Origin of the sequence: Parvularcula sp. IMCC14364 (genome assembly GCF_030758415.1) — a bacterium.
Taxonomy (GTDB): Bacteria; Pseudomonadota; Alphaproteobacteria; order Caulobacterales; family Parvularculaceae; genus Aquisalinus.
Genome location: NZ_CP132334.1, coordinates 115,344 through 228,650, shown reverse-complemented (window position 1 = coordinate 228,650; position 113,307 = coordinate 115,344). Strand labels below are relative to the sequence as shown.

Sequence of the window (113,307 nt, the reverse complement as noted above, 5' to 3'; positions counted from 1 at the left end):
ATTCTTGAGGCGATGAACGTCGATGCTGCAATAGACGGAGAATTACTGGTTTTTGATCCTGAAGCAGATGGTTTTCAGGTTCGCCCGTTCAATGACCTGCAACAACGCCTTAACCGCAAGACTGTGACCAAAAAACTGCTGGCAAGCCACCCGGCATTCATCCGCGCCTATGATCTTTTATGGCTGGACGGAGAAGACCTGCGCCCACAGGCTTTCGCGGCGCGGCGAACCAGACTGGAAGCGTTGCTGGCTGATATATCCACCCGTCCAACCCCTGAAAACGGGATACGTCTGGATTTGTCTGAGCAGGTAGATGTGACGGATTGGGAACAGTTGGCAAAACTGCGGGCTGAACCCCCGCTTGCTGCCATTGAAGGCCTTATGCTGAAGAAACGCTCTGCGCCTTATGTGCCTGGTCGACCCAAGGGCGAATGGTGGAAATGGAAACGGGAGCCGTTTCTTGTCGATACTGTATTGATGTATGCCCAGCGTGGGCATGGCAAGCGCTCCAGCTTCTATTCCGATTACACGTTTGGTGTCTGGCGGCAGGGAGAAGACGGTGATGAACTGGTGCCTGTTGGCAAAGCCTATTCCGGGTTCACAGATGACGAATTAAAACGCATTGACAAATTCGTCCGTGACAACACAGTTGATCGGTTTGGTCCGGTGCGTGCTGTTAAAATGGGACCAGATGACGGACTGGTTCTGGAAGTCGCGTTCGAAGGCCTCAACCGGTCAACGCGCCATAAATCAGGTGTGGCCATGCGATTTCCCCGCATCAGTCGCCTACGCTGGGACAAGCCAGCCCATGAAGCTGACAGAATAGAGATGCTGGAAGGGTTGCTCTAAGCCAGATACAGTGAGCAACTTTACCATCTAAGAATTACCTTTCCTGTATCCGGATGATTTCGTCAAAAATCCCTGACTTTTCCCATCAGCCCTGAGACTCGCACTGCCGAAAAGAGCGTCCAAATCTTCGCTACAATAACTGTCATAGTACGGCTCATGGAATGCGCGGGGGAAATTCTCAAGCAGCACATCTACCCCCTCAAAGTCTCCATACTGGATGGTATCAAGATGCAGGTAGAGACCCCCAGGCTTTAAGACGCGCGCTATTTCAGCGGCAACTAGACGGCGAATTTTCGGTGGCAGTTCATGGAAGAGATAAACGGTTGTCAGAATATCGACACTGTTATCCGCCAACGGAATACTCTCGGCTTGCCCCTCCATATATGTAATGCCTGACCAATCCCGGCAGGTTTTTCTTGCCTGAGCCAGATAGTCTGGGGAAAGATCAATAGCAACCGCAGGCATTTCTGTGAAATTATCCTTCACATGAGACAGTAACCGGCCAGTTCCACAGGCAAGGTCGAGAAAGACCGTTTCGCTGTCCGGTTGCCCAGCCGCTCGCAAGCGCACCAGTTCATCGCGGATAGATGGCAAAGCCTGACGACGCATGGCATCTGCAGCACCGGTGAACAGGGTTTCCACCTGCATGTCATAAACCTGCGCTGACTCCTCAGACAGCCAGCCATCACTCTGGAAGTGAAAATTCTGCAGATAATAACGCGGGTATTTTTTGCGCGTTTCCTCATCCATCACTTCTGAATGGCCACGCCGATGCGCGCGGGCAGATACTTCCCGCGCTTCACGCATATACTGGCGACTGCCAGAAAAAAGTTCTGGCAATTGCGGCATACGTCGCAGATCGTGCGGCACCTTGTAAATGCCCGCCTCAATCCGGCACCACTCATCCCGAAACAGTTTACGGAAGGCACTGACCAGCGCGGCTTGATCATAATTACCAAAGCGGCTGGGGGCCGGTGCATTGCCAGGACTGGTGACGGGACCGATGACATGTCTCCCCGCCATATAATGTGCTGTGTAATAACCAATCCGCGCAAGCTGGGAGGCACCATAGAGCGCGCGGCGCGCACCAAATGTAAACGGGTTTGCTGACAGTGGGTTAGCCATGTCTATTCTCTCGTGAAAATGCCGACAACTTCAATATGGGGTGAAAACATGAACTGGTCCACCGGCTGGACTTCTGACAGCCTGTATCCGCCAGCCATAAGGGTTGCAGCATCGCGCGCGAAAGTCTTTGGATTACAGGAGACAGAAACCACGACCGGTACATTGCTTTCAGCCAGTTGTTGTGCCTGCGCCTCCGCGCCTGCACGGGGCGGGTCAAGCACTACAGCATCAAACCTGTTGAGCTCTGCGGGCATGAGAGGCTGGCGAAAGAGATCGCGCGCGCGCGTTGTAACCGCCTGACCACTTAAACGCCGGGCCTGATTGATGGCATTGATAGCCGCTTCATCTGATTCCACCGCATGAACTGTTGCGCCCTGGACCGCCGCGAACGTGAAAGTGCCGCAACCGGCAAAAAGGTCAGCAACTTTTCTGGCACCGCCAATCCCTACACCAACCAACTTTTGCAAGGTCGCCTCGCCAGCCTTGGTCGCCTGCAGAAAGGCACGTGGTGGCAAGGGCACACGCGTGCCTGCAAATATGACCACTGGTTGTTCGCCCTGCCAGAATGGTGCGCCATTTATTGTCAGGCGCGTGATGCTGGTTGCTTCCAACAATAACGGGATTTGTTCGCGCTCATGCAAGGATAAATCCTCTTCCTGCAAGTCACCCGTCAACTCGACATCAAGGCCATTGGAGGCTTCTGTGACATGTGCTGAAAGCCTTAAGCCCGGCCTTTCGCGAAAGACAGGTTCCAAGATTGTGATAATTTCCTCGCGCCCGGCCATAAGAGCCGGACTAAGGATATGGCATTCCTGCAAATCAATGAGCCTGTGAGAGCGCCCCTGGAGAAAACCACAGAGAATGTCACCTCCAGTTTCCTGCACGGAAAAACTGGCACGCCGCCGGCTGCGCAATGGAGACAGGAGGGGCGCCAACACATCAATCTTCTCAAGCCCCACATGCGCCAAGGCGCGCATGACGGTTTCCTTCTTCCAGTCTGTATAGGTATCTGTGGATAGGTGCTGGAGAGAACAGCCACCGCACTGGTCTCCCGCCGGGCCAAAATGAGCGCATACCGGGCTAATGCGCGCAGGGGCGGGCGTGAGGACCTCAAGCAAGTCAGCTTTTGAACCGCACACAGAAAGCCGTACCGTTTCACCGGGCAACACATAGGGAACATGCACCGCCCTGCCATTGGCTGATGCAACGCCATCACCAGCTGACCCAAGCGCCTCAATTTCAGCAGTTACTTCAACCGTTGCTGGCTGGGGCTGTTTTTTGTGTCTTCTCTTATGTCTGGTTGGTCGCGCCAATCAAAAACTCCGTATTACCATCGCCTCCCTTGATGGGGCTTTCCGTCAGGCCGAACACGCGCCAGCTTTGCCCCTCAAGCCACTGCGCCAGCTTTTGGGCCGTGCCAACTGTATTTTCCGGTGTTTGCCGGACAATACCACCCTTGCCAATTTCAGCCCGTCCAACCTCAAACTGCGGCTTGACCAGTGCCAGTAGTTGCGCCAGCGGTGCACACAAAGCCATCGCTGGCGGCAGAGCTTTCCTGAGACTGATGAAACTGACATCACACACAAGTATCTCTATCGGCTCCGGTACATGAGCCAGCGACAGATCCTTCACGTGAGTCCGCTCAAGGTTTATCACGCGAGAGCTTTGCGCAATCTCCGGGTGTAATTGTCCGTGCCCCACATCGACTGCGTAAACCTTTTCAGCACCTGCTCGCAGCAGCACATCTGTAAACCCACCGGTTGATGCACCAAGATCAAGGCAGACCTTGCCTGCAGGTGAAATATCAAAGCCTTTAAGCGCTGCTTCCAGTTTCAGGCCACCGCGTGAGACGTATTCAAAGGCCTGTCCCTCAAAGACAACCTGATCGCCCGGACCGACAGTATGCGACGCTTTCCTGGCCGTAGCGCCATTCAGCAATACACGACCAGCCTTGATTGCGGCCTGCGCCCGCGCACGGCTGTCACAATAGCCATGATCAACAAGATAAAGATCAAGACGCATTGCACCGGATCTGCATTAACGACTTCATTGAACGGACCAGTACTTTACCCTGAATCCATACTGACAAAAAAGCCTAGAAATCGTTACGGTAAATATCCTCTGCCATTTGACGTCGACGCCGTGCACGGAAAATAATATATAAACCGATCAGAATGACGATCGCGAAAATGGCAATCATCGTCCAGTCTTTTGCCCCCTCAACCGTCTCCTGTTGAGGCATTGGTGCGGGAACCTCTGTGCCTGTGGTTGTCACGTCGGTCTCATCCGGTTCTACGGGTGTTTCAAGAGGTGGCTCGTCTGGCTGGGTGTCTTCTGGCATTTCTTCAACAGGTGGCTCATCAACCTGGTTGCTATCAGGGTCTTGCGTCCCGGCCTCCTGGTCTTCGGCTGCATCTTCCACCCGGCCAGTAATATCGTTGTAAATCTCGGTCCCCTGCTCGATAATTTCATCAAGAGCCCCAGTCTCATTGGCAACACCTGCGGCACCGCCCGCCCCGGCGATGGCCCCACCGGCGCCCATATTATCATTGGCCCCAACTTCACGTCGCACTTCCCGGTCACGTTGTGCATCACGATAAATATCGACATTGCCGCGCGTGTCGTCCGCAACAGCCTCATTCAACGCATCAACCGTTGCATCGTCCGCTACGCCAGTCTGCTCCAGACCAAAGTCATGCTGAAACAGAATCAGCGCCTGCGACGTCTTGCGCCCAAAAACACCGTCGGGCGTTCCTGCTGGATATCCAAGCTGGACCAGCTTTTCCTGAATATCCTTCACTTCAGACCCGACCGCGCCCGGTGCCAGACCTGGCGGCGGATCAGCCGGCAGGCTCTCACCTTCGACGACAGAGTCTTTCAGAATTTCATCCGGACTTTCAAACAGGCTCAAGACCCGCTGTGTCCAGGCGACCCGGTCTTCCTCTCCATGTGCATGGCGACTTGAATTAGGGTTGCCGAGATTGACACCGCGCGAGACAGCTCTGGCGTTGTTCTGGTCTGCATATTGACCAAGATTAACGTGCGCGAAATAGGCAGCGGCGACCTGCACCGAAATTTTCAGATCCTTGCTGATGATATCCGGGTTGCTGACCAGATCAATTCCGGCAATTTCGCCGTAGCGACGATAATTGTCCTTGCCGGTCAGCTGAAAGAAGCCACGGCCACGATATTTCCAGCCATCGCCGGGCGATGTATTGCCAAGGCTCTCACGCGCATAAACATGGTTCGCGATGGCTTCCGGGTTTCGGGCAAGGCGCTGCGCCTCTTCTTCCGTGACGCGGCTCGGGAATGTCGCGCGTAGTCCCCGGGCGCTGTAATTCAGGTTTTCCTCGGCATAGCGCAGAAAACCTGTTTCGATCAGGCCCTGACCGAGAAAATGGGCGATCCGCAATGGCGTATTGATTTCATACCGTTTCAGCGTGTCGTAAGAACGCAATATGGCAGCGATGTAACGCGCTTGCGTGGAAAACGGGTTCCACATCGGCGCGCCGGGCAGCATCTTGATCAATGCACTCAGATCAACCTGGTTGATATCATCAATCTTGTAAAATTTGGCCATCTTCACAAATTCCCCACTGGTTAATGTCACCTTAACAGAAGGTTGCAGGGGGGTTAATAGATTTACCGACCTCACACGCATTCTTGTCTTTGCGTGTTGCTTTTGGGCCTGTTAAGAGGGCCTCATTCACTGTTCAGGGAGATTTTCATGCGCCGTTTCGCCATATCTGCAGTTTTTTTGGGCCTGATCGCCCAACCTTCTCTGGCGCAAGACTATATCAAGCCTCGCATTGAGAACGAGGCTGCTGACCTGATTGAGAAAAGTCTCGATAGCACAATCGGTTATGAAGTTGTCGAAAGCCTGACGACAGAGATTGGTCCGCGGCTGGCTGGCTCGGAAGCAGAAGAGCGTGCCCGGGAATGGGGCGGCGCCAAATTCAAGGAGCTGGGGTTCAAGAATGTTCGCATTGAACCATTCGAAATCCCCTATTGGGAGCGCAGCTTTGAAGATGCAGAAATTGTCGCCCCTTATCCACAGAAGCTGAGAATAACGGCGCTTGGCGGTAGTGTAGCAACGCCAGATGAAGGTGTTGAAGCTGAGATCGTTCGGTTTGAAACATTGCAGGCCCTGCGCGATGCCCCCATGACCGGTTTGGAAGGCAAAATTGTCTTTGTTGACGAATACATGACCCGCACACAGGACGGCTCTGGCTATGGTGTTGCGGTGCAGAAACGCTCTGGGGCGGCCAATGAGGCGGGGAAACGCGGCGCTGCGGCGGCCCTTATCCGGTCTGTGGGCACCAGCCAGCGCAGGTTCCCGCATACCGGACAGATGCGGTACGACACTGATGTACCCAAGGTGCCAATCGCCGCACTTTCGGCCCCTGATGCTGACCAGTTGCAACGCGCCCTTGAGCGCACCGACCAGGTAACCGTCTGGCTGGCGATTGATGTGCAATCCCCCGGTATGCGCCCTTCGGGCAATGTTGTGGCAGAAATCCCCGGCAAAAGTGACGAGATTGTTGTCATTGGCGGACATCTGGACAGTTGGGACCTTGGCACAGGCGCCGTTGATGATGGCGCGGGCGTTGGCATTACTGTTGGAGCGGGCAAGATGATTATCGACCATATCCGTGAGACAGGCCGTCGGCCGGAACGCACAATCCGGGTTGTCATGTTCGGTGCCGAAGAAGTGGGCCTTTATGGTGCCCGCGCCTATGCTGCACAATATGCTGATGACCTTGACCGGCACATTGTGGGGGCGGAGTCAGATTTTGGCGCTGGCCAGATCTGGCGGTTTGAAACACGTTTCGGCGAAGACAAGCTGGACCGCGCGGCTGAAATGCTGAAAGTTCTCTCCCCGCTGGGCATCAGCCCGGGCGGGAACATGGCCTCTGGCGGACCAGACATGGGCCCGATCCGCCAACGCGGCGTGCCGGTTGTCACCCTGAAGCAAAATGGCTGGGATTATTTCGACCTTCATCACACACCCGACGATACACTCGACAAGATCGACCCTGACGATATTGCACAAAATGTTGCTGCCTATGCGGCATTCGTCTGGATGGCTGCCAATATGGAAGGCAACTTTCGCGCTGAAGAAACGGAAGACGCGCGCGCCACCGAGTAACGCGAGCAGGATAAAAGGCGGGCCTGACACCAAACTGTCACGTCACCCGCCTATGACTGGTCCCGTAAACTGCCGAGGGATAATGAAATGATGCGTTTTTCTAAAGTAATCGCGGCTGGCTCAGTATTCGCGATTGCGGCCTGTACTTCCACGCCAGCGCCAACAACGCCCGCATCTGAAGAAGGTATCAAAGGCCCCGCAACAGCCCGCGTCACCCCCATGCCTTCAGCCATGCTGGACACAACCCAGACCATCACCCGCATCGCCTTCGGCTCCTGCCTGAAGCAGGAAGACGACCAGTCCATCTGGAATTCTGTCGCCCGCTCCGAGCCTGATGTTTTCCTGTTTATCGGGGATAATGTGTATGGAGACAATTATTCCGGTGAGCCAGGCCTGCCAGAATTGCACGAAGCCTATGCGAAACTTGCCGAAAGCAAGCCCTTTGCAGCTTTTCGCCAGGAGACGCCGTTGCTGGTGACGTGGGACGATCATGATTTTGGCTTGAACGATAATGGTGCCAGTTTTCAGTATCGGGAAGATGCAGAAGCTCTTTTCGAGGATGTCTGGGCGGTGCCTGAAAACAGCCCTGTCAGGGCACGCCCCGGCATTTACGACTCCCGAATGATTGGCAGCGAAGACGGCAAGCGGGTTCAGATCCTGATGCTGGATACGCGCTTCTTTCGCTCAGACCTGAAAGAGACCAATGAGCGCAATGCGCCGGGCAAAGAGCGTTATCTACCGGATACTGATGTTACCAAGACAATGCTTGGGAACGAACAATGGCTATGGCTGACGCAGGAGCTGCGCAAACCGGCAGACCTGCGCATCATTGCCTCTTCCATTCAGGTAATTGCTGACGGACATGGCTGGGAGGCCTGGCGCACATTACCCAAAGAGCGCGAAAAACTTTATGCGACGATTACGGCTACCGGAGCAGAAAATGTGATCTTTGTTTCTGGCGACCGCCATGCAGGGGGCATATACCGGCGCAACCTCGTCACAACATATCCACTCTACGAAGTAACGTCTTCTTCGCTAAATGCCCCGTTAAGCGCCTGGCTGGATGTGACCAGTCCCGACTTCAGACAGGAAGCCGGACCGCATCGCATTGGCGAAATGTTCTATGATGAAAATTTCGGGATCGTGGATATAGACTGGGAGCAGGAAGTTGTTTCCTTGCGCCTGACCAGTAAAACCGGTGAGACGGTAAGAGAGCAGATTATTCCGCTAACGGAGCTAAGGCCCGCCTATTGAGGCGGCAACGCTTCTTCCAGCTCTGCATCTGCCATGGCAGCAGAGAGGTCCTGTCTCTCTGCCAGCTCTTTCAACTGCTGGAGCCCGCGTTCATAAGTTGGTGCCAGCATTTCATCCATGAACAGGCCGTAATATGTGTGTACTGGCTTTAGCAGGAAAGGCTTGCCGCGCCGCATCTCACCATTATATTGCCAGTAGATCCGTGTGCTGTCTGTTTTTTCATTCTCAATAAGGACAAAAGCGCCGTAGCCGTCGCCCCAACCACCAAGATCAAGCCGGGTTTCGATCATTCTCGGCGGCTCATAGAAAACCACTGTCTGCGCACCCTCACCTATCGCAGGGTGATCTGACGCCCAGACCATGCGTTGCCCGCGATCCATGCCGGTGACATCGTAAATCGCATCAGGGTCGAACGCATTCCACGGTGACCACGCGTTCCAGTTATTGAAATCGGCAACAAGCTCGAAGACCTGCTCGCGGGGCGCTTCAATCAGGATATTGCGCGTGAGTGACACCTCATCATCGAGAAAGAACCCGGCGATATAAATAATCACCATGAAGGCCGCGAAACCCGTCATGATCTTTTGCAGCAGTTTCATTCTTCTTTCCTCTTCCCCTCAAGATGCAGTATCCCGCGAAAAGGTTTGATAGGCAATTGCCTCATTTGAGGTATTTCAACAACTCATGACGCAATAAAAAAGGTGGCCATGGACCACCTTTTTTTCAATAGAACGGCTGCTGAAAATGCCTGCCTCAGCTTCAGTCGGCTTTTTTCTTCTTGAAATCCTGCTTTTCAGTGATCCGTGCGGCCCGGCCTGTTCGACCACGCAGATAGTAAAGTTTCGCACGACGCACGCGGCCACGGCGGACCACATCGACTTTATCTACCAGCGGTGAGAAAATCGGGAAAACACGCTCGACACCTTCACCGAAGGAGATTTTGCGCACGGTAAATGTCTCGTTCAATCCCCGGCCGGAGCGCGCAATACAGACGCCTTCAAAGGCCTGCACACGCTCACGTTCGCCTTCACGCACTTTCACGCTGACGCGCAACGTGTCACCGGCGTTGAATTCCGGGACTTCCTTGCCAAGTTCTGCCATGTGCTCCTGTTCGAGCTCTTCAATGATATTCACTGGTCTTCTTCCTTTGTGTTTTCTGCCGGATTGGACCCCGCTTCGTCTTTCAGCAGATCGGGTCGTCGCGCGCGTGTTATTTCCAATGCCTGTTGCCGACGCCAGTCGGCTATTTTTCCGTGGTCTCCTGACAGAAGTATTTCGGGGATTTTTTTTCCCTCGAACTCCCTCGGTCTGGTGTACTGGGGATATTCCAGCAAACCGCCTTCGAAACTTTCTTCCTCTGGCGATTGAGCCGCGCCTAATACACCGGGAATGAGCCGCACGCAAGCCTCCGTGAGCGCCATCGCCGCAACTTCTCCGCCAGCGAGCACGAAATCTCCCAGGCTCACTTCTTCAATATTTCTCTGTTGCAGCACACGCTCATCAATGCCTTCAAAACGCCCCGCGAGCAGAACCAAGCCTGGTCCTGTTGCCAGATCCCGCACCCGGGACTGGGTTAACGGTTTGCCCCGCGGCGAGAGATAGATGAGAGGCCGCGATACCATGTCAACGCTGTCGATAGCCGTTGCCAGGACATCTGCCCGCATCACCATCCCTGCGCCACCACCCGCGGGTGTATCATCCACATCCTTGTGTTTGCCCGATCCAAACTGGCGGATATCTACCGTCTCGAGCGACCACAAGCCTTCGGCGCGGGCGCGTCCAATGACAGAAATGTCGAGGATGCCCGGAAACGCATCGGGGAAAATCGTCAGAATTGTCGCTTGCCAGGTCATGTTTTACTCTCTGGCGGGGCATCTTCCGGCTCATCCATATCAAGCAAAGGAGCGACGACCACGACAACGCCTGACGCAAAATCTATCGTCGGCACATCTTGCCTGGTGAACGGGATCAATCCCGTGCCTTTAATGTCAGGTATTTGCGATATTTCCAGAATATCGCCGGCGCCGTGGTTCAGCACAGCCTTTACTTTGCCGTATGGTTTGCCCTCAACCGTCTGCACCGATAATCCAACAAGATCCTCGTAATAAAACTCATCTTCATCCGGTGGCGGCAACATATCGCGTGAGACAAAAAGTTTTGTGCCCTTCAGGTCTTCCGCTTCTTCGCGCGTCTTGATTTCAGGCGCACGCGCAACGAACAGGGTTGGCTTGGCCGGGCGCACCAGCGCAAGTGTGAAATGACGGTCGCCCTTTTCAGATTCAAGCGGTCCGTATACGGCAATATCTTCCGGCCTCGCCGTAAACGACTTGACCTTGAATTCACCACGCACACCGTGAGCACCGGCAATGGCACCAAGGCAGATACGTTTGCTCATGGCCCCTCCGCCTCTGCAGGGCACCTCTTCCCCAAAAGGAGGGAGAGGCGCTTCTGCACTGAGAAAATACGCGCTGAAAGCTGACTATTCAGCTTTCTCTTCGGCTGCTGCATCTTCTGCAGGTTCAGCGGCGGCAGCTTCTGCTTCTGCTTCTGCTTTGGCAGCTGCCTCAGCTTCGCGCTTTGCTTCTTCTGCCGCTTCTTTTTCAGCAATCCGCTCCTGGGCTTTCTTGCCTGGCTTCGCCTTGTTGGGGTTGTTGCCAGCCTGCCATTCCACTAGGCCACCATTGGCGAGGAAGCGTGCAACACGATCTGTCGGCTTGGCACCTTTTGAAAGCCAATGCTTCACGCGCTCTTCCTTGATTGTGAAACGCTGCTCGTCGTCTTTTGCCAGAAGAGGGTTATAGGCCCCCACTTTCTCAATAAAGCGACCATCACGCGGCGCGCGCACATCTGCCACCACAACGTGATAGTACGGACGTTTCTTTGAGCCCCCACGGGCCAGTCTGATTTTCAATGCCATGATTGTTTTTCCTTCTTCATGATTTTTGTCTGTAAACTGTCAATTATTTCTTCTTCGGAGCACCAAGACCGGGCAAGCCCAGCTTTGACGGATCGAGATCTGGTGGCAGTTGCCCACTGCCAAGACCCGGCAGACCTCCGCCGCCAAGGCCGGGGGGCATACCTCCCCCCATGCCGCCGGGAGGCATCCCGCCACCCATCGCGCCCATCATGGAAGCAAGACCTTTCTTGCCACCCTTTTTGCCCATCTTTTTCATCATGGTTGCCATACCCTGATAGGCTTTGAGCAATTTGTTGACCTCCTGAACACTGACGCCAGCCCCTGAGGCAACGCGGCGCTTGCGCGATGCATTCATCAATTTGGGATTCTTGCGCTCCTTTTTCGTCATGGAGCTGATGATTGCCTCTTGATGCAGTATTTCCTTGTTGTCAAAACCACCGGCAGCATCGACGGCCTTCTTCATTTTGCCCATACCGGGCATCAGGCCCATGATGGCCCCAAGGCCACCCATATTGCGCATCTGCTTGAACTGATCGGCCAGATCATCCAGATCAAAGCTGCCTTTGGCGAGCTTCTTCTGCATTTTTCTGGCTTTTTCCTCGTCAACTTCATCAGAGGCTTTCTCAACAAGGGCAACGATATCACCCATGCCCAAGATGCGGCCAGCCATACGTTCAGGATCAAACGTATCCAGCGCATCCAGTTTTTCACCAATACCGATAAGTTTGATAGGTGCGCCGGTCACTGCCCGCATGGACAGCGCAGCACCGCCGCGGCCATCACCGTCAATCCGTGTCATGACAACACCGGAGACCGGCACACGGGCTTTGAATTTCTCCGCCGTTTGCACCGCATCCTGACCTGTGAGCGAGTCAACCACAAGAAGCGTTTCCGCCGGGCTGGCAATAGTGTGGATTTCAGCCACTTCCGCCATCAGTTGTTCATCAATGGACAGACGACCCGCCGTGTCGAGCATGACCACATCATAGCCGCCAAGGCGCCCTGCTTCCATCGCCCGTCTGGCTATATCTACCGGAGACTGCCCGGCGATGATTGGGAGGGTTTTGACCTCTGCCTGTTCACCCAGAATTTTCAACTGCTCCTGCGCGGCCGGACGACGGGTATCGAGGGACGCCATCAGGACTTTCTTGCGTTCTTTCTTTTGCAGACGCAGCGCAATTTTGGCGGTCGATGTTGTTTTACCAGAGCCCTGCAAGCCCACCATCAGTATGGCGGCTGGCGGCGTAACAGCCAGATTGAGCGTGTTTTCCACATCCTTGCCGCCGAGCATGTCAATCAGGGCGTCGTGCACAATCTTGACGACCTGCTGTCCGGGGGTGACGGAGCGCAGGACTTCCGCGCCAATGGCGCGTTCCTTGACCTTGCCGATGAACTCCCGGGCAACAGGCAAAGCAACATCAGCCTCAAGCAGGGCAATGCGCACTTCGCGCAGAGCCTCTGAAACATCAGCCTCCGTCAGGGCACCCTTGCCGCGCAGCTTTTCAAAGACGCCGCCAAGTCGTTCGCTCAAATTATCAAACATCGCTTCTCCTTTTTGCCATCTGCCTCGGGCTTTATGCCAAAACCACAGCACAATAACCGCCATGAGTGTGCTACACCGATGGCGGGTGATCCCCGGCCCCGTCCTTCATATAGTAAACAAGAAGGGGGCGTGCCGGCAGACGGGAAAAACTTTACGCGTTTTTCGTTATAAAGGCGGGAAATAGAAGCCTGAAGCCTGAAAAGTCAAGTGAAATCAGGCTGAAGCTGCGCGCTTTACTCGTTTGAACAATTATCAGATGCATCACAATAGACGATCTGGGTGCCACGGCGCGGCCAGCGTGTGTCGTGATTGCTCAAGGTGAACGAGTCCACGTGGAATTTTGTCAGGGATGATGTGTAGCCAAACTCGATCTTGGCGACGATCAAAGATGCGCCCTCAGTTATCAGGGCATCGTGCCCGGTGAGGTCAAGCTCGCTTTCGGATAAAGCTGAAAATTCCGACCCACGGGCGAATGGTTCCGCCAGATCCTGGTCAAGGCTCCAGTCGATGATTGGCTTGTCATCTTCATCAATCGTCACACTGGCCACCCACATTTGTGGCTCCTGAATGCCATATGGCCCGAGGACATGGTCAACAGCCGTATAAATACCATCAATTTCATCCTCGGTCAGGAACTCTTCCTGGGATACCAGATCGACCAGCATGGTTGTCGCATGTTCCGCCTTACGGTTGGCAGCCATCGCGTCAGAAAATTCGACAATGCCGAAAAACAGCATGGCGACCATGGGCAGGATCATGGCGAACTCTACCGCAGCAATACCGTCCTGTTGCCCGGCAAACCGGTTGAAAATCTTATGAAGCTCAGCGTTCATTTTCTTCACTCCCGGATGTGCCGAAAGGCTCGTTTCTGAATACATGTGTCGTGATGAGTGCCCGCTGGCCATCTTCCGTCTTGGCAAGATTCAAACCCAGCGCCGGATTCACCATATTCATGAGATAACATACCCGTACACGAACTATATCCCGCTGCTCCCCACGCTCGAATGCATGGTTATTGTAATTATAGCCGGTACTGTTAACGCACGAAGCGTCCGAAAGATCATTGTTGAGATCATCCCAGGAGTTGAATCTGGTGACATCTATCGACAGGCGCGACTGGCAACCGCCAAATACGCTGACCACATCACAGATCCTCTCATAGAAGCAGTCTTTCTCGGACGTACAACTCGGGTTGTCTTCATCTGCCGCCTGCAGCGCCTGCCCTGTCATCACAACACGCGACGCGCGGCTAACAGCTTCTTCCACAACCGATACAGAATAAAAATACATACCTGCTTCGAAAATCGAAAACAGCAGCCCAAAAAATATTGGCGCAAGCATGGCAAACTCAAGCGTCGCCGTGCCGTTTTCCTTATTCAGAAAACGTCGGCTGATCCTGCTCGTTCTGTTGCCTGATTTCCCGTTACTGATCACCTTGTCCCCAAACAGACGCGTCCTCGCCTATTTCCTTTACCTATCACCACCAAACTTCCCCATGGCGACTCTAGTTATACGCACAATTCCATTCTTCTTCCGTACTGTCCCCTGGCTCGGTGACATATTCTATTCTGTCAGTGTATCTTGGTCGCCTTGCTGACCAGTGAACGAAAACCGCATTTATGCCGGAAAAGAAGTAAAACGGATTTCGGTAACTGAAATGAACTCTCGCCTGCACGATCATGCCGCCGTCATTCACCACCGGCAGATAGCCACCAGCCCTGGTCTCACCCGCCGTCCACGGCGTGCCGCTATGGCACCCACGGGTCCAGACGAGCGTCCATTCATGGTCATCTTCATCATATTCCCATGCAGCGAGAAGCAGACGAATTCTTTCTGATCCCTCATCCAGTCCGTATTGCCCCATTGTCAGGCGTGCTGCATCATACAGGTTCTGGCGCTCATTATCATTCATGACCATGGCACGCGCCATCAGATCGGCAACGGCATCAACAGCCTGTTGCGCACGTTTCTTGGCACGGAAATTATCGATCATACCAGCAGACCCAAGGCACATCAGCACAAATAGTGGCGCAACCAGTGCAAATTCCATTGCGATGGCGGCATCTGTGTCCTTACTGAACTTTTTTAATTTGCGACTTAATCCAAACATGCTTGATTATCCTCAGCTTCCTGCACCACCACCGCCAGCAATGCCGGTATATGGTTCGTTGCGGAAAATTGCAGAGGCTGTAATGGCATATCTGCCATCTGCAGTTTCAGGTAGCTGGAGCGCAAAATTCGCACCGCTGAATGTAAGTTTTTTCAGGCTGGGTACCAGAACATCTGTTGTGATGCAGAAACGAAAAAAAACAATCTGCCCACTGCCAGTCAAGGCATAGGCGGGTAGATCATCATCATCCAGTGTATCTTCTGTATTGCGGCACACGGCTGCGTTGATGGTATTGCCGCCATAACCAGAGAAGGTTTGCTGCTGAATAGTGACGTTACTGGTGTCACACTCCATGATATGGTCGACTTCATCACAGAATAACTCGATCAGGTCATTGCGGGATAACCCGTCAGTTTGGGCGTTGCCTGTATAAATCTGACGCACAACCTCATCCATGGCCAGTTCGACCACGGCGATTTTGACATACATATATCCGGATTCAAAAGCTGAAAATATCAGACCAAAGAATAGTGGGCCAATAATAGCAAATTCAACAGACATGGAGCCATCCTGCCGTCGTAAAAATCGACGCCAGGATGTGACCGGTCTGGATTGATGTTTTCGATTGAACACGGGATTCTTGCCTTACATCGTCAGACGAATGCCATTGATACTGGCGGCAATGGAAGAAAACGCCGCTTCAATATCTGTACTCTCGACAAAGTAATACTGGGACTCGTTCTGTGGGCATCCACGCAGATATATGTCCTGATTACTGCCTGCACTGATTTCAAAGCCGATAGTGAAAACAAGAATGTTATTCTCAACAGCTTCTGCACAAACGTCCTCGAAATAGTCGACAGCAACACTCTTTGTGTGACGATACGTCTCGTCTTCGAACAGAAACTCCTGACACTCCTTATGGTCATTATGAGCAAGGTTATTGTCACGTGCCCGGATACAGCCGGATTGTGTCGGACGAAACTGTGGGGTGATGCCGCCATCGGTCATCATCACCAGTGCCTTGATTGTATCGCTGTTATAATCTGTCGGGCGCACATCCTCGAAGTCGCCCTTCAGAACACCGCGCATTTTAGGCGAAAGCGCCTTCAGGCCCCAGGCAGCACCAATGTCCATGCCTGTGCCATCAGACAGCGTAAAGGCTTCGACCAGATCTTTCAGTTCATCCGGGTTGTTGGAGAGGAAAATTGCCTCGTTATTACCTGACGGGCACCATGGATTGAAATTCACATATTTCCAGAAATGCGGTGTGATATCTCGCCACTCGCCATCATGCAGCTCGAAGGTATTGTCACTGTAATCTTCCGGCAACAGCTCGAAACAGCCATTATATTTGTGGCCGTCCGAATGGTCCGTATCGTCATTGTCATCCTCGTTATCCAGATTGGCAAAATGCTTGTAGTCATCGCCCACATTCACGTGGCCGCCAAATGGTATAATGCTGATGGACGTGATGTCTGCGACTTCCTCCTTAAGCACCGTCTCGATGAATGTATCCATCGCTGTGCGAAGATTGACCAGACGTGAACCGTTCATCGAGGATGAAATATCAACGACCAGCGCAACTTCTACAGCTGTATATGTCTGCTCACCTGAGGACGTCACAGATACCGTAACTGAGTCCTTGCCCATCATGCCGAGGAAGAATGTATCGATGGTGATGTCCGCATTGATGTCTACGAACTTGCCATTCAAGCGACGCTCTTCTGTGACGGTTACGTTCACATTCCGGTAGTCCATGAACCTGTGGTCCAGGTTGCTTTGCAAATAGCGCTGAATTTCCGTCTCTACATTCGTATCATTATCAAGATGTGCTGCGGCCAGGAGGCCGGCATCCACCGCACCGCGCAATTCGGCTTTCGCAGCCGCAAATCGCATGAGATCAACTGCCCCGCCCAGCGTCAGCGTCAGGGGGCCAGCAACAAGGGCCGTCATCATGGCGACGTTGCCACCTGTTTCTTTCAGGAACCGCCGGAGGCCTTTTTTCATATATTTATTTGGCATGGCACTACTCTACTTTCTCGGGGCACACGTCCCAAGTTACCTTGCCTGAATTAACAACCTGTTTGGATAAATGGTTAATGCACTGATTACCAAAAGAGAACCTGTCGGCAGACATGTTTAATAATCATGGTAAATATCTGTTAGCTATTCAGCCAAGGCCCATAATTATCAACGATCTTTATGGCTTCAGCATTAAGGCTGATCAGGAATCTTGCTTAAGATTCTGTATATTGAAAAATATCTTTAAGCTGATTTATCGAATATATTCTTATGGCCCGTATTTCATCTCAGGCGTCAAAGCGGCCCAGTTCAGTATTTTTATTGAGGTCCTGCGCTTCAATTATCCGACCATTCATCACGCCATAAACGCCTTTTTTGAGGGTCTGAGATGCCACAATGGCCCCGCCCATATTGAAAGGCCCATCAGAGAAACCGAGGGAAAACGGCCGCATCGCACCAGTCAGTACAATCGTTTTGGCTATTTCAGACGCTGCGATAAACCGTGCCGTCTCGCCCATGGTGCTGGTGCCGTGCGTGATGACAATGGATTTTTCTTTTGCCGTCTTGATGGCAGAAACAATCTGCTCCCGATGGTCTTCCGTCATGTCCAGACTGTCAATCTGCATCAACTGCTGGACGGCGGGGAAATGGCACCGGCTGTAATGGAGAATTTCCGGTATCTGCGTGGCGCCGTCTCTCGAAAAAGCCAGTGACTCTGAAAAAGGGTCATGGATCTTATCGAGCGTGCCCCCCGTAATCAGGATGCGAACGTCCCGCGCCATGGCTCAGACCTTGCCGCGGAAAATATCTTCATCAAGAGCACCTTCCCATTTACCAACAGCAGTAGCCACCGCGGCATCACCCGTCACATTGGTCAGGGTTCGCATCATATCAAGCAGACGGTCAAACGGGAAGATGAAGGCGATGATGAGGACGGCCTGCTCTTCTGTCACGCCAAAAACTGACAGGACCGTGAAAGCCAGAAACAGGGAGGCTGACGGAATACCTGCTGCGCCGATGGACACGACCACCGCCGTCACAGCTATGCCGACATATTGCATCAATGTCAGCTCAATGCCGAGCGCCTGCGCCGCAAACAGGGCCACAAGACCAAGGTAAATGGACGTGCCATCCATATTGATCGTTGCGCCGAGCGGCAGCACTGAGCCAGCGACAGATTTATCCACACCAAGATTGCGATTCACGTTGGAGATCGTGACAGGCAACGTCGCCGACGATGAGGCGGTTGAGTAGGCTGTAGCCATCGCGTCCAGAATACCGCGCAGGAACCGTATGAAGGGCAGCCCCAGAACAATGCGTATAATCCCGCCATAAACAAGCAGGATATGAACGGCTGCTGCGAGATACAGCGCTATGGCCAGCTTGCCGAGATTGACCAGCACACCAAGCCCTTGTGTGCCGAGCACCCAGGCCATGAGAGCATAAACACCGTAAGGTGCCAGCGCCATCACGAAGCCAGTCATTTTGATGATGCTGTCAGCGGCACTTTCCATGACTTCGCCAACACGCTGTCCCCGCTCCCCGGCAGACAGGATGCCAACACCAAACAGAATTGAGAAAAAGATGATCGGCAAAACGTCTGCCGTCGCCATCGCCTGAACCGGGTTGGCCGGGATGACGGCCAGCAACCGATCAGCAATACTGAGCCCTGCTGCTGCGTCCAGTCGGCTATTGATGGTCGCTGCAGCATCCTGCGAAGCGCTTACATAATCCACGCCGATGCCCGGCTGGAAGATCGTGCCAAAAACCAGACCAATAACAACCGCAAAGAGGGTCGTACACATATACAGAAAAATCGTGCGCACACCGAGGGAGCCAAGTCTTTTTGGATCTCCCATGGCAATCATGCCGGCTGTAATCGTCGTGAAGATTAACGGCACGATCAACATGCGGATCAGCTTTACAAACGCATCGCCGAAAAACTTGATTGCCTGAATGGCGCCGGTCTGTTCGGAAAAGATGTACCCAACAGCACCGCCAATGAAGAGGCCGACAAAGACCCTGATCCAGAGCGGGAAGCGGTCGCCGCGCCCCAGTATAAATAACAACAGGAATACGGCAGCCGTTATGCCCCAAAAACCATATGCGCCTAATTCAGCCATGCCAGCCACCCTCTGATTGCCCGTTATACGTTATGCCATGCAGCATACCGGGGCCGCCTCCGGGGGCAACAATTTATATGGTCTTATATATGGTCCGGATTTACCCGGCGCTATTGAGGGCGCACGACGAAGCCGCGAAGATTGTCCACTACTTCCTGCGCTGTGTAGGCATTGGCCTGACGCGGCTTTGGCCCCTTATACATCAGGATATAGGCGATCGCCGTGTAGCGGTTACTCTCGCGGATATCCACGTCGTAAAACCCACCCCAGGAATATCCATAACCATAATAGGGAAATGGCCGACCACGACCATAAAAAGCCGGCCCTGGAAATGTGCTGCCGGAATAACGTGTGGTTTTCTCGGTATCGTCCTCAACCACGACGAAATAGTCGTAGCCCTTTTGAAGGGTCAGTTCAGCAGACCGGAAAAGCAAATAGTTTTCAACGGTTTCGCGTGACGTCGTCGAATTGCCCCTGAAAGTAACGCGGTAGCGGTTGCTTTCAATGCTTTGCTCCGAGTAGCCATAGCCACTGTTTTCACCACGCGGGGCGTAAGGTGTTTCTGTAACGCAGGCAGCAAGCAGAGACACGCACAGGCCTGCCAGTACAGCTTTCGTAAATCGTTTCATCGACTTTTCCTTTCAACCTAAACCGGAAGATCAACTCCCGGGTTCTTCAGGTGTTCCCAACCTCACGCCCGTTGCAGGCATTTCCGCGGGCAGGCTAATGCTGCTGGACCGGATATGCAAATCACGTTGCGGAAAGGGAATTTCGATTTCCTGTTCATGCAGCCAGTCCCAGATAGCCATCATCACATCCGAACGCACATTTGTGATCCCGTTGCGGGGGTCGTTTATCCAGAAACGAAGGTCAAAGTTGACGGAACTGTCGCCGAACTCAACAAGATTACAGCGCGGGCGGGGCTTCTCCAGTACGCGGTCAACCGTCACAGCCAGATCCTCGACCGCCTTCTGAACCTGTCGCACATCGCGATGACCATAAGTAATGCCGAAGGGCGCATGGATGCGGACCACCTTGTCCTGATGGGACCAGTTGATGACCCCCTCATTCATGAAGGTGTCATTGGGCACCAGATGCTCGGTACCGTCACGTGTGCGCACAGCCACATATCGGGTGTTCATGGCCGTAATCCAGCCAAAGGTGTCCTCCACTTCAATCACATCACCGGGCTTGATGGATTTATCCGCCAATAGCGTTATCCCGGCGGCAAAATTGGAAATCAGGCGCTGAAGGCCCAGACCGATACCCAAGCCAACGGCACCGCCAAAAATCGCAAGGCTGGCAAGATTGAAGCCGACAAACTGAAGCGCCAGCAACAGCGCCACAATAGGCAGTACCAGATCGAGAATTTTCGAGAACATCGCTTTGAGCGACGGGTTCAGTTCGTCAACCTTCTCAATCCGGCTGGTAATGAAATTACTCAGCACATTGGCGAGCCAGAAAAACAGGCCAAATATGATTGCTGCCCGGAATACATCCAGAAGCGTGATCTTGGCGGCGGGAATACCCTGCTCGGCATCTCCCGGTGACAGCGTGACCGACATCTGCTCCAGCTGGAACAGCACGTTATCCAGCACGCCAAAGGCATCGAGTGCCATGATTGGCCAGATTGTATAGAAGGCAACTTTCGACCAGAACGGGGACTGAATGATCAACGTGACCAATCGCACAAGTATCCAGGCTGACAGAAGGCTGCGCCCGGCCTCCATCACGCCGGTGCTTTGTCCCATCGCGCCCAGAGCCGCAATAAAAATGGAAATGGTGATGAACAGGGCAATGGGTGTCGCAATGGTCGCAAGCGCTCGCGCTGCGCGTTTCAATATGCCGTAAGGCACCCGTTGTGTCACCTGATTGATAATGAATTGCTTGAGGCGCGGCCCGAACATAATCGCCGGGATCATTGCCCCCATGAGCAGCCCCAGTTGCAGGAGCATATTCCAGGTGAGTAGCGAGTCACGTCCCCAGACCAGCGCCTGCGAGAGAATTCTGGTTATGCTCTCGGCCTGCTCTGCCCCAAGCAGTGGCTCCAGCGTTTCATATACTGGCTGGAGGTTGCCTTCCATGGCGATTACTTCAGGTGATAATTCCTGCACTGGCTGGCCTGCCGCCGTTTGCGTTGACGCCTCAGTTGAGACTTCTGCCTGGCCTGCGCTTTCACTTCCGTCACTTGACTGCATCTGAAACTGTCCTCCGGTTCAGCCGTCATAATGTGTGCCGACAGGGAAGGCAATTTCATGTGTCTTTGGGGCAGTTGTTCTTACCGTTCAGGGATGAGCATTGTCCCGCAATGTCACGGCGCCTTCCAGGACATCCGATGCCACGTCTATTCTGGCAGCACGGTTCCCCTCTATGAGAATATCAGAAACAGGCGAGCGCACCGTAATAACCGGCGTATGTTCCACAGGAGGAGCTGCACGTACAATGTTACCGCGAATAATTGCATTATCGGCTTTACGGATAAAAATGCCCTGCCCCATGGCCTGATGGATATGATTATTCTCGATAAGGATATTCCTGTGAGGCAAGCCCGGCTTTTGACCGGCCAGGAAGATGCCTTGCGAGACGCCACCTTCCCCCCGAAGAATTCGGTTGCCCGTGATGCGAATATTTTCATTACTTCGCACTGCCGTATCATTCCAGAACTGGATGCAGTCCGGATGATCCTGCGGGCGGACAGGGTGAAAATCCGTACACATATTCTGATCAATGACGATATTGACAGTGCCTGACACATTGATGCCGTCGCGGCGTAAATCTCTGAATATATTGCCTTGAATGGTGATGTTATCAGCATCCCTGATGACCAGGCCGGTAAAGTTATTATGAAAAACAGTATCTGCAATCAGGACATCACTCGACAGGCGTGCGGTCATGCCGCTGCCATCATTGGCCCAGTTTCGGTCATCACTCCAGCTGACGTGACTTGATTCTACGCGAACACCGTGACTGCGCATCATTGTTACAGCAAAATCACCGATGTGATCTGTGGTCGTCCCGGCTTCTATTGTGACATTGCGAAAATGCAGGTTACGCACGTCTCGTAAAATAATTCTGGAGAAAACCGACCCCGATGAGCCGTCAACGATTACAGGCTCATCAAAGTGCAGACCATTCAGCTTCAAAGAGCCATGCTGACCTTGCGGTAACTTTACCACGCTACCGGCGTTTGCTTTTTCAATCAGTTGCACAACAGAGCCTGGGTGCCGCACTTCCGCATCTGCACCGACAATACCTGGCGCAGATGCCTGTGATGTTTTTGCCGGTGCCCCAGTCATCAGGCCGGTAAAGATCAACCCGACCATCACGACCAGCACAAAACCCACGGCGCTTATGGAGATGAATGTATCACGCATGCGGTATATATTTTCTGGCAGCACCCGGCACCCCTGCCTGCAGCACCGCCCGCGCCTGCTCCTTCTGGCCACGCAGGAACCGTCTGCCCGACTGAATCAAGGTCAATATCAGGATCACAGGTAAATTGAACCGATACCATTTCAGGGCAAAGAGCATTCTGGATCGTATCATGTGATAATCCGCAAGCGCGCTGCGTTTTTGAGCAGCGAGATTACTGCCTGCTGTCGCTCCATGGTGATGATAGACAACAGCATTTTTTGCCCAGCCCGGCCTGTATCTGTCAGCGCCGGCCCGGCACCAGTCGGCTTCTTCATAGTAGAGAAAGTAACGCTCATCCATGAAGCCCACATGCTCCAGCCAGTCCCGCCGAAATGCAATGGCAGCGCCAACCGGATAAGACAATGATTGCTCGACTTCACCCTCTGAAGGCAGTGCTTCTTTTGAAAGTCCTGCACCGAGATTTTTGCCCAGTAAAGACCAACCATGCAACTTTGCGCCACTACAAGCCTGTGAGACTGACTTACCCTGCGTATTCATCAGTGTAGCCCCAACTAAGCCATAGCTGGTATCACCGGATAATTTTACGGCAAATGCCTGCAAGGCATTTTCATCAATCACAGTATCAGGATTTAACAGCAGAAAAAAATCTACCTCTGTCTCATACAGGTAGCGCAACCCGATGTTGCAGCCAGACGCAAACCCGTCATTTCGCTGCGCCTTGATAATCGCAATTTCCGACGTCTTTGAACAACCTGAAGTGAAACAGACCCTTGGACCAGCCTGATTGGCAGTTGCAACCGACCCATCGACACTTTTCTGCACAGCCGCATGAAGGTTTTCGAAAGTATGAGTCGTGGACGCATTGTCTACCACAATTATGCGCGTTTTACCGGCAAGCTGCTTGGCGGATTGCACACTGGCGATTGCCTCAACCACATAGTCCAGGCTGTTATAGTTTACAATAACGATGCCTGGTTTTGCCAAACTGCCTGTTATCATTCTCCATCCTCCTTGCCTGTCAGTAATTTAACTGTTTCAGGCGAAAGTTCTTGCAGCAGATCTTCAATAAACTGATTATGTACATCAAAACTTGCCTGCGATGGCAGGCCACTCGTTGATATTCTTACCAATAAACTATCCGCAGACCGACCAAGACCTGCGCGCATATTTGCCAGTTGCTGACCTGCCTGATCTGTAACAACCCGGTCTCCCACCCTCAGCCAGTATGTGATTGCCTCCTGCCGCACGCCGTTGTCAGCCAAAAGGCGACCGACAGGCCATGCGGTCACATTTTTTGTCCAGGTGCGCTCAGGCTCGACAGCATAGCCTTGCGCCCGATAACAAACCTCAGGCTGATGCAGTCTTACTGCATCGCCTCTTGCTGCACCATATGCCAGTACAAGAGATACTGTCTGTCCATTTCCATGCTGATAAACTCTGTACAAGGTGGCAACACCAGGTTCAGCAACTTCTTCCAATGGCTTTACAAAGGCTGCCAGGTCAACCTGCTCCCAAGGTCCAAATCTTTCCGGAATCATGCCAGATAAGTCAGGCACAATCACAGCCGGTTGTGGTTCAGCCTTGAACACAAACACCGAGAGACTGGCAAAAACGCTTGCGCCCAGCAGAACCGTCAACCGGAAAAGCAGCCCTGTCCCTGAAAGGGCCATCATGCCATCACCTGTTTCGGAACGCTTGCTCGCGGGTTAAAGGACCGGAAAAGCAAGGCATCGATACAGAACAATGCACCCAGAGCAATCGCAAATGTGAAAAAACCGGCAAAGTCGTGCAGATAGCTTTGCCCGGCATCGTAGCCATTGGTCCATGTAATCAAGATTAGGATTACGACACGCATAAAATTTGCAAGGATCGCAATAGGTATGGTACTTACAAAGAGCAATAAGGCGTGTCGTGCAGACTCAGGCTTGCTGATATAAAGATAAATTGCCCCAAGAGATGTAAGGGCAAAGAGCGCGTTGAGACCTGCACAGGCATCGGCCACAAGAAGTGTGTAAGGGCCGATCGCCAGCGTCACTCCAGCCTGTGCGACCGGCAACCCCGCCCAGGACAACAAAACGGCAGCCTGCTCTGAAATCCACATCTTCAGTGGAGACGTTAAGCCATTTAATAACCATCCAGGCCACACAACAAGATAAACCAGCAATGCCAGAGGCAACCAGATTTGTCTCAGCAGGCATTGTCCCCCCATAAAGAGGACGACACCCAGAGCTATCGGGAGTTGCGACGCTGTCGCTAAAAGCTCTACATCCTCTAACCGGCCAAGCGTATAGCTTGTAAGGCCGATCAGGAATAGTACTTACCCTGCATAAATTTCTTCTTCAGGAACAGACTGATGGATTTCTCCCGGGATATTTTTCGGCAGGTTATACAGCCGCACCGCAATTGCCCCAATGCAGAAACAAAGAAGCAGGGGCGCATGGCTGTTCTCCGGGCGCGTCCATGCAGTCGCCGCCAATTCCATGTAAAGTGGCGTGTAAAGAATGCACCATGCACCAACCACGCCGCTGAGGGCCACCTGGCTACGTGTCATTTTATGTAAGCTGTACCGTAGACGAAGCATTTCCATAGCTCACTTCGTCATTACAGTGCCAACAAGATGTGCCCGGCTCTCTGCGACCAGGGATGTTGCATCTCTGATATCCGGCATTCTTGTTTTATCCCGGCGGGCAACAAGGAGCACCGATTTTGCCAGGGCCCAGACAAGCTGTGCATCTGCGGTATCCAGCCCATCACCTGTATTGAGGATGACAGAATCAAACCTCTCAGTCTGCTGCAGGATAATTCTGGCGAATGCTTCACTGCACAACACTTCCTGCGGGTTAAATGCTGGTCGGCCAGCTGGCAGATAGGTAAAGTTGCGCACTAGTGCTGGCGCGAATGCCTCAGCAATATCACTGTCACCGTTTACCACTTCCGTGAGACCAACATGCTGCCTGAGACCGAGCAACTGGTTGAGATGTGAAAGTCGCAGATTAGTATCAACCAACAGTACCTTGCGACCCAGCTGGGCGATAGAGACTGCCAGATTTACGGCAACAAAAGAGCTCGTGGTCTGCGCGCCAGCCCCTGAGACGCATAGCATACGCAGAGCCGTACCATCACTTCGCGTCAGCAAACGTGTGCGAAGGCGACGAAATTGTTCTGCTTCTTCTGTATGCGGTCTATGTAATGTTACCAGCGCCGGCGGTACTCTTATACGATCCCCATCACCATGAAAGAGCCCCTGCTGAATACTGAGGGCAGCGGTAATATCTCTTTTGCTGACGAGTCCCAGCGCCAATGCTGACATGCCAAATTTTTTGCCTGTACGCGCTGAATGGCGCAACACCGCTGGAATATCCTGCGCCTTAAGGCAGCCCATTCTGACCAGCGTGTCACCCAGCGCCTGTGAACGCAACGGAATGCGCTGCGCATCACCTGACTCTTCTGGCGCCACTTTGCTGTCTGACACATCTTCATGCTGCATATCTGATGCAAGTGCCCTGGTATTTTCGCTTGTGGCAGAGGTCATGCGTAATACCGCCCCTTGACTGTATTTGGCACACAGATTTCTGCCAGCATGACTGATTTCGATGCAAACAGCAGACCCTGACGGGAGCGTAGCCTGGCTTCCAGTAACTCAATGAGAACAGCAGCCATCATACCCATGCCAAGCCCAAGAATGCTGCCACCAATCAGGATAAGGCGCTTGATCGATAGCAATGGCTCACCCGCGGGCACGGCGCGCGACAGCATCAATACATCAATAGCGTCAAATCTGGACTGCAACCCCTCCTGCAAGGTGCGGGTTGCCAGCAAGTCATAGGCCTGCCTGTTTGTTTCAAGATTTTTTTCCAGTGTATCGAAGCGCTGTTTTGTCGTCTGCAAACTGACGACACGCTTTTTTTGACTTTCAACTTCCGTCGCAAGGCTCTCGACTTTTCGCCGCGTAAACTCGGCACGATCCCGAACAGAATTATAGATAATGTCCTGCTGGTTCTGAAGTTCGGCAAATGTTTCCTTATAATCAGGATTACGTTCGCCATAGCGCTGATAGAGCCGCTCAAGCTGGGTATTGAGCGCCGCAAGACGCGCCTGTGCCGTACGGCCAGGCAAATTATAATCCGGGAGCGGAATGGTACCAAGCTGGTCAGATTCCAGGCGGCGCACCTGCTCATAGAGAGAGCGTGCTTCAGCGTAATCCGCCCGTGCTTCTGCCAACCTGCCAGTTAGTGTTGACAGCTCCACCTCAGCGGACTCCAGCTGCTCCGTCCCGATTGTGACAATGCCGCTATCTTGCTGAAACTTTGTCAGGTCATCACGGGCTGTCTGAACCTGTTGTTCCAGCGCCAATGTTTCCTGCGAGAAGTTTGCTTCATTATGCGCAGCACGGCGCTGACGCTGCTGGAGTACAGTCTACATATAAGCGTCCGCAAATGCATTGGCATAGCGCGACGCGCGTGACGGGTTCTCGGATGTATAACTGATGATCAGTGTACTATGATCTACATTTGCCTTGACGGACAATCGCTTGGCGAGACGGTCAGCAAACCATAATCGGGCATCGCTGCCCGGCACGATTTCTCCACCTGTTGCGGCACGCCAGTCCTGTTCATATTGCGCACGAGAAACATAGTTTTCAGCCTCAAGCACCTCGATCACCTGTAGCGCCACAGTCCGGCTTGAGATGATGGCAGCTTGCTGGCCAAGAAATTCAGACACTCGCAAGCGCGGCTCGACCATCCCTGTCAGGAGGTTTTCCTGTATAGAGTCAGCCTGCACAGTTGCGCTGGATGTATAAGTCTGTGGCACCAGCCGTGAAACGAGCCACGCCGCGACGCAGGCCACCAGCACCGCCCAAAAAATAATGACGGCGCGTGCACGCAAAACCCTTATGAGTGCCAGCAGACTCACTACTTGCTCTCTCCCGTGACATGCTCTTCTGACTTAACCGAAGAATGGTACACCGCAATCGGCGTATCCTTGCGCAGCTGTTCCAGCCTGCTCTTTATTCTTTTTTGTGAATCTGACTGCTTCAATAATGCGCGCGCCAATGGCAGGCTTTCAGCAGTAGAAAGACCATTTGGAATAATTTTTGTGATTTTCATCACAGAAGTGCGCACATCACCCTGAATGACGATATTATCGTGTACATCATACGCATCCAGTTGAATGCGAACAGGTTCAGGAAAACTGGCTGCCTGTCTTACGGATTCAGATAACATATATGTAATTCCCGCTTGTTCAAGATTCTCCCTGAATACCGCGAAATTCGCCTTCTCATCGAATAGAGGAGTCATCATGTCGGCGTTGAATTCAGCCGTCGGCAGTTCCAGAACCTGAAAAGTATAATTTTTGGCTCTGGCAAAAAGTGTCGGGTTCTGCAGGATGTAATCCCGCACCTCAGCCTGTGATGGCTCCGGCGGTTGGGAAATGATGTTCAGATATACATCTACCAGTGCTTGCTCTTTTGCCGCTTCAATGCGCCACAGGGCTTCTGGGCGACGGTCAATCCTGTTTGCTTCGGCATCCCTGACAAGCAAAATACGATCTCTTAAACTCTCGAACGCCCGACGCTCCGCCCCCGGCTCGACGGGGCTCAAACCGAGACGTTGCATCTCGGTACGCAGTTCATTAATCGTCACTTCGCGACCGGCGATGTTGGCCACAACCTGCGTTTCACCGGAGATGACCTTAGTGTCCCGTGCCAGCGCCCCGGACAGTGACACGGTGGCAGGCAGGCAGGCAGATTGAAATCACCATAATGGCAACTGCAAGCCTGTTTTTGGTTGTTCTTTTATTCATTACACAACTCACCTTTCACCGACGACCCATCGAACCTGATGCCCGGCAAGGGATCATCTGGTTTCATCTGCAACTCTTTCGTCAACCCAAGCTTCAGCATGGTGACGCATCGCCAAATTCTTATACGGAACAACACTCCTGTAGCCCCAAGCCTTGACTGCAGCGTTCCAGCCGCAGGATTACAGATTAGCAGGGCTGCATGGGGCAGCGCTGAAACTGCAATCAGCATCGCCAGCAGATACCAACGCATAAGCCCGGCAATACCGCCCCCCCAGGCCTGTTGGCACCCTGTCCGTTGCTCAAGGATAAGCCGTGACCATTTTATTTTCAGATCACGCCACGCCTGTCGCGCCGGATGGCTAACAACGCATTTACGATAAAATGATAAACGAAACCCTAGCGACCGGGCACGATGGCACCAGTCCACATCTTCCGATAAACCATTTGTAAACAAACCTGTTTCCCGGACTGCATCCCCATGGGCAAAGAGATTTGCTGTGACAGAGAAGTGTTTCTTCTCGATATAAAGCTTCTGGCGAAAACCGAAAACTTTCTCGAACACTTCAACACTGGTTGGCGCAGAAGGTTTTTCGACCGTAACGTCAACAGCCCCCCCGACAAGGTCTGCGCCTGTGATCTCCAGCCCCTCAACACCGGCGCTTATCCAGTCACGAGCTGGCTGACAATCACTGTCTGTGAAGGCAACAATGTCCCCTTCGGCAATGGCAAGCGCAGCGTTGCGGGCGCAAGCGGCCCCTTTTTGGGGCGCATTGATGAAATGTACATCTGGAAATGAATTTCGAATATCTTCGATACCGCCAGGCGTTGCATTATCTGAAATGATAATCTGTACAGGACCTGGATAATCCTGCGACTCCAACGCATGAAGACACTTCAGCAAAAGCGCTGGCTGGTTATAGTGCGGCACGATGATGCTGACTTTTTTCATGCAGCGGCCTCCAGCACCTGAAGACAAGTCCTCAGATAAATTTCCTTTTGCTTCTCCCATGCGTAATATTCTGTCAGACGGTTATAGCCAGCCTGCCCCAGACGCAAACGCAGCGGCTCATCATCAAGCAGGGTTTTCAGTTTGCCCGCCAACGACACCGGATCATTCCCCTGCGCAACAAGCGCAGCATCTCCTGCAATCTTGCGACATTCCGCAAGATCAAACATGGCAATCGGCAAGCCGTATGCCATGTATTCCATGACCTTGTTCATCGCCAATCTGTCATTGAAATCATTCTTCGGATCAGAACCGACACCGATATCTGCTGTGCTCAATGCTTCGAAAAAAGCATGACCTGATAAAAAACCGGGAAAAGAGATATGCGCCGCGATGTCTGTTTCGTGCGCATATTGAATGAGTTTTTCGCGCTCAGGCCCGTCTCCTGCAATCAGCACATGGAAATCACTATACTTCATATCGAATTTCAAAATCCGGATTGCTTCCAACAAAAGATCAACTCCATCCTGAGAGCCAATCATACCAATCCATAAAATCAGCTTGTCCTTGCCTTTTTTGAGAGCAGAGTTGGTTTGAACGCGCGGCATACGGTTCATATCGGGTGCTGAGTAAACAACATTTACGTCCTGATCAGATTTTCCACCCCTGTTTTTTGCCAGTTTGGCGAAAGTTGTATTCGTCGATATTATCTTACTGGCTACACGGAATGTCTGTTTCTCCGACCATCGCGCAAACTGCATCAAGGCACCGTTATCCTTTCCGGTTTTTTCAGCCAGAAGTTCCGGGGTCAGATCATGATGATCAAAGATGATCTTCGCGCCTCCCGCCCATTTTGCCATCAATGCCGGGACGAACAGGAAGTCGGGTGGATTGCAGATTTGAACAATATCGATTTTGCCAAGACCAATACGCAGCAACGCCAGAGTTTCCATCATCAGCGCTGCCGAGTATTCTGCGATGTAGCCCATTATCCCATTTGCTTCACAAGGCAGACTGTGGCGATGTATCTCAACACCCTCAAGCACTTCCCGGCTTTGTGGGTGGGCAGCCGATTTTGGACATATCACTGAAACCCGCCAGCCGTTATCAACCAAAGCTGTAGCCTGCTGCCATACGCGCCTGTCTGCTGGCACTGGCATATTCTCTACAATGATGACAATATGCGGCTTGCCAGATCTTGTAGCAACCGAAGTGATGCGCGCAGAGGGTATAACTGCATTACCCTCAGGTTTCACACGAAGTGATTTCATGATATTGACCAGACTAACTCCTGTTAAGGACGTTAGGGCAACATGGTTTCTTTAACGTGAATAGATAGAGTAAAAATCTGACCACTCCGTTGACAGATTATTTACCTTTGACTTCAGGTTTGCGTATCATCTTCCTGAAATGGCTCGCTTGCCAGATGCATCAGGAGGAAACCAACCGCAGCCAGTATAATTGACCCTGCTGCCGCTGCCCCTGCATTGCCGGCCCAGTTGCCGAGCGCGCATGCGGCAACGCATACCAGATATGGCATGATCGGCGGGTCTTCATGTTGTAACCGATACAGGAAAAGCCCCGCAACGACGACGAAAAGCCCGGTAGCACAAAGATCAAAGAAGGTTGTCATAAGCAAACTCTACCTGCGCACTATGTCACAAGAGGGTTAATGTGCTGTTGCCAACCATGCAGAAAGTATAATCTGGTAACTACAAGAGCCTGTAGTTTGAAGACGAAACCTGAAACTGCGGCCAGTCACCATACCGCACAACACGCCCGCGTGCCTCCACGGCCTCTGCGACCAGAGGCAGGATTTCATCAGAAACAGGGTTGCCCGCTTCATCCGTCAGCAGCATGACAACTTCCTGTCCCTCTTTTGTCTTGGCCCAGAAAGATGGTGGGATGCCCCCTCTGATACACAGCGATGCGCATGCTTTGTGCGTTTTACCGCGCCCCGGCCGCATGACACCAAAAAAGCACTTGGTGTCCATGATCATACCTTGCAGGGTAATTTCGTCCGATACGGTTTCAGGCGTCAGGTCGGGTAGGATGAAGTCAGATGGTGCTGGTTTGAGCCAGTCACCGATATCAAATGGTACTTCAAGCATATGGCGGCCACGCCGTTCGATAAGTACACCTGTGGCTGTATGCACACCGCCTGCCTGCATCGCAATATCGAGTGAGGATGTGCATTTACCCATCGCGACAAGCAGCGTTGTCATCACCCTGCCTTGCGCGTCAACACCGCGAATCATGGGATAGGGCGCTCGAACCAGCTCCCCCGTAACTTCATGCGTCGAGTCTGTCTGCCAGCTACCGGCGCCTGGGTCCTGTAACTGACTGGCGACAGCCCACCCCTTACCAGCAGACAAGGCGGCTATGGCAGGCACCGCACCAAGCAGGAAACGGCGATCTCTCGAGGGAAGTTTGCCCCAGCCAATGAAAAAATCTTCTTCCTGACCGGGATCATGGATCAACAGGGAATCTTGCCGCTTCATGCCGGTACCTCATTCGTATTGGCGACCTGATCTGCTGCCAGATCAAACCTGACAGGCTCAACATAAGTGCCCGGCGCGTTGGCCTCAGGGTTGAGAAAGACCATGCCGTTCATCAGTTTCAGATTGTAGGTTGCAATCTTCTCCGTAAATGGTGGCGGCGAAATGCCATCTTCCATGCGATATTGCCATCCATGCCAGGGGCAAGTGACACAGCCATCAACAATGCGCCCCTCACCCAGCGGACCATTTTGATGTCGGCATACATTGGTGACAGCGGAAAGTTTGTCGTGATCGCGAAAAACAGCAACCCGCTCGCCAGATGCCACTGGTACAATAACCGCCCGTTTGTCAGGAATATCCTGCGGGGCTGCCACGGCTATCCAGCCCTCATTCTCAAACTTGCTACGCAGCCTGTCATTGCCGCTTTCCCGGAGCCCCGTCAGGATATGCAATCCGGCAACCGTAATGAAGGAAACCAACACAAGCGCCGGGTACAGAAGGGATTTTTCCGTAAGAAGTGCCCCTGCTGCGATATGAATAATGAGCAATCCATAGGCCACATAAACCAACATATGCAGGGCTTTCCAGACAGGGGCAGAAAGGTTGTTCAACCAGAAATCATGGCTTGTGACAGCCATCAGCAGCATGATGACAAAAGCGACCAATCCGAAAACTTCAAAGGGAAAGCCGGGAAAAGTTCCGCCTGGCTGATTGCTGACGAATAAAGAAAGCAGCGGATTGATCGGGCCAAACCCGTGATACCAGACGAGCGCCAGCAGAAAATGCACGGCCGCGATCAGGAATGTAAACACGCCGAAATGGCGTCGGTTATACAGCATCGGCTTGAAACGATCTGAAAGACGCGCCAGAGGGCCAATCATCAAAATGAAGCTCAGTAACAGGAAGGCACAGGTGCCGAAGGCCCGGATCAACAGAACCACCGGGTCTGGTGTATGGCCGGTTTCAGTTGGCTGCAAACCTGTCAGGACAAAGACAGATATGTATAAAAACGCGAAAACAGCGATCGCCAGATCATATTGCAGCTTGTTGCTGTTCCATTGCACAGCCTGATATTGATGTCCCATCAGTTTGCTCCTTGCTGGAGTTCATTCAGTACTGTCGCAGAATTTTCCGGGTCAGGCTGTTTCAGGTACAAGGAGAGGACGAACATGGAAAGAGTGACCGGTATGATCACCAGCCACATCAGAACATGCACTCTTCTGTGCGCACGCCTCATGATTTTTCCTCCGCATGCATATCCTGATTGATCTGACGGCCGGAAAATCAGCGTCCCAACACAACAGGCCAAAGCATAACCAAACCCGGAAAAACAATAAGACGGAATCCGAGCCCCGAGCCTTTGGCCGCATGGTCTGCGCGACTTATACCAAACATCAAAAAGAGAATGCCGATGGCTATACCGAATGCTGTGTAGCCAGCAGCAACAAGCAAAAATGTTTCAATCATCCAGGAGCCCCTTAATCCCTTTTGCAAAAGACTATAGGCTGCATGGTGGTGATTACAAAATCACAAAATCCTGCTCTGTAGCAGGTCAATCGCCGGTCATTTACACTCAGTGAACACGGTGCCGACGGTTGAGCAATCTTTGCCACGATTTACCTGGCCGGATTTGTTGTCCGCCGGTTTTTTGGTGGCATCATCGTCACTCTTGTTCGAAGATGCTGGCGTGTCTTGCGGGATAACCGGCCGCTTTAGCTGGTAGCGAAAACTGTCCATACGGGTCGCAGCAGAAGCAAGGGTATCTTCGAGAGTATCAAAATTACGCCTTGCCTGCGTCAACTCCTGGCTCACGGTTGTACATTTTCCAGAGCCGAAACCGTTGATCTGATGACAGTCTTCGACTGACCGGCAACTGTTCAGCACACGGCGGTAGCGGGAATCAATGTCGTACTCAAGCTGACGCATCAGATTTTCCCAACTGCGTGCATCACGGGCTGCTGACCCGGCAGCAACATCCATACGCTCAGAGAAAAACTCCCGCGTCATGACATTCCATATCCGGTTATATTCTTTTTTATAATAGCTCTGCTTGCGGTCCAGCTCATCAATATTGCAGCCGAAATATGTATTAGATTGTGGCTCGACTGGCCCCTGATCTTTGTTCCGCGCGATATGACCACAAGCGGTCAAAACCGTCAGGGCAACAAGCCCGATTCCTATTATTCTCATTCCTGCTCTCCCTCACCATCTGGTGTGCTTTCATCTGCTGGGACAGATGCACTCTCGATTGATGTCTCCGGCACTGGGCCACATGATGCCGTCAGTGGCTTGAATCGCTCGTTATAAAAAGCGACCTTTTCAAGCTCTTCCTGCTTGATCCTATCCCAGCGCACCTGCGGACGCTCACGCCCGTAAGTCTCCAGAAGTTTTTTCGCAATCGGATGTCCTTTGGCGCGTGCTTCAATAAGATAGGCATCAGCACGATCAACACTCTCCACGACATCGCAGAGCCTGTAGCTGCTTAACACAGTGCCACTGCCATAAATAATGGCAAGATTGTAAAGCGCGTCGGCATCACCGCTCTCAGCCGCATCCTTGAGCCAGAGCAGGCCAGTATCCGTATTCTGAACAACACCAAGACCTGTCACATACATAACACCAAGAACATTCTTGGCATTTCTGTCACGGGCGTTATCGGCGGCGCTGCAAACCAGATAGACAGTCTCCAGCGGAGACAGATCACCTGTTTCCTGAAAGCCAAGTTCACGTTGAAATTCAGAAACAGCTCGGCGGGTCTGCGGACCATACCGGCCATCAATCGTGCCCTGATAATGCCCCAGTGCGCTTAGCGCCCCCTGGCGTATCTCAAGACTGATGACATCGCCATCGGCGCCCGCACCGCGTGCAATCCGCGCCAGACTTTCAGGTGAATATTCACAGGTTAAATTCAATGCAGCCAGACGGCGTGAAGCCAGAACGGCTGATTCTGCACCGCATTGGCGGCCATCCTCAATCGTTCTTGAGAAGAACGCTCTCGCCAGACCTGTATTACCTCTGGCCATTTCAGCTTCGCCACGATTAAACCAGTATCGGGACTTATCAGCACATGTCAGGAAAGCGTCACGGTCTATGCAGTTTTCCGGAGCGTTGCTGCCAACACAATTTGGCGCAATGGCGGTCTCTGCACGCGCATTGACGCCGCCGGGATTGTCGCGGAACGCTTTCGACGCATCAGCTGAGGATCGCCTCAAGCCTAGTGTGTCATCGCCCCGGCCGAACGTGTCACTGGCTTGCTCTTCCGCTGGGGGGGCAAAAAACTCGCGCGCATAGGCACCAGAGCAAAATTTCTCTTCACTGACATTATATCGGTCAAGACGCTCTGCCAGTTCTGTTTCCGCCTGTGCGCGTTGTGTATCGCGCTGGCTGGCTGACAGCCCGTCTTTCGGGGACATATATGTCAGCCAGTCATAGGCTTCGCCAAAGCCGCACAGAGCCGCCAGTTGAAAATACAGGTAAGCGCGTTTATTGTCGCGCGCGGGCAAATATTTGCTGTAATTTTCATAGCGGCTGTCAACCACTTCAATCGGACCTGGTTTGTCGAAAGACGGATCCAGTGAGATCTGTCCAAGACGGAGGAATCCGCGCCCACCGTTGATCTCGTGCACTCGGATCAATTTGGTTTTGACGTTGTCTGCCGCGTCTTTGTCCAGGCCCAACCGGTTGAGATGAGTGTCTGCCTCTTCATATCCGTTCAGGGCTGACAGAATATAGAACAGCGCTGCATCTTCCTTGCGCTCCGTATGATACTGCTCGGTCAGGCCGATCATCATATTATCTGACTGGGAGGCAGACAGAAGCAGCGCCTGCGCACGTTTGCCATTATAATGACCCCGACCCACTTCCCCGAGCCAGTCAACGAGTGAATCACGCTGCAGTTCAACTCTGTCATAAGAGTTTGCCTTGGCCTGGGAGCAGGCCTGCGCACATTCCTCAAGCGTAATTTTTTTGGGCGTTACCGAGGTCAGGAAGCGCGACCCCAGCATCAATGTCAGGAACAAAACCCCGATGATAATAACTGCGCTTACAAGAATACCTGTTGTGCCAAACCAGAACGATTCTTCCTGCACCGGGCGATCATCGAATGCTGACTGGAAGTCTGCCCTCAACGGCTCAGCAGGGATCGACGCATTTTCAGCGGCATCATCCACAGACGGCGCCTCTGCGTCCCAGCTCTTACGGGGCCATCGCCGCAAATAAATATCATCTGAATTGTTTGACATAACCCCCTACCCACTGCCGAATGTCCCCCGGACACATGCAGATCTGAGGTTAACGCAGATATAGCCAGTGGTAAACAGTTTAGCGAGTAATGAAAATAGACGCGTGATATCAGATACTTATTCAGCTGGTGCAGGCTGCAATGGCGGGGCGTGCTCATAGCCCGATGTATCATCAAGATTGGCTGCGAAACGCGGCTGCTTCTTGCCCGTGAAGATATAGATGAAAAAGCGCCTGATATCAGCCCCGATACCGTAAAGCGCCGGGACAAAGAAAAGCGTCACCAGCAACGCGAACAATACCCCATATGCCAGCCCGATACCAACCGGGATCAGGAACGCTGCCTGAATGGATTTCTCCATCATCAGCGGCAGCAACCCGACAAAAGTCGTCAGCGATGTGAGCAGAATTGGGCGGAAACGGCGTGTGCCAGCCTCAAGCAAAGCCCGACCACCGCCCATACCCTGCGCCCGCAGGCGATGGACGTAATCCACCAAAACCAGATTGTCGTTTACCGCCACGCCGGCAGCGGCAATGAAACCAAGGAACGAGAACAATGACATGCTCTCCCCCATGATCAAGTGCCCCACCACTGCGCCAGTGAAACAGAAGGGGATGGCAGCAAAGAGAATCAGTATGGGTTCAAAATATGACTTGAACGCCACCGCCACGAGAAAGTACCCGATGCCAACGGCCAGCAGGAACAGCAGGGTCAGCTCAGAGAAAAACTCCGCCTCTTCCTGTGCCCGGCCGATATTACCCCGGCTGATATTGGGATGGCGTTGATCAAATGCGTCGAAATAGTCTTCCTGCAGATCACTGCGAATTTCGCCAATCCTGTCTGAGACGACCTCTGCACTGACAACCACAGCCCGCTGCCGCTCCCGACGCAGAATTCGGTTGACCCCTTGCGCGTATTCCAGATCCGCCACAGCGTAGAGGGGCAGCTCACGGCCATCACTTGTTCGTATACGCATGTTGTTCAGATAATCTAATGACTCCCTGTCAGCGCGCGGATAGCGTACAAACACACGCACATCTTCGCCATCACGGGGCAGACGCTGAACTTCTTCACCATAAAAGCCCTGGCGCACCTGCTGGGCAACAGTGCTCGTTGTTATGCCAAGGGCTTCTGCGCCCGGTTTCAGCGTAAAGCGCACTTCCTCTGACGCACTCTGCGTATCGTTAATGACGTTGTAAACGCCCTCATAGGTTCGTAGCTTGTCCATCAGGTCGTTGGTAGCAACGGTCAGGTCCTCAAGATTTGTTGAGTTGAGGACATATTGAATAGGAGGATCGTTTCTGCCGCCACGGTCCTCAACAGAAATTGTCTCAGCATCGGGCACAGGGCCAATCAGTTCACGTAACCTGTCAGCGGTTTCACCCGCAGTAAGTGTACGCTCTTCCGGGGGAACAAGACGCACGAGAGCAAAAACATCATTATTACGGGCACGCGCAAACCAGTTTTCAATTAGTTGCCCTTCCCGCTCGTTTATTTCTTCCTCAAGCTGTTGTTGAGCAGCCTCAATTTGCGCCTTGACAGATAGGGTCCGTGAAAAAGGCGTGCCCTCAGGCAGCACGACATTAACCCGCACCATGTCGGGCTCCGGCTCCGGCATAAAGGAAAAGCGGACAATGTTGTTCGACATCAGGCCCACAGCCAGCATCATCGCGACCACAAACAGAGAAACCGTCAAGTAACGCCGCTGCAACGCCATCGACATAACAGGCCGATAATACCGGTTTGCGACATGTACGACGCTGTCAGCAATTTTCTTCTGAAATTTCAAAATTCCCTTCTCGGGATTAGCCGGCTTTAGATGGGAAAGGTGCGCAGGCAGAATGAACAGGCACTCTACCAGCGAAAATGTCAGTGCCATGATGACCACGATTGAGATTGCACGGGTAAATTCAGCCGTGCCACCAGAAACAAGCATCCAGGGTGCAAAGAATATCATCGTGGTAAGAACAGCAAAGATTACGGGCTTAAGCACCATGGCTGTCCCATTGACGGCAGCCTCGAGCCCCTCCTCCCCTTCTTCCGTGCGTGCGTGTATGGCCTCCCCGACAATAATCGCGTCATCCACAATCACGCCAATGACGAGCAGGAAGGCGAATGTCGAAATCATGTTAAACGACACGCCCAAATATGGCAGGAATGCCAGCCCCCCAGCAAACGCAATGGCGATGCCAACGGAGACCCATAACGCGATTGCAGGTCTCAGGAAAAGCATCAGAGTGACAAGCACAAGAAACAGACCACTGAAGAAACTGCTACCGATTGTCGTAATTCGACTGGTGTACATCTCGGATTCGTCTTGCCACAAAATCATTGAGATACCGGGCGGCAAGTTTTCCTGTGCTTCCTCAACATAGTTGCGGACACCTTCGGCCATTTTAACAATATCCATGTCGGGGCCACTCAGGACCTCTATCATGACCGTCGGCTCACCATTCAAGGTGGCGAGAACATCCACTTCTTCGAAGCCATCCTTGACTTCAGCAATATCACCGACACGAATAACGGCACCACTCGGCAACTGCCTGACAATTATATCCTCAAACTCAGCCCTGGAATCAGCCAGCTGGCGGGTGCGCAACTGAATGTCCCCAAGAGCGGTTCGCACATTCCCAGAGGACTGATTGACTGAAGAGCCACGCACCGCATTTGCAACCTCGCTGAAGGTCAAACCATACTGGCTCAGTGTCTCCTCAGAGACTTCTATGGAGACTTCTTCATTCCGGATACCAAATACGTCCACAGCGGGCACGTAAGGGAGTAGAGAGATTTCGCGACGTACTTTTTCTGAAAATCGCTTCAGCTCCCGCTCACCGACATCACCGGTTATCGCGACACGCATCACTTCATCACCTGAGTCAAACAGACTCAGCTGTGGTTCCTCTACTGCCGCCGGGAATGTATTGATCGAATCAACTTCACGCTTGATGTCTTGCAGGAAGGCAGACTCATCGAGATCCATATCACCAATAACGAAAACGGCACCAAAGCCTTCCGCGGCAAACGAATAAAGCTGATCTATCCCGTCAACGCGGCTGATGGCTTCTTCCAGCCGTACAATCACCTGCTCTTCCACATCCTGTGGAGAGGCGCCAAGCCAACTGACGGAAACCCGGGCACCAGGGAACTCGACGTAAGGTTCTATTTCTCGATTTATCGTCAACAGGCTGACAAAGCCTGTAATCAGGATAATCACCATCAAAAGATTCGCGGCGACCTTGTTGCTGGCCCACCAGGAGACGATGCTTCTCATGTCCGCCTCCTCAGTTTGCGACTGTCTGAGCGACAGCGTTGTTATCCGCAAGAGCCTCTTCGGCCTCTTCCGTCACATCCGGGGTCTCCGGCGCGTCGGGATCGACGATATCCACTTTCATGCCATCGGCAGCACCGCGCACGGGCGAGGTGACAACACGCTCTCCAGCGGCCAGTCCACCAGTCAGAACAACGCGATCACGGTCCGTAGACGCCACATTGACAGGACGAATTTCCAGCTCATCTTCGGCAGTGACCACATAGACCTGATTTTCTCCACGCAACGCTGTACGCGGGACGACCACTGCGTCTTCCAGGGCCCGCCCTTCTATATAAGCCGACACAAACAGACCTGACGCCATGGGCGTGCCTTCATCTGCACCGGTCCCATATGGGTCCTCGACCTCAGCATAGGCAAAAAGAACACGGGTTTGAGGATCATAGCCGCTGTCAGTGCGCACTATACGCCCTGACCATTGGTGCGGTCGACCGGAGACAAGCGAGCTGAATGTGACAGCTGGTCCCTTCACATCATCTGTCTCAAGAAAGCCGATTTCCAGACCAAGCTGCCCCAGTTCTGAATCGGTCAACGGCAGGGCAACCTGCATGACCTGTACGGCAAAAACCTCTCCCAGCTCTGCGCCCGGTGCCACATATTGGCCAATGTCGACATTCTTGCGGCGCACCCGGCCATTGAATGGTGCACGGATGGCGGTACGCGCCAACTGCAATTCTGCTTCGCCCAATGCGGCCTCAGCCGAGTCGATCATGGCACGTGCCTCTGCAAGCTGCGGCTCCCGGCGCGCGAGCGATGAATTGGCCGCATCAAGACCAAGTTCGTCCGCTTCCTTGCGCGCCACAGCAGCTTCTGCTTCTTCGCTACGCAATCTCGTGCGCGCCTGCGCCACATTGGCCCGGGCCTGCACAACGCGCAGACGGTATTCTTCAGACTCTATCTGCAGCAGCGTATCGCCCTTCCGGAAAGCACCACCTTCAATAAAGCTCGGGGACACAAAGGTGATTTTGCCAGCAACCTGCGGCACCAGCTTGATTTCCGTGCGCGGGGTCACCTCCCCTTGTGTCGTGACTGTCAGACGGGCGTCCTGCTGCACGGCTTCAGCGACCAGCACTGGCGGCGCTTTGACAACTTCCTCTTTTTCTTCCGGCTTGGGCTTGAGCGCACTCATGCCGAACAGGAGCACAATACCCCCGACAATGACCAGGAGCGGCAGTCCGCCCACCAGAAGGCGGCGAATAAATAATCCGATATCACGGGGTTTGCGCGCAGGTGTAGTTTGGCTGTCCATTCTCATGGCTCCACTATTATACCAATCGACAGCCGCCACACCCTAGAAACGCTGCCATCTAAAAACTCGCTGTTCCGCCTAAATACAAATGGTTTTGAATGCGTTAACCATACTCGGCAGGACAGAATATCTGAACGACCTCAAAAAGCCACCCAGATAGTCAGCACTTGATCTCACTAAACGTGAAAGGCAAGCCCTGTTCTGTAGATTGTCCATGATCGTGGACAGAATGCCACAATATAGCGATTAAATTTTGGCAATCCTCTTCATCAGAGGACTATCAGGCAACGAGTTGACCGTCAGTTTCGGCCTCTGGCTGTTCTTCAGTATTGCCTGCCTGTTCTTCGGAAACACCGTGATGCATCCTGTTCCAGGCATCCAATGCCGCAATCTTATAGGCCTCTGCGAGGGTCGGATAATTGAAGATACTGTTGACGAAATAATCCACTGTACCGCCAAGGGTCATGGCAGCCTGACCGATATGGATCAGTTCCGTTGCCCCCTCACCGATAATATGCACACCCAGCAGGCGGCGATCTTCCAGGGAGAACAGCATCTTCATCATGCCACGGTTGATACCGAGAATGTGGCCGCGCGAGGTTTCCCTGAACCGTGCCACGCCGCATTCATAAGCGATGCCCTTTTCACGGATCTGTTCTTCGGTCATGCCGATCATGGAAATTTCCGGCACAGCATAAATGCCATAGGGAAAATGTTCCGGCACATCTTCAATCGTGACATCAAAAGCGTGACAACAGGCGATGCGGCCCTGCTCCATGGATGTAGAGGCAAGACTCGGGAAGCCGATCACATCACCCGCAGCATAGATGCCAGGCACATCCGTTTCAAAGCTGTGCCGATCGACAGAGAGGCGCCCGCGATGGTCTGTCTCCAGACCACAGGCATCAAGATTGAGCTCTTTTGTCGCCCCAAGACGACCTGCAGCAAAAAGGACCATATCTGAATCCATGACACGTCCGTTATCAAGCGTCGTTCGGCAGCCATTACCGCGACGTTCAATTTTCTCTGCCTTGCTGCCCAACCGCAACTGAATGCCACGATCACGCAGATCATACAGGAAGTCTGCAATCAGTTCACGATCCACAAAATCAAGAACAGTGTCACGTGGCTCGATCAGACTGACACGAATATCCAGTGTACTGAAAATTGTGGCGTATTCAACACCGATAACACCCGCCCCAACAACTACAATAGATTTGGGCAGGGTTTCCAGGTCCAGCACTTCATCACTGTCTATAATATGCGTGCCGTCAAACGGGATATTCTCGGGCCGGAATGGTTTTGTGCCAACACAGATGAGAATATTATCAAAGGAATAAAGTGTTTTTTCGCCAGAAGCGCCGATAACTTCTACCTTGTGCCGGGACAGGAAACGCGCCGTTCCCTGCACACGTTCCACGCGGTTGCGACAGAACTGGTGCTCAAGCACTTCAACTTCGTGATCCAGTGTCGCCAGCAGGCGTTTCTTCAGGTCATCAGCGGAAATATTCGCCTTTACCTTATAATTCTGGCCGTAAAAGCCACGCTCCCGCCAGCCGGAGAGGTTCAAGACGGTTTCGCGCAAGGTCTTGCTCGGGATCGTACCTGTATGCACCGAAACACCGCCAACACGTCGGCCTTTTTCAATAATCAGTACAGATTTGCCCAGTTTGGCCGCCTGTATCGCGGCGCGTCGACCAGCTGGTCCGCTGCCAATAACGATCAGATTATAACGCTCTGCCATGTTCATCCTCCAATTTGGAGCATGGTTAATAACAAACAAAAGTTGCGATATGATTGATCCGTAGTTAACCTTTTGTCAGAGCATTGACAGGTCTGTTTCCAGGCCCAGCTTCACCCGGCCGGTCTGCTCATACATTGCAGGGCCCACCATAATATGTTGGGTCATTGTATGGGCGTCCCGGAAACGTCGCTGCAATTCATTATCCAGAAAGACCGAACTTCCGCCACCAAGGTCATAAGCTGTGCGGCAAATATCCGCACACACGCGCGTTGCATGCGTGCTGGCAAGACGCAGGTCAGCTCTCAATGAAGCTGTCAGCACAGGTGCTTTCTGTGCTGCCTGCCAGGCCTCTTCAATACTGCCTGACAGATACGCCTGCGCCGAACGCCAGGACGCTTCTGCCTTTGCTATTTCCGTTTGTACAACGGGACGCTCCGCCATACTCTTGCGGCCACCGGGTGTCTTTTTACCATTGGCAAGTGTAATGATTGCATCAAGACTTGCCCTTGCGTTGCCAAGAGCCACAGAAGCAATACCCAGAGCGAGAAGGCCGAAAACCGGAAACACATAGAGTGGACTTTCGACCACAGGCTGGTCGGTCAGCAGGGAGACAGATCTCTCAACCGGCACAACAGCATCAGACGCAACCATGTCGCCAGACCCTGTGCCCTTCAGGCCCGTGACATGCCATGTGTCAACAAGTTCAATATCCTCACGCGGAAAGATCATCATCCTGCTCTCCGGCAAGCCATTTGGAAGCATTTTTGGTTTGGCGTTTTCAACGATCAGCGAGCCACCAGACAACCAGGCACAATTCGCGGAACCGGATGCCCATTGCCAGCGCCCGCTAACCCGATATGTGTCTCCCTCACGGACCGCCTTGCCCATCGGGGCAAAAATACCCGCAAGAATGACATTCGGATCAGAAAAAACCTCGCGTGCCGTCACCTTCGGCAGATAAGCAGCCACAAGCGCTGCTGTGTCTGCGATCATGGTGCACCAGCCAGCGCTTGCGTCACCCATACTGACCAGTTGAAGCGCCTCACTGAATTGCGCTGGCGTTGCTTCCAGTCCCCCAAGATATTCTGGTGTCAGCAGGCGGAACAAACCGGCTTCTGCCATGCCGGTTGCGGTGTCGGTAGGCAACTGCCGCAATTCTTCGAACTGGGCCGCTTTCTCTCTGAACGCTGGAACCTGTTTCCGTGTCCACTCAATGGTCTGCGCATAAGTCATTATCGCCATCTCCTGAAAACACCTTAAGGGAGATAGGCACGGCAGGCCAGTCAGGTTTTTTGATGACGTGTACGCAGAACAGACAGCACATCTGACAACAACATATCGTTGGCCTGCAGCAGCACTGTCAGGTGATATAGTAGATCAGCGGCCTCTTCCTTCAACTCATCCCTGTCACCGGCGGCACCGGCCAAAGCCGTCTCAACCCCCTCTTCCCCTACTTTCTGCGCGATACGTTTTTTACCGGCTGCAAATAGTTTTGCCGTGTAGCTACTGTCCGGTGCTGCTGATCGACGATCGCTTACGACCTGCTCCAATTCTGCCAGAAAACCGATACCGGGCGCTTCTCCGTCAGCAAAGCAGCTGCGTGTTCCCAGATGGCAGACAGGCCCATTTCGACGGGCCAGAACCAGAAGCGTGTCTTTGTCGCAATCCATTTTGACAGACACAACTGTCAGCGTATTGCCGGAGGTTTCGCCCTTCTGCCACAGCGCCTGACGTGACCGACTAAAGAAAGTCACCAGGCCACTGGCGTGTGTCTTCTCCAGAGATTCCCTGTTCATGTAACCGAGCATAAGAACCTGCAGCGTATCAGCATCCTGAATGATGGCGGGAATCAAGCCATTGCTTTTCTGCCAGTCAAGACCCTGAACATCTATATCCGCATCGCGAGGCCGCATGAAGCAAGCTCCTTCTTCAGTTCCTGTATGTGTATGACATTCTTGTGGAAGACACTGGCTGCAAGTGCGCCGCTGACATCAGCCACTTCAAAGACGGTTTGAAAGTGTTGCATTGACCCCGCACCACCAGAAGCGACAAGGGGGATCGTCAGCTCACGCCGCGCCATGGATAATTGCCTGGTATCATAGCCTTGCCGCACGCCGTCCTGATTCATGCAGTTCAAGACAATCTCGCCAGCACCGCGCGCCTCAGCCTCCCTGATCCAATCAATCATCAGGCGGCGTGTGCGCACCATAGAATCCGGGCTCCCCGTGTACTGATGGACGTAATAGTGACCATTTTCTTCCAGAGAATCCACGCCAATAACGATACACTGCGATCCAAAAATGTCGACCAGTTCATCTATAAAGTCAGGATTTTCCAAGGCCGGTGAATTGACCGATATCTTGTCAGCACCATTATCAAGCACAGCACGCGCCTGCTCACTGGTTCTGATACCGCCAGCTACGGAAAACGGAATATCAATCACCCGCGCCACATCCCGCACCCAGGCGACATCGACACTGCGCTTCTCCGGACTAGCTGTAATATCATAGAGAACCAGCTCATCAGCGCCTTCATCACGGTAGCGCAGGGCACAGTCAACAATATCGCCCACAACCTGATGATCGCGAAACTGGATACCCTTGACAACTTTCCCGTCCCGAACATCCAGACACGGAATAATCCTACGCGCCAGCATTGATCGCCTCCGGCAGCGTGAACCTACCCTCATAGATCGCCTTGCCAACAATGGCTGCCGTGGCACCGGCTTCTTTCAAAGAGACGATATCTTCAAGGGTCCCTACCCCGCCAGATGCCTGTAAGCTGACATTCGGGAAGCGCCTAATGATTGAGGTCATGAGTTCCAGATTAGGTCCGGACAACATGCCATCACGCGCCACATCCGTAACCAGTAAATGCTGCAAGCCTGCTGCAGCGTACAAGGACAAAGTATCCCAGAGGATTTCCCCGGAAGATTTTTCCCAACCATGGGTGGCGATAATTGGCTCGTCATCCTGAATTTTGACATCAAGAGAAATGGTAAACTTCTCACCCCCGTATTTTTCAAGCCATTGAAGAACCCTGTCCTTATCGAGCACTGCCAGGCTGCCAATAACAACCCGGCTGACGCCGCTGTCTAGTAATGACGCCACATGAGCCTCGGTTCGCACCCCGCCAGCAGCCTGAACAATAACACCAGCTGACGTGGCCAGATTCCCGATCAGCTGATGCTGAACAGGCGCGCCTGATCTCGCACCATCAAGGTCGACAATATGAACCTGCCTTGCCCCGTCCCGCACGAACGCAGCAAGCCGGTCAGCTGGCTTGTCATCATAATGCGTGACTGCATCAAAACTGCCTTGAGCCAGTCGAACACATTTACCGTCGATAAGATCAATAGCAGGATAAATCAGCATGGTACGCTCATGAAATTTTCAAGAATTTGAGCACCGACAGAACTGGAGCGTTCCGGGTGAAATTGACACCCATAAACATTCCTGGACTGAACGATTGCTGCACATGCGCGTCCATAGTCAACCGACGCAACTGTTGCCTCAGAAACAGGGCAGGCATAACTGTGCACAAAATAGGCGAATGACCGCGCCTGTACAGTCGCGACAAGTCTATTATCCGGCTGGCATATATCAAGAGTTGACCAGCCCATATGCGGCACAGGTAACTGCGCACTCCCTGACAGACGCGCCACTTTTCCTTCCAGCAGGCCAAGACAGGGCGTATGCCCCTCTTCAGAGTCTTCAAACAGAAGTTGCATACCGAGGCAAATACCCATGATCGGTTGCCTTGCAGTCTTCAGTGCTGTTACCAGGTCAAGACGGTGCAGTTGCGACATGGCAAAACCGGCAGTGCCAACACCGGGCAAAATCAATCTTTCCGCTGACGCAATACCTTCTACTGACTGTGTGCGCACATGATGAACACCCAATCGATCTAGCGCAAACTCAACAGAGGCAATATTGCCGCAGTTCATGTCAATCAGGGTTACACTGCTCACAACACACCTTTTGTGCTGGGAATATCGCTTCCCTCCCGGCGCACAGCCATGCGCAAGGCACGGCCCAACGCCTTGAAACAGGCTTCCGTTTTGTGATGATCGTTTTCACCCCTCACAGAAACATGCACGGACGCGCCAAGACTGTCCGCAAAGGACCGGAATAGGTGCGCCGTCATTTCAGTAGGGTACGCACCGATATGAGTTGCAGAAAAAGCGCCCGTAAAGACGCTGTACGGCCGCCCGCCAAGGTCGAGGCTGACCTGCGCTTCTGTTTCATCCATCGGTAGCAGAAACCCAAACCGGCCAATGCCCCTTTTATCGCCCAAGGCGGATTTCAGGCATTCCCCAAAAGTCAGCATACAGTCTTCAAGCGTGTGATGCGCGTCTATTTCAAGGTCACCCTTGCAAACCAGACTCAGAGAAAAGCCACCATGTCGCGCGACCTGCTCCAGCATATGATCAAAAAAACCGATCCCGGTTTCAATCTCGATCCTGCCAGACTCATCAAGGTCAATACGGCAGGCAATCTGTGTCTCTTTGGTTTTGCGTATTTTTTCGGCAGCCCGTGACTTTTCCGCCGATTTGAAAACGCCAAGAACAGACAAAAGAGTATCATTTTCAGCAGGCGTCCCGACTGTGATGCGAAAGCCGCCCTTAAAGACATTTTCACGGCGGCGTACTTTTATGCCTGCCCTGTCCATTTTCTGCTGGAAGCTGTCTGAATCTGTAACACGCACAAAAATGGCATTCGCATCGCTCGGGTACACGTCACATATGTCTTCTGCCAACGGCAAAGAGGTCATCAGCCTCTCCCGCTGCGCCAGTATCTCGCGCACACGCTCATTCGCCAGCGGCATCATGAAAGGCGAGATGGCCTGCATCACTGCCTCTTCCGTCAGCGAAGATAGGGGATAAGGCGGCATGATGCGGCGCAGAACATCAATCACGTCAGGGTGTGCAAGCGCACATCCACATCTTGCGCCTGCTAGGCCGTAGGCCTTGGACAGTGTACGCAGGATAACAAGGTTATCTGTCTGAGGCAGATGTGATGAAAGACTGTCCTGTTCCGAAAACTCTATATAAGCCTCATCAAGAACAATCAGACTATCCGTCAGCTTGCTGCATATATCCAGTATATCCTCAGGTGGTATGCTGTTGCCTGTGGGATTCATAGGGGAGCAAAGGAAAATCAGTTTCAGATTTTCTTCACTGACACCGGCCGCGATGATCTCATCCTTTTGAATACTGAAATCATTATTCAGAGGTGTCTGTAGCACGCGGGCGCCCTGAATTTGCGCAACCGTTTCGTAATAGCTGAATGTCGGCGGACAAACGAGAACCGCATCCTCTGATGGCCTGCAGAACGCACGTATCAGTAGTTCAATCGCTTCATCAGCCCCCCGTCCGACAATGATGTTCCGCTTGTCGACCTGATATAATGAAGCCAGTCTTGCCAATAGCCTATCGGGCTGCGGCTCCGGATACCGATTAACGCTCGCGGCCAGTGAATCCGTCAGTAATGGCGTATAAGGATTTTCGTTTGCATCCAGTTTGATCGCCTGCGCACGGTCATTCTCATCATACGCGGTCTGATATGGCTCAAGCGCCAGTATCTCCGGCCGCGCCAGCCTTTGTGCGAGAGAGGTCATGTCAGCCCTCCCAACGTGGCAAGCCGTATATCTGCTGCCCGCGCATGTGCTTCCAGCCCTTCAAGGCGGGCAAGGCGTGCTGATGTTTCCGCCAGGCCCTGAATGCCAGCTTGCGTGACCTGCTGCACTGTCATCGACCGCAGGAATGTCGCGACACAGACACCGCTCCATTTACGCGCTGCGCCATCTGTTGGCAGAACATGGCTAGGGCCTGCCGCATAATCACCAAAAGTTTCTGCTGCCCACCCCCCGACAAAAACTGTTCCGGCTGTGCTGATCATGTCGACCAGTTTATCTGCCGCATGGGTGTTCAGCGAAAGGTGTTCCGGCGCGTACTGATTTGATATTGACACTGCCTCCTGAATTCCCTGGACAAGAATTATTTTTCCATTGCCAAGAGCTTCGCGGGCGATTTCCGCGCGCGGCAATGTCTGAAGCTGGCGCTCCAACTCGACCTGCACGGCGGCAATCAACTCATCACTTGTCGTCACCAGCACGACCTGCGCCATCACATCATGCTCCGCCTGGCTCAAGAGGTCCGCTGCCACAATTCCCGGGTCAGCTGTATCGTCCGCAATCACCATCAATTCACTTGGTCCTGCCGGCATATCGATCACAGGCCCGTCTGGCAGTGAAGCTGCATAGGTCTTGGCGGCTGTTACATATGCATTGCCGGGGCCTGCAATGATATCCACTTTTGGGATCATGTCTGTCCCGGTTGATAATGCTGCAACAGCCTGCGTACCACCCACAACATAGATGGCAGGAATTCTGCAAACGGCCGCTGCCAGAATGATAAAAGGGTGAACATTTCCGTTTTTGTCTGGCGGTGTACAGATGATGATTTCATCAACCCCGGCAATAAGCGCTGGAATGGCCAGCATGAGAAGTGTCGAGAATAAAGGCGCTGTGCCACCAGGGACATAGAGGCCAACGGCGCGCAAGGGACGCATCACCCGCGCGCACCGCAGACCCGGCGCAATATCTGTTTCATATCCATCAACTGGCTCTGCCTTGTGAAACATTTCAATGTTACGGGCAGCAGCCTGCAAGGCTTCATAATCAGCCTGGTCGACGCTGTTGCGCGCAGCAGCCACAACGCGCTCGGTCAGCTCAAGCCGGCGCGGCGCAAAGCCGTCAAATTCCTGCGCAAAGCGCGCCACGGCTGCATCACCTTCCTGCGTAACGGCTTCAAATACCGTCCGCACCACATCAGTTACAGACGCCGACTGGCGGCTTTCCGGCCTTGCCAGGGCTGCGATACGCGACTCGTCTGACAATTCCGACCATTTCAATAGCTGCATCATCAGGTCCTACAACATCATCTTTTCAATAGGCAGTACCAGGATCGCTGAACTGCCTGCTGCCTTGAGGCGCTCCAGTGTTTCCCAAAACACCGACTCCTGACAGACGGCGTGAATAGCAACCTGCCCCGGTTTGCCTGCAAGAGGTGTAACGGTGGGCGCACCAGCACCTGGCAGAATCTCGATAATGTCATCGAGTGCGGATTCCGGCGCATTCATCATGATATATTTGGTTTCACGCGTTGCCAGAACACCGTCAACACGGCGCAACAGACGGGCAAGCAAGTCTTCCGGATAAAGCGTTTTCCGGCCTGTGTGCCGGATCAGCACCGCTTCACTTTTCATAACCGTTTCAACGGCCCGCAGGCCATTGGCAGCCAGCGTCTGTCCGGTGGAAACCAGGTCACAGACAACGTCAGCCACTTTCAGCCTCGGGGCAACTTCCACCGCACCGGACATCTCCACAACACCGGCTGAAACACCGTTTTGCGCGAGATAATTTTTCAAAAGCACCGGGTAGGACGTGGCAATGCTGACCCCGTTGAGGTCTGCCGGGCTGACATAATCCATCTCGTTCGGCACAGCAATTTTCAGTGTACAGTGACCAAACCCGAGAGGCCGCGAAACATCCACCGCCCCTGCTTCTATTTCCGGCCAGTCTTCCTGCAGGACGTTTTCCCCCACAATGCCGAGGGCGCAGGCACCGCTTGCCACGAATTGCGGAATATCATCATCGCGCACCCGCAGAAAATCCGCTGGAAAATTTTCTGCCCTGTAGAGAAGATCATTGGCGCCACGCGTAATTTTCAGCCCGGCCTGCTCGAAAAGCTGCAGGCTTTTATCGGCCAACTGGCCTTTCTTCTGGACCGCAATGCGCAGGCGTTGCTCCTGGTCTGTCATGTGTTGTCATCCTTCATTCGCTCCAGCATCAGGCGATATCCCTGATGTGGCTCATTGTTCAGAAATCGCGCAACGCGGGCGATTGTTGTCGTGCTGACCCCGGTTTCCTGATGGATTTCCCGATAGGAAAGGTCGGTCTCATTGAGAAGACGGGCTACGTGCCACCGCTCTGACAGCGCTCTGATCTCTCCGGGCGTACAGAGGTCGGCGATGAAGCGTTGCGCTTCATCAGCGCTTTCAATGCTGGCGAGGCTGCTGTACAGCGCATCTTCGCTGCCGGGTGGCACGGCCATTGCCGTTTTGGTTTTTTTGGGTACTGCCATATTCGTGTCTGCCTGAGCACTGGATGTGAGTGAACCACTGTGTTATCGCGTTAATACAGAAATACAACCGCAAGGCAAGCCCCCAATGGATGATTTTGACCGTTTTATTCACGTGGCTGAACAGGCCGTTGATGCCGCAGGCGCGTTGATCCGCGCATATTATCTCACGCCGGTTTCAGCAGAGCGAAAACTGGCCGCGTCCCCCATCGTGACGGAGGCAGACACGCGCGCCGAGCAGGTGATCCGGCAAATTCTGCGCGAGGCCCTGCCGGATCATGCTGTCTATGGTGAGGAAGAAGGCTACTCAGCCGGCAACAGTCGTTACGAGTGGATACTTGATCCGATCGACGGCACCATCGCCTTTTCCTGTGGCAAGCCGGTATTCGCGACGCTGATGGCCTTATGCCGGGATGGCAAGCCGATACTCGGGCTGGTCGACCAGCCGGTCACCGGTCAACGCTGGCTGGCTGTGGCGGGGCGCCCGACCCTGTTGAACGGCTCGACTTGCGTGACCAGTCACACGCAAGACCTTGCTGACAGCCGCTTCAGCACCACAGCGCCGGGCATGTTTGACAATGGTCTGGAGCGCGTTCTGGCTGAGATATCTGACCGCTGCTGGATCACGTCCTATGGCGGGGACGCCTATGCCTATGGCCTGCTGGCGGCTGGCCATATTGATCTGATTATTGAGCGCGGCCTTGCCCGGCATGATATTGCCGCTCTCCTGCCTGTGGTGACACAGGCAGGGGGTGTTCTGTCAGACCTGAGGGGTGATCGCCTTGACTATATATGTCCCCATACTGAGGAAATATTCTACGATGCTGTTGCCTGCGGCAACGAAAAGCTGCACGATCAGGTGATCGAGATCATCCGTCAGCACAGGACTGACTGACGCGCCCTATTCGAGCGCGCCATAGGCTGTCGCCTTAACGATACCTTGCGCGCGTGACTCTGGCGCATACGGCCCGGGCTCGCGCTGTGCCAGAACAATCGCCGCAAGATCATAGGCCGGGTTGACGAAGAACACGGTATCGTAATATCCGCCCCAGCCAAATTCTCCGGGTGCCTGAACACGCCCGGCAAATCCCGGCTCCAGCACCACGCGCCCGCCAAGGCCAAAGTTTTCGCCGGGTTTCATGAAAGAGCCCAGCAATGCTTCCTGCGTGACATGCGGTGACATCATCAACTCTACCGTCGCGGGCGATAAAAGCCGCACACCGTCCAGCTCTCCACCGTTCAGCAATAATTGGGCAAAACGCATATAGTCCCGCGCTGTCGAGACCAGCCCACCGCCGCCAGACGGCCAGGCCGGACTGTCTGTATTCGGATCAGGGTTATTGCCCCGGCGACCCGGCAGAACCATTTCTCCGGCTTCATTGAAAATGTAGACCATTGCCAGATCGGAAAAATCATCCTGCCCCAGAAAGAACCCTGTATCCTCCATGCCCAGAGGCAGGAAAATCTCTTCTGCCAGAAACGCATCCAGTGATTTGCCGGACACAACTTCAATCACCCGCCCGGCCACATCTGTCGCATAGGAATAGCGCCATTCAGTTCCCGGTTGACTGTACAGGGGGAAGTCTGCAAGCGCATCAATGCGCGCGCCCAGATCACCCTCAAGGGTGTACAGGCTCCCGGCAATCATCTCCTTGCCAAGGTCCGTACTGAAATCGAAAATGTAGCCAAGCCCTGACGTATGGGTCAGGAGCTGGTGGATGGTCAGTGGCCGCTGTAACGGCTCTGTCGGGATCACACCGTCCTCATTATAGTTATGTGATGTGGCAACCTTAAGACCTTCGAAAGACGGGATGTATCGTGCGACCGGATCGGTCAGCAACAGGTCGCCGCGCTCCACCAGCATCATGATCGCGAGGGAGGTTACCGGCTTGGTCATGCTGGCAATCCGGAACTGCGTCTCCTGTGTCATCGGCTTTGACTGCTCGATATCAGCCAGGCCGACTGCCGTCTCATAAACTGTTTCCCCGCCCTGATTGATCATGACGACAAAGCCGGAGCGGATGCCGGCCTCAACTTCGGCCTGCAGTTTCTCCTCAATCTGAGCCAGTCGCTCAGTGGAGATATCCAGTCCGGATTGCGCGCCCTTACGGACCTCGACTGTGGTGTGCTGGCCGGAACAGGCCACAAGCAGGAGTGCCAGAACGGCGCTCATGAGACAGGACAGGAATTTCAGGTGCATGGCGCACTCCCCCATATGGTTCTTATCTTCTTCGCCACTCAGTCAGCCATAGTTGATATGGTAAAGCAAGATGGTCTCCAGGCCGGTTCTAGGTCAGTCTGCATTGAGCCCGTATTACCCTATGCGTCAGTCGCCATCTTCACGAGCTTGCTGACCGTGTTGATGTTGCGCACTGTGCCCTGCGACGCGGCGGTCAATCGCAGTTTCGTTCGCCCCATGCCTGATGGATAGTGAACATAGACCTCCCGCTTCCCGGGTTGGATCACTTCATCGGCTTGACCTTTGGCCGTTTCGATTATGTCCGGCGGCGGCGCGTGGTCCAGGAAGAGGACCCCCACCTTGCTTGGCTCTGCGTCAGGAAAGGGGTTAGCTTCGAGAACTTGCTTCATCTCCTGCGCCGTGCGGACAATAACGCCAACAGGCTTTGCTGCGTAGCTGTCCAGCTTCTGTTCCAGAAGCAGTTTCGCATCGGAAGGTGTTTTTTTTGTCGCAAAAATCAGATTGCCCGATTGGATATATGTGCGAACCTCATGGAAACCGACTTCTTCCGCCAAGTGACGAAGATCGGCCATCGGCATTTTGCCAGTTCCGCCGACATTGACGGCGCGCAGGAGAGCGATAAGGGTTTTCATCCAAACACAATATCTGACCAGCGCCTGTTGCAGAAGCCGTTCGTTGAGACAATGACAGCTGCTTGTTAAAGGCAGTCGCTTGAATCACAACACAATATGCCTATCATCACAGCATGTTTGATAGTGTCAAAAATGCGAGCAGTTTATTCAGCTCAGTTCTTAAGGCAGCCGTCACGCATCCCGTTTTGATCGTACCCTTAGGATTGGTCTGGGGCATTTATGCTCCGCTCGTAGTCTATCTTCATTTCTACTTCGATTGGAATAGCGTATCCGCCTTCCAAGGGTTCGGTGTGATCTTTGGTTTCATATTCGCAATCTCAGTGCTGATATCTGCTTCTTGTTTCATGCTTTTGGAACAAATTAGGCTCAGGACCTGGCGGTAGAATTCAATTCGCTTATTCTACACTTGCAAATGCAATTGCATTTAGAGTCTGAATCAAAAGTCTTTCATATGAAACATGCTCTTGCCAGTCGTCTTGTTGCGATACGGATGTGAGCCATGAATAGCCATGCGATAGCTGAGGTCCAGCATCGTTCCCAATCCTTGGCGAGACGGCGTGATCGCCCTAACCATGCGAATGTGCGTTCTACGACCCATCGCCGGGGCAGGACTTTAAAGCCTTTCATTTTATCGGATCGCTTGATGATTTCCATCCGGAATGGACCGACTTTTTTAAGTTTGCGCTTTAGCTTATCTCCCGCATAGCCACCATCGGCAAAGATATGGCGAAGCCATGGAAATTTGTCTCGCGCTTCCATCAACACCGCTGGTGCGCCGTCGCGATCCTGTACATCCGCGGCATGCACAAGTGCTGTCACCAGAAAGCCTTCCGTATCCGTCAGAATATGCCGCTTGCGGCCTTTTATATTTTTGCCCGCGTCAAAGCCAGTAATACCGCCACTTTCTGTGGTTTTAACCGACTGGCTATCGATCACACCTGCGCTGGGGTGTGGGCTTCTGCCGTGTGCTTCGCGGCATTCAAACAGCAGGCGGTGATTGATCTTTTCCAGCAATCTGTCATCACGCCACCAATAAAAATATTTCTGAACCGTCGAAAAAGGCGGGAAATCCCTTGGTAACATGCGCCATTGGCAGCCAGTAGACGCGATATACAACAAGGCGTTCATGATCTCCCGCATCGGCCACTTGCGAGGACGCCCCATCCGATTTGGAAGAGGTATTTCAGGTTCAATCAAAGCCCATTCGTCGTCCGTCAGATCACTTGCATAGCGCAGGAAACTGCGGTCATAATATGTGCGGGTGGTTTCATTCCAACTCATCTGATCCTCCGTGTCTTAAGCAAACAAAGAGAATCATAAGTCGTTGAAATCACCCAGATACTTTTGGATCAGGCTCTAAAGATCACGCTCTTTTTTGCCTTGCCTCTCGTGGTTCACGGCATTTCGGTTTTTTTCATCCAGCTGACGGGAAGGCATGAGCGCAAATTTGGCAAAGCGTGACCCTCGGCACCCAGGCAATAGCCGAGATGTCTCTCGGCCAGCCCCCATTTCAGCCTCTTGCCGCACTCAGCCCCCCTTCAGCCCCCATGTTGTCAGCGTAAACATTACAATCTATGGGCCCCCCTTTGTCAGCCTTTAGTCTGGGTCTCCCGGCGCATTTCGCGCCCCAAAAAAAAAGGAGACCTCCCCATGACCGCATCAGCAACGGCATCAGCGCCCGCCCCGGCAAAAGCATCAGCCCCACTCAGCCACGGCCGGGACCTTCTGCTCACGCCCCAGTCCCGCATCACCAACCTGCAGACAGCCCTCGACAGCCTGACCATGCAGATCGCCGATCAACGCAGCCTGTTCAACCCGCAGGAAAAGCGCGTGCGCCTGTTGCAGGATCAGGTCCGCCTCGTGGCCAGCCAGATCCGCTCTTACGAGAAACTCGAAGCCCTGAAAAAAGACATGGGGTTGAAAGTCACCATTGCCGAGGCGATGGCCGTGTACAACCAGCGAACCTGTACACCCGCCCCAGCAGATGACGCAGATGCAGCAGACGCAACGGACATGGCAGAGGCAAAAGACCCAGACACCCGCGCCAGCGACAAAGTGCACGCCAATACCACGGCGCCCACAAAAAAATCTCACCGGACCACCACGCCCGGCAATGACATATTAGAGGCAGCCATCCCCGTTACAGGGGCAAAACCGCCGCAATCGGCCTCAGCACAGCCAGCCGCCGCCGCACAAGAGGACGCCTTGCCCTGCCTCAGCCTGAAAAAAATCTCAGCCGGGCCGAACGCCGCCGTCAGGCAAAAGCCGCGCGCAAAATGCCAGCCGCAACAACCGACCTGTTAAACGAGATCACCGCCATGGCCATTGGCTTCCGCCAGCTTGTACCAGAGGGATGCATCCCCCCAGAGGCTGGCCGCGATGGAGCCCATCGTGTCCCCTGCCCGGACGGTATAGGCGCCGTGGACAGAGCCCTGATTGTAAGAGTTGATCGGGTTATAGTTCTGGTCGAAGTCCGCATGAGCAATGCCGTTGGTATTACCATTACGGAACGCCCCGGTGCCCAGCGTTTCCGTGCGCAGATCTATAGACTCTTCATAATCCGTATGCAGGGTGCCGTTATTCCCCACATAGCCCATCTGCTTGCCGCCAAACAGATTTTATGCAGGCTTTGCCTCAAGATACGAATAAATTTATGGGCTTAGACTCTCAAATTAACCAACTGTAAGTTTTGTGAATAAAGCTTCTAGCCATGCATGAGCGAGAAAAAATTACTCAATCTCTCTCCGCTTTTTTGAGATATAATTATTTCGACTCCAGAATACCAAAAAAAATAATAAAAATATCAATAAATTTACAGCAGTAATTAGCATAAATATATTATCAATTTTATTGATTTCATTAATTAAATTGGCTATCAGTAGTATAGTTCCCAAAACAATAAAAAACAAGAAAAGCGAAATTTCCCCCTTCGAAAAACTCCATGTTCCGCGAAGTTCAACTTTAAAAATCTCAGAAGTGAAATTTTTGGAAAGAACCACTACTTTAATTACGGTAAATAAAGCGGTACCGGACTGAACCAGTAGCCACTGAGTGAAAATCAAATTATATGAACCTTCCCCCGTTACAATACGGAAAATAAAATAAAATAAAATAAAAATGCAAAATAGACCATTAAATTATTGTATATTAACATATACACTGAAAATAAAAGAGATTCTTTCGTATACTCTCGATTCACCATCATTGACTATTCCTTTTTATATCCAGCATGCCGCCAAAACTAAGAGCCTGATCCAAAAGTATCTGGGTGATTTCAACGACTTATGATTCTCTTTGTTTGCTTAAGACACGGAGGATCAGATGAGTTGGAATGAAACCACCCGCACATATTATGACCGCAGTTTCCTGCGCTATGCAAGTGATCTGACGGACGACGAATGGGCTTTGATTGAACCTGAAATACCTCTTCCAAATCGGATGGGGCGTCCTCGCAAGTGGCCGATGCGGGAGATCATGAACGCCTTGTTGTATATCGCGTCTACTGGCTGCCAATGGCGCATGTTACCAAGGGATTTCCCGCCTTTTTCGACGGTTCAGAAATATTTTTATTGGTGGCGTGATGACAGATTGCTGGAAAAGATCAATCACCGCCTGCTGTTTGAATGCCGCGAAGCACACGGCAGAAGCCCACACCCCAGCGCAGGTGTGATCGATAGCCAGTCGGTTAAAACCACAGAAAGTGGCGGTATTACTGGCTTTGACGCGGGCAAAAATATAAAAGGCCGCAAGCGGCATATTCTGACGGATACGGAAGGCTTTCTGGTGACAGCACTTGTGCATGCCGCGGATGTACAGGATCGCGACGGCGCACCAGCGGTGTTGATGGAAGCGCGAGACAAATTTCCATGGCTTCGCCATATCTTTGCCGATGGTGGCTATGCGGGAGATAAGCTAAAGCGCAAACTTAAAAAAGTCGGTCCATTCCGGATGGAAATCATCAAGCGATCCGATAAAATGAAAGGCTTTAAAGTCCTGCCCCGGCGATGGGTCGTAGAACGCACATTCGCATGGTTAGGGCGATCACGCCGTCTCGCCAAGGATTGGGAACGATGCTGGACCTCAGCTATCGCATGGCTATTCATGGCTCACATCCGTATCGCAACAAGACGACTGGCAAGAGCATGTTTCATATGAAAGACTTTTGATTCAGACTCTTAGAAGTTCCAGGTCCCCTGAGATCAGTGCGAGGAAGCCAAATATAGCCAAGACACCCAAAAAGCTTGCGACGTGTAGGTAAAAGTTCAGGCGCATGCCAGCCTCAGCTTCTTCAGCTTTGCGTTCGGCAGCTTTGCGCGCCTCCTCTTCGGAATCGACTGATAGAGCCATGGCGTCAACGTCAAAGGCGGCGGCCAGAGCAACGACAGACTCCTGCGACGCCTTTTCACCATTCTCAATTCTTTGGATGGTTCGCAGTCCTATTCCCGCAAGCTCAGCCAAATGTTCCTGCGACCAGTGCCGTTCCTCCCGCCACCTTTTGATCTTCGCTGCATCTGCTTTGAACGCCATACTTAAAATCCTTATTTCTGACCGGGCGTGTACCCTGTGATTGACCAGGGCCAATATGGGCGCAACTCCAGCAATGCGCCACGCCATTAAGGTGACAGATACCCGCCAGAAAGCCGCCACCGTGCCGCCAAATACCTGATTTCAGACATTATTCTGAGCCTAGTCCGACGTTTTTCATGATCTTTCCAGTCAGGCCCGCAGAGTGTTGCAATGAACTGTTCAACCGAACATTGCGCCGAGAAGTCCTGAACGCCGAATGGATTTCGACCGCTTGTGCCTACGGGGTCGTCGGCCAGATTTTTGATCTGCTGATGACACAAAGGGACGATTTAAGACGCTCAGTTTTCGGCTATAGCGAGCCAGATGCGGCCGTTCGTATTGCGAATATGATTCTACAGGTTTTCTGAATATCTGAGAACACTGTTCGACGAAATGCTTACATATCATAATTTTTCAGTTAAAGGGCGCGTGAAATACCGATAGGGAAACCATGTAAGGGCATGGGTCCATCCGGCATTTTCATACTCTCGGGTCAAGCTTGGGCCCCTTAACGAGACAACCCGGATATTCTCCACAGGGGCGTCTGTTTGAGTAAAATATAACTTTAGCCAAGTTGCGCCAACAACTTTTCGACCTTTCGCCCCTTCCTCTCTCAAGACTTCCACTTCGTTAAAAGAGGTGACGCCTGTGCGCATAATACGCGTACGATCCAGAGGGTCAAAATTTGGCTCATCAGAATAAGTTGCATTGGGCTCAATAGAGAAACGCTGTTGCGCGGCTTGCCGACTAATGCCGAGCAATGTGCCGACATCCGCCCAACTTAATCCTGCCCTGCGCCCGGACTGAACCCATTGCTTGAGAGATTTGTTTGACTCATCAGCGGCAATATAGGCCTCAACTATTAGGCGAGAGAAGTCATCAGAGGTGGCACTCTCCAAAGCTTGCGGGTCACCATCCGTATGCCAGTTTAGAATAAAATCGGCGACTCTATCTCTAAGCTCTTTTTCTTTGGTGATGTCCATAATCGTCTCCTTAAGTGATTGGAATATTGTCAATATAGCATTGACAAATATAGTTCGTCAAGAAGAAATTGACAGCCGCAGTTTGGCGCAGGCTTTCCGTCTGGCAACAAACTTTACCAGCGCCCTTTTCAGGGCGTTTTAAGTCATTGGATGTGATGCCAGAGCGCGGCAACAACCGGCCAAAGTGCCGCCTTAGGCCCGGGGCCACATCAGATGACTTCTGCATTTTGGGTTTTGATCTCCTCCAGCTGTTGGGAGAGTTCCTGCACCGCTTTCAGCAGTACCGGGATCAACTCCCCGTAGCGCATCCCGTAGACATCTGCTGCCTGGTCATGGATGAAGGCGGCGAAATCCGAGCTGGCGATATCCTCACGCGCCAGCAGCGCCTCTACCTCCTGTGCGACCAGACCAAAATGCAGGCGGCGGCCTTCGATATGACGCGCCGGCGTCAGCTCCATTTCCTCCTGAATTTTTCGAATGCGCGGCACATTGTGCATGACCGGCTTCCCCGCCGGGGAGAGCACTGGTTCACCATCCGCAGCATATAGGGGATGCTCATCAAAGACCGGCACCTGTCTCGCCTCTGTCACGTCTTTCAGGACATATTTACCCGCCTGCAGGACCGGCTTTTTCACCACACGCTGTTCGAGGCGGGTTTCATATTCCGCGCGCTCGACGATCTGGGTTTCAGCCGTCAGTGTGCGGTCGCGCCAGCGAAACTGGACCGGGCGCAAGGCATTGACCAGCGCCAGGCCATAAGGCAGGTCCGTCACGTCTTTTTTCAGTCTTTCATCTGATGTCTGAATGGTTGCATTGGTTGCATAGACATCATCCCAGCGCTGGGCGGCGGCGCCAAGATCATAAACATCGTCCGTCTGCGGCAAGGCAGCCCCTTTTACATATATCCCCACATCTTTGACGACGCGGCAGGTCGCCCCAAAGCCGGGGGCGATCCAGGCTTCGCTGAAGCCGCCACTTTCCCCGATGCGCAGAACGCCTGCCGAGCTGCGCAGAACAGAGGCGCCGCCAATGCCAAAACCGGCTGCTGATGCATTGATCGCATAGGATGGCCCCGGATTGGCACCGCCAATACCGATATGGCCCCCGATTTTCGCATCCGCACCGTTTTTCAGGTCTATCGGGCAATCGGGCGCGCCGCCGAAGCCCGCATAACCGCTGCTGCTGTCGATGATCAGGGCATCAACAAAGTTGCTGCCGTCGTCACTGACTTTGAGGTGAAAATCATCGTCGCCAGTCAGGCCAAATTCCGCCCTGCCGGAAAATCCTGACTGGAACAGGACCGAAGCTGTGTTGGCGCTGCCTGCCTTGTTGATGATCTGCCGGGCATCACCGGTGCCGGGCGTGACATCATCATGGGACAGCAACGCAGCGTCTGCCTTCACGCTGAACCGGTTGGTCGCATCGGCAGAAGTGTTGATGCCAAGCTGGTCCAGCGTCTCCGGTGTCGGGGTTAGTTCCGACCAGCTGGTGCCATCGAAGACAACAAGCCGGGCACTATCCTCAATCCAGGCACGCATACCCGGCTGGGCTGGCAAGGCCTGCCAGAAATTGTCGAGATAAGCGGCAATCATCCCTTCTTCCATGGCAGACCAGTTGGCCCCTGTTCTGTCAGCCGGCAGGATGTAACAGTCGCCATTTTGCGGGCTGGGCGGCTCTGTCAGCGTCGTCTGCGACCGGCAACTGAGCTGCACCAGCGTATCCAGAAGCTGGAAAGTCTCATTGACGGTGATGTGTTTCTGGGCCTGGCCTGCCATCACATAAGGCAGACCAAGGCGTGTTGTTTTCTCGGGCATGTTGGCGCTCCTGATTTTGAGGGGCGCACACCATAGACCCTGCTGGAGAGGGGCACATAAGTTTGGTCAACCTATTGAAAAGACTGACCTTTCACTTCGCGAATGAGGGGGAGACTCAGCTGCTGCGTGACAGAAACTTCCGGGTCCAGCCCTGTTTCGCCTTTGGCATATCCCGGTTGGACGCCCGCAGGATTGCGGATTGCAGCCGGGTGCGCAGATATTCGTTGGTAAACGGCGCGATCAGCCATTCAGCATTTTCCGGCAGGTCGGTTGTGAGCTGGCTGGCATCACCCAGTAGCAATACTGGGATATCTTCGGCGACGCTGCCGAGCCAGTCGTCAAGGTCGCGCCAGCCTTCTGCGAAAGCATCTTCCGAGATGACAACAAGCGCCGGCTTTTCACTCCTGATTTTTTCTTCCAGCTCCTGCCGGTCAGCCGGCACAGCCGTGGGCAGGTCTTCTGCCTTGAGCGCCTGTTCAAAAACATGCAGCCGGTCAGGGTCATGAACGAGCAGCATGACCGATCCTGCTGCCGGCGTTTGCGCCGGTGCCAGCGCCGAGCGCTGTTCGCGTGACGGTGTTTTCCGCTTGAGCCGACGCGGCAATTCCACCGCAAGCTGATCGCCGGCGGCAATGACCTTCAGTTTGTCAGACGGCTTCAGATCATTTTTGCGGCAGGTTGCCAACATCCCGTCAATATCTTCATCGACACTGACCGGGTCGTGATGGGTGAGCGCCAGTTGCCCCACACCGGCATGTGTACAAATGCGCGCGGCATAGCCCGGGGTGCTGTGCCCCCAGCCAACCTTTTTGCGATATTCGTCCGGCGTGTACTGCGCGTCGTGAATCACAAGGTCGGAATAGGCGAGAAACTCCGCATGAGCCATGTCAGGGCCGCAGACAGAGCCTTCTCCCACGGCAAGGTCATGGCTGTGCGGCTCATGATCGCAGGCATAGGATACGGAACTGCCATCAGCTTCCAGACGATAGGCCAGGGTGAGGGCTGGATGGTTGAGATACCGCGTGTGAACGGTGACGTCGTCAATCTCGAACTGCCCTTCCACCAGATCATGAAACCTGATGGTGGCCATCATATTATCAAGGCTGACAGGAAAATACGTGTACTGCATCTGGCCGGCCAGCGCTTCCTGCAAGGATTTGCCGACACCGCGCGGGCCGTAAATATCCCACTCCATGCCAGGAATAAACAACGGGGCAAAAAACGGGAAGCCCTGAATATGATCCCAGTGGGTATGACTGATCAGTATGTGCCCGCGCTTGGGCATGTCAGGTCGCTTCAGAATATCCTGGCCCAGCGCGTGCGCCCCGGAGCCACAGTCGATCATCACCAGCGTGTCACGGCTGGTGCGCACTTCCACGCAGGACGTGTTCCCACCATATCGGATGGTGCCCGGACCTGACTTCGGCAATGACCCTCTGGTGCCCCAGAACTTTACAAACATTACTCTTCACCCGCTGCGCCGGCACATACCAATATGACCCATTGCGCTTCACTGTTCCCCGTGATGCAAGAATAGGGTCAAGAGTGACGGGTCCAGAGTGACCTGCATCACAGGTGCCGGAAAGTAAATGCCCGCATTTTTCAGTAAGAGCGCGAAAAAACAGCCTCAATTTGCATCGAGACCGGCGGATACACGCTTTCGGACCTGCCTGACGAAAAATCCGAGCACCGGGATACGCGCATAGATGCGCTCGCCGGAATCCCAGTAATCAAGATGCGCGCTGACTTTTTCACCGTCACTGCGGATTTCACTGAGGCCGGTAATTGTTTCGCGCTCAGCGTCGGGTTTCATGCGGAAGTAGAAATGCCACTTTATCACGGCCGCATTTTCAGACCAGAATTCCTCTATGATCTCGAAGCTGACATCAGACAGAGTCTCATAGCTCTCTTCCATGATCGCCACAAAATGAGCCACCTGATGCACATCGTTGAAAGGATCACGGAAATGAATATCTTCCGTACAATACTCTTTCAGCTCCGAGATATTGTCTTCACCGCTACGGGCCAGAAAATCGATATAGTTGCGGATTGCCTGCACCATGGTTTATTTTTCTTCCTGAGCGTCTGATTTATCATCCGGGATCATATTTTTGGTCAACGCAAAAGCCAGGGGCGCAGGCAGCATCCTGATGAATTTGAAAATAATGCCCATCTGCCACGGAAACACGATTTCAAAACGGCGCGAGAGAAGGCCCTTGTAAAAAGCACGCGCTGCGTCTTCCGGCTCCATGATGAAGGGCATCGGAAAGTCATTCTTGTCTGTCAGAGGTGTACGCACAAAGCCGGGAGAAACCACCTGGATGCGGATATTGGCCAGATCAAATTCCGGCTTAAGAGCCTCTGCCATGTTGATCAGTCCGGCCTTCGTCATCCCATAAGCCGCGGATGTGGGCAGGCCACGATAGCCAGCCACAGAGGAGACTACCGCAATCTGGCCAGACTGTCGCTGATAGAAGCCCGGCAGTAACGCTTCTATACAATTTACCGTACCCATCAGGTTGATATCTGTCAGCTTGCGGAACACACGGGCGTCAAACTCATGGGCATTCATGGGTTGGTGCGTACCTGCATTCAGAACCGCAATTTCAATCGGACCAATGTCCTTTTCAATCCGGCGCACCGTTTCCTGAAGCTGTTCCAGCTCTGTAATATCGCAGGGACAGGCATGGATCTGACCTTTCCAGCTGGCAGATTCAGCTTCAAGTGCCTGCAGGTCATCGGTTGACCGGGCCGAGGCCGCCACCTGCCAGCCGTCCTGCGCCATGTGTTCAGCCAGAGAACGGCCAAGGCCATAACTTGCACCGGTGATCCAGACGATCCTGTTGGGATAATGCTTCATGGGCGTTCAGTTTCTCTCTTTTATATAAGCTCGCGACATCAGTAATTTGGCATGATCTCTCCCGGATTGAGAGCGATACAGCATAAAACGCTCCAATATATAGAGTGTTCATGGCAATTGTCCGGAAATTTGTCATTCGGTAACGGCCCCCATTGCCAAGGCGGGCAAAACGATTATCAACGGGGCATGTCAGATTTGAAAACCCATCTTGCCGCCCTTGATACTGCAACGGACCGGATGGTCGCCCGCACCATGGAATGGTGCGCCATCAACAGCGGCACCAATAATATCGACGGCATCCACAAGTCGGCGGCGCAGATTATGCCTGCTTTTGAAGCCATCGGGTTGACGTGTGAAGAGCAGGCACCTGCCCCGGTAACCCATGTGAGTGACAGCGGCGACGTGATCGAGATACCCCGCGCCGGTGCCTATGTGCTGAGCAACCGGCCACAGGCGAACCGGCGCATCCTCCTGACCGGCCACCTGGACACAGTATTCCCGAAAGACCACCATTTTCAGAAAATCGTCAATCGCGGTGACGGCACCCTGCACGGTCCCGGCTGCGCTGACATGAAAGGTGGCATCTGTGTGATGCTAGAAGCCATCACGGCTTTTGAGAAGACGCCGTATGCGGAGCATGTTGGCATTGATGTGATTTTCAATGCAGACGAAGAAACCGGCTCTCATGCGTCTGCCCATGTGCTGGCGGACAAGGCAAAATCTGCCGATATCGGGCTGGTGTTTGAACCCGCATTGCCGGACGGCACCCTGGCCGGCGCGCGGGCAGGCAGCGGACATTATACGTTTACAGTCAAGGGACTTGCCGCCCATGCGGGGCGGGAGTTTGACAAGGGGCGCAACGCCATCGTTGGGGCTGCCAATGTTATCGCCGCCGTGAACGCCCTGAACGGCCAACGTGAAAACACGACCATGAATATCGGCGTCATCAATGGCGGAGTTGCCACCAATGTGGTGCCAGACACCTGCGTTATCCGGATGAATGCGCGCGGCCGTTCTCCCGAAGATCTGCGTTGGGTGGATGAACAAATGCAACAGATTGTCTCTGGGCAAAATTTCGGCCCCGATATTGAGGTCAGCCTGCATGGCGGTATTCATCGCCCCGTCAAGACAAATACAGGTGGCACACTGGCCCTGTTTGAACTGGTCAAGGCTGCCGGTGCCGATCTCGGCCTGAACATTGGCTGGCAGGCAACCGGCGGATGTTGCGACGGCAACAATCTGGCAGATGCTGGTTTGCCCAATGTTGATACGCTTGGTGTGCGTGGCGGCCATATTCACTCGGACAAGGAATTTGCCGTGATTGAAAGTTTTACCGAACGGGCAAAACTTGCCTGCCTCGTGATGCTCATGCTGGCCTCCGGCGCCTGCCCCTGGCCTGAAAGACTGAAAGGAAACTAGATGATCCGGGTACGACCTGCACAGCAAAATGATCTGCCGGGGCTGATGGACCTGGCTGCCAAGGCCGGCCTTGGCATGACAACCATGCCGCATAATGAAAAGGCCATGAAGAAAAGGATTTACCTGTCGCAGGAGGCCTTTGCCCGACAGGAACAACCCGAGCAGAAGGAAACATTCTTTCTGGTGCTGGAATACGACAAGAAAATTATCGGCACCGGGTCTGTTTTCACGCGGCTGGGTGCGGACCGGCCGTTTTATTCCTACCGGATGTCGCATCTCGTCAATCAATCGCCTGAGCTGGATATTCGTCTGGAGACTGACTTACTTTATCTGGTGAATGACTATCACGATTTTACTGAAATCGGGACTTTGTTCGTTGATCCTGCGCATCGTGGAGGCGGCGTGGGTCGCCTGCTCTCTTTCAGCCGCTTCATGCTTTTTGCGGCCAACCCAAGCCGGTTCGGTGACAAGGTGATGGCGGAAATTCGCGGCTGGACGGACCGTGAGGACAGCTTTCCGTTCTGGGAGCAGGTGGCCAGCAAGTTTTTTGGCATGACATTTATTGAGGCCGACAAACGCAGCACCAGCGATTTCCGTTTCATCGCTGACCTGATGCCGAAATATCCAATCTACACGGAAATGTTGCCGCAGGAAGTCCGGGATATTCTTGGCAAGCCACATGACAATTCAAAACCTGCCATGGACCTGCTGCTTTCCCAGGGGTTTCGCTATAACAACCTGATTGATATTTTCGACGCTGGCCCCAGTATCGAAGCCGACATGAAGGATGTCAAAACCATCCAGGACGCCGGGCGCCGCAAGGCTGTCTCTGGTGGCGCTGTAACAGATGGACGCAAGGCGCTGGTCAGCACACTTGGCCTTAGCGGATTTTCCTGCATTCAGGTTGAAACAGCAACACCCGACAGTGAAGAAATTCCGCTGACAGACAAAATGATGCAGGAACTGGGTATTACGACTGGCGACGATGTTATGGTCTGCATGATGGAAGGAAAACAGGCATGACAACGGGCAATCTTTATATTGATGGCGCATGGCGCGAAGGCGCCGGGACAAGTCTGACCTCAATCGCGCCGGCCACCGGCGAGACATTGTGGACAGGCAACACCGCGAATGAGGCGGACACAAACGAAGCCATTGCAGCAGCGCGTCAGGCTTTCGCCTCATGGGGCAAAACGGCACTGGATGACAGGCTTGAGATCATTCGCCGTTTCACCGAACTTTTGAAAACCAACAAAGACACTATTGCCGCTGCCATTGCCCATGAGACCGGCAAGCCCCTCTGGGATGCAGCAACTGAAGCCGGGGCGATGGCAGGCAAGGCAGACATATCCCTCAAGGCCTATGAAGAGCGCACTGGCTACAAGGAAGCCGACGCTGCCGGTGCAACCATGCGGCTTACACATCGGCCACATGGTGTGATGGCGGTGATCGGGCCATTCAATTTTCCGGGGCACCTGCCCAACGGGCATATCATTCCAGCCCTGATCGCGGGCAACACGATTGTTTTCAAACCCAGTGAACTGACTCCCATGGTGGCTGAAGAAACGGTCAAACTCTGGGATGAAGCTGGGCTGCCAAAGGGCGTCCTGAATCTGATACAGGGCGGTCGCGCACCAGCAGAACAACTCGTCGCAGATGCGCGCATCAGCGGCGTTCTGTTTACAGGCGGGATCGAAGCGGGCCGCGCGATACACCGCGCCCTTGGTGGCAAACCGGACAAAATTCTAGCGCTGGAACTGGGCGGCAATAACCCGCTGATCGCCTGGGACATAGAGGACAAGACATCAGCTGCACGGATTATCCTGCGCTCTGTCTATATCACCAGCGGACAACGCTGCACCTGCGCCAAACGCCTGATCGTGCCGGAAGGTCCGGAAGGCGATTCCATCATCAAGGCACTGGATACTCTCCTTGACAAAGTGCGCGTGGACAAACCGGATGCAGACCCGGCGCCCTTCATGGGGCCGCTGGTTTCTGCCAGCGCGGCAAAAGATGTGCTGGACGCACAGGAAAAACTGCTTGCCGCCGGGGCGCAAGCCATTCGCCAGAGTGCACAACTGCCCCAGGGGGAGGCTTTCCTCAGCCCCGGGATTATAGATGTGACAAGCGTAACCGAGCGTGAGGACCGGGAGATTTTCGGACCATTACTGCAGGTCATCCGTGTCAGCACTTTTGAAAAAGCGCTCGAAGAAGCCAATGACACCAGCTTCGGCCTCGCGGCGGGGCTGGTTTCTGACAGCAAGGAACTGTTTGGCCAGTTTATCAGCGAGATCAATGCCGGCATCGTGAACTGGAACCGGCAGACGACCGGCGCATCATCTGCCGCCCCGTTTGGCGGTGTTGGCCTTTCGGGCAACCATCGCCCGGCTGGTTATTACGCGGCTGACTATACAGCATGGCCAATGGCAAGCCTGATTATGGAAGGCAAAGTCCATGATGAAGGCCCGATCCCCGGAGTAGATGCATGAACGAGCAAACCAGCGTCGCACACGAAGTAAATTTTGACGGCCTGGTTGGTCCGACCCATAATTATGGTGGCCTGTCCTATGGCAATCTGGCTTCCATGAATAATCTGGGAGATATCTCCAATCCGCGGGGTGCTGTGCTGCAAGGCATCCAAAAGATGCGCACCCTGCTGGATCTTGGCCTTGTACAAGGTGTGTTGCCGCCACATGAAAGACCTGCGATCAGTGCTCTGAGGAAATTTGGCTTCACCGGCAATGACAGGGATGTGGTTGACGCCGCTGGCAAGGCGGCCCCGCAACTCCTGATGAATTGCAGTTCAGCGTCTGCCATGTGGACGGCCAATGCTGCCACGGTATCGCCTTCCGCCGACACGCGCGATTGCAAGGTGCATTTCACGCCGGCCAATCTCGGCTCAATGTTTCATCGCTCCCTGGAGCCAGAATTTGCCGGCAGAACCCTTCAGGCGATTTTTAGCGATGAAGCGCATTTCGTTCATCATGCCCCCATTCCCTATGGCGGGCGCATGGGCGATGAAGGTGCCGCAAACCATGGCCGACTTTCTACGACCCATGGCGCACACGGGGTGGAGCTGTTTGTGTACGGCCATTCTGCTTTTGAAAAACAGTCCGCCGGGATGACGTTCCAGGCCCGTCAGGCTATAGAAGCCTCTCATGCTGTTGCGACCAATCACCAGCTGGACGGGCGCGCCATCGCCTTTATTCGCCAGAGCGCCGAGGCGATTAACGCCGGCGCATTTCATAATGACGTCGTTTCCGTGACCAATGGCACGGCCCTGTTTTATCACGAACAGGCTTTTGAGGATAAGACGCAGGCTCTGGAGGCCATTACCCGCGCCTGTGCTACCTTTGAATTTGACCCCGATTTCATTGAAGTGCCGGGGAACAGTGTTTCTCTGACCGCAGCCATCAAAACCTATCTCTTTAATTCACAGCTGGTCAGCCTGCCGCATGGGGGCATGGCGCTGATCCTGCCGAGCGAGTCAGAGGAAAATGACGCAACGCGCGACTTCGTTGCGGACGCAGTCGCGGGCAATGGCCCGATCATGCAGGCACACTATCTTGACCTGAAACAAAGCATGAAAAATGGAGGTGGCCCCGCCTGTCTGCGCTTGCGCGTCGTCCTGACGGCGGCGGAACAGGCCGCCCTTACCGGTAACTGTCTGATGACCCATGATCGCCTTGATGATCTGGAGGCATGGGCAAAGAAGCATTATCGCGACCGCATGAGGCCGGAAGACCTTATCGACCCAAACCTCTATCAGGAAAACTGCGCCGCGCTTGATCACCTGACACAACTGCTCGACCTTGGCAGCCTGTACGACTTCCAGCGCTGAGTTTTCAGCTGAAACAGAAATGGTATGTGTACCTATTGATCTTTGACTTGGAAATTGTAGAGCTCTTCAAAGATGATCTTCCTGTCGGCGTAGCGTATTCTGCCCTTGTAAATCGCATCTTTTATTTCAGGGATTAAGTCTGGAGAAACATATCCATATGGCTGCTCACCATTACGCCGCAGGCTTTCAGAAATAATATAGTCATCCAGTTCAAGAACTGTCCCACAATTCAGATAACTATCATGCTCAAGGAAGGAGTGGTCGGGCTCTTTTGGCAGTTTCACAGTAGGTCGGAAATTCGGTTTGGAGTTTATTCTCAGAAACAATCCTTCACGAATAGAAATAGCGACCACCATTTTCAGTTTCGGCGGGTCAATTGTCCCATCGTGTACCCAGATGACATCCAGCAGCTCCAACACAGTTATAACCTGACAAAATTGGACGTCTCTTGCAGCTCTTCGATGATTTCCTCACGATGAGGAACATCATCAATCATATCCTCGTAATTCATCATACCGAGCTTAGCCTTCTGCCAGTCTGGCCCGTGTGTCTGCGCCGTGCGTTTATCGAATGTGAGCGACTTTGATAATGCAAGGGCATCACGAACAATATCCGCCTCATCCTCCAGTAAACTATCAAGATCCACAGGTTCGTTGGCTGTCAGTGACAAAAAATATCGGTGTAACTGCCAAGGATAACTGTCTACAGAGAGTTCTGCGAGCCACATGGGCTCGCCCTTGAGCATTTCATATATTTCCAAAGGCACCGGTCCATATGTCATGGCCCTGTAAGAAGCCCCAAACACAGGCAACCCATGCCTCTTCAGGCTCTCTTTATCGGCGAAATAACAGGCTTTAAGAACAGTATGTAAATCAAGGGGCTGTTCTTGATTCAGCATCCAAGTAACTACGTTAAGCGCCTTCTCAGCGGCAAACCTGAATTTTATCGTGCTCATCTAGCACCTTTGTATCCAAAAACCTTTCATATAACAATTCCAGCAGAATCTATATGTATCGTTAAACTCTCAAGCCAGCACAAAAAGAACATAGAGAAAACATTGACAACAATCAACAAGCTGGCTATATTATACCCACCAGATGACGATACGAAAAAGAGCTCACGCACCTTACGGGAATTGTGATGAAAAAGTGCTTCGCTATGGCGAAAGACATGGTACTCATATCGGGGAGAGAGTTGAGTTTCACATTTCAAATCAGGAATTTAAGGGGAGAGAGTCACCATGGCGAAAGCATCGGACCTGTTTATCAAGGCGCTGGAAGAAGAAGGCGTTGAATATATCTTTGGCATCCCCGGTGAAGAGAATCTCGACTTCCTCGACAGCCTGTCCCGGTCCGACAAGATCAAGCTTGTTCTGACCCGACATGAACAGGCCGCCGGCTTTATGGCTTCCACCTATGGCCGCTTCACCGGCAAGACCGGCGTTTGCCTTTCCACACTCGGGCCGGGCGCGACAAACTTTGTCACTGCCGCAGCCTATGCCCAGCTTGGCGGAATGCCCATGATGATGATTACCGGGCAAAAACCGGTGAAGAAGTCCAAACAGGGACGCTTCCAGATTCTCGACGTGGTCGACATGATGGGTCCGATCACAAAATATACGCATCAGATTGTGGCCAGTGACAATATCCCGAGCCGGGTGCGCGAGGCATTTCGCATTGCAGAAGAAGAAAAGCCGGGCGCCGTGCATCTTGAACTGCCCGAGGATATTGCTGACGAGCATTCAGATGAAATTCCAATTCCGCGATCAAACTGTCGCCGGCCAATTCCGGAAGACAAGGCCGTCAAGGCAGCGATTGAAAAGATTGAAAGTGCCAAGTCCCCCATTCTCGTGATCGGCGCCGGCGCAAACCGCAAGGAAACAGGCAGGCAGCTTGCCCTGTTCGTACACGAATTTGGTATCCCTTTTGTCACGACACAACTGGGCAAGGGCGTGATCGACGAGAACCATGAACTGTTCATGGGCAACGCCGCACTCTCCACCGGCGACTTTGTTCACCGCTCCATTGAAGCTGCGGACCTTATTATCAATGTCGGCCATGACGTGATCGAGAAACCCCCCTTCTTCATGAAGCCGGGCGGTGCCGAGGTGTTGCATATTTCCTTCAACACAGCAGAGGTCGATCCGGTCTATTTCCCGCAAGTCGAGGTGATTGGCGATATTGCCAACGCAATCTGGCAAATCCGTCATGACATGCGCCCGAAAGCCCACTGGGATTTCTCACGCATGAAAGAAGTACAGCAGCATCATGACAAGCAGCTGATGGAAGGCGCAGATGATGAGCGCTTCCCGATTTACCCGCAGCGGCTCGTTGCAGATATCCGCAAGGCCATGCCGGACGACGGCATCATCTGCCTTGATAACGGCGTCTACAAGATATGGTTTGCCCGGAATTATCGCGCCAACAAACCCAATACCGTGCTGCTCGATAACGCCCTTGCGACGATGGGCGCTGGCCTGCCATCCGCGATGGCGGCAAGGCTTGTGCATCCGGGTCGCAAAATCATGGCCATCTGCGGCGATGGCGGCTTCATGATGAACTCGCAGGAGATGGAAACAGCGGTTCGCCTGAAAATGAACCTTGTCGTTCTAATCCTGAATGACAGTGCCTATGGCATGATCCGGTGGAAGCAGGCGAATATGGGCTTCGATGACTGGGGCCTTGAATATGGCAACCCGGATTTCGTGAAATATGCCGAAAGCTATGGCGCACACGGACATCGTGTTGAAAGCTCTGCAGGCCTGCCAGCCCTGCTTGAAACCTGTCTCAACACAGATGGTGTACACCTTATCGACTGCCCGGTTGATTATTCGGAGAATGATGAAATCCTGAATGAAAAAATCCGGGAAATGAGTGCGGCCATTTAGGGTTATTTCAGAATCAACCAGAACTTGATCGCTGGCAGACTGGACAAGCACCAGCGATTGCATAACAGACAAAAAACCGGAGGCGCGTGATGCCACAACTCAAGGACAGCTATCCCTATTATCTGGCCAATGAGGCCGTCTTTGCCAATCAGGACCTGAAGGTTACGGACAAATACACCAATGACGTGGCGACGCATGTGGCGCTCGCCGGTCCGGACGCGATTGATGCGGGGATTGCTGCGGCGGTTGAGGCAGCTGAACCAATGGCAGAGATGCCATCCTATGAAAAACAGGCCGTTCTGGAGCATTGCGTCAGTCGCTTTCGCGAACGCTATGATGAACTGGCCTATGCGCTGTGCGTGGAAGCTGGCAAACCCATCAAGGACAGTGAAGGCGAAGTGACGCGCCTGATCGATACATTTAAGATTGCCGCCGAAGAATCCACCAGAATGCATGGCGAATTGCAGGCGCTGGATATTTCACCTCGCGCCAAAGGGTATCGCGGCATGTGGAAACGTGTGCCGATTGGTCCGTGCTCGTTTATTTCGCCCTTCAATTTTCCATTGAACCTTGCTGCCCACAAAATTGCGCCGGCGCTGGCTGTCGGCTGTCCGTTTGTCATGAAACCAGCCTCGAAGACGCCGCTGGGGGCGATCATCATGGGCGAAATTCTTGCTGAAACAGACCTGCCCAAAGGCGCTTTTTCGATTCTGCCGTGCTCACGCGACGGGGCTGACCTGTTCACGGTGGATGACCGCCTGAAACTGTTGAGCTTCACCGGCTCACCTGATGTGGGCTGGGGTCTGAAAGCCCGCTGCGGGAAGAAGAAAGTTGTACTGGAGCTTGGCGGCAATGCAGCCGTTGTTGTTGATCGCGATACGGAGGACCTGGATGATGCCGTTGAACGGATCATCTTTGGCGCTTTCTACCAGTCCGGCCAGAGCTGCATCGGGGTACAGCGCATTATTATCCATGAAGATATTTACGATACGCTGAAAACAAAGCTGGTTGCCAGAGCCAAAACTCTGATCGCCGGCGACCCCAAGGATCACGATACATTCATTGGTCCGATGATTTCCGAAGGAGAGGCTTCAAGGCTCAAAGGCTGGATTGATGAAGCCGTTGATGCTGGTGCGCGCCTGCTTTGCGGCGGCGGCTTGAGTAACGGCAACATGCTGGAAGCGACGCTGCTCGAAAATGTGCCTGACACCGCCAATGCCAGAAACGAGGAAGCGTTTGGCCCCATGGCGATGCTGACCTCGTTCAGCACATGGGATGAAGCGCTGGATATGGTCAATGATTCAAAATTTGGCCTCCAGGCTGGCTTGTTCGCAAGGGATTTCTACAAGATTCAAAAAGCCTGGGACAAACTGGATGTCGGTGGAATCGTCGTTGGTGATGTACCGTCTTACCGCGTTGACAACATGCCGTATGGCGGCGTGAAAGATTCCGGATTAGGCCGTGAGGGGATCATTTTCGCCATGGAAGACATGACGGAAATCAGAAACCTCGTCATCAGGTCCCTGCCCTGATCAGGGCCTTCTTCCGGTATCCGACCACACGCACAAGTTGTTCTGGCAGGAAAAGTCACTGAAGTTCTTTTCCTCCTTATGTGCCAACACAAACTGGAATGGTTTTAATTCTGGAAAATGGATCGAAAAAAAGCTATCTTTTGATAGCTTGCGCTGCTGGCGACTGTTTGAAATTCTTTTTTGCCAAGGCGCATGCCTGCTGTTGAACCAGTTTGGAAGCGAGGGGCCATGACGACGAACCAGGAACAAGGCGAGAAAATATTCCAGCTCTGGCATGAATTGAAGAAGGCCGTTGACCTCGCGCGCGCTGCTGATCTTCCCGAAACAGAATCCCTTTTACGCATTACGGCGGACACGCTCGTCAAGAAATACGCGGCGCTTGGCCTGCCAATGGAGGCTGATTTACACAGCCTCGTCTGGGACGAAACGGAGTGGCCCGCCAAGACAGCAACATATATGGAACTCAAATCCATGCTGCTGCGCGCCCGCGAGCAGGAGGAAAAGACGCCCCCGGCGCCGGTCAGCAATATATCGAAAAAGAAAAAATCCGGCTGAGGCACAGGCCCATCCGCCTGGCCTTGACATTTCATCACGACTTTAGCTTGATATTATCCAGTTCAGCAGGCGTTTGTTCGACTCAAGTATGCGTAAACCGGAAACAGAAATCAGGAGCTCCCGACAGTCAAAGGGAATCACGATTGAACAACTTGCTGCCTGGACTGACATTCCAGTCCCTGAACTTGTGTTGATCGAAAACGGCTTCAGACAGGCACAGGCCAAACAGTTGTTCCTGCTGGCAACTATACTGAACATCCCTCATGAGACATTGAATGTCAGCCTGACGGCTGTGGAAGATGAACTGCAGGCACAACGAGAGACGCCAGAAAAGTCAGTTGAGACAAATGTGCCGGAGCGCACGATACTGATTATCGGCCCCTATTATCCTCATATGACGAAAGTAAATGTGTCCTTTGACAACACGCATCACAGATTGCGTGTTAAGACGTTCCCCTCAGCCAGCCAGTTATTCTTCTATTTTGGAGTCGGCGCTGCACACCCGCCAGAGTCAACCACAACACCAGCAATGATCATTCTGGATACGGATATCAATCAGGAATGCTATCAGGGTACAAGCAGGACCCTTCATTCTGTCAGCAGATTGAAAGATGTGCCTGTTTTCCTGAGTGGCCAGGAAGAACCGGCAGGCCTGAAGCAACTGTCAGAAAATACCAGCGTGTACGGGCATATCAAGCGGCCGGCAACACCAACGGCGTATAAAGCCCAGCTTCTCGGGCTGCTCGATAGCGTGGATCATCTGAATACATATTTATGAATTCAGGAATGACTCGCTTATCGAGCGCCGTTATTCGCCCCAAATTCAAATGCATAAATCTCGCGAATATCCCGCTTGCGATCACGCACTTCTTTCAACCAGCTTGGAATGATGGCACCAGCGCCACACAAAACACCAAGACAGAATATTCCGGCAATAAATGCTAAATCCAAGACCATACTAGCCTCCGCAACTTGTCATTTTGTGTAGCGCAGAAAACGGCCCCGCAATATCGCTAAATGGGGAGCAATGATGATGAACAATATCTTAAGATACCAATCATCCTGACCGACGCGTAATCCGCGCAACTTGCAACCTGCGATAAGTGCTCGTTAACCAAGTCTGCCATATTGTACTAAGATGACTGATTCCAAGACCCAGACACGCTCACTCCTCTATCTGGATGATGACCCCATGGCGATCCGGCAGATGCAGGGCTGGTTACAGCAACATGCCGCTCTGGTGCGTCCTGATTACTTTGGTGCGCCCAAACAGGCAATTGCTGCACATCGTGAGCGCGCGTATGATATCGTCATCAGTGATCTGCGCCTTGGCACCACAACCGGTCTTGAAGTGATCCGGGAGATGAAAACCTTTGCGCCCGATGCTGCCTATATTCTTGTCTCTGGTGATGCCGATCTGTCGGCCGCCCTGGCGGCCGTGAATGAAGTGCGTGCGCTGCGGTTCATGGTCAAGCCGTGCACGGCCCATGATGTGGAACAGAGCCTGCTGGCGGCGGGCAAACACCTTGATGAAGTCAGAAATCTCGGGGCCGTCAACCTCGCAACCCATGCATTGAATAAGGCCGGTCTGGCGATCGTCAGTTTCGACCTTTCTTTCAGGCTTGCCTATGCAAATGCGCAAGCTGAGGAACTGCTTGAATTCTGCGATGTTCTGGGGCTCTCACAAAGCAATCAACTGGTTTCGGCTGGTGGCTTGCCAACGCCAGAATTGCACAATCTGATTAAAGCCTCCTACCATTCCGACGAACGGCGTGGCCTTGCGATCGCCTGCGGTCATGCGGGTCAACCGGCATCAATCGTTATTTATCCCCTCAATGAGACGGACAGCGAAGAGACGCTCTGCACTTATGACATGCTGTTGATTGATGCTGCGACCTCCAAACAGATTGATCCACCGACTTTGTCACAGGCGCTCAATATTTCCCTGAGTGAAGCCAGAGTTGTTCAGCAACTGGCCTGTGGATTCGACCTTGAGGAAGCCGCTCGCAGCTGTAATCTGTCACTCAGCACGGTGCGCACATATCTCAAAAATGCCTACGCAAAAACCGGTGCCTCCAGACAATCAGAACTGGTCAGCCTGGCCTTGCGTACAGCAATTTAACCTTCTGTTAATAATCGTCTTTAGACAAATTTTCTTCAAAATACGGAAGTACTCCCCATATGGGGATACCGGAAAACCCGCAATTCCTGTATCTATGTTCTTGTAGACACTCCTCTATGACTAGACTGCGACTATCCGGAAGAACCTTTAAACTGCGTCCAAAGCCCTACTTCCGGATAGTCGCACTTTCTCCCCCAGAAAAACATCCGCATACAATTTCTTCAGAATATCTGACCTGAATGACATCTGTGCTGCGTTTATCCTCATATGGGGATATAGCCGGATCGCAATTCCCGATATTATTTTCCCGTAGATACTCCTCTATTAAACCCGGTAGCTATCTGGAGGATCTGGTCGCGTATAGTTGTGTGCTTCCAGATAGCTATACCTTTCCCAGGCATCAGCCACCTGCCACGTCCGGCAATATTATCTCGGAAAAAAACAGCTTCTCGACAACAGCATCCTCATATGGGGATATCGGCACAAGGCTTTTTGACTTAAATATACTGCATAGACACTCCTCTATGACTAGATTGCAACTATCCGGAAGACTTTAAACTGCGTCCAAAGCCCTCTTCCGGATGGTTGCACTTCTCCTCACCATTGATAATGACCACAGGCTTCCGCTAAAAGCGATTGCATGACAACAACGCCGCCCAAGCGCTCCCGCATCCCTCTTGAGAAATGTAACCTGGCCAAAGCTGTTGAGCAGATTGGCGATCGCTGGTCTTTGCTGATTCTGCGCTCTGCCTTTTATGGCCTGCGCCGTTTTGGCGACTTCCAGTCAGAGCTGGAGATACCGAGAACCGTTCTTTCCGGCAGGTTGAAACGCTTTGTCGAAAACGGATTGATGGAGACACGCCCCTATCGTGAGGCCGGTCAACGCCCAAGACCGGAATATTTCCTGACCCAGAAAGGCGCGGACCTGGCGATTGCCATGATCGCCCTTAATCAGTGGGGTGACAAGTGGCTGGGCGAAGACCGCCCTGCCCCCCTCGTGTTTGAACACAAGGAAAGCAACGCGCCGCTGATCGCAGCACTGACCGATGATCCGGCCTGCCGCATACCAATGTCTCAGGCGAAACGGAAAATCAGCCTCTGACGATGGCCCTCAGGCAGATCAGGCAGCGATATACTGACCACCATTAGCTGTCAGTACACTACCGGTAATGAACCCGCACTGCTCGCTAACCAGGAAGTTTACACAGTCCGCAATCTCCTCCGGTGTACCAAGACGGCCAACCGGAATTTGGCCGACAATGCTGTCCAGCACCTTGTCATCAAGTGCGTTGACCATATCCGTGCCAATATAACCGGGCGCTACTGCGTTGACAGTTATTCCCTTGCGGGCCGTCTCCTGCGCGAGCGCGCGCGTAAAGCCGATCAGCCCTGCCTTGGCAGCAGAGTAATTGGCCTGGCCGAACTGCCCCTTCTGACCATTGATGGAAGAGATATTGACGATCCGGCCAAAGCCCCGGTCGCGCATACCATTGATGACAGGACGGGTCATGTTGAAGGCACTGTCGAGATCAATCGACATCACCGTGCGCCAGTGATCAAGGCTCATTTTGTGAAAGGGTATATCGCGGGTCACGCCGGCATTATTGACCAGAATGTCAGTGGCACCATGCCTGGCTTCTATGTCCCCGATGGCTGTTTCGCAGATTGCATAATCTGCGACATCCCACTTGATGGCCGTGATGCCGGTTTCTTCCGTAAACTGTGCAGCAGCTTCTTCATTACCAGCATAATTGGCAACAACATTATAGCCTGCATTCTTAAGGCCTACACTGATGGCTTTGCCAATTCCGCGCGTGCCGCCCGTGACGAGTGCATTCTTGCTCATGATCCTTTTTCCTCCCTGTTGATGATTATCTTTTTTTAACGCTCAACACACATGGCGATACCCATGCCACCACCAATACACAAAGTAGCCAGTCCCTTCGAGACACCGCACCGCTTCATCTCATAAATCAGTGTGGTGAGGATGCGCGTGCCTGATGCCCCAATCGGGTGACCAATCGCGATAGCCCCGCCATTGACATTGACCTTCTCCGCATCCCAACCTAGCTCCTTACCAACAGAAAGAGCCTGTGCGGCAAAGGCCTCATTGGCTTCGATAAGGTCCACATCATCCAGTGACCATCCGGCCTTCTCAAGCGCCAGGCGCGATGCCGGGGCCGGACCGATCCCCATAATCGACGGATCCACACCGCAATGTGCCCACGAAACGATCCGGGCGAGCGGTTCAATACCGCGCGTCTCGGCATCCGCTGATGACATCAGCAGGGTCGCTGCCGCGCCATCATTGATGCCTGAAGCATTTGCCGCAGTGACAGTCCCGTCTTTAGTGAAGGCAGGGCGCAAACCGCCAAGACCATCAGCCGTCACGCCTTCACGAATAAATTCGTCTGTATCAAAAACAATTTCATTTTTGCGTTGCTTGACGGTGACCGGCACGATCTCGTCGGCAAATCGCCCATCCTTGCGGGCGGCTTCTGCCTTGTTCTGGCTCGCTGCTGCAAAGGCATCCTGGGCTTCACTGCTGATCTGATATTTCTCCGCGAGATTTTCGGCGGTCTGGCCCATGTGGTAATCGTTGAAAACGTCCCACAGACCGTCAACGATCATGGTATCGGCGAATCCGGCCGGGCCCATCTTGATGCCCGCGCGCAGATGTGCAGCATGTGGCGATTGCGACATGTTCTCCTGACCGCCAGCGATGACCACGGCAGCATCGCCGTTGCGAATGGACTGGGCACCGAGAGCAACGGCACGAAGACCAGAGCCGCAGACCTGATTGATGGTCATGGCCGGCACTTCCTTGGGCACGCCGGCATTCACGCTGGCCTGACGGGCGGTGTTCTGGCCAAGCCCGGCGGTCAGCACGTTCCCCATGATGACTTCACCCACCTGCCCGGCATCCACACCGGCGCGCTGCAATGCAGCTTCAATGACGATGCGACCCAGGTCGGGCGCCGAGACACTTGCCAGCGATCCATTGAATGAGCCAACTGCCGTTCTGGCGGCGGAAGCGATTACGACATCTGTCATGCGAAAACCTCTCTCGGAAAAAGTGTATCTGTTGGCGCTATTAACCCGATATGGAGGTCTCAAGGCAACATCTGGGTATAATTATTCCGACCCGACAGCCACAATATGTTGATGTCTTTCGGTCAGGCTGTTTGCGGCCCAAAAGGCATGTTGCATTGCAGCGCGTTTTCCCATCTAATTGATGTTATTCCAATTTTCACAGCACGGGACGCTTATGGCCAGCCACGAAAACCAGCAGAATGCCACCGCAGGCGATAAAGCTGATATTATCACGATCAAGAAATACGCGAACCGTCGGCTCTATAACACTGCGACCAGCTCCTATGTGACCCTGGAATATCTCTCCCAGATGGTCCGCAATAATGAGGAGTTCGTGGTCCGTGATGCCAAAACCGGCGATGACATTACCCGGTCGGTCCTCACGCAGATCATCTTTGAGGAAGAAAACAAGGGGCAGAATTTGCTGCCAGTGAACTTCCTGCGCCGACTGATCCGCTATTATGGCGACAGTCTCCAGTCATTCGTGCCGTCATATCTTGAGATGAGCATGGAGAGCTTCCAGAAAAACCAGGAGACAATCCGTCAATCCATGTCCGGCGCCTTTTCCGAAGCGCCTGGCTTCAAGATTTTCGAGGATGTGACACGGCAAAATATGGCCATGTTCGAACAGGGCATGAAAATGTTCGGGGTCAATGGCGGCAACACTGCCTTCAACAACCCTGCCTTTAACAACCCATGGGCAAGCATGATGAGCAATACCGACGCACCCGAGTCGCGTGATGCAGAAATACAGTCACTCAAGGATGAGATTGAGTCCCTGAAGTCACAACTGGCAGAAAAGAAATAAACAAGAGCGCCTGAACCAGGTCAGGCTTTGCGCAACGCACTGGCCTGCTCGGCTCTGTCGGCATTTTGCGACCATTCCGGCCTTTGCACCGGGCGTCCGATGTAAAAGCCCTGAAGATAGTCAACGCCCAGCCCTTTCAAGAGCATGGCATCTGCATCATTATCGACCCATTCCGCCACAGTTTTCATGCCGAAATTCCGTGCCAGATCAAGCAGGGTACGCACGAAAAGCTGGTTATCGCGAGACGAACAGACGCCCGTGACGAATGACCCGTCAATTTTCAGCACATCAATATCAAGTGCTTTCAAATTACGGAACGACGTATAGCCGGCACCAAAATCATCAAGGGCAAATTCACAACCCACTTTCTTGATTTCGGATACAAACTCGATTGACGCTTCTAGTGCATCCACCGCCTGCGTTTCCGTCAGTTCGACCGTGATACGATTGGAGACGTCGCGGTTTGCGCGCAAATGCGCCAGATAGCCTTCTGCCCAGACAGGATCTTTCACCGTTTCCCAGGAAACATTGACATTCAGCAGGATACGAGGGTCCTTGCGCAGGGCATAGGTTGCCAATTCCAGCGCCCGCCTGTCGAGCAGGTGAACAAGGCCAAGATGCTCTGCAATAGGAATAAATTTCGCAGGGGGCACTTCCTCGCCATTATGCATCATACGGATCAGGCACTCATATTTTGTGTGCTCTTCATTGATATCCGTAACGATCGGTTGATAGGCCAGTTCGATCCGGCGCTCATTCAACGCTGTCAGGATTATATCCGACATTTCCGAATTGCGCTTGCGCCGAGACACAGTGTCAGTTTTTTCTGAGAATGTGGACCAGCTTGATGAGCCGATCTGGCGGGCAGCATCAAGAGCCGCTTCCGCCTGGGCCATGGCCATTTCTGCGCTGGCAATTTCTTTGGTCAGCGGTGCAACACCGGCACACACAGAAATCGCCAATCCGCCTTTGGCGGTTTCATAAAGGTTTTCACGCACTGCAGCCAACAGCTTGTTACAGACAGAACGGATATCTTCAGCGTCAGTCTTATGCAGGATAATGCCGAACTTTGTGCCGGCAACCCGCCCCAGTGCATCGCTGTCATCAAGTGAATCGCGCAGACGATTGGATGTTTCAACAATCACTTCATCCGCGATATCGAAACCAAAATCACTGTTCACCGCACCAAGATTGTCTATCCCAACCATGATGTAGGCGCCGCCCTGTTCCATGCGCACATGCTGGTCGAGTAATTCTTTTGTCCGCTGACGATTTAACTGGCCCGTCAGCTCATCATATGTAACCAGCCATGAAAGGTGGTCTTCGCGTGATTTCTGTTCATGAATAGTGCGCAGGACACCGATCAACCGGCTGTGCCCGCCAAAATTCAGCCAACTGCCGCGCTCTTCAAACCAGCGCCATTCGCCGTCAACAGATTTGACGCGATATTCCACCGCATAACCCTGATCTGTGGTTTTGGCTTCCTGCACGGCCCGCTCCCGGACCATGACATCATCGGGCGCGATAAGACTGGACAGGCGTTCAAAATTTGCGAGGTCAAGATTTTTATCAACGCCCAGAAAACTCGCCAGTGTCTCCTGACCGGACCAGCTGAGGTCGTTTTTTACCGGATCAAACTCAAACATTGCCTGTCCGGCAACTTCAAGTGCCAGATTAAGCGTCTCATTTTTTTCAGCAATGCGGATATCAGTCATAAATCTACCAGCTTTGATTCAGGTCGTGAGACACAACCCACAATCTTCAACCCAAATTGTTAGCCTGCTAAAGTAAAGAATGATTGAATAAAACGCGCAGAGCAGATGTGACCGAGACGCTGCCCCCCTCACCAAATGGGGATAGCGCGACAAAATCCATAAAAAAGCCTCGCAGAACGCGAGGCTTTTTAATCAACATTAAACTGTCTGATTAACCAAGCGCACCCTGCGATACGCCGAAGTCACGCCGTGCCGTGACTGTTGTCACGATAAAGCCAGCCATGAAATCAAGGAAGGTCATTGTCAGGAAGATGAAGAAGATGGAATTGCCATATCCTTCAACAATGATGAACAGTAGAAGAGACACAATGAAGACAACCACGGAAAGTGCATGGTTGAGAATTGAGTCTGTGCCTGTCTGGGTTGCCCGCAGCAGTTCAACGAACAGGAGAGCCATGCTGCCCATGATGAAGGCATCGCCATAATTGACCGACCACTGGTCACCGGAAACCATCGGGATCGTCAGGATCGGGTTGTCAATCCATGTGCCGGGGACAACAAAATTCAGGATTGTATAAATTATCAGGCTCAGCGCCAGGAGCGGAAACATTTGAAACACGGGAACTTACCTTTCTCGTTCGAACGCCTTTCATAAATCATAAACCACAAAAGACCGCGCGACTAGAGTGTGGTTTGAATTAGGGTATAGCACCCCGAATTTTCAAAAAGCCGACACATTCTTACAACGCTGACTTGAGGGAAAAACCTCTACTGCACGAAAAAGAACACAAGAAGAACAAGATTGTGCCGTTGTCAGTTTGGCAGCAGGAACTTCCTGAGAGGTCAGGCGCGGCCATTGCGAGCGAGTTACAGCTCTTCGATAGAGCCGGGGTGGCGATGACGGCTTTTCAGCCACATGACGCCCATCAGGTCGCGAATGGCGACAGCGGCACGCTGGAAATTGGTGTATTTCGACTGTCCGTAAAGCCGTTCGCGCGCGGAGACCGGCAGAAATTCCACCTCATAGCCTTCGCGTTTCATCAATGCCGGCAAATAGCGGTGGATATGATCAAAATAGGGCAAGCGCAGAAACGCATCCCGGTAAAAGACCTTCAGGCCACAGCCTGTGTCATTTGCGTCATCTCCGAGCAGGTTTTTCCGGACGCCATTGGCGATGCGTGAGGCATACCGCTTGGCGGCTGTGTCCCGTCGCTTCTGGCGCTCACCCGCAACCATCATCAGGGAGGCTGGTGCACCGTCCCGCGTGAGAGCCGTATAAAGGGCTGGAATATCTGCCGGGTTATTCTGGCCATCGCCATCAAGCGTGCTGATGACCGGGCTGCGCGCGGCCATGATGCCCGTGCGCACGCCTCTGCTTTGCCCGGCATTTTGCCCATGTGAAAGGGGTCGCAATTCCGGAAAACGCTCCTTCAGGCCTGATAACACTGCCGCCGTTGTGTCAGTGGAGCAATCATTGACGGCAATAATTTCGAACAAAACCTTGCCGCGCAGGGCCGTCGCGATCTCCTCGATCAGGACACCGGCATTTTCTGCCTCGTTATACATGGGCACGACAACGCTCAGCGCCGGCCCCTCTTTTGGTGGGGCCTGAACGATATTGTACAGGGATGCCGGGACGCGATTGGTCATTCTTGTTGTTATGCCTTCACTGCGGGCGCGTAAACCGTAGCGCTCATAATCGGGTCAATTCCGCCTGTAAACTCTATTGTTGCCACAGAGTAACAGACATCCAAGAAGCCTTGTGGTTAGGTGCACCTGCCAGCTTCAGGTTATTTACACTCATGGCCCATGCAGCCGACATGCCAGCAGACGCCCAAACGGATGCACGCATTTCCAGAATGCTCGTGCTTGTCCTGTTTGCCGCGGTGGTTTCACTGGCCGGGACATTCTCCATCCCGCCAATAGACCGCGATGAAGCCCGCTTTGCGCAGGCCACAACCCAGATGCTGGAGACAGGTGACTACATCAATATCCGGTTCCAGGACGATGAACGCAACAAGAAGCCGGTGGGTATTTACTGGCTGCAGGCAGCGAGCGTCAGTCTGTTTTCGGATGTTGATGCCAGAGAAATCTGGGCTTACCGGCTGCCCTCCTTTCTGGCCGCTCTATTGTCCGCGTGGCTGGCCTATCTGATAGGGTGTCGTCTTTTCGAGGAAGAAACAGCTTTTTTTGGCACGCTTCTGCTTATCGCCGCGCCGTCCTTTAGTGGTGAGGCAACCATCGCCAAGACCGATGCAACCCTGCTGGCCACTGTTCTGGCCAGCCAACTGGCACTGGCCAGAATGTATCTGGACGGTTTTCTGGCTGGCAAGCGGCCGGGCCTTGCGACGATCCTTCTGTTCTGGGCCGCACTGGCCATCGGCATCCTGATCAAAGGGCCAATCACGCCGATGATTTCTGTCCTCACCGTTGCGGCGCTCTGCCTCTGGCATTTCCCAAAGTCGCCGGGTGACCTCAGCCGGATCTATAAATGGGCCCTGACATTCCGGCCGATCACCGGCCTGATCGTATTACTGATCATTGTCAGCCCATGGATGATTGCCATCGGCTTGGAAACGCAAGGGCGTTTCTTTGCTGAAGCACTGGGCACGGACATGCTTGGCAAGGTCGGGGAGGCACAGGAAAGTCATGCCGGGCCAATCGGGTATTACCTGATAGTGGTCTGGATCATGTTCTGGCCTGCAGCCCTGCTGTTGCCTGCGGGCCTGCGCCACGCATTGACGGATATCCGCCATGCAGGCGTTATTTTCTGCCTCGCCTGGCTGATCCCAACCTGGGCCGTTTTCGAGATCGCCTCCACAAAGCTTCCGCATTATACCCTGCCGGTCTATCCGGCGTTGGCTTTTCTGATTGCCCATTGCGTCACACGCCTGAGCCGGGAAGGCGTCAGCAGCACACTGCCAGTCAGCCGCCTGCTTGGCGCCGGGCTGTATCTGCTGGTGGCGGTTCTGGTCGCAGTCCTGTTCATCTATGCTGGCAACACCTACAGCACGAACGGGGCGGGGCTGCTGGAATATATATTTGCCGCAGTCACACTGGTCGGTGCCGTCTGGTGCGTTTTCCAGCTCTGGCGGCTGAAACTCAAAACAGCGCTGGTCTCCAGCAGCCTGCTCGGCGCACTGATGGCGTGGATGCTTTATGAGGGGATGCTGGCCCGGCTGGACGCCTTCCAGGTGTCGCCGCGACTTTCCGCCATGCTGGAAGAACAGCAACTCCATCCACTGCGCAGTGGCGCTGAGCCCGTTGCCCTGCTCGGTTATAATGAACCCTCAGCCATTTTCCTGTTAGGGACCAGTAACCGCATCAGCACTCCGCAAACAGCGGCAGACTGGCTGAAGGCTGCACCGGGCCGGCTTGCCGTTGTCGAAAGCCGACAGGAAGAAGCCTTTCTGTTCGCGCTTGGGGATACGCCGGTGAGAAAACAGGCACAACTTTCCGGTTACAACTATTCAAACGCAATAGATGTGGTACTAACCCTCTACGTTTCCTATTGAATTTCAACCAGCCCCGTTTCCGCATGTCACCATTCGCCCAGATCAAAGACCTTGCCAACAGCAATCCTGCCCGGCTGCTGATATATATCATCCTCGCCGTAACCATCCTGCGGATCATTTTCCTGTTCCTGAGTCAGATTGATCTGGGACCGGATGAAACCCAATACTGGTGGTGGGGGCAGTCATTCCAGTTCGGCTATTTCTCAAAACCACCGATGATCGGCTGGCTGATTGGTGTCAGCACGAGCCTGTTCGGGGATGCAGAATGGGCAGTCAGGCTGCTCTCGCCCGTCATCACCGGCATAACGACCTGGCTTGTATTTCTCATCAGCCGTCGACTTTATGACGAACAGGTCGGGTTCTGGGCGGCGATTGTGTGGACAACCCTGCCAGCCATTATTCTTTCCAACGCCATTCTGAGCACGGATATTCCCCTGCTGTTGTTCTGGTGTCTTGCTTTGCGCGCCTTTATCGGCCTGACTGAAGAGGACAATATCCGCTGGGCCATTCTGCTGGGGGTCAGCATCGGCCTGGGAATGCTCTCCAAATATGCGATGATCTATTTCCCGCTTTGCATGACTCTGGCATTCATCCTGTCCGCAGATGCCCGCAAGGCGTTCAGGCCGCTGCCGCTGGCCTTGGCTGGAATTATCGCCTTCCTGATATTCCTGCCCAACATCTTCTGGAATGCCGCCAATGATTTCCAGACCCTTGCCCATACCCAGGAAAATGCCAGCTGGGGCCGGGACATGTTCAACTTTGATGAATTCTTCGAGTTCTTTACAGCGCAGTTCGGCGTTGCCGGACCGATTATTTTCGGTGCCCTGATCTGGGGACTGATCACACCGGGCAAGCGTCTGCCAGACGACAATACTGTGCGCCACAAGGACCTGTTGCTGATCGCTTTTGCCTTGCCACCGATACTGGTGATCTGCCTGCAGGCTTTTCTGTCAAAGGCCAACGCGAACTGGGCAATGACATCCTATCCGGCGCTTGTCATGCTGGTCACGGCCTGGCTCCTGCGCGCAGGCAGCAAACGCTGGCTGCAGGCTTCTACTGCGCTGCATGTCCTGCTGGCCGTCATCTTCATGATCGCCTCTACCAACTTCGCCATTGTTGATGCGATCGGTCAGTCCAATTCTGTCAAGCGCGTCCGCGACTGGGATAAACAGGCCGCAGATATTGCGCGCTATGCTGAAAATTATGATGTGATCGTCGTGGATGATCGTGAGTTGATGGGGAACCTACTCTATTACATGCGGGATATCGGCAAACCGATTAAAGCCTGGGACATCAACCGGAAAGTCGAATATCACTATGAGGCTTTCGACAAGTTTGACCCGACACAATATGACAAGGCGCTGCTGGTAGCGAAATATCCTCAGTATCTTTATTCCTATGTTGAGTTTGAGAATATCATCGAAATTGGCGTCTCGGAACTGGACATGAAAGTCCGCTGCCCGCGTCGCTATGGGCTGTACGAACTGTCTGGCTATAATCCAGCGGTAGACGCCAGCGAGCGCACACCGCCCACAGCGATCAAGTTCACCAAGGATGACTGTCGCCCTTATTAGGTTTTCCCGGATGCAGTACCGCGCCAGCTGAGAGTCAGTGTGCGGTACAGATTTTAGTCGGGCTGGTTGATTGAGAGAAAGCTGGATCATCGCCTGCTCATGATGGGCAACTTGCTGTCTCTTGAGAGTATGGCGATTGCGAATAATCTGAGGTGGCGCATTGCGCCTGCGGCTTCATGCAACCTGCTTGCTGGCAGGCTAAAAAACTATTACACGGTTTTCTGTTGGCGGGGATGAAAAACTGCAATAATCAGGACTTCTCTCCTGTCCGTATCTACTTTGTAAGCAACGACATAATGATACCTGGACGACACAAGCCGACGCACGTCCGTGAGCCTCCGGCTGACCACACCTAGTTGTGGAAAGTCCGGCAAGTGGCTGATAGCTGTTTCAATATCCTGTATCACAGCCTTTGCGGCGGCCGGGTTGCGCTCTCGCAGATAAGTGCTAATTGCGATGAGATCTGAGAGAGCTTCCCTCGTGTACGTAATACTATATGTCATGTGCCGCGAAGAAGCTGTCTACCTCTTCGTGAGAGACGAACTGATTGTGGTTTTCCAACCGCTTCTTCAGTATATTGACTTCTTCTTCGCTGAAATCATCAGTATCGACGCGACTCGCAACATAAGTCTGCATTAATTCCGCCAACTCGGTCTGGTTCTCCGGCGAGAGGCATTCTCGAGCGAGGCTAACCGAATGATCGAATATCTTGTTCATAATCTGTTCATCGCACATGCGCCGTCGCATTTCAAGCTGACCATTACCCGTTGTTGGCTGTGACAACATTGTATAATGGCTATTGCTATCTGTACGCTACAGCTTGCTGTAACTGTTAACAGGTGGGTAAGTAACTATGCCAGTTCACAGTGCAATATTTTAACGCTAATGCAACCTCGCTTGCTGGTCACTTCGTGAGTTCTGCACGTTTCGGAGATGGATCCCGTATCTGCGCCGCGTCATCTCATGCCGCAGCGCATAACGGGAGGACGAATGGAAGGCAGGTTTTGCTGGCGGATAGGCTGCGCCTCATCGGTCTTTATTGCCGAATGCAATCAACCAAAGAGATGGTTGCCATAATACGAAGACTATCAATGTGAAACACGATTGCCAGACAGTTATCCCGGCCAAAAATCTGTCCTACTCCCCCTCTTCCTGCTTAACATAAATGCCCGTGAACCAGTCGTTCCAGACTTCCCCGTCGGCATCATATTGCTGGAAATACTGCCGCACGCTGCCATCTTCCTGTAGGGTCCAGGTCCCCCGGAAGGGGGCAGCGGTGCCATTGTGATAATTGATGTCACCCTCAAGCACCATTTCTCCGGCTTCATTCAACTGACCGGCATAATCGATCACCGCCCCTGACGAGACCCAGACCTGCCGGAACTGGCCCATACCGGGATCGTAAAAATTATAGCTTTGACCGGTGCCACCTTGCGTGTTGGTCCATTTCTCCAATATCAGACAGCCGCCCTCTTCCAGCGTAATACTGTTGCTGCCAGCGAGATTGCCGCTGGTGTCATAAACATCCCACTGGCCCAGCCAGAAATCGAACGCGCGATATTCCGCACTCTGGCATGGTGCAGGCGGCGGCGTGCCGGTGCTTTGCGCTATCACCACGCCAGTACCGCTGATGAATATTGCCGCTGTCAGGGCCAACTTTTTCAACATGGAAATCTCTCCATCCGTGAATTTCGAATTCTCTCGTAACAGCCTCCTATATTGACTGCCGGATGGCAAGCGCGACCACACTATTGACCTTTGTGCCTAACTGCGGAATGTGACTCCTTCAGTTTTGCACATGCGAAGACAAGAGAGCGACCATGCCACAGATCACTTTGCCAGACGGATCCCGACGCGAATTTGACGGCGCGGTCACCGGCACGGCGATTGCCGAGGATATTTCCAAATCTCTGGCCAAGAAGGCTGTGGCCATCAAGGTCGATGGCGAGTTGCGTGACCTATTCACCGAAATCGACACTGATGCCGCCGTTGAAGTTATCGTGCGGGAAAGCGAGGATGGCCTGGACCTTGTGCGCCATGATACAGCGCACCTTCTGGCCCAGGCTGTGCAGGCGCTTTTTCCGGGCACGCAGGTCACCATCGGTCCGGTGATTGAAGACGGCTTCTATTATGACTTCGCCCGCGAAGAGCCGTTCTCGACGGAAGATTTTGCCGCCATCGAAAAGAAAATGAATGAACTGGTCGAAGCAGACCTGGCAACGCACAAGACAACGATGCCGCGGGACGAAGCCGTGGCCCATTTTGAAAAGCTTGGCGAAACATACAAGGCGGAACTGATCCGTGACCTGCCGGAAGGTGAAGAGATCCGGGTCTATTACCACGGCGACTGGCATGATCTCTGCCGGGGACCGCATCTGCCGTCTACGAAGCATATTGGCAAGGCCTTCAAGCTGATGAAACTTGCGGGCGCCTATTGGCGCGGGGATTCCAGAAACGCCATGCTGCAAAGAATTTACGGCACGGCCTGGCTCAACGAGAAAGACCTGAAAGCCTATCTGACCCGGCTGGAAGAAGCCGAAAAACGCGACCACCGCAAGCTGGGCCGCGAGATGGACCTGTTCCACCTGCAGGAAGAAGCGCAAGGCTCTGTCTTCTGGCATCCCAAGGGCTATACCATGTGGCTGGCGCTGGAGAACTATATCCGCCGTCGCCTGCAGGGTGCAGAGTATGTCGAGGTGAAGACCCCGCAACTGCTCGATTCCAAATTCTGGGAACAGTCCGGCCACTGGGCCAAGTTCCGTGAAAACATGTTTGTTGTGCCGGATGAAGTGCCGAATACGGAAGGTGATGGACCTGTCATTTCGGGCGAGGCAACACTCATGGCCATGAAGCCCATGAACTGTCCAGCGCATGTGCAGATTTTCAAGCAGGGCATTAAATCCTATCGCGATTTGCCAATTCGCATGGCGGAATTTGGCTGCTGCCACCGCAATGAAGCGCATGGCGCCCTGCATGGCTTGATGCGTGTACGCCAGATGACACAGGATGATGCACATATTTTCTGTCGTGAAGATCAGGTCACGGAAGAAGCTGTTGCTTTCTGCGAGTTGCTGGCTGTTGTCTATGAAGACCTTGGCTTTGAGGAACTCAAAGTGCTGCTGGCAACACGGCCCGAATTGCGGGCGGGCGATGATGAGGTCTGGGATCGCGCCGAAAAAGGCCTTGAGGATGCTCTCAAGGCTGCAAATATCGATTATGACTATGCCCCGGGAGAGGGGGCCTTTTATGGCCCGAAACTGGAATTCCATCTGAAGGATGCCATTGGGCGTTCCTGGCAATGCGGCACCCTGCAACTTGATTTTGTGCTGCCGGAGCGCCTTGATGCGACCTATATCGGTGAAGACGGAAACCGCCATCGCCCTGTCATGCTGCACCGGGCCATACTGGGCACGCTGGAGCGCTTCCTCGGTATCTTGATTGAAAACCACGCAGGCAAAATGCCGCTTTGGCTTGCACCGACACAAATCGTTGTTGCGACAATCACCAGCGAGGCCAATGCCTATGCAGACAGTGTTGCAGAAGAAATGCGTGCAGCCGGTCTGCGCGTAGAAACTGATCTGCGTAATGAGAAGATCAACTACAAGGTGCGCGAGCACTCTCATGCCAAAGTGCCGGTGATCGCTGTTGTGGGCGCCAGAGAGGCAGATGAGCGCAAGGTTTCCCTGCGCCGTCTTGGCTCAAAGGAATCGCGGGTCATCACCCTTGATGACGCCTTGCAGGATCTTACACATGAAGCGCTGCCACCTGACCTGAAAGAAGGATAGGCCGACGTGGCGGGGGCCCTCTTTTCTGGCAACTGGCGACAGCGCCTGCCAGTCGGGATCGCTCTTGCGCTGATCGCAGCTCTGCCCGTTCTGCTGCTCTTTTCCCACCGCAACACGGTGACAGCGCTTGCCCTGATCGGGCTGGCAACAGCATTTTATCCAGGCGCAGTATCTGCCCTGCGACGCATCTGGCAGCCGCGCGTTATCCTCAGACCGGGACCTGCCAGCGTGCTGGTTTGGCTGCTCTTCCTGTGTGGCTTTATGGGCCTCTCCGCCTTGTGGTCGCCCCAGCCCGACCGCATAGACTGGGCCCCGAGAATGGCGGCCCTGATATTATCCATTGCCGGATTGATCTGGCTGGCCCTGAACATGGCCAGCAGCCGACTGGCCCTCTGGATACTGGTGACAGTAACAGTCGTGACCGCCCTGTTTCTTGGTCTTGAAGGGCTGACTGGCGGCCTCCTGCGCGACCTGCTGCCCAAAGACGGTATCAAGGGCAAAGACATCATTGCTTCGGCACGCGGTGCAGGCCTTGCACTATATCTCGCGGTGCCAGCCCTGCTTGCGCTGGGCAGCCTTGCCTTTATTCGTGAAAAATTGGGGACCATGCCTGCAAGGGCGCTCCAGCTCATCATCGTTGCAGGTATTGCGCTCGCCGCCCTGCTGCTGGGGGGAATATCCGCCAACCTGCTGGCGCTGGCCGGTGGTCTTGCCGCAGCGGTACTTGGATTTATGTTTTCGCGCTACGCCATTTCAGCCTTGCAGGTCTGTGCGATCGGCCTTTTCCTGTTCTGGGCGGCGGTCGCTCTTTTACTGCCGGCGCAGGAGGCGCTGGTCGCCGCAGAGTTCATCCCGACATCCTGGCAGATGCGCCTTATTGCCTGGCGATACAGTTTCGACCTGCTGACAGCAGACCTGTGGACATTCCTGTTCGGCGGCGGGATCGGCTTCAGCCGCTATTTGTATGAGGCAGGCCCGACTGTGGAGCTGGCGGTTGCCCCATACACATTCCACGTCATGCCCACCCACCCCCATAACCTGTTCATTCATCTCTGGCTGGAATTTGGCCTTGTCGGCATTCTCATGGTGCTTGCGGCCCTGTCACAGGCGTTCCAGTACCTTTCAAGACTGACCTTGACCAAAGCCGAAACCGGCGCTGTATGCGCGCTCGGCATTATATTCCTCACTTTTGCCAGTTTCGAGACAAGCCTGTGGACTGTCTGGCGGTTTTCCACATTTGGTTTCGCGCTGTTCGGTCTCGTGCTGATCGGGCGAGCACTGCGACTGGAATCATGAGAGTTTCGCGTTCAATTATTAACCTGTGGTATTGTGTTGCAGCGCACCATGGCGCACAACAGTTTGAGGGGATACTTTGTGACAATGAGTGCTGCGAGCGTGCAACCTGTAGAAATGACATCGCCTGAGGGGGCATCACAACCACGGCCACGCCAGTGCGTTAGTGTGATCATCGTCTCTTACTGGACAGGCCCGTTGCTGGTGCGCTCTGTACTGTCTGCCTTGCGGCAGGCGGAAGTGGCAGAAGTGATTGTCGTTGATAATGGCAACTGGGTTGATGAAATGACCCGGCTTGAAGCGATCGCCGGTGACAACAGCCATAAACTTCAGATTATCTCGGGCCATGGCAATGTGGGTTATGCGGCAGGCTGCAATATTGGGGCAAAGGCCGCCACCGGACAGTTTCTGTTCCTCCTGAACCCGGATGCCATCCTGCCCGACAACGCCGTGGCTGAATTGCTGGCTGACGCAGGCAAGCTTGACGGCAAGTGGGTTATGGGCGGCAAGCTGATCAACCCTGACGGTACCGAGCAGGCAGGGTCACGCCGCAGCCCACTTACTCCGTGGACGGCCTTTGTGGAAATGACGCGGATCTACAAACTCGCGCCACAGCACCCCTACTTCAGGCGCTTTAACATGCATCAGGATCCGTGTCCGGAAGAAATGATTCCGATTCCGGTGATCTCCGGTGCCTGTATGCTGATGCCGCGCGAGACCTTTTCTGCGATTGACGGCATGGATGAAGAATATTTCCTCCATGTGGAAGACGTGGATTTCTGCCTGCGCCTGCGGGATGCTGGCGGTGAGGTTTATTTCTCGCCCAGTACCAGCATTCCACATTTCAAGAGTTCAAGCCGCGCGAGCAAACTGCGCGTGGAAATGCGCAAGGCCCAAAGCCTGGTGCGATATTTCTGGACACATTTCCGCAAGCCCTATCCGGCTGTCTTCCTCGCCCTTGTCAGTGCACTGGTCTGGGCCGCAACTGGCGTGAAAGCGCTCAATATCCTGATCCGGCGCGGCCTGCGACTAGTCGGATTGCGCAAGAAGACCGGCAAAGAGGGCGTACGCAAAGCACGAAGCATCACCTCGCAGAGCAGCTCGCGCTAGGCTCAGGCGTGCGGCGATCAGTGATCAGTCTACCTGATTAAGGATCTTGCTGTCATAAACTTCGGGCTCTTCCGGGATGAGTGAGCCGAAATCAGGCTTCCAGTATTCAAATCCGGTAAAGCTGCTGACATCAACCAGTGTGTTTTCAACACCAGCAAAGCCGTTTTTCGCCGCAAAGGGCGTCTCCTGCACCGTCAGCGCAGAAACAATTTTGGCATCGAAAGCCTCGCCTTGGCCCCGGGCTCCGGCGGCAAAAATATCAGCCTTTTCGATAAGTTCTGCATCCGCACCGGCAACCCGCTGGCGGCCAACGCGTTGCAGGGTTTCATGGGCAGCCTTGGTCCCGTTCATGAACAGGAGAAGATGGGAGTCGAGGCAGGCTTCTGCACATTCGGGCACAGCCGGGACGTAATAGCGCAACGATACATTACCGCCCTGCTCCACCACATAATGGCCCAGAGGAGTCGTCCCGTTCAGGTCATTGACCATGCCCGTGGAGATATTCAGCCCGGCGGCGGCCGTCGGGATCGGATGAATCGCCCGCATGAACAGGCAGCCTTCACTCTGACAATCAGAGAACCCAAACAGGAAGACCTGTTGCCCGGCGGTCATGGAGTAGATTTTTGCCACACCATCAGGTGTTGCCTGTTCTGACTGGAGCAGAAAGCCTGAATTGAGCAGTTTCTGCTTCACGTCTGATGGCTGAAACAGAATATAGCCTTGCGCCTGCAGATCGCTGTAACTCAGCGCCTGGTCACCCTGTGCCCCCGCAGAGGGTGACTGCGCCATGGCCAGACCACTTAACGCATAAAAACAGGCGGCCAAAACAGAAAACTTTTTCAACATCATATTAGCCTGAACAACGTCTTCAAACCGTAAGCGCGAAGAGCAGCCTTTAGCAATGACCTGAAAGCCGCACTTGCCAATAGTTTTGCGTCCATGATGGCAAAAAACGGCAGGAAGCTGCCCGCAAATGCCTTGCGCGCCGTCGATCCACCTATCGAACGATAGGAAAAGCCGATCACCGCAAGTGTCATTTGCCGGACCGTGACTTTTGTGCCAAGTCTGACAGTGGGAGAGACAAGCAGGCGACGCGTATGGGTACCTTCAACATTTTTGACACAATGGCCAATCCGGAACGCTTCATGCGGTATTCCGGGCCAATTCTCTGGACGACCGGCATTGCGGCGACACTCCTGCTTGTCGGCGGTGCCGTGTGGGCCCTGTTCTTCACGCCCCCGGATTATCAGATGGGCGAAAGTGTCCGCATCATGTATGTCCATGTGCCGGCAGCCTCCATGACGATGATGGCCTATGCCTTTATGGTGGTGGCCAGTATTTTCGGCTATGTCTGGCGCCATCAACTGGCAGACCTCGCCGCGCGCGAAGCTGCACCCATGGGCCTCGCCTTTTGCGTGCTGGCACTCATCACCGGCAGCATCTGGGGCAAGATCACCTGGGGCGTCTGGTGGGACTGGGACGCCCGGATGACATCCGTGCTGGTGCTCGCCTTCGTATATATTGGATATATGGCGCTCTGGCGGGCCATTGAAAATCAGGCGCAGGCAGCCCGCTCCGCAGCACTTCTGTGCTTTGTCGGGGCCATCAATCTGCCTATTATCAAGTTTTCTGTCGAATTCTGGGAAACGCTGCACCAGCCAGCCACCATCGTGACGCCGGAAGGGCCTAAAATGCCGCCGGAAATGCTTTTGCCGCTGCTCACCATGATGCTGGGATATGGCTTGCTGTTCGGCTTCTTTGTCACCTTGCGCCTGCGGACGGTTCTGCGCGAGCGGCGGCAGAGCGGCACAGCCAGAACAAGCCGCCCTGTCAGCGTTGCACAACCTGTCACGATGACAGATGATCCATCCTCTCGGCCCTCAGACAAACAGCCGCAAGCGGCCGGCGAAGGGAGTAACTGAAGATGGAAGGCACCCTTATCGGCACAGATGTGACAGCCTATGTTGCGGCATCCTGGGCCATATCCATTCTCATCCTTGGCGGTCTTGTTGGCTGGGCAGTCAATGCTGCCATCAGAAGTGACAAGCGCTGACCTTGCAATCGGAAACCAACCATGACTGATACACCTGAAAACAAACCCGCACCGAAAAAACGCCCCCCCATGCGGCGGCGGCGGCAACGACTGCTGGTGGTCAGCTTGCTGTTGCCAACGCTGGCCGTGGCCAGTTTCTTTGTCATCGTGGGTATCAGCCAGACATCTGTGTACTTCTATGCCCCCAAAGACCTGCCCTCAGCGGCAGAGCTTGAAGGGCGGGCGATCCGCATCGGCGGTATGGTTGCCGAAGGCACGATCAAACAGGGCGAAGGGCTGGAGACATGGTTTGACGTGACCGATTATGAGGGCACGGTTACTGTCGTGACCAATGATCCGCTGCCGGGCATATTTCGTGAAAACCAGGGTGTCGTCATTCAGGGCAATCTGAACGACGACGGGATCTTTGTGGCGTCACAAGTCATGGCCAAACATGACGAGAATTATATGCCACCAGAAGTGGCTGATGCGCTGAAAGCCACAGGCCGGTACGAAGATTATATGAACAAGGATGAAGGCTCAGACTGAGCCATCAGTCAGGTACTGGGTGAACCGCCAGCACGCCGCTCGACAAAACCTCTCTGCCCAGCGGGCTTTCTGCAAAACGCGGCAATTTTTTCATGCAGGGTCGTTATATTGAACGGTTTGGTGATGTTCCCGTTGGCCCCCATGGCCAGATACCGGTTGAGCGCCTGACGCTCTGCATTGGCCGTAATCATGACCACAGGCACATTCTGGTACGCCGCTTCCGCACTGCGGATACGATGCAAGGCTTCATCGCCTGACATGACCGGCATCTGCACATCCATCAGGACCACATCATAGACCTCGCCTGACGCGAGTTGTTCAAGCGCTTCAGCGCCGTTTTCAACCTCATGAATGATAGCGTCATGCTTGCGCATTGCCGCCTTGATGACTTCGCGGTTCACGGCGTTGTCTTCTGCCAACAATATCCGGATATGCTGCTCTTCAAGACTGACGCTGTCGCAGGGAGACACTGCCGCTGGCGCAGGTTCGATTGCAGGTGTCGCCCGGCCGATCTTCTTCATCTGCAAACAGATGAAAAAAGTGCTGCCTTCACCGGGCAGGCTTTTGACCCCGATACGCCCCCCCAGAAGGTCTGCAAATTGCCGCGATATGGCAAGGCCAAGCCCGGCCCCACTGTGGCGACGTGTGACAGAGCCATCCACCTGGTGGAAACGCTCGAAAACATCTGCCTGCTGGTCTTCAGCGATTCCCGGGCCCGTATCTGAAACGGCCAGACGAATACCCTCCATCCCGTCACGCGTGGCAGCAATTGTTATGGCTCCACTATCTGTGAATTTTACCGCGTTCCGGGCAAAATTGATCAGTATTTGTCTCAGTTTCTTCACGTCGCTCAGATATGTGCCCGCAACCTTCGGGTCCACCTTGGCCTGAAGGTCCAACCCTTTTTGCAGTGCCACGCCACTGATCGTGCTGCTGACTTCATCCAGCAACTCAGACAGATCGAATGCCTCTTCCTCAAGCGTTATCTCATTTGCTTCAATCTTTGAAAAATCCAGAACATTCTGGATAATGGCCAGAAGCGACCGGCCAGACTTCACAATCGTTTCCGTGTACTGTTTCTGCTTTCTGTCGAGATCCGTTTCATCAAGCAATTGCGCCATGCCAAGCACGCCATTGAGCGGCGTACGCAACTCATGGCTCATATTGGCAAGAAATTCCGTCTTCGCTGCATTGCCTGCCTCGGCCTCGTTACGCGCCATCTGCAAGGCGTCTGTGACCTTTTCGATTTCCCGCTGGAAAATACAAATCACCAGCGTCAATCCTGACGCAAGAATGGACAGGGCAATACCTTCCCAATTTGTCAGAAATTGAGGCGTCAACCACAGATAATTCAGTACAACAAATACCGCTGCAAAAACTGCGGGGCGATACCCCAGCAACAGGCCTGTCACAACTGGCAATATGGGAAAGTAATACAGAGCCGGTGATGCCACTCCCCTGTCACTGGTCGCTACAATCAGCGTCACCATGTAAATGCAGATAATCAGCAAAACAGAAGCAAGATCAAAACGTCTTGTAAAATAGGCAAGAAACGGCATCGCCAGCAATATCAGCGGCAGCAGGGCACCAACGATACTCATCAGCGGGGCTTGCGTAAAAGTTTCCACCCCAACGACTGTGCCGGAAATCGACCCGAAAATCCCGATAGTCAGGCTGAGCACCACCAACAGGCGGCGCCGCGCGAGATCCAGAATATCGCCGTCGACCTTGGTGGGCCAGATGATTTCCTGCAGGGGCATTTTTGCGTCAGCCTTGGATGTTAAAATCAATAACCACCAGCATGACGTGTATCGGTTAAAATAGCATTATCCCGGATTGTAGAGGCGCGAGAGGCAATCAAGCCTTTTCATCAATTAAATCAATCACTTGCCAGATTGCATCCAGACTGGCGACACCAAGACGGATGCAGCGACCAGGGGACCAGCCAAAATCAGGATCGGGTGTTATCTCGCTGTCCTTGAAGGGCATTTCCAGTGTCATTGCCAGGCAACCGAATTTCCAGGCCATATAATTGGTGCAGATGGAGAGGTCTGCCGTGCCGGGCGCATCGACCGGATATCCGAACTCTGTCTGAAAATCAGGGCTGATCTGGGCCAGTGCGTGCTTGTATCCATCAAGCAGTTTCTGCTGATGATCTGTAAAACCGGGGGCGCCTTCACCACCCGCGATGAAATTATAGGGCAGATTTTCATCGCCATGCACATCCAGGGCGAAATCCACACCAGTTTCGCTCATTTTCTGCTGCACACAGAACACTTCCGGGCTTTTCTCCAGACTTGCCTTGTCCCATTCCCGGTTGAGATTGATTCCTGCTGCGTTGGTGCGCAAATGCCCACGCCGCGATCCATCAGGGTTCATGTTCGGTACCAGATAAAACACCGCCCGCTCCAGCAAACATCGTGACACGGGGTCTGTCTCGTCCAGCAGGCGACCAATGAACCCTTCCATCCACCATTCGGCCATGGTCTCACCCGGATGTTGACGCGCTGTGATCCAGAATGACAGCTTGTCTTCTCCAAGTGTGCCGATGGTCAACAGATCCATGTCCTGTCCATCGAGCGTGGTGCTAAGAACAGAAATCTGCGTGCGCTCGCTATCGGCGGCTGAGGCTATCAGATCCTGATGGCGCTCCATGCTATAGGGCGCGAAATAAGCGAAATAGACTGAGTTGAGATAGGGTGTATGCTCAATGACAAGCTCACCATTTTCATATTTTGTCGGCACACGGAACCAGCTTTCCCGATCATAAGACGCAACAGCCTCATACCCCTCCCAGCCCGGCGTATAGGCGGAGCCGCCTGCATTCATGAGCCGCAAGCGGCAGTCCTGATCCTGCGCACCGGTCAGTCGGAAATAGAACCATTGGTAGAAATGGCTCTCATTATCAGGGCGAATATCAAGCTGGATATCATCAGCCCGTTCCGCGCTGCGGCAGATGATGTTGCCCCCGTCAAACTGGCTGGAAATCCGGATGTGGTCAGTCATGGTTCTACCCTCATTCTGGAGATAGGCTTCATGAAAATCATACTGCCATCAAATTGACAAGCTTCATCTTGCGTGAGAGTGTAATGATGAGGTGGGATTATGATTAAAATAAAGTTCACATATATTTGTATATTTTTACTTTTCACACCGTACGTGCACGCTGATACACTTGATTTCTTTATAGAATTTGGCCCCAAGTATATATCAACAAATAATGTTACTTATGGATTTGAAATTGAAGATTTCCCTGAGAGTCTGAATCAAAAGTCTTTCATATGAAACATGCTCTTGCCAGTCGTCTTGTTGCGATACGGATGTGAGCCATGAATAGCCATGCGATAGCTGAGGTCCAGCATCGTTCCCAATCCTTGGCGAGACGGCGTGATCGCCCTAACCATGCGAATGTGCGTTCTACGACCCATCGCCGGGGCAGGACTTTAAAGCCTTTCATTTTATCGGATCGCTTGATGATTTCCATCCGGAATGGACCGACTTTTTTAAGTTTGCGCTTTAGCTTATCTCCCGCATAGCCACCATCGGCAAAGATATGGCGAAGCCATGGAAATTTGTCTCGCGCTTCCATCAACACCGCTGGTGCGCCGTCGCGATCCTGTACATCCGCGGCATGCACAAGTGCTGTCACCAGAAAGCCTTCCGTATCCGTCAGAATATGCCGCTTGCGGCCTTTTATATTTTTGCCCGCGTCAAAGCCAGTAATACCGCCACTTTCTGTGGTTTTAACCGACTGGCTATCGATCACACCTGCGCTGGGGTGTGGGCTTCTGCCGTGTGCTTCGCGGCATTCAAACAGCAGGCGGTGATTGATCTTTTCCAGCAATCTGTCATCACGCCACCAATAAAAATATTTCTGAACCGTCGAAAAAGGCGGGAAATCCCTTGGTAACATGCGCCATTGGCAGCCAGTAGACGCGATATACAACAAGGCGTTCATGATCTCCCGCATCGGCCACTTGCGAGGACGCCCCATCCGATTTGGAAGAGGTATTTCAGGTTCAATCAAAGCCCATTCGTCGTCCGTCAGATCACTTGCATAGCGCAGGAAACTGCGGTCATAATATGTGCGGGTGGTTTCATTCCAACTCATCTGATCCTCCGTGTCTTAAGCAAACAAAGAGAATCATAAGTCGTTGAAATCACCCAGATACTTTTGGATCAGGCTCTGAAGCCGGAGTTGGTAGGTTCGACAGATCTACACTGACATCAAATTTGAGTGGAACAGAACGTATCAGTTTTAGCGATAGCTCAGGTTACGAGATCGGCTTCGGTCTAAAAAGAGATTCATTCTGGCTCAGCTTGATCGCCGAAAACTACTCGATTGAAAATACGCTTACTGGCAATGCAGAAATATCTTTTGAAGCCTCTCCTGAGGTATTACCCATACTAAATAGCCCTGAAAGATCCTTCGATAGCTATGAACAATTTCTCGATATCTCAGACTTGGGACATAGTTTCTTCGGATTGGAAGTAGGTAAATTTTTTACAGAAAACGAAGAAAGTAAACCCTTCATATCTGCCAGACTTGGACAAGCACTACTTGACTATGATGCATCTGGTGCACCCGCCCCCGAGAATTTGTTAACAATGCTAAGAGTCTGAATCAAAAGTCTTTCATATGAAACATGCTCTTGCCAGTCGTCTTGTTGCGATACGGATGTGAGCCATGAATAGCCATGCGATAGCTGAGGTCCAGCATCGTTCCCAATCCTTGGCGAGACGGCGTGATCGCCCTAACCATGCGAATGTGCGTTCTACGACCCATCGCCGGGGCAGGACTTTAAAGCCTTTCATTTTATCGGATCGCTTGATGATTTCCATCCGGAATGGACCGACTTTTTTAAGTTTGCGCTTTAGCTTATCTCCCGCATAGCCACCATCGGCAAAGATATGGCGAAGCCATGGAAATTTGTCTCGCGCTTCCATCAACACCGCTGGTGCGCCGTCGCGATCCTGTACATCCGCGGCATGCACAAGTGCTGTCACCAGAAAGCCTTCCGTATCCGTCAGAATATGCCGCTTGCGGCCTTTTATATTTTTGCCCGCGTCAAAGCCAGTAATACCGCCACTTTCTGTGGTTTTAACCGACTGGCTATCGATCACACCTGCGCTGGGGTGTGGGCTTCTGCCGTGTGCTTCGCGGCATTCAAACAGCAGGCGGTGATTGATCTTTTCCAGCAATCTGTCATCACGCCACCAATAAAAATATTTCTGAACCGTCGAAAAAGGCGGGAAATCCCTTGGTAACATGCGCCATTGGCAGCCAGTAGACGCGATATACAACAAGGCGTTCATGATCTCCCGCATCGGCCACTTGCGAGGACGCCCCATCCGATTTGGAAGAGGTATTTCAGGTTCAATCAAAGCCCATTCGTCGTCCGTCAGATCACTTGCATAGCGCAGGAAACTGCGGTCATAATATGTGCGGGTGGTTTCATTCCAACTCATCTGATCCTCCGTGTCTTAAGCAAACAAAGAGAATCATAAGTCGTTGAAATCACCCAGATACTTTTGGATCAGGCTCTAAGCCCAAGTAGTGGGAGTTTGTCTACAGGATTTGCTTCCTTAACTGATGTTAAAGTTGATGAATCAGTATGGAAATACTCTTTGGCAACAGGATTCTCAATATATGTAACGGATTCTGTAATGACGCTTTTTTCAATTGAATATTTCGAGACTGAGGATTTTAGCATTTCAGGTAGTGGGACATTGACTTATGATGGCGTCTGTCCATTTAATGTTGGCGTTTGTCCAGATGCAGATGCTCGACCTGCATCAGAACAATTTCATTTCACAAGCAGTGATAATCTCTCTGGGTATAATGTAAGTATGAAAGTAAGAGCTCATTTTTGAACACTTAGTCTCTATCATAAACAACCTTGCCATCGACGATCGTCATGACGGCTTTCACGTCAGGAATTTGCTCTTCCGGGATCGTCATGATGTCTGCTGACAGCACGGTAAAGTCCGCTCTCTTGCCGACCTCAATCGTCCCGAGACGGTTTTCCATAAAAGCTGCATAAGCAGGATTTTTCGTGAAGATGGCGAGGGCCTCCTCGCGGCTTAGAGCCTCTTCCGGGTGCCAGTTTGCGCCCTGAAAGCCTGCAAGGTCAGTACGCCCCACCGCCGCATAGAACTCAATCATCGGGTCGCCGCGCTCGACCGGCGCGTCAGAACCACCGGCAATGACAGCGCCAGCATCCGTCAGGCTGCGCCAGGCATAAGCGCCGCGCAGTCTTTCATCACCAAGGCGGGCCGGTGCAAAGTGCAAGTCGCCAATTGCATGGGAGGGTTGCATGGATGCAATGACGCCCAGCGCCGCAAAGCGCGGAATATCGGCAGGGTCAATGACCTGCGCGTGTTCAATGCGCCAGCGCGGCGCGCCGTCATGATCTGCGAGCACTTCCTCATACCAGTCAAGCACCAGCGTGTTGCCCTGATCACCAATGGCATGGGTTGTCACCTGTATGCCGTTAGCAAGAGCTTTGCGATAAGCGGGTTTTGCTTCTGCCTCTGTGATGAGTTGCAGGCCAACAGTCTGCGGCTGGTCCGCATACGGCTCTTTCAGCAGGGCGCCGCGTGACCCCAGTGCGCCATCAACATAAAACTTGATCGCCCGGGTAACCAGCTTGCCGTCATTCATTTCCCAGAAGCCTGTCTCAGCCAAATCATCGAGACCGGCAGGGGTGAGGGAGTTATAGACACGGATCGGCAAATCGCCTTCTTCTTCAAGCTGTATCAACAACTCTGTGTCCGCTGGATTGACCGACATGGAGTGAATACCGGTCCAGCCATAATTGGCATAAACTTCTGCTCCCTTACGCAATGCCTCCTTGCGCCGCTCGGGCGACGGTGCCGCGAGCAGACCACTGACCAGATTTTCCGCATTGTCAATCAGGATGCCCGTGGCAACGCCATTCTCGTCACGTTCAATCGCCCCGCCCTCTGGGTCCGGCGTGTCGTCTGTAATGCCAGAAAGCGCAATCGCTGCGGAATTCACCACCGCTGCGTGACCGTCAGCCCGGCCCAGAATAACCGGGTTATCCGGCGCAACCTCATCCAAGTCATAGCGGGTGGGAAAACGCCCTTCCGGCCAGCCGGTTTCAATCCATCCCCGACCATAGACCACCTCGCCGGGCGCCGTTCTTTCAACTTCCGCTGCAACCCGCAATTTGAGGTCCGATACAGAAGATGTGCCTTCAAGGTTGAGAGTCAGTTCCCGAAAGCCGATACCATCAAGATGGGCATGGGCGTCCGTGAAGCCGGGAAAGGCGACCGCGTCGCCAAGATCGATGACGCGCGCATCATCTGCCGGCAGGGCCAGATCCTCTGTGTAAACGCCGGTGATATAGCCGTCCTTGACGGCAATCACATGCGCGGTCGGTGAAGCGGCATTTCCTGTATAGACGTCCCCATGGAAAAACGTATCAGCTTCCTGCGCGGCCAACGGCAGCTGCTCAGACTGGCCGCAGGCACTCACAGCAATCAGGCCGCTGGTAAATAGGGCAACATGTTTGCGCATCATTATCTCCTAATCTTAATTTATCCTGGCACTGAATTTTACCGGCTCTGCCAGTATCTGCCCTTCGAAATAAGCATCTTCCGCTGGCGCGCTCTCACGCAGCTGATGAATTTCCTGCACAACCTCCATGCCGGAGATGACCCGCCCGAAGGCGGCAAACCCCTGCCCGTCCGGGTTGCGCTGTCCCCCATAATCAAGACCCGGATTGTCACCGATAGAGATGAAAAACTCTGACGCCGCCGTGCCGGGCTCCAGCCGGGCCATGGAGATCACCCCATCTGTATGCAGAATGCCAGTCGCGTCTGTTGTCTCATGGGCAATCGGTGGCAGGGGTGCATCGACATCAAAGTTCACCCCGCCCTGAATGACATTGATCTTCGGATTGCCCTGGTCATTGTCAAATCTGACCACACGATAAATTTCACCTTGGGCGTAATGTCCCTGATCGATATAGGCCAAAAAGTTCGCCACAGAGACTGGCGCTTTCTCCGGATAGAGCTCGAGGGTGATATCCCCCCTGTCCGTAACCAGCGTCACACGCGGCTGGGCCGCCGCCTGTATGTTCGCTTGCTCGCTTTCCTGTGCGCAGCCGTTCAGGGCCAGCATGGCCAGAACGGGCAAAATAACCCGGCTTGAAATTGAAAACATGCTTCCCGATCCTTTATCTGGCACCATGGTCAGGCGCGTGCCGGCTCAAGTCAAGCTGCTGCGCCTTTTCACTCGACCTGACTGCCAGTGTCCTGTATGGCGGCGTTTAATTTTTTGCACTGCAACATAAAGGCTATCCATGACCGACCAGTCCCTGCGTAATATCGCGATCATCGCGCATGTTGACCACGGTAAAACCACCATGGTGGATGAATTGCTGCGCCAGTCAGGGGCTGTGCGTGAAGGCGCCGCCATGGACGAGCGGGCCATGGACTCCAACGATATCGAACGCGAGCGCGGCATCACCATTCTTGCCAAATGTACCAGCGTCGAATGGGACAGCCCTGCCGACGGCCTGACCCGTATCAATATCATCGACACGCCCGGCCACGCTGATTTTGGCGGCGAAGTCGAGCGCATTCTCTCCATGGTCGATGGTGCCCTCCTGCTGGTGGATGCAGAAGAAGGGGCAATGCCGCAGACCAAGTTTGTGCTGTCGAAAGCGCTGGCGCTCGGCCTTAAGCCGGTTGTGGTTCTGAACAAGGTGGACCGGCCCCACGCGGACCCTGACCGTGTTCTTGATGAAGTCTTCGACCTTTTCGCCTCTCTGGGCGCAAATGAGGACCAGCTCGACTTTCCGGTGCTATACGCTTCCGGCAAGGAAGGCTGGGCCGCAAATGATCTGGAAGCCCCGCGCGACAACATGGCACCCTTGTTTGAGACAGTCATCAAACATGTGGCAGCTCCGGAAGTTGCTGGCGGGCCGGATGCACCGTTCCGCATCCTGGCAACAACGCTGGAAGCTGATCCGTTTCTGGGTCGCATCCTGACCGGGCGTATTCTGGCTGGTACGCCGAAGCCGGGCATGACCTACAAGGCGCTGGCCCGTGACGGCTCTCTGGTCGAGCAGGCTCGCGTATCCAAAATTCTCGCTTTTCGTGGCCTGAAGCGCCAGCCCATCGAAGAAGCAATGCCTGGTGACATCGTTGCGATTGCCGGTTTTCAGAAGGCTTCTGTTGCCGATACGTTATGCGACCTCTCTGTCACCGACGCGATCCCGTCGCAGCCGATTGATCCGCCTACCCTGTCAGTCTTCATCTCGCCGAATGACTCCCCACTTGCCGGTCGTGAAGGCAGCAAGGTGCAGTCCCGGGTGATCCGTGAACGGCTATACCGTCAGGCAGAAGGTGATGTCGCCATCCGGGTAACAGATTCCCCCAATGGAGACGCTTTTGAAGTTGCCGGGCGCGGCGAATTGCAACTTGGTGTACTGATCGAAAACATGCGCCGCGAGGGCTTCGAGCTTTCTGTCTCCCGGCCACACGTGCTGACGCGGCGCGACGAAGACGGCACAGTGCTGGAACCGTTTGAGGAAATCGTCATTGATGTGGATGACGAATATTCCGGCGGCGTGATCGAAAAGCTGACCCAGCGCAAATGCGAACTGGCTGAAATGAAACCGACCGGCGGCGGGAAAACGCGGCTAAGCCTGCACGGACCAACCCGTGCTCTCATCGGCTATCACGGTGAATTTCTCACAGACACGCGCGGCACCGGCGTCATGAACCGGTCATATCTTGAGCACCGCGCCCATAAAGGTGCCATTCAGGGACGGCGCAACGGTGTTTTGATAGCCATGGGCACGGGCGAAGCTGTGCCTTTCGCGTTATGGAACCTTGAAGAGCGCGGCGTGATGTTCATCAAGCCTGGCGAGAAAGTCTATCAGGGCATGATTATCGGCGAGAATGCCAAGGATAATGATCTTGATGTTAATCCCTTAAAAGCCAAGCAGCTGACCAATATCCGGGCTGCCGGCAAGGATGACGCTGTGCGCCTCACCCCGCCGCGCCGTCTCTCACTGGAGCAGGCCATCGCCTATATTGACGATGACGAACTGGTGGAAGTGACGCCGGAAAATGTGCGCCTGCGTAAAATCGAGCTGGAGCCACATATGCGCAAGAAACGCGCAAAGGCCATGGCAGAAGGTTGATCCATCAGGCTATGCGCCGCCGGGCGCGGTTCATAGCTTTTGCGAAAAATATTCATTCTTTTTTAAGATTCGCCGAAAAACGGCACGCCATTTGAATACTTCTCCACAAAGGCGAATGGCCACCATGCGCTGACACACCGTTTGGGGATCCGATGCATATCATCGATCGGGGTGCCGGCACAGGTCATTGGTCACAAGCACATGATAAAAGGAGAAGATTCATGGCGCACCCGATTGACCTGCATGTGGGACAACGTCTTCGACAACGCCGCTGCCTGCTGGGCCTCACCCAGCAGCGTCTGGCTGCCTCTGTCGGCATCAAGTTCCAGCAGATCCAGAAATATGAAAGTGGCGCCAACCGGGTTTCTGCTTCGCGGCTCTGGGCCCTGGCAAACGCGCTGGAAACGCCCGTTTCCTACTTTTTCGAGGATCTGCCAGGCGTTGAACACCACAGCGCAGAAGCAGATGCCCCACGCACAGAAAACGGCACGCTGGCCCCTCAGATCCTTTCCAACAAGGAAACGATTGATCTGGTGCGCGCCTATTATCACCTTTCCGAGGAGCCACGCCGTCGCCTCCTCGATCTTGCAAAAACGCTCGCAGGCGCTGCCTGACGTGCAGGGTAAGGTGATGTTCTGGGCAAACATCACCTGACGGGTCGGCCGGGCCTCTCTCTCCTCTATCTCCTCCGATGTCCGGACCGATTCAGCCGACCCCGTCTTGCAAAAGGCGGGGTCGGTTTTTTTGTCCCTGATTTTCAGGGTAGGCCAAAACAGGCTATGTAACAAAATGGTGAAACCCTGCCCCGCCTCGCCGAATTGGTGTGCATACCCGCGATAAGTGTGTAGAAGGGGGCGTCTTTGAACAATGAGAAAAGGGAGAACCTCATGTTAAACTCAAAACTTTCCATTGCCAGCGTTGCGCTGGCATCTGCTGTTGCCCTCAGCGCCTGTGAGAGCACAGGCATTGCCAGCAAGTCTGACAAATCAGAACCTGCGATGGCCATGAAATCAGCTGAAATGAAGCACGAAAACCCGATGGTTGGCGGCGCAGCGATGTATGCTGATAAAAACATCATCGAAAATGCGGTCAATTCAAAGGATCACACCACGCTGGTTGCAGCTGTGCAGGCTGCTGGTCTGGTTGAAACACTGTCCGGTGAAGGTCCATTCACTGTATTCGCGCCGACCAATGCAGCCTTTGACGCACTGCCAGCTGGCACGGTCGAATCCCTGCTCAAGCCGGAAAACAAGGATGCCCTGACAAAAGTGCTGACCTGCCACGTGGTCGCAGCAAAAGCCATGTCCGGTGCAATCGTTAAAATGATTGATGATGACGGCGGCGCACACGATGTGCCAACAGTCGGCGGCTGTGTCTTCACGGCGAAATATGCTGGCGATTCTGTGATGCTGGTAGACGGCAAGGGCCGTACAGCGAATGTCACTATTGCCGATGTGAAACAGTCAAACGGCGTTATCCATGTTATCGACAGCGTATTGCTGCCTGAATAAGGAACTGTCGTGATACAGACCAAAAAGCCCGGGTCTTGCCCGGGCTTTTTTATTGCGTAGTTAACCGGCGATCAGGCTGTCATGAAACCGGCCAGACGTTTGTTGATGATGGCGTCAGCCTCTCCCATGATCCGGTCGATCAGTTCCTGACAGGTCGGAATGTCATTGATAAGACCGGCGACCATGCCACATGACCAGGCTCCGGCATCCATATCGCCTTCCATCATGATGCGCGGATAAACACCGGCGACCTCTTCGATAATATCCTCGAATTTCAGATCTGCCCCCAGTTCTTTTTCCTTGACCAGCAAGCGTTCCACTGCATCATTTGTCAGTACACGCTCTGTATTGCGCAATGGGCGCATGACAAGACGAGTATCAAGTTCCGTTGCAGCCACGATTGCCGCTTTCACGTTTTCATGAACCGGTGCTTCCTTTGTGGCAATAAAGCGTGTGCCCATATTCATGCCCTGCGCGCCCATGGCCAGTGAGGCGACCAGGGAGCGCCCGTCTGCCATGCCGCCAGAAGAGACAAACGGGATCTCCAGCTCATCGGCTGCGCGTGGCAGCAAAATCATGTTGGGGATATCATCCTCACCCGGATGGCCACCACACTCAAACCCGTCCACGGAGACAGCATCACAGCCGATTTCCTGTGCTTTGAGGGAGTGACGCACTGAAGTGCATTTATGGATCACCTTGATCCCGGCATCCTTGAGATATGGCAGCACCTGCACCGGGTTGCGCCCGGCGGTTTCGACAATCTTTACGCCGCCATCAATCACGGCTTTCACATATGCCGGATAGTCCGGCGGGTTAAGTGTTGGGAGAAAAGTAATGTTCACGCCGAAAGGCTTGTCTGTCATGTCCTTGCAGCGGGCAATTTCATTGGCAAGATCATCAGCGGATTTCTGCGTCAGTCCGGTGATAATGCCCAGCCCACCAGCATTGGAGACCGCCGCCGCCATTTCTGCAAAACCGACATAATGCATCCCCCCCTGAATGATCGGGTGCTCAATGCCAAACATTTCCGTAATTGCCGTTTTCATATCTCTCTGTGTCTCCTCATGGGTAGTTTATGTGCGATCATACGCGACCACTAACGGCTGACAAAGCCCCAAGCGCAGTCGCAGAGTGAACCGCAAGAATGCAGAAAATCAGGAGATCATGAAGCGGCAAAAAAGCTGTCGAACTCTGACCAGAACTGGTCCCGATACCGATCGTCTTCCATCAACAACTCATGGTAGCCGCCCTTGATGACAACCGTTTCAAGCGCGTCATACTGGCGGGCCAGCCGGGAGGCATTTCTGCCATCGACCGTTTGATCATTACCGGCAGAAACCATCTTTACCGGGATTTTTACGCCAGACAGCGCACCCTGGCGGTTAAGCCTGCCAACGGCTTCTGTCGCGGCATTGACCCAACCAAAGGTTGGCCCATGAAGAGCAGCATTCGGGGCCGCGTCCAACAATTTACGGTACATGGTGTGGCGGCGCTGGTCATGGGTAAGATTATTGCCCTCAAACTTGCGCGCATGTTCCTTTACGAACGGAATGGAGACGCGCGATGCGCCCAATGCACACCCGGTGGCCGCAAGGCTGCGCACAATAATCCGCTTCCAGCGCTGCGGGAAAATCCGGGTCATCGGAGAAGAGAAAATCGCCCGGTCAAATGCACTATACCCGTCTGACAGGGCAAGCAGCGTGATCGCGCCGCCCATAGAGTGCGCCATCACACTCAACTTGCCGGGAAAGCGCTGACGCACAAAATTCTCGGCGACATATTTCAAATCCTCTGCATGGGTACCGAAGCTGAGAATATGACCTTTTTCGCGAATGGGCAGCAACCTGTCAGACAGGCCCTGACCGCGCCAGTCCATCATCGCCACGTTAAAACGACGCGCCTGCAGGTCTGCGACGACTTCCATGTATTTTTCGATAAACTCTGACCAGCCGGTCAGTAATAAAACTGTGCCAACAGCATCATCAACCGGAAACGCTGCAACGCGCAGGCGCGCATTATCCGGCGTCGGCAGGTAAAAGGCTTCTGCGCCCTCAGGCACAGGTGCCTCAGCTATACGGATGAAATCTGCGGGTTCTGTCATCAAGGTCATGTCTGTGGTTTGCCTGTTTCGAGCCGTGTCATCACAGACATGTCCCCACTGATGAGAAGTCGACCGGCCACATAAGCGGCCTCAACCTGACGTGCGCCCGGACTGAGAATACGCTTCAATGTTTCCATCGATGTGCGCCACAGACAGAACGAGCTGTCCACATTGCTTGGCGCCTGTTCAGTGACGGCAGGGGGCTCCTGCCGTCCGTCTATCCAGATGGCGCCGCCACCTTCAATCTCAATCCGGATGACCCCGTCAAAGGATTGGCGGAAGAAACTGGCGGCAGAAGGAAGAATATCAGACACCGGCATTACTCCAGCAAGGCACCGTCTGCAGTAATTGGCTTACGGAATTTCAGTGTCATACGATCGCTCTCACCGATAGCATCATAAGGTGTCCGGTCAAAATCAGGGTCCGGCTCGCGCGTGGCAGAGGTGCGGGCGGAGGGTGGCAGGGTCCAGACACCAAAAGGATGGTCAGCAGTATCCGCCGGATTAGCGTTGATCTGCGAGACTTCCACCAGTTCAAAGCCCGTCGCCTCGGCAAAGCCGATCACAATATCTTCACGCACATATCCAGAGCGCCCTTCCGGGTCCTGCTCCCTGTCTGCTGGCAGGCGATGTTCTACCACACCCAGCACACCACCAGGTTTCAACACATCATAAAAATCTGCAAATGCTTTATCCGTGTACCCACCGGACATCCAGTTATGCACATTGCGGAATGTCAGAACCACGTCAGCTGAGTTACTGACCGCGATCGGCCCAGAGCGCGCCGAGAAAGCTGAGACTTCCACATCGCCATAAATATCTGGCTTGCCGGTGAACGTGTCGTTGAAGGCGGCAATGCGGGCCAGACCACGTTCGCTGGCACCATTCGGGTCGAACCCGGCTGCAATATATGTCCCACCACCAGAAGCAAGATAGGGGGCAATAATTTCCGTGTACCAGCCACCACCAGGCCAGATTTCGACAACCGTCATATCAGGCTCAACGCCAAAAAAGGTGAGTGTCTGCGCCGGGTTACGAAACGCATCGCGCGCCTTATTGTCAGCATCACGCGTCTCGGCAGCAACAGCTGCCTCGATTGTCATGCCAGTAACAGCCGGCGACGTTTCCGTTTCAGGGCTCTCAACCTGGCCGCCACCGCCGCCACAGGCAGTGACCAGAAACAGGGCAGAAAAGGCGGCAAATGTGCTGGTAAATTTCATAACAGTCCTTTGGAGAAGTTGTGGCCGGAAAAAAAGCCCGGCAGGCAGGGTCATTTTACTGTTTCCGGACACCATAAACAGCTTGCCGAATTTTGGCGACCCCGCACTTGAAACCGTCGCGCTGACTTCCAAAATAATGTTGGCTGGGAGCCATTATGGGCCCGGCTTCGGGGTATGCGCTGCCAATGAAGGGGCACAAAACCCGAATCAACATTGCTTCAACGAAGGATGAAACCATGAGAACTTATGATATGACCCCCCTTTACCGGTCCACAATCGGCTTTGACCGGCTTTTCAACGATCTTTTTGACAGTGTGAACAAGCTGGAAGGCTCCGGCTACCCGCCCTACAATATAGAGGCGCAGGATGAGGACAATTACCTGATTACGCTGGCTGTCGCCGGTTTCGGCGAAGATGATCTCGAAATCGAGTTGAGCGAGCAGACCCTCTCCATCACGGGCAGGAAAGCCGAAAAGGAAGGCGATTCAGCGCGCCAGTTCCTCCATCAGGGCATCGCCGGGCGCAGCTTCGAGCGGCGCTTCCAACTGGCAGAGCATGTGCGCGTAACCGGCGCTGCCCTTGAGAATGGCCTGTTGCAGATCGCCCTGGCACGCGAAGTGCCAGAAGCCCTGAAACCGCGCAAAATCGCGATTTCCTCAACCAATGCCATTGGCAAGGTCGTCGATAGTGCCGGCAAGTTCCTCAAAAAGAGCAACGACGCCGCTTAAAACGTATCACGGTAAATGACTGCGCGGGGGTGCCTTCGGGCACCCCTTTTTGGTGCGCGCTTTATTCTACCAGAGGCACCTCAAAGTGAGGGGAAGACAGCACGCGCTCAGCGTGATAGTCTCAAGGCAGTAGCATAACGGAGATTACGCATGCGCCGCATTGCCTTGCTCGCTATCATCGCCCTGCTGACCACGGCCAACCAGTGCAGCACGACGCCGGAACCAATCGAAACCGTGAGCATCCGCTATGACCCTTACAGCTATTCCATGGCCAAGTTGCAGCAAAGCGCGGAAGCAGAATGCCGGGCAAAAGACAAGCGCTATGCTGTGCCTGTCAGCAATGACGTGAACACCCAGGCCGTGCGCTGGGCCTATATGAATTTCGAGTGCGTCAACTGAGGGGGGTGCCGCAAGGCATTGCTCAGGCAGCAGGCACAGGCGGCAACGCCGTGGCACGCGCCGTATCGAGATAACGGGCTGATTTTACCTTCAACGTGCCATCTTCGAGTTCGATCAACAGGGGATTGCCGGTGGGAATTTCCACCCCGACGATCTCGTCATCACTCACCTCAAACAACAGCTTCACAAGCGCCCGCAAGGAATTGCCATGCGCCGCAATCAACAGGTTCTCGCCGCCTGTTACCCGCGGGGCAATGTCGCTTTCCCAATAAGGCTGCACCCGGTCGAGCGTGGTTTTGAGCGACTCCGTCACCGGCGTCTCAATATCGTCAGCATAACGCCCGTCCGTCAGCGATGGAAAATCTGATGGGTCGTCGAGCGTTGGCGGCGGGATATCATAGGAGCGCCGCCAGATTTTCACCTGTGCCTCACCGTGCTTGTCTGCCGTCTCCGCCTTGTTCAGCCCTGTCAGTCCGCCATAATGGCGCTCATTCAGTCGCCAGTCCTTGGTGACCGGCAGCCAGAGCTGATCCATTTCCTCAAGCGCAAGGTTGAGAGTCAGAATTGCCCTTGTCAGAACTGACGTATAGGCGGCTTCAAAAGGAATGCCTGTTTCCTTGAGCAATCTGCCCGTGCTGCTTGCCTGCGCGCGCCCTTCGTCGGTCAGGGCAACATCCACCCACCCGGTGAAACGGTTCTGCAGGTTCCATTCGCTCTGCCCGTGGCGGATCAGTGCTAGATACGTCATAAAGTCTCTCCGTCAATTTCAAGCAAGGTGCTAGATCATATCCGGCTTTGTGGCCAGCCATGGCAAGAAAGTCAGGGAAAGAAAGTCATGCGTGAAACAGAAAAAATCTATGGCGAAACGCCGACTGGCGGGGCGGGTATCACTATCCCGCGCTGGAAATATGTCTCTATCCGCAATGTCATCCTGGAAGTGACAGAAGCTGCCCTTACGGCAAAGGCCCGTCACGACTGATCTCCGGTGGCATCACATGAAGCGAAACAGGTAGAGTCTCAGTTTGAATTCGATGACAATTTGTCGCCAAAAGCAGTCATTCGGAGTGCGCGACTGCGAACTCAAAATCTGCCGGAAGTTTTGCCAATGCTTCAATCGCGATTTCGGGTAATATTAGTGGCTCGCAGGTCGAACTGCCATCAGGCAAATGTTTACGCTCGACGGTCGTTGCGACCAATACATTTACATTACCTAGTGCCAAATCTGTAAGCATCCACCTCAGTTCATCTAAACGATCGGCCACCTCGGACCAATGTTCGGGAGCCCTAGTCGCTGAAAGCTCAACGGATAATTGCCCGGTTTTGGTGGCCAAAAATTGAAGTTTTAACTTGCCCGCAAGTTGCATCTCTACAACTTTCTGGAGATCTGTTTTGGGCCCCCACAAGGAGGCATTCGTAATCATAAGCATCTCCGTAGAATTGACGATCTGCTAGATTTAACCAAATCATTCGAATGGCGGCTATGGGCCAATAGCCGCGCTCCAATTTCAAACTGAGACACTACCGTGAAACAAAAAAGATTGACTTTGTTCTTTTTATGTTCCATATTCACTTTGTCAGTGGATAATCTGCTGGCGGCTCTTTGACATTCTGGTTCCCGGTTTCGCGCATCGGCTTTATTCCGGCTGACGGCGATTTTTACCCAGCGGCATCATCCACACCAGACATGAGTAGACGCCCTCACCTTTTGCAGGCTGCGGCGTCAGTCCGTCACCATCACATCAACCCAGACAAGTCTGTGGTCGGAACTGACAGGGGGATAGCCCGGGCCAACCAGCTCATAGCCTTCCTCGTCAGGTTCGGGCCAGTAGACACCAGCGTTCACAACATCGAGCC

The 113,307-nt window shown here is 53.5% G+C and carries 117 protein-coding genes (2 of these 117 running past the window's edge); 33 read left to right on the top strand and 84 right to left on the bottom strand.

All coding sequences use genetic code 11. The annotated features are described in order from the left end of the window. A protein-coding gene (locus RAL90_RS01085; RefSeq protein WP_306252688.1) for a cisplatin damage response ATP-dependent DNA ligase crosses the window boundary here: on the top strand, nucleotides 1–849 show its 3' portion. 771 nt of this gene lie to the left of the window's left edge; the window shows 849 of its 1,620 coding nt (coding positions 772–1,620); its start codon lies beyond the left edge, outside the window; the stop codon is at nucleotides 847–849. A gap of 27 nt (nucleotides 850–876) precedes the next feature. On the opposite strand, the gene RAL90_RS01080 is transcribed toward RAL90_RS01085, so the two are convergent. From RAL90_RS01080 to RAL90_RS01065, 4 genes are all read right to left on the bottom strand, one after another. Then, nucleotides 877–1,974, bottom strand: coding sequence for a class I SAM-dependent methyltransferase (locus tag RAL90_RS01080; protein ID WP_306252687.1), 1,098 nt, complete (start codon nucleotides 1,972–1,974; stop codon nucleotides 877–879). A gap of 2 nt (nucleotides 1,975–1,976) precedes the next feature. Next, nucleotides 1,977–3,287 (bottom strand): class I SAM-dependent RNA methyltransferase, encoded by a 1,311-nt coding sequence (locus RAL90_RS01075; RefSeq protein WP_306252686.1) that lies wholly within the window; start codon nucleotides 3,285–3,287, stop codon nucleotides 1,977–1,979. Continuing rightward, nucleotides 3,265–3,996, bottom strand: a complete 732-nt coding sequence (locus RAL90_RS01070) for a TlyA family RNA methyltransferase (RefSeq protein WP_306252685.1) — start codon at nucleotides 3,994–3,996, stop codon at nucleotides 3,265–3,267. Before RAL90_RS01070 ends, RAL90_RS01075 begins: the two co-directional genes overlap by 23 nt. A gap of 73 nt (nucleotides 3,997–4,069) precedes the next feature. Next, on the bottom strand, nucleotides 4,070–5,554 hold the full coding sequence (locus RAL90_RS01065) for a peptidoglycan-binding protein (protein ID WP_306252684.1): 1,485 nt from the start codon (nucleotides 5,552–5,554) through the stop codon (nucleotides 4,070–4,072). 147 nt (nucleotides 5,555–5,701) lie between these two features. Between RAL90_RS01065 and RAL90_RS01060 the strand changes: the two genes are divergently transcribed. Both RAL90_RS01060 and RAL90_RS01055 read left to right on the top strand, forming a co-directional pair. Then, nucleotides 5,702–7,123, top strand: coding sequence for a M28 family peptidase (locus RAL90_RS01060; protein ID WP_306252683.1), 1,422 nt, complete (start codon nucleotides 5,702–5,704; stop codon nucleotides 7,121–7,123). Between the two features lie 87 nt (nucleotides 7,124–7,210). Then, complete coding sequence (locus tag RAL90_RS01055; protein ID WP_306252682.1) at nucleotides 7,211–8,377, top strand: alkaline phosphatase D family protein; 1,167 nt, start codon at nucleotides 7,211–7,213, stop codon at nucleotides 8,375–8,377. Here the strand turns inward: RAL90_RS01055 and RAL90_RS01050 are convergent. The 44 genes from RAL90_RS01050 to RAL90_RS00835 form a co-directional block, all read right to left on the bottom strand. Beyond that, nucleotides 8,371–8,976 carry an SRPBCC family protein gene (locus RAL90_RS01050; RefSeq protein WP_306252681.1) on the bottom strand — a complete coding sequence of 202 codons (606 nt, stop codon included), beginning with the start codon at nucleotides 8,974–8,976 and terminating at the stop codon, nucleotides 8,371–8,373. The two genes, RAL90_RS01055 and RAL90_RS01050, sit on opposite strands and share 7 nt — an antisense overlap. Nucleotides 8,977–9,136: 160 nt before the next feature. Continuing rightward, complete coding sequence (rplS, locus tag RAL90_RS01045; RefSeq protein WP_306252680.1) at nucleotides 9,137–9,511, bottom strand: 50S ribosomal protein L19; 375 nt, start codon at nucleotides 9,509–9,511, stop codon at nucleotides 9,137–9,139. Further along, complete coding sequence (gene trmD, locus RAL90_RS01040; protein WP_306252679.1) at nucleotides 9,508–10,230, bottom strand: tRNA (guanosine(37)-N1)-methyltransferase TrmD; 723 nt, start codon at nucleotides 10,228–10,230, stop codon at nucleotides 9,508–9,510. The genes rplS and trmD overlap by 4 nt, the downstream gene beginning before the upstream one ends. Further along, on the bottom strand, nucleotides 10,227–10,772 hold the full coding sequence (rimM, locus tag RAL90_RS01035; protein WP_306252678.1) for a ribosome maturation factor RimM: 546 nt from the start codon (nucleotides 10,770–10,772) through the stop codon (nucleotides 10,227–10,229). Before rimM ends, trmD begins: the two co-directional genes overlap by 4 nt. Nucleotides 10,773–10,856: 84 nt before the next feature. Next, a complete protein-coding gene (rpsP, locus tag RAL90_RS16230) occupies nucleotides 10,857–11,294 on the bottom strand; it encodes a 30S ribosomal protein S16 (protein WP_372340394.1) in 438 nt (145 codons plus the stop codon). A gap of 43 nt (nucleotides 11,295–11,337) precedes the next feature. Continuing rightward, complete coding sequence (gene ffh / locus RAL90_RS01025) at nucleotides 11,338–12,837, bottom strand: signal recognition particle protein (RefSeq protein WP_306252677.1); 1,500 nt, start codon at nucleotides 12,835–12,837, stop codon at nucleotides 11,338–11,340. Between the two features lie 233 nt (nucleotides 12,838–13,070). Next, nucleotides 13,071–13,670 carry a TadE/TadG family type IV pilus assembly protein gene (locus RAL90_RS01020; protein ID WP_306252676.1) on the bottom strand — a complete coding sequence of 200 codons (600 nt, stop codon included), beginning with the start codon at nucleotides 13,668–13,670 and terminating at the stop codon, nucleotides 13,071–13,073. Then, on the bottom strand, nucleotides 13,660–14,271 hold the full coding sequence (locus tag RAL90_RS01015) for a TadE/TadG family type IV pilus assembly protein (protein WP_306252675.1): 612 nt from the start codon (nucleotides 14,269–14,271) through the stop codon (nucleotides 13,660–13,662). Before RAL90_RS01015 ends, RAL90_RS01020 begins: the two co-directional genes overlap by 11 nt. Nucleotides 14,272–14,341: 70 nt before the next feature. Further along, on the bottom strand, nucleotides 14,342–14,947 hold the full coding sequence (locus RAL90_RS01010; RefSeq protein ID WP_306252674.1) for a TadE/TadG family type IV pilus assembly protein: 606 nt from the start codon (nucleotides 14,945–14,947) through the stop codon (nucleotides 14,342–14,344). Nucleotides 14,948–14,959: 12 nt separating this feature from the next. Continuing rightward, complete coding sequence (locus RAL90_RS01005; protein WP_306252673.1) at nucleotides 14,960–15,508, bottom strand: TadE/TadG family type IV pilus assembly protein; 549 nt, start codon at nucleotides 15,506–15,508, stop codon at nucleotides 14,960–14,962. A gap of 84 nt (nucleotides 15,509–15,592) precedes the next feature. After that, the gene (locus tag RAL90_RS01000; protein ID WP_306252672.1) at nucleotides 15,593–16,972 is read right to left on the bottom strand and encodes a TadE/TadG family type IV pilus assembly protein; all 1,380 of its coding nucleotides are present in this window, start codon (nucleotides 16,970–16,972) and stop codon (nucleotides 15,593–15,595) included. 287 nt (nucleotides 16,973–17,259) lie between these two features. Continuing rightward, nucleotides 17,260–17,754, bottom strand: coding sequence for an asparaginase domain-containing protein (locus RAL90_RS00995; protein ID WP_306252671.1), 495 nt, complete (start codon nucleotides 17,752–17,754; stop codon nucleotides 17,260–17,262). Nucleotides 17,755–17,757: 3 nt separating this feature from the next. Next, on the bottom strand, nucleotides 17,758–19,095 hold the full coding sequence (locus RAL90_RS00990) for a dicarboxylate/amino acid:cation symporter (protein WP_306252670.1): 1,338 nt from the start codon (nucleotides 19,093–19,095) through the stop codon (nucleotides 17,758–17,760). Nucleotides 19,096–19,205: 110 nt separating this feature from the next. After that, nucleotides 19,206–19,724 (bottom strand): hypothetical protein, encoded by a 519-nt coding sequence (locus RAL90_RS00985; RefSeq protein WP_306252669.1) that lies wholly within the window; start codon nucleotides 19,722–19,724, stop codon nucleotides 19,206–19,208. A gap of 30 nt (nucleotides 19,725–19,754) precedes the next feature. Then, nucleotides 19,755–21,293 carry a mechanosensitive ion channel family protein gene (locus RAL90_RS00980; protein ID WP_306252668.1) on the bottom strand — a complete coding sequence of 513 codons (1,539 nt, stop codon included), beginning with the start codon at nucleotides 21,291–21,293 and terminating at the stop codon, nucleotides 19,755–19,757. Nucleotides 21,294–21,380: 87 nt separating this feature from the next. Continuing rightward, on the bottom strand, nucleotides 21,381–22,469 hold the full coding sequence (locus RAL90_RS00975; RefSeq protein WP_306252667.1) for a right-handed parallel beta-helix repeat-containing protein: 1,089 nt from the start codon (nucleotides 22,467–22,469) through the stop codon (nucleotides 21,381–21,383). After that, a complete protein-coding gene (locus tag RAL90_RS00970) occupies nucleotides 22,462–23,469 on the bottom strand; it encodes a glycosyltransferase family 2 protein (protein WP_306252666.1) in 1,008 nt (335 codons plus the stop codon). The genes RAL90_RS00975 and RAL90_RS00970 overlap by 8 nt, the downstream gene beginning before the upstream one ends. After that, nucleotides 23,466–24,143: an exosortase C-terminal domain/associated protein EpsI gene (locus RAL90_RS00965; RefSeq protein WP_306252665.1), complete on the bottom strand. Its 678-nt coding sequence runs from the start codon at nucleotides 24,141–24,143 to the stop codon at nucleotides 23,466–23,468. The genes RAL90_RS00970 and RAL90_RS00965 overlap by 4 nt, the downstream gene beginning before the upstream one ends. Next, complete coding sequence (locus RAL90_RS00960; protein WP_306254067.1) at nucleotides 24,140–24,775, bottom strand: exosortase/archaeosortase family protein; 636 nt, start codon at nucleotides 24,773–24,775, stop codon at nucleotides 24,140–24,142. The genes RAL90_RS00965 and RAL90_RS00960 overlap by 4 nt, the downstream gene beginning before the upstream one ends. Before the next feature lie 12 nt (nucleotides 24,776–24,787). Further along, entirely contained in the window at nucleotides 24,788–25,057 is a 270-nt protein-coding gene (locus tag RAL90_RS00955) for a hypothetical protein (RefSeq protein WP_306252664.1), read from the bottom strand. 3 nt (nucleotides 25,058–25,060) lie between these two features. Further along, nucleotides 25,061–26,002, bottom strand: coding sequence for a CpsD/CapB family tyrosine-protein kinase (locus tag RAL90_RS00950; RefSeq protein ID WP_306252663.1), 942 nt, complete (start codon nucleotides 26,000–26,002; stop codon nucleotides 25,061–25,063). After that, nucleotides 25,999–26,823, bottom strand: a complete 825-nt coding sequence (locus RAL90_RS00945) for a hypothetical protein (RefSeq protein ID WP_306252662.1) — start codon at nucleotides 26,821–26,823, stop codon at nucleotides 25,999–26,001. Before RAL90_RS00945 ends, RAL90_RS00950 begins: the two co-directional genes overlap by 4 nt. 63 nt (nucleotides 26,824–26,886) lie before the next feature. Further along, nucleotides 26,887–27,384: a Wzz/FepE/Etk N-terminal domain-containing protein gene (locus tag RAL90_RS00940; RefSeq protein ID WP_306252661.1), complete on the bottom strand. Its 498-nt coding sequence runs from the start codon at nucleotides 27,382–27,384 to the stop codon at nucleotides 26,887–26,889. Next, entirely contained in the window at nucleotides 27,384–28,199 is an 816-nt protein-coding gene (locus RAL90_RS00935; RefSeq protein WP_306252660.1) for a hypothetical protein, read from the bottom strand. Before RAL90_RS00935 ends, RAL90_RS00940 begins: the two co-directional genes overlap by 1 nt. A 68-nt stretch (nucleotides 28,200–28,267) precedes the next feature. Beyond that, nucleotides 28,268–29,224 carry a glycosyltransferase family 2 protein gene (locus RAL90_RS00930; protein ID WP_306252659.1) on the bottom strand — a complete coding sequence of 319 codons (957 nt, stop codon included), beginning with the start codon at nucleotides 29,222–29,224 and terminating at the stop codon, nucleotides 28,268–28,270. Next, nucleotides 29,221–30,492, bottom strand: a complete 1,272-nt coding sequence (locus RAL90_RS00925; protein ID WP_306252658.1) for a glycosyltransferase family 4 protein — start codon at nucleotides 30,490–30,492, stop codon at nucleotides 29,221–29,223. The genes RAL90_RS00930 and RAL90_RS00925 overlap by 4 nt, the downstream gene beginning before the upstream one ends. A gap of 113 nt (nucleotides 30,493–30,605) precedes the next feature. Next, on the bottom strand, nucleotides 30,606–30,854 hold the full coding sequence (locus RAL90_RS00920; protein WP_306252657.1) for an XrtV sorting system accessory protein: 249 nt from the start codon (nucleotides 30,852–30,854) through the stop codon (nucleotides 30,606–30,608). Nucleotides 30,855–30,933: 79 nt separating this feature from the next. After that, nucleotides 30,934–31,722: a hypothetical protein gene (locus RAL90_RS00915; protein ID WP_306252656.1), complete on the bottom strand. Its 789-nt coding sequence runs from the start codon at nucleotides 31,720–31,722 to the stop codon at nucleotides 30,934–30,936. Next, entirely contained in the window at nucleotides 31,719–32,807 is a 1,089-nt protein-coding gene (locus RAL90_RS00910; protein ID WP_306252655.1) for a Rieske 2Fe-2S domain-containing protein, read from the bottom strand. Before RAL90_RS00910 ends, RAL90_RS00915 begins: the two co-directional genes overlap by 4 nt. Before the next feature lie 199 nt (nucleotides 32,808–33,006). Then, nucleotides 33,007–33,189 carry a hypothetical protein gene (locus tag RAL90_RS00905; RefSeq protein WP_306252654.1) on the bottom strand — a complete coding sequence of 61 codons (183 nt, stop codon included), beginning with the start codon at nucleotides 33,187–33,189 and terminating at the stop codon, nucleotides 33,007–33,009. Nucleotides 33,190–33,285: 96 nt separating this feature from the next. Further along, nucleotides 33,286–33,912: a hypothetical protein gene (locus tag RAL90_RS00900; protein WP_306252653.1), complete on the bottom strand. Its 627-nt coding sequence runs from the start codon at nucleotides 33,910–33,912 to the stop codon at nucleotides 33,286–33,288. Beyond that, nucleotides 33,909–35,963 carry a peptidoglycan-binding protein gene (locus RAL90_RS00895; protein WP_306252652.1) on the bottom strand — a complete coding sequence of 685 codons (2,055 nt, stop codon included), beginning with the start codon at nucleotides 35,961–35,963 and terminating at the stop codon, nucleotides 33,909–33,911. The genes RAL90_RS00900 and RAL90_RS00895 overlap by 4 nt, the downstream gene beginning before the upstream one ends. A gap of 117 nt (nucleotides 35,964–36,080) precedes the next feature. Next, nucleotides 36,081–39,233 (bottom strand): efflux RND transporter permease subunit, encoded by a 3,153-nt coding sequence (locus tag RAL90_RS00890; RefSeq protein WP_306252651.1) that lies wholly within the window; start codon nucleotides 39,231–39,233, stop codon nucleotides 36,081–36,083. 10 nt (nucleotides 39,234–39,243) lie between these two features. Continuing rightward, nucleotides 39,244–40,539, bottom strand: a complete 1,296-nt coding sequence (locus tag RAL90_RS00885; protein ID WP_306252650.1) for an efflux RND transporter periplasmic adaptor subunit — start codon at nucleotides 40,537–40,539, stop codon at nucleotides 39,244–39,246. Between the two features lie 280 nt (nucleotides 40,540–40,819). Then, complete coding sequence (gene sthA, locus RAL90_RS00880; RefSeq protein ID WP_306252649.1) at nucleotides 40,820–42,283, bottom strand: Si-specific NAD(P)(+) transhydrogenase; 1,464 nt, start codon at nucleotides 42,281–42,283, stop codon at nucleotides 40,820–40,822. 75 nt (nucleotides 42,284–42,358) lie between these two features. Beyond that, the gene (locus RAL90_RS00875) at nucleotides 42,359–43,516 is read right to left on the bottom strand and encodes an acyl-CoA dehydrogenase family protein (protein WP_306252648.1); all 1,158 of its coding nucleotides are present in this window, start codon (nucleotides 43,514–43,516) and stop codon (nucleotides 42,359–42,361) included. Between the two features lie 50 nt (nucleotides 43,517–43,566). Beyond that, complete coding sequence (gene hisIE / locus RAL90_RS00870) at nucleotides 43,567–44,196, bottom strand: bifunctional phosphoribosyl-AMP cyclohydrolase/phosphoribosyl-ATP diphosphatase HisIE (protein ID WP_306252647.1); 630 nt, start codon at nucleotides 44,194–44,196, stop codon at nucleotides 43,567–43,569. Further along, a complete protein-coding gene (gene hisF, locus RAL90_RS00865) occupies nucleotides 44,172–44,939 on the bottom strand; it encodes an imidazole glycerol phosphate synthase subunit HisF (protein ID WP_306252646.1) in 768 nt (255 codons plus the stop codon). The genes hisIE and hisF overlap by 25 nt, the downstream gene beginning before the upstream one ends. Continuing rightward, nucleotides 44,926–45,657, bottom strand: coding sequence for a 1-(5-phosphoribosyl)-5-[(5-phosphoribosylamino)methylideneamino]imidazole-4-carboxamide isomerase (hisA, locus tag RAL90_RS00860; protein WP_306252645.1), 732 nt, complete (start codon nucleotides 45,655–45,657; stop codon nucleotides 44,926–44,928). The genes hisF and hisA overlap by 14 nt, the downstream gene beginning before the upstream one ends. Further along, entirely contained in the window at nucleotides 45,651–46,253 is a 603-nt protein-coding gene (hisH, locus tag RAL90_RS00855) for an imidazole glycerol phosphate synthase subunit HisH (RefSeq protein ID WP_306252644.1), read from the bottom strand. Before hisH ends, hisA begins: the two co-directional genes overlap by 7 nt. Further along, nucleotides 46,250–47,902 carry a histidinol-phosphate transaminase gene (gene hisC / locus RAL90_RS00850; RefSeq protein ID WP_306252643.1) on the bottom strand — a complete coding sequence of 551 codons (1,653 nt, stop codon included), beginning with the start codon at nucleotides 47,900–47,902 and terminating at the stop codon, nucleotides 46,250–46,252. The genes hisH and hisC overlap by 4 nt, the downstream gene beginning before the upstream one ends. Continuing rightward, a complete protein-coding gene (hisD, locus tag RAL90_RS00845) occupies nucleotides 47,899–49,209 on the bottom strand; it encodes a histidinol dehydrogenase (protein WP_306252642.1) in 1,311 nt (436 codons plus the stop codon). Before hisD ends, hisC begins: the two co-directional genes overlap by 4 nt. A 6-nt stretch (nucleotides 49,210–49,215) precedes the next feature. Then, complete coding sequence (hisG, locus tag RAL90_RS00840) at nucleotides 49,216–50,106, bottom strand: ATP phosphoribosyltransferase (protein ID WP_306252641.1); 891 nt, start codon at nucleotides 50,104–50,106, stop codon at nucleotides 49,216–49,218. Continuing rightward, nucleotides 50,103–50,429, bottom strand: coding sequence for a YerC/YecD family TrpR-related protein (locus tag RAL90_RS00835; protein WP_306252640.1), 327 nt, complete (start codon nucleotides 50,427–50,429; stop codon nucleotides 50,103–50,105). The genes hisG and RAL90_RS00835 overlap by 4 nt, the downstream gene beginning before the upstream one ends. A gap of 85 nt (nucleotides 50,430–50,514) precedes the next feature. Here RAL90_RS00835 and RAL90_RS00830 point away from each other — a divergent pair, with 85 nt between their 5' ends. Beyond that, entirely contained in the window at nucleotides 50,515–51,321 is an 807-nt protein-coding gene (locus tag RAL90_RS00830) for an inositol monophosphatase family protein (RefSeq protein WP_306252639.1), read from the top strand. Nucleotides 51,322–51,327: 6 nt separating this feature from the next. On the opposite strand, the gene RAL90_RS00825 is transcribed toward RAL90_RS00830, so the two are convergent. From RAL90_RS00825 to RAL90_RS00815, 3 genes are all read right to left on the bottom strand, one after another. Next, nucleotides 51,328–52,626 (bottom strand): serine hydrolase, encoded by a 1,299-nt coding sequence (locus RAL90_RS00825; protein WP_306252638.1) that lies wholly within the window; start codon nucleotides 52,624–52,626, stop codon nucleotides 51,328–51,330. A 119-nt stretch (nucleotides 52,627–52,745) separates the two neighbouring features. Next, on the bottom strand, nucleotides 52,746–53,258 hold the full coding sequence (locus RAL90_RS00820) for a DUF1697 domain-containing protein (protein ID WP_306252637.1): 513 nt from the start codon (nucleotides 53,256–53,258) through the stop codon (nucleotides 52,746–52,748). 447 nt (nucleotides 53,259–53,705) lie between these two features. Next, on the bottom strand, nucleotides 53,706–54,539 hold the full coding sequence (locus RAL90_RS00815) for an IS5 family transposase (RefSeq protein ID WP_306249540.1): 834 nt from the start codon (nucleotides 54,537–54,539) through the stop codon (nucleotides 53,706–53,708). 369 nt (nucleotides 54,540–54,908) lie between these two features. Here RAL90_RS00815 and RAL90_RS00810 point away from each other — a divergent pair, with 369 nt between their 5' ends. Next, nucleotides 54,909–55,562: a hypothetical protein gene (locus RAL90_RS00810; protein ID WP_306252636.1), complete on the top strand. Its 654-nt coding sequence runs from the start codon at nucleotides 54,909–54,911 to the stop codon at nucleotides 55,560–55,562. On the opposite strand, the gene RAL90_RS00805 is transcribed toward RAL90_RS00810, so the two are convergent. Then, nucleotides 55,559–55,855, bottom strand: coding sequence for a LysM peptidoglycan-binding domain-containing protein (locus tag RAL90_RS00805; RefSeq protein WP_306252635.1), 297 nt, complete (start codon nucleotides 55,853–55,855; stop codon nucleotides 55,559–55,561). The two genes, RAL90_RS00810 and RAL90_RS00805, sit on opposite strands and share 4 nt — an antisense overlap. A 724-nt stretch (nucleotides 55,856–56,579) precedes the next feature. Between RAL90_RS00805 and RAL90_RS00800 the strand changes: the two genes are divergently transcribed. After that, on the top strand, nucleotides 56,580–57,413 hold the full coding sequence (locus RAL90_RS00800) for an IS5 family transposase (RefSeq protein WP_306249540.1): 834 nt from the start codon (nucleotides 56,580–56,582) through the stop codon (nucleotides 57,411–57,413). Nucleotides 57,414–57,425: 12 nt separating this feature from the next. On the opposite strand, the gene RAL90_RS00795 is transcribed toward RAL90_RS00800, so the two are convergent. The 6 genes from RAL90_RS00795 to RAL90_RS00770 form a co-directional block, all read right to left on the bottom strand. Further along, nucleotides 57,426–57,785: a helix-turn-helix domain-containing protein gene (locus RAL90_RS00795; protein ID WP_306252634.1), complete on the bottom strand. Its 360-nt coding sequence runs from the start codon at nucleotides 57,783–57,785 to the stop codon at nucleotides 57,426–57,428. A 443-nt stretch (nucleotides 57,786–58,228) separates the two neighbouring features. Next, complete coding sequence (locus RAL90_RS00790; protein WP_306252633.1) at nucleotides 58,229–58,807, bottom strand: hypothetical protein; 579 nt, start codon at nucleotides 58,805–58,807, stop codon at nucleotides 58,229–58,231. A 209-nt stretch (nucleotides 58,808–59,016) separates the two neighbouring features. Further along, nucleotides 59,017–60,621, bottom strand: coding sequence for a DUF2793 domain-containing protein (locus RAL90_RS00785; RefSeq protein WP_306252632.1), 1,605 nt, complete (start codon nucleotides 60,619–60,621; stop codon nucleotides 59,017–59,019). 115 nt (nucleotides 60,622–60,736) lie between these two features. Beyond that, complete coding sequence (locus RAL90_RS00780) at nucleotides 60,737–62,083, bottom strand: MBL fold metallo-hydrolase (RefSeq protein WP_306252631.1); 1,347 nt, start codon at nucleotides 62,081–62,083, stop codon at nucleotides 60,737–60,739. A 165-nt stretch (nucleotides 62,084–62,248) separates the two neighbouring features. Continuing rightward, complete coding sequence (locus tag RAL90_RS00775; RefSeq protein ID WP_306252630.1) at nucleotides 62,249–62,683, bottom strand: nuclear transport factor 2 family protein; 435 nt, start codon at nucleotides 62,681–62,683, stop codon at nucleotides 62,249–62,251. Nucleotides 62,684–62,686: 3 nt separating this feature from the next. Continuing rightward, nucleotides 62,687–63,481 (bottom strand): SDR family oxidoreductase, encoded by a 795-nt coding sequence (locus tag RAL90_RS00770; RefSeq protein WP_306252629.1) that lies wholly within the window; start codon nucleotides 63,479–63,481, stop codon nucleotides 62,687–62,689. Between the two features lie 186 nt (nucleotides 63,482–63,667). Between RAL90_RS00770 and RAL90_RS00765 the strand changes: the two genes are divergently transcribed. From RAL90_RS00765 to astB, 4 genes are read left to right on the top strand one after another with little or no spacing between them, the layout of a single operon-like run. Further along, a complete protein-coding gene (locus RAL90_RS00765) occupies nucleotides 63,668–64,900 on the top strand; it encodes a hydrolase (RefSeq protein WP_306252628.1) in 1,233 nt (410 codons plus the stop codon). Beyond that, nucleotides 64,901–65,923 carry an arginine N-succinyltransferase gene (locus RAL90_RS00760; protein WP_306252627.1) on the top strand — a complete coding sequence of 341 codons (1,023 nt, stop codon included), beginning with the start codon at nucleotides 64,901–64,903 and terminating at the stop codon, nucleotides 65,921–65,923. Beyond that, the gene (astD, locus tag RAL90_RS00755; RefSeq protein ID WP_306252626.1) at nucleotides 65,920–67,389 is read left to right on the top strand and encodes a succinylglutamate-semialdehyde dehydrogenase; all 1,470 of its coding nucleotides are present in this window, start codon (nucleotides 65,920–65,922) and stop codon (nucleotides 67,387–67,389) included. Before RAL90_RS00760 ends, astD begins: the two co-directional genes overlap by 4 nt. Continuing rightward, on the top strand, nucleotides 67,386–68,741 hold the full coding sequence (gene astB, locus RAL90_RS00750; protein WP_306252625.1) for an N-succinylarginine dihydrolase: 1,356 nt from the start codon (nucleotides 67,386–67,388) through the stop codon (nucleotides 68,739–68,741). The genes astD and astB overlap by 4 nt, the downstream gene beginning before the upstream one ends. 32 nt (nucleotides 68,742–68,773) lie before the next feature. On the opposite strand, the gene RAL90_RS00745 is transcribed toward astB, so the two are convergent. Both RAL90_RS00745 and RAL90_RS00740 read right to left on the bottom strand, forming a co-directional pair. Further along, nucleotides 68,774–69,160 (bottom strand): hypothetical protein, encoded by a 387-nt coding sequence (locus RAL90_RS00745; protein WP_306252624.1) that lies wholly within the window; start codon nucleotides 69,158–69,160, stop codon nucleotides 68,774–68,776. A 2-nt stretch (nucleotides 69,161–69,162) separates the two neighbouring features. Continuing rightward, nucleotides 69,163–69,696: a Panacea domain-containing protein gene (locus RAL90_RS00740; RefSeq protein ID WP_306252623.1), complete on the bottom strand. Its 534-nt coding sequence runs from the start codon at nucleotides 69,694–69,696 to the stop codon at nucleotides 69,163–69,165. Between the two features lie 285 nt (nucleotides 69,697–69,981). On the opposite strand from RAL90_RS00740, the gene RAL90_RS00735 reads away from it, so the two are divergent. From RAL90_RS00735 to RAL90_RS00720, 4 genes are all read left to right on the top strand, one after another. Then, nucleotides 69,982–71,628 (top strand): acetolactate synthase large subunit, encoded by a 1,647-nt coding sequence (locus tag RAL90_RS00735; protein WP_306252622.1) that lies wholly within the window; start codon nucleotides 69,982–69,984, stop codon nucleotides 71,626–71,628. Between the two features lie 89 nt (nucleotides 71,629–71,717). Next, nucleotides 71,718–73,160: an aldehyde dehydrogenase family protein gene (locus RAL90_RS00730; protein ID WP_306252621.1), complete on the top strand. Its 1,443-nt coding sequence runs from the start codon at nucleotides 71,718–71,720 to the stop codon at nucleotides 73,158–73,160. 228 nt (nucleotides 73,161–73,388) lie between these two features. Further along, entirely contained in the window at nucleotides 73,389–73,715 is a 327-nt protein-coding gene (locus RAL90_RS00725; RefSeq protein ID WP_306252620.1) for a hypothetical protein, read from the top strand. Nucleotides 73,716–73,803: 88 nt separating this feature from the next. Further along, nucleotides 73,804–74,493, top strand: a complete 690-nt coding sequence (locus RAL90_RS00720) for a helix-turn-helix domain-containing protein (RefSeq protein ID WP_306252619.1) — start codon at nucleotides 73,804–73,806, stop codon at nucleotides 74,491–74,493. A 17-nt stretch (nucleotides 74,494–74,510) separates the two neighbouring features. On the opposite strand, the gene RAL90_RS00715 is transcribed toward RAL90_RS00720, so the two are convergent. Next, nucleotides 74,511–74,672 carry a hypothetical protein gene (locus tag RAL90_RS00715; RefSeq protein ID WP_306252618.1) on the bottom strand — a complete coding sequence of 54 codons (162 nt, stop codon included), beginning with the start codon at nucleotides 74,670–74,672 and terminating at the stop codon, nucleotides 74,511–74,513. A 181-nt stretch (nucleotides 74,673–74,853) separates the two neighbouring features. On the opposite strand from RAL90_RS00715, the gene RAL90_RS00710 reads away from it, so the two are divergent. Both RAL90_RS00710 and RAL90_RS00705 read left to right on the top strand, forming a co-directional pair. After that, nucleotides 74,854–75,837, top strand: a complete 984-nt coding sequence (locus RAL90_RS00710) for a response regulator transcription factor (RefSeq protein WP_306252617.1) — start codon at nucleotides 74,854–74,856, stop codon at nucleotides 75,835–75,837. A gap of 640 nt (nucleotides 75,838–76,477) precedes the next feature. Next, on the top strand, nucleotides 76,478–76,939 hold the full coding sequence (locus RAL90_RS00705) for a helix-turn-helix domain-containing protein (RefSeq protein WP_306252616.1): 462 nt from the start codon (nucleotides 76,478–76,480) through the stop codon (nucleotides 76,937–76,939). Nucleotides 76,940–76,957: 18 nt separating this feature from the next. On the opposite strand, the gene phbB is transcribed toward RAL90_RS00705, so the two are convergent. Together phbB and RAL90_RS00695 are read right to left on the bottom strand one after the other, a co-directional pair. Beyond that, nucleotides 76,958–77,683 carry an acetoacetyl-CoA reductase gene (gene phbB / locus RAL90_RS00700; RefSeq protein WP_306252615.1) on the bottom strand — a complete coding sequence of 242 codons (726 nt, stop codon included), beginning with the start codon at nucleotides 77,681–77,683 and terminating at the stop codon, nucleotides 76,958–76,960. A gap of 35 nt (nucleotides 77,684–77,718) precedes the next feature. After that, the gene (locus RAL90_RS00695; RefSeq protein ID WP_306252614.1) at nucleotides 77,719–78,891 is read right to left on the bottom strand and encodes an acetyl-CoA C-acetyltransferase; all 1,173 of its coding nucleotides are present in this window, start codon (nucleotides 78,889–78,891) and stop codon (nucleotides 77,719–77,721) included. Between the two features lie 214 nt (nucleotides 78,892–79,105). Between RAL90_RS00695 and phaR the strand changes: the two genes are divergently transcribed. Continuing rightward, nucleotides 79,106–79,738 (top strand): polyhydroxyalkanoate synthesis repressor PhaR, encoded by a 633-nt coding sequence (phaR, locus tag RAL90_RS00690; protein ID WP_306252613.1) that lies wholly within the window; start codon nucleotides 79,106–79,108, stop codon nucleotides 79,736–79,738. 20 nt (nucleotides 79,739–79,758) lie between these two features. On the opposite strand, the gene RAL90_RS00685 is transcribed toward phaR, so the two are convergent. The 3 genes from RAL90_RS00685 to RAL90_RS00675 form a co-directional block, all read right to left on the bottom strand. Next, nucleotides 79,759–81,453, bottom strand: a complete 1,695-nt coding sequence (locus RAL90_RS00685; RefSeq protein ID WP_306252612.1) for an EAL domain-containing protein — start codon at nucleotides 81,451–81,453, stop codon at nucleotides 79,759–79,761. A gap of 211 nt (nucleotides 81,454–81,664) precedes the next feature. Next, nucleotides 81,665–82,072 carry a hypothetical protein gene (locus RAL90_RS00680; protein ID WP_306252611.1) on the bottom strand — a complete coding sequence of 136 codons (408 nt, stop codon included), beginning with the start codon at nucleotides 82,070–82,072 and terminating at the stop codon, nucleotides 81,665–81,667. Between the two features lie 248 nt (nucleotides 82,073–82,320). After that, complete coding sequence (locus RAL90_RS00675; protein ID WP_306252610.1) at nucleotides 82,321–83,103, bottom strand: glycosyltransferase family 2 protein; 783 nt, start codon at nucleotides 83,101–83,103, stop codon at nucleotides 82,321–82,323. Nucleotides 83,104–83,255: 152 nt separating this feature from the next. Between RAL90_RS00675 and RAL90_RS00670 the strand changes: the two genes are divergently transcribed. Continuing rightward, on the top strand, nucleotides 83,256–84,968 hold the full coding sequence (locus RAL90_RS00670) for a glycosyltransferase family 39 protein (protein ID WP_306252609.1): 1,713 nt from the start codon (nucleotides 83,256–83,258) through the stop codon (nucleotides 84,966–84,968). 23 nt (nucleotides 84,969–84,991) lie between these two features. Beyond that, the gene (locus tag RAL90_RS00665; RefSeq protein WP_306252608.1) at nucleotides 84,992–86,542 is read left to right on the top strand and encodes a glycosyltransferase family 39 protein; all 1,551 of its coding nucleotides are present in this window, start codon (nucleotides 84,992–84,994) and stop codon (nucleotides 86,540–86,542) included. 209 nt (nucleotides 86,543–86,751) lie between these two features. On the opposite strand, the gene RAL90_RS16225 is transcribed toward RAL90_RS00665, so the two are convergent. From RAL90_RS16225 to RAL90_RS00655, 3 genes are all read right to left on the bottom strand, one after another. Beyond that, the gene (locus RAL90_RS16225; protein ID WP_372340392.1) at nucleotides 86,752–87,045 is read right to left on the bottom strand and encodes a type II toxin-antitoxin system RelE/ParE family toxin; all 294 of its coding nucleotides are present in this window, start codon (nucleotides 87,043–87,045) and stop codon (nucleotides 86,752–86,754) included. Continuing rightward, complete coding sequence (locus tag RAL90_RS00660) at nucleotides 87,035–87,328, bottom strand: hypothetical protein (protein WP_306252607.1); 294 nt, start codon at nucleotides 87,326–87,328, stop codon at nucleotides 87,035–87,037. The genes RAL90_RS16225 and RAL90_RS00660 overlap by 11 nt, the downstream gene beginning before the upstream one ends. Before the next feature lie 351 nt (nucleotides 87,329–87,679). Beyond that, nucleotides 87,680–88,210 (bottom strand): hypothetical protein, encoded by a 531-nt coding sequence (locus RAL90_RS00655; RefSeq protein ID WP_306252606.1) that lies wholly within the window; start codon nucleotides 88,208–88,210, stop codon nucleotides 87,680–87,682. A 152-nt stretch (nucleotides 88,211–88,362) separates the two neighbouring features. On the opposite strand from RAL90_RS00655, the gene thrS reads away from it, so the two are divergent. The 3 genes from thrS (at nucleotide 88,363) to RAL90_RS00640 (ending at nucleotide 92,730) form a co-directional block, all read left to right on the top strand. Further along, complete coding sequence (thrS, locus tag RAL90_RS00650; protein WP_306252605.1) at nucleotides 88,363–90,327, top strand: threonine--tRNA ligase; 1,965 nt, start codon at nucleotides 88,363–88,365, stop codon at nucleotides 90,325–90,327. Between the two features lie 6 nt (nucleotides 90,328–90,333). Continuing rightward, nucleotides 90,334–91,623 (top strand): O-antigen ligase family protein, encoded by a 1,290-nt coding sequence (locus tag RAL90_RS00645; RefSeq protein WP_306252604.1) that lies wholly within the window; start codon nucleotides 90,334–90,336, stop codon nucleotides 91,621–91,623. An 84-nt stretch (nucleotides 91,624–91,707) separates the two neighbouring features. Further along, entirely contained in the window at nucleotides 91,708–92,730 is a 1,023-nt protein-coding gene (locus RAL90_RS00640) for a glycosyltransferase family 2 protein (RefSeq protein ID WP_306252603.1), read from the top strand. Nucleotides 92,731–92,754: 24 nt separating this feature from the next. On the opposite strand, the gene RAL90_RS00635 is transcribed toward RAL90_RS00640, so the two are convergent. After that, the gene (locus RAL90_RS00635; RefSeq protein ID WP_306252602.1) at nucleotides 92,755–93,519 is read right to left on the bottom strand and encodes a hypothetical protein; all 765 of its coding nucleotides are present in this window, start codon (nucleotides 93,517–93,519) and stop codon (nucleotides 92,755–92,757) included. Nucleotides 93,520–93,575: 56 nt separating this feature from the next. Then, entirely contained in the window at nucleotides 93,576–93,767 is a 192-nt protein-coding gene (locus RAL90_RS00630) for a hypothetical protein (RefSeq protein WP_306252601.1), read from the bottom strand. A 60-nt stretch (nucleotides 93,768–93,827) separates the two neighbouring features. Here RAL90_RS00630 and RAL90_RS00625 point away from each other — a divergent pair, with 60 nt between their 5' ends. From RAL90_RS00625 to ccmE, 3 genes are read left to right on the top strand one after another with little or no spacing between them, the layout of a single operon-like run. Then, nucleotides 93,828–94,652, top strand: coding sequence for a heme ABC transporter permease (locus RAL90_RS00625; protein WP_306252600.1), 825 nt, complete (start codon nucleotides 93,828–93,830; stop codon nucleotides 94,650–94,652). A 2-nt stretch (nucleotides 94,653–94,654) separates the two neighbouring features. Continuing rightward, complete coding sequence (locus RAL90_RS00620; RefSeq protein WP_306252599.1) at nucleotides 94,655–94,783, top strand: hypothetical protein; 129 nt, start codon at nucleotides 94,655–94,657, stop codon at nucleotides 94,781–94,783. Between the two features lie 21 nt (nucleotides 94,784–94,804). Beyond that, a complete protein-coding gene (gene ccmE / locus RAL90_RS00615) occupies nucleotides 94,805–95,311 on the top strand; it encodes a cytochrome c maturation protein CcmE (RefSeq protein ID WP_306252598.1) in 507 nt (168 codons plus the stop codon). A gap of 8 nt (nucleotides 95,312–95,319) precedes the next feature. Here the strand turns inward: ccmE and RAL90_RS00610 are convergent, their stop codons facing one another. The 3 genes from RAL90_RS00610 to RAL90_RS00600 all read right to left on the bottom strand — a co-directional run bounded on the left by RAL90_RS00610 (nucleotide 95,320) and on the right by RAL90_RS00600 (nucleotide 99,422). After that, on the bottom strand, nucleotides 95,320–97,071 hold the full coding sequence (locus tag RAL90_RS00610) for a response regulator (protein ID WP_306252597.1): 1,752 nt from the start codon (nucleotides 97,069–97,071) through the stop codon (nucleotides 95,320–95,322). A 97-nt stretch (nucleotides 97,072–97,168) separates the two neighbouring features. Next, a complete protein-coding gene (locus tag RAL90_RS00605) occupies nucleotides 97,169–98,317 on the bottom strand; it encodes a M14-type cytosolic carboxypeptidase (RefSeq protein WP_306252596.1) in 1,149 nt (382 codons plus the stop codon). A gap of 271 nt (nucleotides 98,318–98,588) precedes the next feature. Then, the gene (locus RAL90_RS00600) at nucleotides 98,589–99,422 is read right to left on the bottom strand and encodes an IS5 family transposase (RefSeq protein ID WP_306249540.1); all 834 of its coding nucleotides are present in this window, start codon (nucleotides 99,420–99,422) and stop codon (nucleotides 98,589–98,591) included. Between the two features lie 122 nt (nucleotides 99,423–99,544). On the opposite strand from RAL90_RS00600, the gene RAL90_RS00595 reads away from it, so the two are divergent. Further along, nucleotides 99,545–99,934, top strand: a complete 390-nt coding sequence (locus tag RAL90_RS00595; RefSeq protein WP_306252595.1) for a hypothetical protein — start codon at nucleotides 99,545–99,547, stop codon at nucleotides 99,932–99,934. A gap of 12 nt (nucleotides 99,935–99,946) precedes the next feature. Here RAL90_RS00595 and RAL90_RS00590 read toward each other — a convergent pair whose 3' ends face one another. Next, nucleotides 99,947–100,780 carry an IS5 family transposase gene (locus RAL90_RS00590; RefSeq protein WP_306249540.1) on the bottom strand — a complete coding sequence of 278 codons (834 nt, stop codon included), beginning with the start codon at nucleotides 100,778–100,780 and terminating at the stop codon, nucleotides 99,947–99,949. A 96-nt stretch (nucleotides 100,781–100,876) separates the two neighbouring features. Here RAL90_RS00590 and RAL90_RS00585 point away from each other — a divergent pair, with 96 nt between their 5' ends. Beyond that, entirely contained in the window at nucleotides 100,877–101,185 is a 309-nt protein-coding gene (locus RAL90_RS00585) for a hypothetical protein (RefSeq protein WP_306252594.1), read from the top strand. Nucleotides 101,186–101,189: 4 nt separating this feature from the next. On the opposite strand, the gene RAL90_RS00580 is transcribed toward RAL90_RS00585, so the two are convergent. Further along, nucleotides 101,190–102,857, bottom strand: a complete 1,668-nt coding sequence (locus RAL90_RS00580; RefSeq protein ID WP_306252593.1) for an amidohydrolase — start codon at nucleotides 102,855–102,857, stop codon at nucleotides 101,190–101,192. A 12-nt stretch (nucleotides 102,858–102,869) separates the two neighbouring features. Next, nucleotides 102,870–103,502 (bottom strand): peptidylprolyl isomerase, encoded by a 633-nt coding sequence (locus tag RAL90_RS00575; RefSeq protein WP_306252592.1) that lies wholly within the window; start codon nucleotides 103,500–103,502, stop codon nucleotides 102,870–102,872. Between the two features lie 139 nt (nucleotides 103,503–103,641). Here RAL90_RS00575 and typA point away from each other — a divergent pair, with 139 nt between their 5' ends. The 3 genes from typA (at nucleotide 103,642) to RAL90_RS00560 (ending at nucleotide 107,003) form a co-directional block, all read left to right on the top strand. Further along, nucleotides 103,642–105,492 (top strand): translational GTPase TypA, encoded by a 1,851-nt coding sequence (gene typA, locus RAL90_RS00570; protein WP_306252591.1) that lies wholly within the window; start codon nucleotides 103,642–103,644, stop codon nucleotides 105,490–105,492. A 221-nt stretch (nucleotides 105,493–105,713) separates the two neighbouring features. Further along, complete coding sequence (locus RAL90_RS00565; RefSeq protein WP_306252590.1) at nucleotides 105,714–106,106, top strand: helix-turn-helix domain-containing protein; 393 nt, start codon at nucleotides 105,714–105,716, stop codon at nucleotides 106,104–106,106. Between the two features lie 384 nt (nucleotides 106,107–106,490). After that, nucleotides 106,491–107,003, top strand: a complete 513-nt coding sequence (locus tag RAL90_RS00560) for a fasciclin domain-containing protein (RefSeq protein ID WP_372340491.1) — start codon at nucleotides 106,491–106,493, stop codon at nucleotides 107,001–107,003. A 71-nt stretch (nucleotides 107,004–107,074) separates the two neighbouring features. On the opposite strand, the gene RAL90_RS00555 is transcribed toward RAL90_RS00560, so the two are convergent. The 4 genes from RAL90_RS00555 to RAL90_RS00540 form a co-directional block, all read right to left on the bottom strand. After that, nucleotides 107,075–108,052 carry a nitronate monooxygenase family protein gene (locus RAL90_RS00555; RefSeq protein ID WP_306252588.1) on the bottom strand — a complete coding sequence of 326 codons (978 nt, stop codon included), beginning with the start codon at nucleotides 108,050–108,052 and terminating at the stop codon, nucleotides 107,075–107,077. A 116-nt stretch (nucleotides 108,053–108,168) separates the two neighbouring features. Then, nucleotides 108,169–109,116, bottom strand: a complete 948-nt coding sequence (locus RAL90_RS00550; protein ID WP_306252587.1) for an alpha/beta hydrolase — start codon at nucleotides 109,114–109,116, stop codon at nucleotides 108,169–108,171. Continuing rightward, entirely contained in the window at nucleotides 109,113–109,421 is a 309-nt protein-coding gene (locus RAL90_RS00545) for an SCP2 sterol-binding domain-containing protein (RefSeq protein ID WP_306252586.1), read from the bottom strand. Before RAL90_RS00545 ends, RAL90_RS00550 begins: the two co-directional genes overlap by 4 nt. Before the next feature lie 5 nt (nucleotides 109,422–109,426). Continuing rightward, entirely contained in the window at nucleotides 109,427–110,326 is a 900-nt protein-coding gene (locus tag RAL90_RS00540; RefSeq protein ID WP_306252585.1) for a class I SAM-dependent methyltransferase, read from the bottom strand. Nucleotides 110,327–110,562: 236 nt separating this feature from the next. Here RAL90_RS00540 and RAL90_RS00535 point away from each other — a divergent pair, with 236 nt between their 5' ends. Together RAL90_RS00535 and RAL90_RS00530 are read left to right on the top strand one after the other, a co-directional pair. Beyond that, the gene (locus RAL90_RS00535; RefSeq protein WP_306252584.1) at nucleotides 110,563–111,054 is read left to right on the top strand and encodes an Hsp20 family protein; all 492 of its coding nucleotides are present in this window, start codon (nucleotides 110,563–110,565) and stop codon (nucleotides 111,052–111,054) included. A gap of 150 nt (nucleotides 111,055–111,204) precedes the next feature. Continuing rightward, nucleotides 111,205–111,453 (top strand): hypothetical protein, encoded by a 249-nt coding sequence (locus RAL90_RS00530; protein ID WP_306252583.1) that lies wholly within the window; start codon nucleotides 111,205–111,207, stop codon nucleotides 111,451–111,453. A 22-nt stretch (nucleotides 111,454–111,475) separates the two neighbouring features. Here the strand turns inward: RAL90_RS00530 and gpmA are convergent, their stop codons facing one another. Further along, on the bottom strand, nucleotides 111,476–112,201 hold the full coding sequence (gene gpmA / locus RAL90_RS00525; protein WP_306252582.1) for a 2,3-diphosphoglycerate-dependent phosphoglycerate mutase: 726 nt from the start codon (nucleotides 112,199–112,201) through the stop codon (nucleotides 111,476–111,478). Nucleotides 112,202–112,288: 87 nt separating this feature from the next. Between gpmA and RAL90_RS00520 the strand changes: the two genes are divergently transcribed. After that, nucleotides 112,289–112,432: a hypothetical protein gene (locus tag RAL90_RS00520; RefSeq protein WP_306252581.1), complete on the top strand. Its 144-nt coding sequence runs from the start codon at nucleotides 112,289–112,291 to the stop codon at nucleotides 112,430–112,432. A gap of 76 nt (nucleotides 112,433–112,508) precedes the next feature. On the opposite strand, the gene RAL90_RS00515 is transcribed toward RAL90_RS00520, so the two are convergent. Both RAL90_RS00515 and RAL90_RS00510 read right to left on the bottom strand, forming a co-directional pair. Next, nucleotides 112,509–112,874: a hypothetical protein gene (locus tag RAL90_RS00515; RefSeq protein ID WP_306252580.1), complete on the bottom strand. Its 366-nt coding sequence runs from the start codon at nucleotides 112,872–112,874 to the stop codon at nucleotides 112,509–112,511. 299 nt (nucleotides 112,875–113,173) lie between these two features. After that, on the bottom strand, nucleotides 113,174–113,307 hold the 3' portion of the coding sequence (locus tag RAL90_RS00510) for an endonuclease/exonuclease/phosphatase family protein (protein WP_306252579.1). Its footprint extends 1,138 nt past the window's final position; the window shows 134 of its 1,272 coding nt (coding positions 1,139–1,272); its start codon lies beyond the right edge, outside the window; it ends in the stop codon at nucleotides 113,174–113,176.

Bases quoted from the DNA above. Each gene is read 5' to 3' on its own strand.
- RAL90_RS01080 (WP_306252687.1), bottom strand. From the start codon at position 1,974: ATGGCTAACCCACTGTCAGCAAACCCGTTTACATTTGGTGCGCGCCGC.
- RAL90_RS01070 (WP_306252685.1), bottom strand. From the start codon at position 3,996: ATGCGTCTTGATCTTTATCTTGTTGATCATGGCTATTGTGACAGCCGT.
- RAL90_RS01065 (WP_306252684.1), bottom strand. From the start codon at position 5,554: ATGGCCAAATTTTACAAGATTGATGATATCAACCAGGTTGATCTGAGT.
- RAL90_RS01060 (WP_306252683.1), top strand. From the start codon at position 5,702: ATGCGCCGTTTCGCCATATCTGCAGTTTTTTTGGGCCTGATCGCCCAA.
- RAL90_RS01055 (WP_306252682.1), top strand. From the start codon at position 7,211: ATGATGCGTTTTTCTAAAGTAATCGCGGCTGGCTCAGTATTCGCGATT.
- RAL90_RS01050 (WP_306252681.1), bottom strand. From the start codon at position 8,976: ATGAAACTGCTGCAAAAGATCATGACGGGTTTCGCGGCCTTCATGGTG.
- trmD (WP_306252679.1), bottom strand. From the start codon at position 10,230: ATGACCTGGCAAGCGACAATTCTGACGATTTTCCCCGATGCGTTTCCG.
- rimM (WP_306252678.1), bottom strand. From the start codon at position 10,772: ATGAGCAAACGTATCTGCCTTGGTGCCATTGCCGGTGCTCACGGTGTG.
- rpsP (WP_372340394.1), bottom strand. From the start codon at position 11,294: ATGGCATTGAAAATCAGACTGGCCCGTGGGGGCTCAAAGAAACGTCCG.
- ffh (WP_306252677.1), bottom strand. From the start codon at position 12,837: ATGTTTGATAATTTGAGCGAACGACTTGGCGGCGTCTTTGAAAAGCTG.
- RAL90_RS01020 (WP_306252676.1), bottom strand. From the start codon at position 13,670: ATGAACGCTGAGCTTCATAAGATTTTCAACCGGTTTGCCGGGCAACAG.
- RAL90_RS01010 (WP_306252674.1), bottom strand. From the start codon at position 14,947: ATGTTTGGATTAAGTCGCAAATTAAAAAAGTTCAGTAAGGACACAGAT.
- RAL90_RS01005 (WP_306252673.1), bottom strand. From the start codon at position 15,508: ATGTCTGTTGAATTTGCTATTATTGGCCCACTATTCTTTGGTCTGATA.
- RAL90_RS01000 (WP_306252672.1), bottom strand. From the start codon at position 16,972: ATGCCAAATAAATATATGAAAAAAGGCCTCCGGCGGTTCCTGAAAGAA.
- RAL90_RS00995 (WP_306252671.1), bottom strand. From the start codon at position 17,754: ATGGCGCGGGACGTTCGCATCCTGATTACGGGGGGCACGCTCGATAAG.
- RAL90_RS00990 (WP_306252670.1), bottom strand. From the start codon at position 19,095: ATGGCTGAATTAGGCGCATATGGTTTTTGGGGCATAACGGCTGCCGTA.
- RAL90_RS00985 (WP_306252669.1), bottom strand. From the start codon at position 19,724: ATGAAACGATTTACGAAAGCTGTACTGGCAGGCCTGTGCGTGTCTCTG.
- RAL90_RS00980 (WP_306252668.1), bottom strand. From the start codon at position 21,293: ATGCAGTCAAGTGACGGAAGTGAAAGCGCAGGCCAGGCAGAAGTCTCA.
- RAL90_RS00975 (WP_306252667.1), bottom strand. From the start codon at position 22,469: ATGCGTGATACATTCATCTCCATAAGCGCCGTGGGTTTTGTGCTGGTC.
- RAL90_RS00970 (WP_306252666.1), bottom strand. From the start codon at position 23,469: ATGATAACAGGCAGTTTGGCAAAACCAGGCATCGTTATTGTAAACTAT.
- RAL90_RS00965 (WP_306252665.1), bottom strand. From the start codon at position 24,143: ATGATGGCCCTTTCAGGGACAGGGCTGCTTTTCCGGTTGACGGTTCTG.
- RAL90_RS00955 (WP_306252664.1), bottom strand. From the start codon at position 25,057: ATGGAAATGCTTCGTCTACGGTACAGCTTACATAAAATGACACGTAGC.
- RAL90_RS00950 (WP_306252663.1), bottom strand. From the start codon at position 26,002: ATGACCTCTGCCACAAGCGAAAATACCAGGGCACTTGCATCAGATATG.
- RAL90_RS00930 (WP_306252659.1), bottom strand. From the start codon at position 29,224: ATGAAAAAAGTCAGCATCATCGTGCCGCACTATAACCAGCCAGCGCTT.
- RAL90_RS00925 (WP_306252658.1), bottom strand. From the start codon at position 30,492: ATGAAATCACTTCGTGTGAAACCTGAGGGTAATGCAGTTATACCCTCT.
- RAL90_RS00920 (WP_306252657.1), bottom strand. From the start codon at position 30,854: ATGACAACCTTCTTTGATCTTTGTGCTACCGGGCTTTTCGTCGTCGTT.
- RAL90_RS00915 (WP_306252656.1), bottom strand. From the start codon at position 31,722: ATGAAGCGGCAAGATTCCCTGTTGATCCATGATCCCGGTCAGGAAGAA.
- RAL90_RS00910 (WP_306252655.1), bottom strand. From the start codon at position 32,807: ATGGGACATCAATATCAGGCTGTGCAATGGAACAGCAACAAGCTGCAA.
- RAL90_RS00905 (WP_306252654.1), bottom strand. From the start codon at position 33,189: ATGATTGAAACATTTTTGCTTGTTGCTGCTGGCTACACAGCATTCGGT.
- RAL90_RS00900 (WP_306252653.1), bottom strand. From the start codon at position 33,912: ATGAGAATAATAGGAATCGGGCTTGTTGCCCTGACGGTTTTGACCGCT.
- RAL90_RS00895 (WP_306252652.1), bottom strand. From the start codon at position 35,963: ATGTCAAACAATTCAGATGATATTTATTTGCGGCGATGGCCCCGTAAG.
- RAL90_RS00890 (WP_306252651.1), bottom strand. From the start codon at position 39,233: ATGAGAAGCATCGTCTCCTGGTGGGCCAGCAACAAGGTCGCCGCGAAT.
- RAL90_RS00885 (WP_306252650.1), bottom strand. From the start codon at position 40,539: ATGGACAGCCAAACTACACCTGCGCGCAAACCCCGTGATATCGGATTA.
- sthA (WP_306252649.1), bottom strand. From the start codon at position 42,283: ATGGCAGAGCGTTATAATCTGATCGTTATTGGCAGCGGACCAGCTGGT.
- RAL90_RS00875 (WP_306252648.1), bottom strand. From the start codon at position 43,516: ATGACTTATGCGCAGACCATTGAGTGGACACGGAAACAGGTTCCAGCG.
- hisIE (WP_306252647.1), bottom strand. From the start codon at position 44,196: ATGCGGCCTCGCGATGCGGATATAGATGTTCAGGGTCTTGACTGGCAG.
- hisF (WP_306252646.1), bottom strand. From the start codon at position 44,939: ATGCTGGCGCGTAGGATTATTCCGTGTCTGGATGTTCGGGACGGGAAA.
- hisA (WP_306252645.1), bottom strand. From the start codon at position 45,657: ATGCTGATTTATCCTGCTATTGATCTTATCGACGGTAAATGTGTTCGA.
- hisC (WP_306252643.1), bottom strand. From the start codon at position 47,902: ATGACCTCTCTCGCACAAAGGCTGGCGCGGCCGGAGATACTGGCGCTT.
- hisD (WP_306252642.1), bottom strand. From the start codon at position 49,209: ATGATGCAGCTATTGAAATGGTCGGAATTGTCAGACGAGTCGCGTATC.
- hisG (WP_306252641.1), bottom strand. From the start codon at position 50,106: ATGACAGACCAGGAGCAACGCCTGCGCATTGCGGTCCAGAAGAAAGGC.
- RAL90_RS00835 (WP_306252640.1), bottom strand. From the start codon at position 50,429: ATGGCAGTACCCAAAAAAACCAAAACGGCAATGGCCGTGCCACCCGGC.
- RAL90_RS00830 (WP_306252639.1), top strand. From the start codon at position 50,515: ATGGATGATTTTGACCGTTTTATTCACGTGGCTGAACAGGCCGTTGAT.
- RAL90_RS00825 (WP_306252638.1), bottom strand. From the start codon at position 52,626: ATGCACCTGAAATTCCTGTCCTGTCTCATGAGCGCCGTTCTGGCACTC.
- RAL90_RS00820 (WP_306252637.1), bottom strand. From the start codon at position 53,258: ATGAAAACCCTTATCGCTCTCCTGCGCGCCGTCAATGTCGGCGGAACT.
- RAL90_RS00815 (WP_306249540.1), bottom strand. From the start codon at position 54,539: ATGAGTTGGAATGAAACCACCCGCACATATTATGACCGCAGTTTCCTG.
- RAL90_RS00810 (WP_306252636.1), top strand. From the start codon at position 54,909: ATGACCGCATCAGCAACGGCATCAGCGCCCGCCCCGGCAAAAGCATCA.
- RAL90_RS00805 (WP_306252635.1), bottom strand. From the start codon at position 55,855: ATGGGCTATGTGGGGAATAACGGCACCCTGCATACGGATTATGAAGAG.
- RAL90_RS00800 (WP_306249540.1), top strand. From the start codon at position 56,580: ATGAGTTGGAATGAAACCACCCGCACATATTATGACCGCAGTTTCCTG.
- RAL90_RS00795 (WP_306252634.1), bottom strand. From the start codon at position 57,785: ATGGCGTTCAAAGCAGATGCAGCGAAGATCAAAAGGTGGCGGGAGGAA.
- RAL90_RS00790 (WP_306252633.1), bottom strand. From the start codon at position 58,807: ATGGACATCACCAAAGAAAAAGAGCTTAGAGATAGAGTCGCCGATTTT.
- RAL90_RS00785 (WP_306252632.1), bottom strand. From the start codon at position 60,621: ATGCCCGAGAAAACAACACGCCTTGGTCTGCCTTATGTGATGGCAGGC.
- RAL90_RS00780 (WP_306252631.1), bottom strand. From the start codon at position 62,083: ATGTTTGTAAAGTTCTGGGGCACCAGAGGGTCATTGCCGAAGTCAGGT.
- RAL90_RS00775 (WP_306252630.1), bottom strand. From the start codon at position 62,683: ATGGTGCAGGCAATCCGCAACTATATCGATTTTCTGGCCCGTAGCGGT.
- RAL90_RS00770 (WP_306252629.1), bottom strand. From the start codon at position 63,481: ATGAAGCATTATCCCAACAGGATCGTCTGGATCACCGGTGCAAGTTAT.
- RAL90_RS00765 (WP_306252628.1), top strand. From the start codon at position 63,668: ATGTCAGATTTGAAAACCCATCTTGCCGCCCTTGATACTGCAACGGAC.
- RAL90_RS00760 (WP_306252627.1), top strand. From the start codon at position 64,901: ATGATCCGGGTACGACCTGCACAGCAAAATGATCTGCCGGGGCTGATG.
- astD (WP_306252626.1), top strand. From the start codon at position 65,920: ATGACAACGGGCAATCTTTATATTGATGGCGCATGGCGCGAAGGCGCC.
- astB (WP_306252625.1), top strand. From the start codon at position 67,386: ATGAACGAGCAAACCAGCGTCGCACACGAAGTAAATTTTGACGGCCTG.
- RAL90_RS00740 (WP_306252623.1), bottom strand. From the start codon at position 69,696: ATGAGCACGATAAAATTCAGGTTTGCCGCTGAGAAGGCGCTTAACGTA.
- RAL90_RS00735 (WP_306252622.1), top strand. From the start codon at position 69,982: ATGGCGAAAGCATCGGACCTGTTTATCAAGGCGCTGGAAGAAGAAGGC.
- RAL90_RS00730 (WP_306252621.1), top strand. From the start codon at position 71,718: ATGCCACAACTCAAGGACAGCTATCCCTATTATCTGGCCAATGAGGCC.
- RAL90_RS00725 (WP_306252620.1), top strand. From the start codon at position 73,389: ATGACGACGAACCAGGAACAAGGCGAGAAAATATTCCAGCTCTGGCAT.
- RAL90_RS00720 (WP_306252619.1), top strand. From the start codon at position 73,804: ATGCGTAAACCGGAAACAGAAATCAGGAGCTCCCGACAGTCAAAGGGA.
- RAL90_RS00715 (WP_306252618.1), bottom strand. From the start codon at position 74,672: ATGGTCTTGGATTTAGCATTTATTGCCGGAATATTCTGTCTTGGTGTT.
- RAL90_RS00710 (WP_306252617.1), top strand. From the start codon at position 74,854: ATGACTGATTCCAAGACCCAGACACGCTCACTCCTCTATCTGGATGAT.
- RAL90_RS00705 (WP_306252616.1), top strand. From the start codon at position 76,478: ATGACAACAACGCCGCCCAAGCGCTCCCGCATCCCTCTTGAGAAATGT.
- phbB (WP_306252615.1), bottom strand. From the start codon at position 77,683: ATGAGCAAGAATGCACTCGTCACGGGCGGCACGCGCGGAATTGGCAAA.
- RAL90_RS00695 (WP_306252614.1), bottom strand. From the start codon at position 78,891: ATGACAGATGTCGTAATCGCTTCCGCCGCCAGAACGGCAGTTGGCTCA.
- phaR (WP_306252613.1), top strand. From the start codon at position 79,106: ATGGCCAGCCACGAAAACCAGCAGAATGCCACCGCAGGCGATAAAGCT.
- RAL90_RS00685 (WP_306252612.1), bottom strand. From the start codon at position 81,453: ATGACTGATATCCGCATTGCTGAAAAAAATGAGACGCTTAATCTGGCA.
- RAL90_RS00675 (WP_306252610.1), bottom strand. From the start codon at position 83,103: ATGACCAATCGCGTCCCGGCATCCCTGTACAATATCGTTCAGGCCCCA.
- RAL90_RS00670 (WP_306252609.1), top strand. From the start codon at position 83,256: ATGGCCCATGCAGCCGACATGCCAGCAGACGCCCAAACGGATGCACGC.
- RAL90_RS00665 (WP_306252608.1), top strand. From the start codon at position 84,992: ATGTCACCATTCGCCCAGATCAAAGACCTTGCCAACAGCAATCCTGCC.
- RAL90_RS16225 (WP_372340392.1), bottom strand. From the start codon at position 87,045: ATGACATATAGTATTACGTACACGAGGGAAGCTCTCTCAGATCTCATC.
- RAL90_RS00660 (WP_306252607.1), bottom strand. From the start codon at position 87,328: ATGTTGTCACAGCCAACAACGGGTAATGGTCAGCTTGAAATGCGACGG.
- RAL90_RS00655 (WP_306252606.1), bottom strand. From the start codon at position 88,210: ATGTTGAAAAAGTTGGCCCTGACAGCGGCAATATTCATCAGCGGTACT.
- thrS (WP_306252605.1), top strand. From the start codon at position 88,363: ATGCCACAGATCACTTTGCCAGACGGATCCCGACGCGAATTTGACGGC.
- RAL90_RS00640 (WP_306252603.1), top strand. From the start codon at position 91,708: ATGAGTGCTGCGAGCGTGCAACCTGTAGAAATGACATCGCCTGAGGGG.
- RAL90_RS00635 (WP_306252602.1), bottom strand. From the start codon at position 93,519: ATGGCGCAGTCACCCTCTGCGGGGGCACAGGGTGACCAGGCGCTGAGT.
- RAL90_RS00630 (WP_306252601.1), bottom strand. From the start codon at position 93,767: ATGACACTTGCGGTGATCGGCTTTTCCTATCGTTCGATAGGTGGATCG.
- RAL90_RS00625 (WP_306252600.1), top strand. From the start codon at position 93,828: ATGGGTACCTTCAACATTTTTGACACAATGGCCAATCCGGAACGCTTC.
- RAL90_RS00620 (WP_306252599.1), top strand. From the start codon at position 94,655: ATGGAAGGCACCCTTATCGGCACAGATGTGACAGCCTATGTTGCGGCA.
- ccmE (WP_306252598.1), top strand. From the start codon at position 94,805: ATGACTGATACACCTGAAAACAAACCCGCACCGAAAAAACGCCCCCCC.
- RAL90_RS00610 (WP_306252597.1), bottom strand. From the start codon at position 97,071: ATGCCCCTGCAGGAAATCATCTGGCCCACCAAGGTCGACGGCGATATT.
- RAL90_RS00605 (WP_306252596.1), bottom strand. From the start codon at position 98,317: ATGACTGACCACATCCGGATTTCCAGCCAGTTTGACGGGGGCAACATC.
- RAL90_RS00600 (WP_306249540.1), bottom strand. From the start codon at position 99,422: ATGAGTTGGAATGAAACCACCCGCACATATTATGACCGCAGTTTCCTG.
- RAL90_RS00590 (WP_306249540.1), bottom strand. From the start codon at position 100,780: ATGAGTTGGAATGAAACCACCCGCACATATTATGACCGCAGTTTCCTG.
- RAL90_RS00580 (WP_306252593.1), bottom strand. From the start codon at position 102,857: ATGATGCGCAAACATGTTGCCCTATTTACCAGCGGCCTGATTGCTGTG.
- RAL90_RS00575 (WP_306252592.1), bottom strand. From the start codon at position 103,502: ATGTTTTCAATTTCAAGCCGGGTTATTTTGCCCGTTCTGGCCATGCTG.
- typA (WP_306252591.1), top strand. From the start codon at position 103,642: ATGACCGACCAGTCCCTGCGTAATATCGCGATCATCGCGCATGTTGAC.
- RAL90_RS00565 (WP_306252590.1), top strand. From the start codon at position 105,714: ATGGCGCACCCGATTGACCTGCATGTGGGACAACGTCTTCGACAACGC.
- RAL90_RS00560 (WP_372340491.1), top strand. From the start codon at position 106,491: ATGGCCATGAAATCAGCTGAAATGAAGCACGAAAACCCGATGGTTGGC.
- RAL90_RS00555 (WP_306252588.1), bottom strand. From the start codon at position 108,052: ATGAAAACGGCAATTACGGAAATGTTTGGCATTGAGCACCCGATCATT.
- RAL90_RS00550 (WP_306252587.1), bottom strand. From the start codon at position 109,116: ATGACCTTGATGACAGAACCCGCAGATTTCATCCGTATAGCTGAGGCA.
- RAL90_RS00540 (WP_306252585.1), bottom strand. From the start codon at position 110,326: ATGAAATTTACCAGCACATTTGCCGCCTTTTCTGCCCTGTTTCTGGTC.
- RAL90_RS00535 (WP_306252584.1), top strand. From the start codon at position 110,563: ATGAGAACTTATGATATGACCCCCCTTTACCGGTCCACAATCGGCTTT.
- RAL90_RS00530 (WP_306252583.1), top strand. From the start codon at position 111,205: ATGCGCCGCATTGCCTTGCTCGCTATCATCGCCCTGCTGACCACGGCC.
- gpmA (WP_306252582.1), bottom strand. From the start codon at position 112,201: ATGACGTATCTAGCACTGATCCGCCACGGGCAGAGCGAATGGAACCTG.
- RAL90_RS00520 (WP_306252581.1), top strand. From the start codon at position 112,289: ATGCGTGAAACAGAAAAAATCTATGGCGAAACGCCGACTGGCGGGGCG.
- RAL90_RS00515 (WP_306252580.1), bottom strand. From the start codon at position 112,874: ATGATTACGAATGCCTCCTTGTGGGGGCCCAAAACAGATCTCCAGAAA.